This is a genomic window from Burkholderia sp. PAMC 28687 (assembly GCF_001577465.1).
Lineage (GTDB): Bacteria > Pseudomonadota > Gammaproteobacteria > Burkholderiales > Burkholderiaceae > Caballeronia.
Map to the genome: position 1 here is coordinate 3,039,206 of NZ_CP014505.1, position 115,343 is coordinate 3,154,548.

Consider the following 115,343-nt stretch of genomic DNA (forward strand, 5'->3'; position numbering starts at 1 on the left):
TCAGGGTGATCTTGGTGATGCGCGGCACTTCCATGATGGACTTGTAGCCGAACTTCTCAACGAGGCCGGGTACAACCTTCTCTTTATAAAATTCTTGCAGACGTGCCATTTTTTACTCCGCGTCAGACGCTAAGCGTGGCACCGGTCGACTTCAAGAAGCGAACCTTCTTGTCGCCTTCGACCTTGATGCCCACACGTGACGCCTTGCCATTCGCGTCGACCAATGCGACGTTCGAAATATGCAGCGGCATCGTCTTGGCTTCTACGCCGCCCGTCGTACCCTTCATCGGGTTCGGCTTGACATGCTTCTTGACGAGATTGATACCCTCGACGGTCACACGTTCTTCGCCAACGGACAGCACGACGCCGCGCTTGCCTTTATCTTTGCCAGCGGTAACGATAACTTCGTCACCTTTGCGAATCTTATTCATCGCGACTCCTTACAGCACTTCCGGCGCGAGCGAAACGATCTTCATAAATCGTTCACTACGCAATTCACGCGTAACCGGTCCGAAAATACGCGTACCGATAGGCTCGAGCTTGGCATTCAAAAGTACGGCGGCATTACCGTCGAACTTGATCAGCGAGCCGTCCTGGCGGCGCACGCCCTTGGCCGTACGAACGACCACGGCGTTGTAGATTTCGCCCTTCTTCACGCGTCCGCGCGGCGTTGCTTCCTTGACGGTCACCTTGATGATGTCGCCAATGCTAGCGTAACGACGCTTCGAGCCGCCGAGCACCTTGATGCACATCACTTCACGTGCACCCGTGTTGTCGGCAACTTCAAGCCGAGTTTCGGTCTGAATCATGGTTTATCTTTCCCAACTTAATCCAGTTACGCCACCATGGCGCACCCGGTCAGTCTTGGTCCCGTCAGCCTGGTGGCTGCTTGGGTTAGAACAGGCAGCGAGGGCAGACGAAACCCGCCATCGCAATCCGGTGAATCTGTCAGTACAGGCTTGGCGCCCGCACCGGCTTCCCCCACCAACTTCGCCCGCGATGGGGCTCCCACAAAGAGGGAAGACCGAAATTATAACGCATAATTTCGGTCTGGCAAGCGAAAGTTACTGCGACACTTCTTTGTTGCGGTTGTGCTGCTTAGATGACGCGTGCTGCTTCCAGCAATTTCGACACAACCCAGGCTTTCGTCTTGGAAATCGGACGGGTCTCCTGGATTTCAACGAGATCACCTTCGTTGTACGTGTTCGCGTCATCGTGAGCGTGGTACTTCTTCGACCGCACGACGTACTTGCCGTAGATCGGGTGCTTTACGCGATGCTCGACCAGCACGGTGACCGTCTTTTCCATCTTGTTGCTGACGACCTTGCCGACCAGCGTCCGCTTGAGCGAGGTTTTTACGCTATCGTTCATTTCTGGTTCGCCTTCTCAGTCAGGACGGTCCGCACACGAGCGATATCGCGACGAACCTTCTTCAATTGACTGTTGTTGGTCAATTGCTGGGTCGCGAGTTGCATGCGCAGGCCGAATTGCGCCTTCAGCAGGTCCGTCAGCTCTTGATTGAGAGCGGCCTGGTCTTTCTGGTGAAGTTCGGAAGCCTTCATCATTGCTCCTTAGGCGCCGAGCTGGCGTGAAACGAAGTACGTCTTCAGCGGCAGCTTTGCTGCAGCCAGACGGAACGCTTCACGTGCCAACTCTTCAGTAACACCGTCCATTTCATACAACATCTTGCCCGGTTGAATCTCTGCGACGTAGTACTCAGGGTTACCTTTACCGTTACCCATCCGTACTTCAGCCGGCTTTTGCGAGATCGGCTTGTCCGGGAAAATGCGGATCCAGATACGGCCGCCACGTTTAATGTGACGCGTCATTGCACGACGCGCCGCTTCGATTTGGCGCGCGGTCAAACGGCCGCGACCGATAGCCTTCAGACCATATTCACCGAATGACACTGCGTTGCCGCGCGTCGCCTTGCCGGTGTTACGACCCTTCTGCTCTTTGCGATACTTTCTGCGTTTCGGTTGCAGCATCGTTATTCTCCAGTCTTCCCGTCGCCGCCGGCACCGCCAGCACGACGGGGAGCGCCTGCGCCACGGCGCGCACCTGCGTTTGCCGGACCACCACCTTCACCGTCACGACGCGGACGGCGATCGCCACCCGGACGTGCGTTGCGGCGCGGACGCTTGTCTTCGGCTACTTCTTCGACCACCGGTGCGTCATTGCGGCCCAGCGTGTCGCCCTTGTAGACCCACACCTTGACGCCGATGATGCCGTAGGTCGTCTTCGCTTCCGAAGTTGCGTAGTCGATATCTGCGCGCAGGGTGTGAAGCGGAACGCGACCTTCGCGATACCACTCCGTACGAGCGATTTCGATACCGTTAAGACGGCCTGCGCTCATGATCTTGATGCCCTGGGCACCCAGACGCATGGCGTTTTGCATCGCACGCTTCATCGCGCGGCGGAACATGATCCGGCGCTCGAGTTGTTGCGTGATCGAATCAGCGATCAACTGTGCATCGGTTTCCGGCTTGCGGATTTCTTCGATGTTGACGTGGACCGGAACACCCATGCGGCGTTGCAGTTCCGACTTCAACAGTTCGATATCCTCACCCTTCTTGCCGATCACAACGCCCGGACGCGAGCTGTAGATCGTGATACGTGCGTTCTTCGCCGGACGCTCGATGACCACCCGACCAACCGAAGCGTTCTTCAGCTTCTTCTTCAGGTACTCACGAACACCGATGTCTTCCTGCAGCATCGACGCGAAATTGGTGTTGTTCGCGTACCAACGCGACGCCCAATTTCGGCTGACAGCCAGACGGAAGCCTGTCGGATGAATTTTTTGTCCCATCGTATGGCTCCTTAATTCCCGACCGTCACAGTGATGTGACAGGATTGCTTCTCGATGCGGTTACCACGGCCTTTTGCGCGCGCGGTAAAACGCTTCAGGGAAGCGGCCTTGTCGACCATGATGCTCGTTACCTTGAGCTCGTCGATGTCGGCGCCTTCGTTGTGTTCCGCATTCGCGATCGCAGACAACACGACCTTCTTGACAATACCCGCCGCCTTCTTCGGCGAGAACGTCAGAACGTTCAGCGCCTTGTCGACCGGCAAACCACGGATCTGGTCAGCCACAAGACGCGTTTTCTGCGCCGAGATGCGGGCACCGCGATGAATAGCTTTTACTTCCATCTTGATAGCCCCTTATTTCTTGGCCTTCTTGTCGGCTGCATGACCCTTGAACGTACGGGTCAATGCGAACTCGCCAAGTTTGTGGCCGACCATGTTTTCCGAAACATAAACCGGGACGTGTTGACGGCCGTTATGAACGGCGATCGTCAGACCGATGAAGTCCGGCAGGATCGTCGAACGACGCGACCAGGTCTTGATCGGTTTCTTGTCACGCGCAGCTGCGGCAGCCTCAACCTTCTTCAGCAAATGAGCGTCGCAGAACGGACCTTTTTTAACAGAACGTGCCATTGCTTACTCCTTAGCGCTTGTGACGGCGCTGAACGATCATCGTCGTCGTGCGCTTGTTGCTGCGGGTGCGATAGCCCTTAGCCGGGGTTCCCCACGGGCTGACCGGATCGCGACCTGCTGCCGTCTTACCTTCACCACCACCGTGCGGGTGATCGACCGGGTTCATTGCAACGCCACGTACCGTCGGGCGGATACCGCGCCAGCGGTTAGCACCGGCCTTACCGATTTGACGGAGGCTGTGCTCTTCGTTGCCAACTTCACCAATCGTCGCGCGGCACTCGATGTGCACACGGCGAATTTCACCCGAACGCAGGCGAACCTGAGCGTACGTGCCTTCACGAGCCAGCAGCATTGCCGACGTACCAGCCGAACGCGCCATCTGCGCGCCCTTGCCCGGCAGCATCTCGATGCAGTGAATCGTCGTACCGACCGGAATGTTGCGGATCGGCAGGGTGTTACCCGAGCGGATCGGCGCTTCCGAACCAGACATCAACGATTGACCCACCGTCGCACCCTTCGGAGCGATGATGTACTTGCGCTCGCCGTCTGCGTACAGAACCAGCGCGATGTTCGCGCTACGGTTCGGATCGTACTCAAGACGTTCGATCTTTGCCGGAATTCCGTCCTTGTTGCGACGGAAATCGACCATACGATAGTGTTGCTTGTGACCGCCACCCTTGTGACGCGTCGTGATGCGACCGGAGTTGTTCCGGCCGGCGGTCACGGACTGTGCGTCGAGCAGCGCTGCATGCGGCTTGCCCTTGTACAGGTCCTTGTTGACCACCTTGACCATCGCGCGGCGACCCGGCGAAGTCGGCTTAACTTTTACGATTGCCATGATTACTTGGCCTCCGCTTCAAAGTTGATTTCCTGGCCGGGCTTCAGGCAGACATATGCCTTCTTCACGTCTTTGCGCTTGCCCATGAAGCGGCCAAAGCGCTTGGCTTTACCCTTCGTGACCAGCACGTTGACGGAATTGACTTCTACCTTGAACAGCAGCTCGACAGCAGCCTTCACTTCCTGCTTCGTGGCATCGGGCGCGACTTCGAACACAACTTGCTCGTTCTTGTCGGCCACCAGCGTCGCCTTTTCGGAGATCACCGGCGCGAGCAGGACCTGCATCAAACGATGATCGTTCTTGCGAATCTCGCTCATGACAGCAACTCCTCGATCTGGGCGACCGCAGCCTTCGTAATCAGGATCTTCTTGAAGTAGATCAACGAGAGCGGGTCGGCGTAACGCGGCTCGACAACGGCCACGTGGGCCAGATTGCGCGACGCGAGGTACAGGTTTTCGTCGACCGTGTCAGTGATGACCAGGACCGATTCCAGACCCATTGCCTTGAATTTTTCGGCCAGCAGCTTGGTCTTCGGCGCTTCGAGCGTGAGCTCGTCGACTACCGAGATACGGCCTTCACGGGCCAGCTGCGAGAAGATCGAGCAGAGACCTGCGCGATGCATCTTCTTGTTGACCTTGTGCGAAAAGTTTTCTTCCGGCGAATTCGGGAAGATACGGCCACCGCCGCGCCACAACGGGCTCGACGACATACCGGCACGAGCGCGGCCCGTACCCTTTTGGCGCCACGGCTTCTTGGTCGTGTGCTTGACTTGCTCACGGTCCTTCTGCGCGCGGTTACCGCTACGTGCGTTGGCTTGATAGGCCGTGACGACCTGATGGATCAGCGCTTCGTTGTAATCGCGACCGAACACGACGTCCGATGCGTTCACACCCGTGCCTTCCTGACCATTGGCGTTCAGGAGCTTAAGTTCCATTATTTCGCTCCTTTCACAGCGCGCGTCTTGACTGCCGGCGTCACGAAAACCTTGCCGCCCTTGGCGCCAGGAACGGCGCCGCGAACCAGCAACAGATTGCGGTCAGCGTCAATGCGAGCGATCACGAGGTTTTGCACCGTAACCGTTTCGTCGCCCATGTGACCCGTCATGCGCTTACCCGGGAAAACACGACCCGGATCCTGCGCCATACCGATCGAACCAGGGACGTTGTGCGAACGCGAGTTACCGTGCGATGCGCGACCCGAAGCAAAGTTGTGACGCTTGATGGTACCGGCGTAGCCCTTACCGATCGACACGCCTTGCACGTCGACTTTCTGACCCACTTCGAAAATGTCCGTACCGATCACGGTACCGTTCGACAACTCGGCAGCCTTCGTGGAATCGATTTGGAATTCTTTGAGGACTTCACCAGCTTGTACGCCGGCTTTGGCAAGGTGACCTGCCAGCGGCTTCGTCACGCGCGATGCGCGGCGAGTACCGAATGCAACTTGAACGGCGATGTAACCATCCGTTTCTACAGACTTGATCTGCGTCACTCGGTTGTCCGACACGTCCAGTACGGTGACGGGAATCGAATCCCCTTCAGGCGTAAAGATACGGGTCATGCCAACCTTGCGACCTACGAGTCCAAGGCTCATCGTTTTCTCCATTCCCAACTGCGATTGGTCGGGGCTGATTTACAAAATGCCGGTCAATTCCTGAGAATCGCACCGACTTTTTTGCGCAAATGCGCGAAAAGCCTTGGAGTATAACAAGGCTTTTCGTTTTCCGCAAGCAATCAAAGACTTAGCGCCACTCCTCGCGAGAGCGGCGCGGTGAAACTTACTGCAACTTGATTTCGACGTCGACGCCAGCCGGCAGGTCGAGCTTCATCAACGCGTCAACGGTCTTGTCCGTCGGGTCGACGATGTCCATCAGGCGCTGGTGCGTACGGATTTCAAGCTGATCGCGCGACGCCTTGTTGACGTGCGGCGAACGCAAAATGTCAAAACGTTGGATACGGGTCGGCAGCGGCACCGGGCCACGTACGATTGCGCCAGTCCGCTTGGCCGTATCGACAATTTCAGCTGCCGATTGATCGATCAGACGATAGTCGAAAGCCTTAAGGCGAATGCGGATTTTCTGGTTTGCCATGACAATTCCTTGAAAAGAGCGAGACGGTCTTGCACCGTCGATTTGGTAAAAGAGCAAGGAGCCGAGCACGCGTAAGGCACGTGCGCCCGGCCCCGGGCACGACTGCTAACTACAGCTTTTGAAGCAAGCTCAGGATTTTACTCGAGAACCTTGGCCACGACACCGGCGCCGACGGTACGACCGCCTTCACGGATAGCGAAGCGCAGACCTTCTTCCATGGCGATCGGAGCGATCAGCTTCACCGTGATCGACACGTTGTCGCCCGGCATGACCATTTCCTTGTCCTTCGGCAACTCGATCGAACCCGTCACGTCCGTGGTACGGAAGTAGAACTGCGGACGATAGTTGTTGAAGAACGGCGTGTGACGACCGCCTTCGTCCTTGCTCAGCACATACACTTCAGCCGTGAAGTGCGTGTGCGGCGTGATCGAACCCGGCTTGGCCAGCACTTGGCCACGTTCCACGTCTTCACGCTTCGTGCCGCGCAACAGAATACCCACGTTGTCGCCCGCTTGACCTTGGTCCAGCAGCTTGCGGAACATTTCCACGCCCGTGCACGTCGTCTTCACCGTCGGCTTGATACCGATGATTTCGATTTCTTCGCCCACCTTCACGATACCGCGCTCGATACGACCCGTCACCACCGTGCCGCGACCCGAGATCGAGAACACGTCTTCCACCGGCATCAGGAACGTACCGTCAATTGCACGCTCCGGCGTCGGGATGTACGTGTCCAGCGCATCAGCCAGGTTCAAAATCGCCACTTCGCCCAGCTCGCCCGTGTCGCCTTCCAGCGCCAGCTTGGCCGAACCCTTGATGATCGGCGTGTCGTCGCCCGGGAAATCGTACTTCGACAGAAGCTCACGCACTTCCATTTCGACGAGTTCCAGCAATTCAGCGTCGTCCACCATGTCGCACTTGTTCAGGAACACGATGATGTACGGCACGCCAACCTGGCGAGCCAACAGGATGTGCTCACGCGTTTGCGGCATCGGGCCGTCTGCAGCCGAACACACCAGGATTGCGCCGTCCATCTGCGCTGCACCCGTAATCATGTTCTTCACATAGTCGGCGTGACCCGGGCAGTCAACGTGCGCATAGTGGCGCGCAGCCGTTTCGTACTCGACGTGTGCCGTGTTGATCGTGATACCACGTGCCTTCTCTTCCGGCGCCGCGTCGATCTGGTCATACGCCTTCGCTTCGCCGCCGAACTTCTTCGACAACACCGTTGCGATTGCTGCCGTCAGCGTGGTCTTGCCGTGGTCGACGTGACCAATCGTGCCTACGTTGACGTGCGGCTTGGTCCGTTCGAATTTACCTTTTGCCATGATTACCTTCTTTCAAATTTGTTAATCGGTTAAAGACTTTTGGCCTGCCGAATTACTTGGATTTAGCGTTGATGATCGCTTCGGAGACGTTACGCGGCGCTTCCGAATAATGCTTGAATTCCATAGTGTACGTAGCGCGACCTTGCGTCGCCGAACGCAGCGACGTCGAGTAGCCGAACATTTCCGACAGCGGGACTTCAGCGCGTACGATCTTGCCGCCGCCAATCATGTCTTCCATACCCTGGACGATACCGCGACGGCTCGACAGGTCGCCCATCACGTTGCCCATGTAGTCTTCCGGCGTTTCGACTTCCACGGCCATCATAGGCTCGAGGATAACCGGGTTTGCACGGCGCATTGCTTCCTTGAACGCCATCGAACCTGCCATGCGGAATGCATTTTCGTTCGAGTCAACGTCGTGGTACGAACCGAAGGTCAGGTGAACCTTCACGTCGACCACCGGGAAGCCAGCCAGCACGCCTGCTTTCAGCGTTTCCTGGATACCCTTGTCCACAGCCGGGATGTACTCGCGCGGAATCACACCGCCCTTGATCTCGTCCAGGAACTCGTAGCCCTTGCCTTGCTCGTTCGGCTCAAGCGTAATGACAGCGTGGCCGTACTGACCGCGACCGCCCGACTGCTTGACGAACTTGCCGTCAACGTCTTCTGCCTTGCCGCGGATGGTTTCGCGATACGCGACTTGCGGCTTGCCGACGGTTGCTTCAACACCGAATTCACGCCGCATACGGTCAACCAGAATTTCCAGGTGCAGCTCGCCCATACCCGAAATGATGGTCTGGCCCGACTCTTCGTCGGTTTGAACGCGGAACGACGGATCTTCCTGAGCCAGGCGGTTGAGCGCGAGGCCCATCTTTTCCTGGTCAGGCTTGGTCTTCGGTTCCACAGCCTGCGAAATCACCGGCTCCGGGAAAATCATGCGCTCGAGTACGATCGGATGCGCCGGATCGCACAGCGTATCGCCAGTGGTCGCGTCTTTCAAGCCAACCGCAGCAGCGATGTCGCCTGCATGCACTTCCTTGATTTCTTCGCGCTGGTTTGCGTGCATCAGCAGAATACGGCCAAGACGTTCCTTCTTGTCCTTGGTCGCGTTCAGCAGCGTGTCGCCCGACTTGGTCGTACCCGAATACACGCGGAAGAAGATCAACTGGCCGACAAACGGGTCGGTCATGATCTTGAACGCGAGTGCCGAGAACTTTTCGTCGTCAGCGGCGCGACGTTCAGCACGCTCACCATCTTCAAGTTCGCCCAGAACCGGCGGAATGTCGATCGGCGAAGGCAGGAAGTCGAGCACCGCGTCCAACATGCGCTGCACGCCCTTGTTCTTGAACGCGGTGCCGCACAACATAGGCTGGATTTCACAAGCAATCGTACGGTCGCGAAGACCCTTCACGATTTCCTCTTCGGACAGTTCGCCCGTTTCGAGGTACTTGTTCATCATTTCTTCGTTCGACTCAGCGGCGGCTTCGACCATCTTTTCGCGCCATTCGTCGCACGTATCCTTGAGCTCTGCCGGGATTTCTTCGTACGAGAACTTGGTGCCCTGGGACGCTTCGTCCCAAATGATCGCCTTCATCTTGATCAGGTCAACAACGCCCGTGAACGTGTCTTCCGCGCCGATAGGCACGACGACCGGAACCGGGTTTGCCTTCAGACGCAGCTTGAGCTGGTCGTAGACCTTGAAGAAGTTCGCGCCGGTACGGTCCATCTTGTTGATGAACGCGAGACGGGGAACCTTGTACTTGTTGGCCTGGCGCCATACGGTTTCCGACTGGGGCTGAACGCCGCCCACAGCGCAATAAACCATGCACGCACCGTCGAGCACGCGCATGGAACGTTCAACTTCAATAGTGAAGTCGACGTGTCCCGGGGTGTCGATGATGTTGATGCGGTGCTCGGGGCGGTCGCCGGCCATGCCTTTCCAGAAGGCCGTCGTTGCTGCCGACGTAATGGTGATGCCGCGCTCCTGCTCCTGCTCCATCCAGTCCATCGTTGCTGCGCCGTCGTGAACTTCACCGATCTTGTGATTCACGCCTGTGTAAAACAGAATGCGTTCGGTCGTCGTCGTCTTGCCAGCATCGATGTGAGCGCTAATACCGATATTGCGGTAGCGCTCGATAGGTGTCTTGCGAGCCACTTTGAATCCTTAATTGGGTCGACGCAGCCGGCACATGCCGGTTACGCCCTAACACAAACGGGCGAGGCGCTTGGTAAGCGCACCCGCCCGGAGGTTTTCCGTTCGTCCCAGGTCGGGAGGCCTGAATTTCAGCCTTAGAAGCGGAAGTGCGAGAACGCCTTGTTGGCTTCTGCCATCCGGTGAACTTCGTCGCGCTTCTTCATCGCGCCGCCACGGCCTTCCGCGGCTTCCGAAAGCTCACCTGCGAGACGCAGGGCCATCGACTTCTCGCTGCGCTTTTTCGCAGCTTCGCGCAACCAACGCATCGCCAATGCCATACGACGCGACGGACGCACTTCCACTGGAACTTGATAGTTCGCACCACCAACGCGGCGGCTTTTCACTTCCACAACCGGCTTCACGTTGTTGAGCGCACCCGTGAACACCTCCAGCGGGTCCTTGCCACCCTTGGTCTGGATCTGTTCAAAAGCACCATAAACGATACGCTCGGCAACCGACTTCTTGCCCGACAGCATGATCACGTTCATGAACTTGGCTACATCTACGTTGCCGAATTTCGGATCCGGCAAAATGTCCCGCTTGGGGACTTCGCGACGACGCGGCATGATTCTTCCTTTGATTTTTCAGTTGGAGCCACTTCGGCTCCACGGTCACCAACTAACCCGATCTATCTATCGACTAACCAGCTTGGCCGGGTGACCACTTACTCGACAGCACCGGCACATCCGGCACCACCGCTTGAACGCCCTGTTACAGGCAACCTGTACTGCTCAACCGGCAAAAAACTTACTTGCCAGCCTTGGCGCGCTTCGCACCGTACTTCGAGCGAGCTTGCTTACGATCCTTGACGCCCTGGGTATCCAGCGAGCCGCGAACCATGTGGTAACGCACACCCGGCAAGTCTTTCACACGGCCGCCGCGAATCAGCACTACCGAGTGTTCCTGCAGGTTGTGGCCTTCACCACCGATGTACGAAATGACTTCAAAACCGTTCGTCAGACGAACCTTTGCAACTTTACGAAGTGCCGAGTTCGGCTTCTTCGGCGTCGTCGTGTACACGCGAGTGCACACGCCGCGACGCTGCGGGCAGTCCTGCAAAGCCGGCGACTTGCTCTTCACTGTTTCTGAAGCGCGGCCTTTGCGAACCAATTGATTGATGGTTGGCATTGTCTATTCCTAAATTGTTCAAAATCGGCGCTCCCGTTTCGGGCAAAGCAAAACGGACTGCGCGCCGAGCACTCCGGCTCCTGGTTCATGCGTGCGAGGAAATCCTCGTTAGCAGATCCAAGAACGAGAACCTAGCATCATAGTCTGAAATTCGTAATGCGGTCAATAGCTTGGGGGGCGGCAGGAGTAGCCGGCGCGCAAAAAGCTAATCAGCGCCGACCACTTCGAGCAATTCGTCGCCAAACCGATCGAGCTTGCGCGCCCCGATACCCGGAATCTGCCTCAAATCCTCGATGGAATCCGGCTCGTTGCGCGCGATCTCCGCCAGCGTTGCGTCATGAAAAATGACATATGCCGGCACGCCGTCGCTTTTCGCCATGCTCGCGCGCCAGGCGCGCAGCCGCTCCCAACGAGCCTTGATGCGCGGCGACATGCCGGCGGTCGGATCGGCGCGCTCGCCCGTCCGGCTGGAAGACTGGCGGGTGCGCGTCGGCTTTACATATTTGCGCAGCGTAACGTTCTGCTCGCCCTTCAACACGGCTTTACTCGCCTCGGTGAGGACGAGGGCGCCGAAACCATCGTGGTCTACGGCGAGGTAGCCAAACGCGACCAACTGACGAAAAACAGCGCGCCATTCCTGTTCTGATAGCGCGGCGCCGAGTCCGAACGTAGAGAGTTTTTCGTGACCGCGCTGGAGCAACTTCTCCGAACGGCTGCCACGCAGGATATCGATCAGATGTCCTGCGCCAAAGTGAAACCCACTAGCCTTGTACGCCCGATACACACAGGACAGCGCCATCTGCGCCTCGCGCGTCGCGTTCCACGATTCGGGCGGCTCGAGGCACGTATCGCAGTTTCCGCAAGGCTGGCTGGCTTCGCCGAAATAGCCGAGCAAGCGCACGCGCCGGCATGACGCCGCTTCGCACAGTCCTAGCAGCGCGTCGAGCTTGCCGCCCTGCACGCGCTTGTGGGTATCGTCGGCATCTGATTCGTCGATCATCTTGCGCTGCTGGACAACGTCGCCAAGACCGTAGGCCATCCACGCGTTCGCCGGCATGCCGTCGCGGCCCGCTCGGCCGGTTTCCTGGTAGTAGCCCTCCACGCTCTTTGGCAGGTCCAGATGCGCGACGAAACGCACATCAGGTTTGTCGATACCCATGCCGAAAGCAATCGTCGCGCACATTACGATACCCTCTTCGCGCTTGAACATTTCCTGGTGCCGCTGACGTGTTTCGTACTCCATGCCCGCGTGGTAAGGCAGCGCTCGTACGCCCTGGCTTTTCAGCCAGTCCGCGGTTTCTTCGACCTTTCGCCGCGACAGACAGTAGATCACGCCGGCGTCCGTGGTTTTGTCGGGATTGGTGTGCTCCGCGCGGATGAAATCGAGCAGCTGCGCACGCGCGTTGTCCTTCTCCACGATGCGGTATCGGATGTTCGGCCGGTCGAAGCTCGAGACGAAAATCCTTGCGTCATCCAGAGCGAGTCGATGCACGATTTCATCGCGCGTAATGGCGTCGGCAGTGGCCGTCAGTGCAATCCGGGGCACCGATGGAAAGCGCTCGTGCAGCACCGACAACTGAATGTATTCAGGGCGAAAATCGTGGCCCCATTGCGACACACAATGCGCTTCGTCGATGGCAAACAAACCGATGCGCACGCTCTCGATCAGATCGAGAAACCGTGGCGTCATCAAGCGTTCCGGCGCGACGTACAACAGGTCGATCTCGCCATTGCGCAGCGCGCGCTCGGTCGCCGCGGCTTCGGCACCGGTCAGCGTGGAATTCAGGCAAGCAGCGCGCACGCCGACTTCGCTGAGAGCGGCAACCTGATCCTGCATCAGCGCGATCAACGGTGACACGACGATCCCCGCGCCGAACCCCGCTTCGCGCCTTAACAAAGCGGGAATCTGGTAACACAACGACTTCCCGCCGCCGGTTGGCATGAGCACGAGCGAATCCCCGCCGGCAGCTACATGTTCGACGATATCGCCCTGCTGCCCCCGGAATGCGGGATAGCCAAATACTTCCTTGAGAATTTCGAGCGAACGGGACATTGGGAAGACGGAATGCGTCGGAAGCGTGAGTAGCCCGATTTTACCAACGACCCAACAATGCAACCGACTTTCGAAACAACGTTGGCTGTTCGACATAGGCAGCTGGTGCATCGAACGCTCAACAAGGTGCGTTCTGGTGCACTCGACCGCCGATTAGCGCCTCGCCCCGAGCACCGTTCCCAAGCGAGGCGACACAGATTCGCTACCGCCAGCGATCGCGTCCGCCACACCTAAAAAATCAAGCACACTCGCCGCAACCTGTTCCCGATCGTTATCGATACAAATCATGTGATAACTGTTCTCCAGGATGACCACGCGCACCATTGGTGCCTCGCGGGCAATGAAATCGGCGGATCTTAGCGTCGTCAATTCGTCTTCGCGGGCGTGAACCACCAGCACGGGGCACCTGATCTGCCTCACCGAGCGGCGGGTCAGCGCGCGCAGCCGGTCAACCTCGCGAATGCACGCGAGCGGCACCCATTGATAGTGAAAGTTGTCGCCGCGCCGGAACTTCGCCTTGACGATATGGCGAACCAGCGTATTTTTGATCCCGTATGGTTCGCCCTCCTCCACCTTCATGTTCTCAGGCAGAAACGGCACCCAGTACACGACGTGGCGAAACGCCCTGTACCACGGCGTACTCCATCCGTCGATAAAAACAGGGGGTGCCAGCATGATCAGCCGACCCGTTGTATGCGCTTCCCTCGCGCACACAATTGCGGCAAGCAACGCGCCCATGCACATGCCAACCACGTGAACCACCTCATATTGCCCGGCGATCTCCCGATACTTCGCCGTCACGGCGTCGATCCACTCTTCGGCGCGCACGCCAACAAGCGCCTTCGGTTCGAGCGCGTGACCCGGTAACGTCAGCGAATGCGTGCCGATGCCCCCGCGCTTCAGGCGCTTGTGCAGCGCGCCCAGGTCATATTGGGTGCCCCCAAGTCCGTGGATAAGCAACGCTCCAGTACGTGGGCTCACGTCTCAGTGCGCCGGGTCGTTAGAACGCTGCCAGACACCTGCTACCAGTGCGACACTGCCGTTGGGATTGCGCAGCGCCGAACCTGCGTCCGTCAGTGCAATCCAGAAGTCGGGGCGGTCACGGTGGGCAAGACGGAAGCGAATTGGCCTCGGAGCGGTGTCCACTTCCAACGCAGCCGCCATCCAGTGGTCGTACAGATGCGTTCGATCCGAAGGATGAACAAGCGCGAGAACCTGATCAAACGTCCTTAGAGAATCGCCGGAATAGCCGAGAAACTGGTCAATATCACCGCCCCACTGCAGCGTGCTCCGATGTGGATCGGCGCAATAGGTGACCATTCCGCTCCCCGCGAGCGCCAGTTCGAGATGGGTACGCCACTGGTGCGCCTGATCCAGTGCCTGCGCTCGAGCGTCATGCAACGAATGCACGATCAGAACGAGGATCGCGGTGATGCCGAGGTACAACTGGGCCTGCAACAGCGCAACACGTTCTTCGATGTCGGCCGATGCAAACGGCCCCTCTCCCTGCGCTGTCTTGCCGAGGCTGATAAGCGCGAGGACCAGAACCGCAAGCGTACCTCCGCGCGCGCCGCCAGCGACCGCGACGATAACAACGAAGAACATCGGCAGATAGAGAAGACACGCGCCGACGTAAGCGCCAAAGCGCTCGGCCATCACGCGATCGAACAACGCCCATGACGCGCCGATCAAGGTGACGAACGCCGCCCCACATACGATCACCTCCCGCCAATTGCGACGAGACGACCTCTGGGGTCGAAACTGCGCCCACACGGCGAGCAGCGGCGTCGTGACGCAAATACCGACGAAGATGGCCGCGCCCCATTCCTGGAAAAGCAATACAAAAGGCGCGCCGCTTACGGCAGAAACGTAAGCCGCGCCGCTGCCCCCAAGAAGCGTGGCGCTGACAAGCGCGGCGATCACGATGGCGTGCAACAGATGAAAACCATCGAGCGAAATGCGCATCCAGCGGACTACGGCATCAGCGACGGCCGGCGCAATGCCCGCAAGAATTCCCAGGACGATCGAAAGAGGAATGTCACGCCCGCCGATATGCGAGAGCACGACCTGAGTCAGTGCAAAGGCAATGGCCAAACGGACTTGCGAAGTGGGCTGCGACAGCAGCATCGCGGCAAGGCTGACGCCCGCGGGCAACCACACATGAGGGGCTGGGGCCGACGGGACATTGAAGTGCCATGAAAGCGCGCCGGCAGCGATGTAGAGAACAACCCACAGCAGCGTATGGGCCATCGGCAGGTATTTACGCGCGTCAATCATGAGTTTGCCGTTCGAAGCTACGGCCGCGCGCTCACTGGGACGCATTCCGTAGCGGATGTGGGAGCCGGAACGCGGGGTGAACGACATTAAACGCGCCGCGACAGGACGCTTTGAGGTTAGATAAACCGCCGATTTTTTAATGTAAGAGGAATCCTAATGAAATTTTTTAAAGCAGAAAACGGGTCGAAAAAAAAGCCGCCCAGCGGATACTGGGCGGCTTTATTGGCATCGAGATAACTTAAGGACTTACGTCCTGAAACTTACTCCGCCGGATGCTGCTGTTCAGCAGGTACAACCGGTGCTGCTTCGGGCGTACCGAACTCGAACGATTCTTCCGCTGCGATCTGGTCGAAACGTTGACGATCCGACAGCTCGCGGCTCTTGCGTGCCTTGTGGAACGCGAGACCCGTACCGGCCGGAATCAGACGGCCGACGATCACGTTTTCCTTCAGACCGCGCAGATCGTCGCGCTTGCCCATGATTGCGGCTTCGGTCAGCACGCGCGTCGTTTCCTGGAAGGAAGCGGCCGAGATGAACGAATCGGTCGAGAGCGATGCCTTCGTAATACCCAGCAGCACGTTCTCGTAGGTCGCGGGGATCTTGCCTTCCGCGGCCATCCGGTCGTTCTCGTCCAGCATGTCCGAACGCTCGACTTGTTCACCCATGATGAAACGCGTATCGCCGTTGTCGACGATCTGCACACGACGCAACATCTGACGCACGATCACTTCGATGTGCTTGTCGTTGATCTTCACGCCCTGCAGACGGTACACGTCCTGCACTTCGTCCACGATGTAACGCGCCAGCGCCTCGATACCCTGCAAACGCAAGATGTCGTGCGGATCCGCCGGGCCGTCGACGATCATTTCGCCCTTGTTGACGACCTGACCGTCATGCACCAGCACCTGCTTTTCCTTCGTGATCAGGAACTCATGCTGTTCCCCTTCCACGTCGGTAATGACGAGACGCTGCTTGCCCTTCGTGTCCTTACCGAACGACGTCGTACCCGTGACTTCCGCCAGAATGCCGGCGTCCTTCGGCGAGCGCGCTTCGAACAACTCGGCCACGCGCGGCAGACCACCGGTAATGTCACGCGTCTTCTGCGCTTCAACCGGGATACGTGCCAGCACTTCACCGACCTGCACTTGCTGACCATCCTTCACGGTGATCAGTGCGCCGACCTGGAAGCCGATCTGCACCGAATGCTCGGTGTTCGGGATCTTGACTTCTTCGCCTTGCGCATCGAGCAGCTTCACTTGCGGACGAACGCTCTTCGACGCCTGCGAACCACGACGCTTCACGTCGATCACGACGAGCGTTGAAAGCCCCGTCACATCGTCGATCTGCTTGGCTACCGTCACGCCTTCTTCGACGTTTTCGAACTTCACCGTACCGCCCCACTCGGTGATGATCGGACGGGTCAACGGATCCCATTGAGCCAGTTGTGCACCGGCCTTGATCTGGACGCCGTCGAGTTGCAGCAGCGTTGCGCCGTACGGGATTTTGTGACGTTCACGCTCACGACCGAGGTCGTCGGCAATGATCGCCTCGCCCGAACGCGAGATGACGATCTGCTCGCCCTTCGCATTCGTGACGTAACGCATTGTTGCCGTGAAACGCACCGTACCGTTCGACTTCGCTTCCACCGACGAAGCGATCGCCGCACGCGACGCCGCGCCACCGATGTGGAACGTACGCATGGTCAACTGCGTGCCCGGCTCACCGATCGACTGCGCAGCGATCACACCAACCGCTTCGCCGACGTTCACGCGCGAGCCACGACCCAAGTCGCGGCCGTAGCACGAAGCGCACAGGCCGTAACGCGTTTCGCAGGTCAACGGTGTGCGCACGCGCACTTCGTCGATACCCAGGCGTTCGATTTCGTCGACCGCATCTTCGTCCAGCAACGAACCCGATTCAAACAGCGTTTCCTGCGTTTCCGGGTTGACGACGTCAGCCACCGCCACGCGACCCAGAATACGGTCACGCAGGGCTTCGACGACTTCACCGCCTTCAACCAGCGCCTTCATGGCCACGCCGTTCGTCGTGCCGCAATCGTCTTCGACCACGACCAGATCCTGCGTCACGTCAACGAGACGACGCGTCAGGTAACCCGAGTTCGCCGTCTTCAACGCCGTATCGGCCAGGCCTTTACGTGCACCGTGCGTCGAGATGAAGTACTGCAACACGTTCAGGCCTTCACGGAAGTTCGCCGTGATAGGCGTCTCGATGATCGAGCCGTCCGGCTTCGCCATCAGGCCACGCATACCGGCCAGCTGACGAATCTGAACTGCCGATCCACGCGCGCCCGAATCGGCCATCATGTAGATCGAGTTGAACGATTCCTGCTTCGTTTGATTACCGTCGCGGTCGACCACGGGTTCCGTAGCCAACTGCTCCATCATCGCCTTGCCGACCGCTTCCGACGTTGCCGACCAGATGTCGACCACGTTGTTGTAGCGCTCTTGCGAGGTGACGAGACCCGACATGTACTGACGGTCGTATTCCTTCACCTTCTTGGCTGCATCGCCGACGATCTGTTCTTTTTGCGGCGGCACGAGCATGTCGTCGACGCAAATCGAAATACCGGCGCGCGTAGCCAGACGGAAACCCATCTGCATCAACTGGTCGGCGAAGATCACCGTTTCGCGCAGACCGCACTTGCGGAATGCCGTGTTGATCAGGCGCGAAATTTCCTTCTTCTTCAGCGGACGGTTCAGCACCGAGAACGGCAGTCCTGGCGGCAGGATCTCCGACAGGATGGAACGGCCAACGGTGGTTGCGTACAGCGTGATCTTCGGCACGAACTTCGGTGCGCCTTCGCTTTGGTCCGGGTTGTGAATGTTTTCCGTAATCCGGACATTCACCCGCGACGCCAGCTCGACTTCCTTGTTTTCGTACGCGCGAATCGCTTCCGACACGCCGGTGAACGTCATGCCTTCGCCCTTGCCATTCACCGCTTCACGCGATGCGTAGTAAAGACCCAGCACGATATCCTGCGACGGCACGATCGACGGATCGCCGTTGGCCGGGAACAGGACGTTGTTCGACGCCAGCATCAGCGTGCGCGCTTCCATCTGCGCTTCCAGCGACAGCGGCACGTGAACGGCCATCTGGTCACCGTCGAAGTCGGCGTTGAACGCCGCGCACACGAGCGGATGCAACTGGATAGCCTTACCTTCGATCAGCACCGGCTCGAAAGCCTGAATGCCGAGACGGTGAAGCGTAGGCGCACGGTTCAGCATGACCGGATGTTCACGAATGACTTCTTCGAGAATGTCCCACACCACGGCTGTCTGGTTCTCGACTTCCTTCTTCGCGGCCTTGATGGTGGTAGCAACACCCATCACTTCCAGCTTGTTGAAGATGAAAGGCTTGAACAGTTCGAGCGCCATCAGCTTCGGCAATCCGCACTGATGCAGCTTGAGCGTCGGACCCACCACGATCACCGAACGGCCCGAATAGTCAACGCGCTTACCGAGCAAGTTCTGACGGAAACGACCGCCCTTACCCTTGATCATGTCAGCGAGCGACTTCAGCGGACGCTTGTTCGCGCCGGTCATTGCCTTACCGCGACGACCGTTGTCGAGCAGCGAATCGACGGCTTCCTGCAGCATCCGCTTTTCGTTGCGGACGATGATCTCAGGCGCCTTCAATTCGAGCAGACGCTTCAACCGGTTGTTACGGTTGATCACGCGGCGATACAAGTCGTTCAGGTCCGACGTAGCGAAACGGCCGCCGTCGAGCGGCACGAGCGGACGCAGTTCCGGCGGCAGCACCGGCAGCACTTCCAGCACCATCCAGTCCGGCTTGATGCCCGAACGCTGGAATGCCTCGAGCACTTTCAGGCGCTTCGCGTACTTCTTGATCTTCGCCTCCGAACCCGTGTTCTTGAGTTCGGTGCGCAGCACCTCGACCTGTTCGTCGATGTTGATTGCGCGCAGCAGTTCACGCACGCCTTCCGCGCCCATCTCGGCACGGAATTCGTCGCCGTATTCTTCGACCTTATTGTAGTAATCCTCTTCCGTCATGATCTGCCGCGCTTTCAGCGGCGTCATGCCCGGTTCGATCACCACGTACGCTTCGAAGTACAGCACGCGTTCGATATCGCGCAGCGTCATGTCGAGCACCATGCCCAGACGCGACGGCAACGACTTCAAGAACCAGATGTGCGCAACCGGCGAGGCCAGCTCAATGTGGCCCATCCGTTCGCGACGCACCTTGGCGAGCGTCACTTCGACGCCGCACTTTTCACAGATCACGCCACGGTGCTTCAGGCGCTTGTACTTGCCGCACAGGCACTCGTAGTCCTTGATCGGGCCAAAGATCTTGGCGCAGAACAGACCATCGCGTTCCGGCTTGAAGGTCCGGTAGTTGATGGTTTCAGGCTTCTTCACTTCGCCGAAGGACCACGAGCGAATCTTGTCCGGCGAGGCCAGACCGATCTTGATCGCGTCGAATACTTCAGGTTGTTGGACTTGCTTGAATAGATCGAGCAGAGCTTTCATTGCGTCTCTCCAGTAGTCCGATTAGTTCCGGTCCAGGTCGATGTCGATACCGAGCGACCGGATTTCCTTCACCAACACATTGAACGACTCGGGCATGCCGGCATCGATCACGTGGTCACCCTTGACCAGGTTCTCATACACCTTGGTACGACCCGCCACGTCATCCGACTTGACAGTCAGCATTTCTTGCAGCACGTACGAAGCGCCATATGCTTCGAGCGCCCACACTTCCATCTCACCGAAACGCTGGCCGCCGAACTGCGCCTTACCACCCAGCGGCTGCTGCGTGACGAGCGAGTACGGTCCGGTCGAACGGGCGTGCATCTTGTCGTCGACCAGGTGATGCAGTTTCAGGTAGTGCATGTAGCCCACCGTGACCGTCCGTTCGAACGGTTCACCCGTGCGCCCGTCGCTCAACTGCACCTGATTCTTCGACTTCGTCATGCCGAGCTGCTTCGCGATGTCGTCCGGGAACGCCAGATCCAGCGCACGTTCCATTTCGCCTTCTGTCGCGCCGTCGAACACCGGCGTTGCAAAAGGAACGCCTTCGCGCAGGTTCTTCGCCAATTCGACGATTTCGTCGTCGGTGAAGTTTTCCAGCTCTTCCTGGCGGCCCGACTCGTTGTAGATCTTCGTCAGGAACGCACGCAGTTCTTCGATCTTGGTCTGACGCTGCAGCATTTCACCGATACGCCATCCCAGACCCTTCGCGGCCCAGCCCAGATGCACTTCGAGAATCTGACCCACGTTCATCCGTGAAGGCACGCCCAGCGGGTTCAGCACGACGTCGGCCGGACGGCCATCGGCCATGTACGGCATGTCTTCGATCGGCACGATCTTCGACACCACACCCTTGTTACCGTGACGGCCGGCCATCTTGTCGCCCGGTTGCAGACGACGCTTAACAGCCAGGTACACCTTGACCATCTTCAGCACGCCCGGCGGCAGTTCGTCGCCTTGCGTCAGCTTCTTGCGCTTCTCTTCGAACGCCAGGTCGAACTGGTGACGCTTTTGTTCGATGGAATCCTTGATGGCTTCCAGTTGCGCAGCAGCTTCTTCGTCGGCCAGACGGATGTCGAACCAGTGGTAGTGATCCAGATCTTCCAGGTACGGCAGGTCGATCGCCGTGCCCTTCGCCAGCTTTTTCGGGCCGCCATTCGCGATCTTGCCGTTGAGCATACGGGCGAGACGCGAGAAAGCGTCGCCTTCCACAATGCGCAACTGGTCGTTCAAGTCCAGGCGATAACGCTTCAGTTCGTCATCGATGATCTGTTGTGCACGCTTGTCACGCGTAATGCCTTCGCGCGTGAACACTTGCACGTCGATCACCGTTCCGCTCATGCCAGACGGCACGCGCAGCGACGTATCCTTCACGTCCGACGCCTTCTCACCGAAGATTGCGCGCAGCAGCTTTTCTTCCGGCGTCAGTTGGGTCTCGCCCTTCGGCGTGACCTTGCCGACCAGCACGTCGCCCGCTTCGACTTCAGCGCCGATGTACACAATGCCCGACTCATCGAGACGGCCGAGTTGTACTTCAGCCAGGTTCGAGATGTCGCGCGTGATTTCTTCCGGTCCGAGCTTCGTGTCGCGTGCAACCACATTCAGTTCTTCGATGTGGATCGACGTGTAACGGTCTTCGGCAACGACCTTCTCCGAGATCAGGATCGAATCTTCGAAGTTGTAGCCGTTCCACGGCATGAACGCGACGAGCATGTTCTGGCCAAGCGCGAGCTCGCCCAGATCGGTCGATGCACCGTCAGCCACCACGTCGCCACGGCCAACCTTGTCGCCGACCTTCACGATCGGACGCTGGTTGATGTTCGTGTTCTGGTTCGAACGCGTGTACTTGATCAGGTTGTAGATGTCGACACCGACTTCGCCGGCGACTGCTTCGTCGTCGTTCACGCGAATCACGATACGGCCGGCATCGACGTAATCCACGAGACCGCCGCGGAACGCCTGAACGGTCGTGCCCGAGTCGACCGCCACCGTACGTTCGATACCCGTACCGACCACGGCCTTTTCAGGACGCAGGCAAGGAACCGCCTGCCGTTGCATGTTCGAGCCCATCAATGCGCGGTTCGCGTCATCGTGTTCAAGGAACGGAATCAGCGAAGCAGCCACCGACACGATCTGCGACGGCGCCACGTCCATGTACTGGATGCGGTCCGGCGTGACCATCAGCGTTTCGCCCGCTTCACGCGACGAAACCAGCTCGTCGGTCAGCGTGCCGCCTTCGCCCAGCGACGCGTTCGCCTGAGCGATCACGTAACGGCCTTCTTCGATCGCCGAGAGGTAATCGATCTGATCGGTCACCTTGCCGTCCACCACTTTCCGATACGGCGTCTCGAGGAAACCGTATTCGTTCAAGTGCGCGTACAGCGCGAGCGAGTTGATCAGGCCGATGTTCGGACCTTCCGGCGTTTCGATCGGGCACACGCGGCCATAGTGAGTCGGGTGCACGTCGCGAACTTCAAAGCCTGCGCGTTCACGCGTCAAACCGCCCGGTCCAAGAGCCGATACCCGGCGCTTGTGGGTAATTTCCGACAACGGGTTCGTCTGGTCCATAAACTGCGACAACTGCGACGAACCGAAGAACTCGCGAATGGCGGACGAGATCGGCTTCGAGTTGATCAGGTCGTGCGGCATCAGGTTTTCGCTTTCAGCCTGACCCAGACGTTCCTTCACAGCCCGCTCCACGCGCACGAGGCCCGCACGGAACTGGTTCTCAGCCAATTCACCGACGCAACGCACACGGCGATTGCCCAGGTGATCGATGTCATCGACTTCGCCCTTGCCGTTACGCAGCTCGACCAAAATCTTGATGGTCGCGAGGATGTCCTCGTCCTGCAGCGTCATCGGGCCGACGATTTCGTCACGGCCCACACGGCGATTGAACTTCATACGACCTACCTTCGACAGGTCGTACGCGTCTTCGCTATAGAACAGCCGGTTGAACAGCGCTTCGACTGCTTCTTCGGTCGGCGGTTCGCCCGGGCGCATCATGCGATAAATCGCGATACGCGCAGCCATGCGGTCGGCCGTTTCGTCGATACGCAGCGTCGACGAGATATACGGACCCTGATCCAGATCGTTCGTGTAGAGCGTCTGGATGTCCTTGACCTTCGACTCGCGCAGCTTTTCGAGAACGGTTTCGGTGATTTCGTCGTTTGCGTTCGCGATCACTTCGCCCGTCTCGCCGTCCACGACGTTCTTCGCCAGCACGCGGCCGAGCAAATAGTCTTCCGGCACCGAGATGAACTTCGTCTTTGCGGCTTCGAGGTCGCGAATGTGCTTGGCGTTGATCCGCTTGTCCTTCTGGACAATGACGTTGCCTTCGCGATCCTGGATGTCGAAACGCGCGACTTCGCCGCGCAGACGCTCCGGCACGAATTCCATTTGCGCGCCTTCGCCCATCAGCGCGAAGTTATCGAATACGAAGAAGTTCGCGAGGATCTGTTCCGGCGTCAGGCCGATAGCCTTCAGCAGGATCGTCACCGGCATTTTCCGGCGGCGGTCGACGCGGAAATACAGCACGTCCTTCGGGTCGAATTCGAAGTCGAGCCACGAACCACGGTAAGGGATGATACGAGCCGAGAACAGCAGCTTGCCCGAGCTGTGCGTCTTGCCCTTGTCGTGCTCGAAGAACACGCCAGGCGAACGATGCAACTGGGACACGATCACGCGTTCCGTGCCGTTGATGACGAACGAACCGGTCGGCGTCATGAGCGGCATTTCGCCCATGTAGACTTCTTGCTCCTTCACTTCCTTGACGACCGGCTTGCTCGGCGATTCCTTGTCGAGCAGCACCAGGCGCACCTTGGCGCGCAAGGCGGAGCAGTACGTCAAACCACGCTGCTGGCATTCCTTGATGTTGAATGCCGGCGGCGAGAGCATGTAGCTTACGAACTCGAGACGCGCAAACCCGTTGTGCGAAACGATTGGGAACACCGACGAAAACGCTGCTTGCAACCCTTCCGCTTTGCGCTGTGTTGCGCTGGTGGTCTCTTGCAGAAAGGTGCTGAATGATTCAAGCTGGGTAGCCAGCAGAAAGGGAACCTGGTGAACGATGGGGCGTTTCGCGAAACTCTTGCGAATACGCTTCTTCTCGGTGAAGGAATATTGCATACGATCTCCGAATCACTGCGGGCGTTGCCGAGGCGGGATACCTCGATGACACGACCCGGTGTTCACCGACTGAGACTCGCCATACGTCCCGGGGAGGGACGACGAGCCTAGAAGCTTGGTGGTTGGCCGCTACCAACCGCTGGCTGACGGCAGCGGATGCCTATGTTTCCCGCTACCCGACCAAACTTGCCTTCTGCAGTCGCTTCAGAAGACAAAGAAAAGAATCGGCAAACCTTCCCAACCGATGATTTTCTTTGGCTTCTACGTGGTCATAGTTACTGAAACCAACGACTTGAAACCTAGTCCCTACAAAGCAGAAAAAGGCCGGCGGTCATAGACCGCCAGCCTTAGCAAAGCGCAGCCGAACTTACTTGATTTCAGCCTTCGCGCCTGCTTCTTCCAGCTTCTTCTTCGCTTCTTCAGCAGCAGCCTTCGGTACCGATTCCTTAACAGGCTTCGGTGCACCGTCAACCAGGTCCTTCGCTTCCTTCAGGCCAAGACCCGTCAGTTCGCGAACAGCCTTAATCACCGACACCTTGTTCGCGCCGATTTCGACCAGGTTCACCGTGAACTCGGTTTGCTCTTCAGCAACTGCAGCGGCACCAGCAGGGCCAGCAACAGCTACGGCAGCAGCCGACACGCCAAACTTCTCTTCGAACGCCTTGACCAGCTCGTTCAGTTCCAGAACCGACATCGAGCTTACTGCTTCGAGGATGTCATCTTTTGCGATTGCCATTTGAAATACTCCTAAATTGAATTCGGATACAGCCAGCGATCTTGTAAGCCTAACCAGGCAACCAAGCGCGGTACATTAAGCAGCAGCTTCCGGTTGCGCTTCAGCCGGAGCTTCTGCGCCGCCACCCTTCTTTTCGGCAAGCGCGGCCAAAGCGCGCGCGAAGCCGGCAACAGGAGCTTGCATGACGTACAACAACTTGGAGAGCAGTTCTTCGCGGCTCGGGATGTTAGCGAGTGCTTGCACAGCCGCCTTGTCCATCACGTTGCCTTCGTAGGAACCGGCCTTGATGATCAACTTGTCATTGGTTTTGCCGAAGTCGTGAACGACCTTGGCAGCAGCAATTGCATCTTCAGAGATGCCGTAGATCAGAGGACCGGTCATCTGCTCGGCCAGCGGAGCGAACGGCGTACCTTCCACGGCGCGACGCGCCAACGTGTTTTTTAACACGCGGAGATACACTTGTTGCTCGCGAGCCTTTGCGCGCAGCTTGGTCAGATCGCCAACCGCAATTCCACGATACTCAGCGAGCACCATCGTCTGAGCCTTCGCGACTTGCGCGGCGACTTCAGCGACAACTGCCTGCTTGTCTTCTTTGTTCAGTGGCACGGTTAAACCTCCAGATTCGATGCGCCAACTTAGCGCATCGCGTTCAACAACGGCGTCCGACCTGTCAGGAGTATTTCGACCGGCTAGTGCGTATCTCACGACACGCGACAACCGACTTCAACCACACCAAAACTGTTCCGGGTTCGCCATCTGCGTTGGCTTACATTAAGGTCACGCCTGATTGCTGCGCTTCCGCCAACGGTCTTTGACAACCGGTTGCCCGCCAGACCGCAGCTTGCAACCGCCCAAAGCCCTTAACACCGGTTCACGAATCAACGTGAACCGCTGCATGATTCTTTACTGCGAGAGCGTTGCGTGATCGACACGCACGCCGACACCCATGGTGCTCGACAATGCGATCTTGCGCAGATACACGCCCTTGCTGGTCGCCGGCTTGGCCTTTTGCAGAGCGTCCACCAGTGCCGACAAATTCTGACGCAACGACGCCGGCTCAAACGATGCACGGCCGATGGTTGCGTGGATGATCCCGCCTTTGTCAACGCGGAACTGAACCTGACCAGCCTTGGCGTTGCGAACTGCCTGGGCAACGTCAGCCGTTACCGTGCCGACCTTCGGGTTCGGCATCAGGCCGCGCGGGCCGAGGATCTGACCGAGCGTACCGACAACGCGCATCGTGTCCGGCGAAGCGATCACGACGTCGAAATTAAGGTTACCGGCCTTGACCTGTTCTGCCAGGTCTTCCATGCCGACCACTTCTGCACCAGCCGCACGAGCTTGCTCAGCCTTTTCGCCTTGCGCAAACACAGCAACGCGAACCGACTTGCCAGTACCGGCAGGCAACACGACGGAACCGCGAACCACCTGATCCGACTTCTTCGCATCGATGCCGAGTTGCACAGCCACGTCGATGGATTCATCGAACTTGGCGCTTGCGCACTCTTTTACAATCGACAGAGCGTCGTCGACCGGGTACAGCTTCATGCGGTCTACCTTGGTAGCCAGCGCTTGGAGACGCTTGGAAAGCTTAGCCATTTAAACGCCCTCCACGGTGATGCCCATCGAACGGGCGCTGCCTGCGATCGTGCGAACCGCTGCATCCAGGTCTGCTGCCGTAAGGTCAGGCATCTTGGTCTTTGCGATTTCTTCAGCTTGCGCGCGCGTGATATTGCCGACCTTGTCGACGTGCGGCTTCGGCGAACCCTTCTGGATGGCCGCAGCCTTCTTGATCAGAACGGTAGCCGGCGGCGTCTTCATGATGAACGTGAAGCTCTTGTCCGCGAATGCCGTAATGACCACCGGCACGGGCAGACCCGGCTCCATCGCTTGAGTCTGCGCGTTGAACGCCTTGCAGAACTCCATGATGTTCAGGCCGCGCTGGCCCAGTGCCGGACCAACCGGCGGTGACGGATTGGCTTTACCTGCAGGAATCTGCAGTTTGATAAAGCCGATGATTTTCTTTGCCATGTTGAAAACCTCTGCACAACGCGTTAGCGTTCGGTGAGTGATAACGCGCGCTCGCCAAAATGGCTACTGACGCTCCTCAACAGTCATATGCGGACTGTAAGCGCGAACCGCGCTACGAAGTTCACACTTCGAGCGCGGCGAACAACGGGTACTCGTTAAACCTTTTCTACCTGACCAAACTCAAGCTCTACCGGCGTTGAACGTCCGAAAATCGTCACCGATACGCGAACCCGCGACTTTTCGTAGTTCACTTCTTCGACGTTGCCGTTGAAATCCGTGAACGGGCCTTCCTTGACCCGCACCATCTCGCCTACTTCGAACAGCGTCTTCGGGCGCGGCTTCTCCACGCCTTCCTGCATCTGCGACATGATCTTTTCCACTTCACGCGGAGAGATCGGGCTCGGACGATTGCGCGCCCCGCCAACGAAACCTGTCACCTTGGCCGTGTTCTTTACCAAGTGCCACGTCTCGTCCGTCATTTCCATCTCGACGAGCACATAGCCCGGAAAGAAACGACGCTCAGTCACAGACTTGTGACCGCCCTTCACTTCCACGACTTCTTCGGTCGGGACGAGGATTTGACCAAACTGATCCTGCATGCCAGCGCGGTCGATGCGCTCTTGAAGCGCACGTTGCACGCTCTTCTCCATGCCGGAGTAGGCGTGCACGACGTACCAACGTTTTCCGCCTGGTGATGCCTGTGCTTCGCTCATATCATCTCCAACCCAGAATTACCGAGAATATCACCCACTCGATCGACTTATCGCTAAGCCACAAGAAGATTGCCATGACAAGCACAAATGCAAAGACCACCAATGTGGTTTGTGTGGCTTCCTTACGCGTCGGCCACACCACCTTGCGGACTTCTTTGTACGAATCTTTGGCAAAGGCGATAAAACCTTTTCCCGGTGCGGAGAGAAGACCGACCGCGACACCCGCGATCAAGCCGACAGCCAGCGCGGCGCCGCGAACGTACCACTCCTGGCCACTGAGCCAGAAGAAACCTACGAACCCGGCCAAGACCAACAATACGCCCGCGGTCAACATCAACTTGTCGCCGGAAGTATTTACAGTTTCGACGGAAGGATTCGCCATAACACCTTAAACAGCGCCCGGAGACGCAAGATTGTGGCAGGGGCAGAGGGAATCGAACCCCCAACCTTCGGTTTTGGAGACCGACGCTCTGCCAGTTGAGCTATACCCCTAAACCAGTTGGGGTCAGCAATTTCGCTAACCCCGAAAACTACAGACTATCGAGCAATTTCTGGCGTTGCTCGACTTACTCGAGAACCTTGGCCACGACACCGGCGCCGACGGTACGACCGCCTTCACGGATAGCGAAGCGCAGACCTTCTTCCATGGCGATCGGAGCGATCAGCTTCACCGTGATCGACACGTTGTCGCCCGGCATGACCATTTCCTTGTCCTTCGGCAACTCGATCGAACCCGTCACGTCCGTGGTACGGAAGTAGAACTGCGGACGATAGTTGTTGAAGAACGGCGTGTGACGACCGCCTTCGTCCTTGCTCAGCACATACACTTCAGCCGTGAAGTGCGTGTGCGGCGTGATCGAACCCGGCTTGGCCAGCACTTGGCCACGTTCCACGTCTTCACGCTTCGTGCCGCGCAACAGAATACCCACGTTGTCGCCCGCTTGACCTTGGTCCAGCAGCTTGCGGAACATTTCCACGCCCGTGCACGTCGTCTTCACCGTCGGCTTGATACCGATGATTTCGATTTCTTCGCCCACCTTCACGATACCGCGCTCGATACGACCCGTCACCACCGTGCCGCGACCCGAGATCGAGAACACGTCTTCCACCGGCATCAGGAACGTACCGTCAATTGCACGCTCCGGCGTCGGGATGTACGTGTCCAGCGCATCAGCCAGGTTCAAAATCGCCACTTCGCCCAGCTCGCCCGTGTCGCCTTCCAGCGCCAGCTTGGCCGAACCCTTGATGATCGGCGTGTCGTCGCCCGGGAAATCGTACTTCGACAGAAGCTCACGCACTTCCATTTCGACGAGTTCCAGCAATTCAGCGTCGTCCACCATGTCGCACTTGTTCAGGAACACGATGATGTACGGCACGCCAACCTGGCGAGCCAACAGGATGTGCTCACGCGTTTGCGGCATCGGGCCGTCTGCAGCCGAACACACCAGGATTGCGCCGTCCATCTGCGCTGCACCCGTAATCATGTTCTTCACATAGTCGGCGTGACCCGGGCAGTCAACGTGCGCATAGTGGCGCGCAGCCGTTTCGTACTCGACGTGTGCCGTGTTGATCGTGATACCACGTGCCTTCTCTTCCGGCGCCGCGTCGATCTGGTCATACGCCTTCGCTTCGCCGCCGAACTTCTTCGACAACACCGTTGCGATTGCTGCCGTCAGCGTGGTCTTGCCGTGGTCGACGTGACCAATCGTGCCTACGTTGACGTGCGGCTTGGTCCGTTCGAATTTACCTTTTGCCATTTTCGACTCCTAACAGGAATTTTTCCGTACCTTGCGCCGCGCGCAAACAGTGTGGACTATGTTGCTGGTGCCCATGAGCAGGATCGAACTGCTGACCTCTCCCTTACCAAGGGAGTGCTCTACCACTGAGCCACATGGGCGGACCTTGATGCTGGAGCGGGTGAAGGGAATCGAACCCTCGTCATAAGCTTGGAAGGCTTCTGCTCTACCATTGAGCTACACCCGCTTGGGTCTAACGATTCCCGACGCTTGCTACATGTTCTGGTGGAGGAGGTTGGATTCGAACCAACGTAGGCGTAAGCCAACAGATTTACAGTCTGCCCCCTTTAGCCACTCGGGCACCCCTCCGCAGAGAACTGACGATTATGAGGTTACTCAGACACTTTGTCAAGCCATCAGCGCCTACCACATTTCGACGTCTCTCACTTATAAGTGATTTGTAAACGCAAAAACCCCACCTTGATGGGGTGGGGTTTTAGCGACTGCGATGAGATGCAGAGGATGAGGAGCCTGACGATTACCTACTTTCACACGGGTATCCGCACTATCATTGGCGTGGAGTCGTTTCACGGTCCTGTTCGGGATGGGAAGGGGTGGTACCAACTCGCTATGGTCATCAGGCATTGAGGGGGTGTTCAGTCGCTGATGCGGTGCGACTGAACCAATCTGGGGAAGAAGTAGTCGAGTGCATGTGGGGAGTTAATCGCGCACGCCTCGTTGTTACGGGTAAAGCTTGGGGTTGTGTTTGCTACTACTTATATCAGGCACAACACTGATCTCAACCCATGCGTGTACTTAAGACCCCGCGCATGGCGCGGGATGGGGCATCCATACGTGCTTAAGCACTCATGGCTGCCGACACACACTGGTTATAGGATCAAGCCTTACGGGCAATTAGTATCAGTTAGCTTAATGCATTACTGCACTTCCACACCTGACCTATCAACGTCCTGGTCTAGAACGACCCTTCAAGGAGCTCGAAGCTCCAGGGATATCTCATCTCAAGGCGAGTTTCCCGCTTAGATGCTTTCAGCGGTTATCTCTTCCGAACATAGCTACCCGGCGATGCCACTGGCGTGACAACCGGTACACCAGAGGTTCGTCCACTCCGGTCCTCTCGTACTAGGAGCAGCCCCCTTCAAATATCCAACGCCCACGGCAGATAGGGACCAAACTGTCTCACGACGTTTTAAACCCAGCTCACGTACCTCTTTAAATGGCGAACAGCCATACCCTTGGGACCGGCTACAGCCCCAGGATGAGATGAGCCGACATCGAGGTGCCAAACACCGCCGTCGATATGAACTCTTGGGCGGTATCAGCCTGTTATCCCCAGAGTACCTTTTATCCGTTGAGCGATGGCCCTTCCATACAGAACCACCGGATCACTATGACCTGCTTTCGCACCTGCTCGACTTGTCGGTCTCGCAGTTAAGCACGCTTATGCCATTGCACTATCAGCACGATTTCCGACCGTACCTAGCGTACCTTCGTACTCCTCCGTTACACTTTGGGAGGAGACCGCCCCAGTCAAACTGCCTACCATGCACTGTCCCCGACCCGGATCACGGGCCAAGGTTAGAACCTCAAACAAACCAGGGTGGTATTTCAAGGACGGCTCCACCGAAACTAGCGTTCCGGTTTCATAGCCTCCCACCTATCCTACACAGATCGGTTCAAAGTCCAATGCAAAGCTACAGTAAAGGTTCATGGGGTCTTTCCGTCTAGCCGCGGGGAGATTGCATCATCACAAACACTTCAACTTCGCTGAGTCTCGGGAGGAGACAGTGTGGCCATCGTTACGCCATTCGTGCAGGTCGGAACTTACCCGACAAGGAATTTCGCTACCTTAGGACCGTTATAGTTACGGCCGCCGTTTACCGGGACTTCAATCAAGAGCTTGCACCCCATCATTTAATCTTCCGGCACCGGGCAGGCGTCACACCCTATACGTCCACTTTCGTGTTTGCAGAGTGCTGTGTTTTTATTAAACAGTCGCAGCCACCAGTTTATTGCAACCCCTTCACCCTTTGCGCGCAGGCGCATCAAGCTACAGGGGCGTACCTTATCCCGAAGTTACGGTACCAATTTGCCGAGTTCCTTCTCCCGAGTTCTCTCAAGCGCCTTAGAATACTCATCTCGCCCACCTGTGTCGGTTTGCGGTACGGTCTTGTTAAACTGAAGCTTAGAGGCTTTTCTTGGAACCACTTCCGATTGCTTCTTCACCTAAGTGAATGGCCTCGTACCCTTGAATTCCGCGCCCGGATTTGCCTAAGCGCCTTCTCCAATACAAGGACCGGGACTTCCAACACCCGGACAACCTTCCGCGATCCGTCCCCCCATCGCATTTAACAATGGTGCAGGAATATTAACCTGCTTCCCATCAGCTACGCATTTCTGCCTCGCCTTAGGGGCCGACTCACCCTACGCCGATGAACGTTGCGTAGGAAACCTTGGGCTTACGGCGAGGGGGCTTTTCACCCCCTTTATCGCTACTCATGTCAGCATTCGCACTTCCGATACCTCCAGCACACTTTTCAATGCACCTTCACAGGCTTACGGAACGCTCTCCTACCATGCGAGATAAATCTCGCATCCGCAGCTTCGGTATATTGCTTAGCCCCGTTACATCTTCCGCGCAGGACGACTCGATCAGTGAGCTATTACGCTTTCTTTAAAGGGTGGCTGCTTCTAAGCCAACCTCCTGACTGTTTTAGCCTTCCCACTTCGTTTCCCACTTAGCAATATTTGGGGACCTTAGCTGGCGGTCTGGGTTGTTTCCCTCTTGACACCGGACGTTAGCACCCGATGTCTGTCTCCCGTGATTGCACTCTTCGGTATTCGGAGTTTGCTATGGCGTAGTAATCCGCAATGGACCCCACAACCATGACAGTGCTCTACCCCCGAAGGTGATACACGAGGCACTACCTAAATAGTTTTCGGAGAGAACCAGCTATTTCCAAGTTTGTTTAGCCTTTCACCCCTATCCACAGCTCATCCCCTAATTTTTCAACATTAGTGGGTTCGGTCCTCCAGTACGTGTTACCGCACCTTCAACCTGGCCATGGATAGATCACTTGGTTTCGGGTCTACGCCCAGCAACTGAACGCCCTATTCGGACTCGCTTTCGCTACGCCTGCCTTAATCAGTTAAGCTTGCTACTGAACGTAAGTCGCTGACCCATTATACAAAAGGTACGCCGTCACCCCTTCGCAGAGGCTCCGACTGTTTGTATGCATGCGGTTTCAGGATCTATTTCACTCCCCTCCCGGGGTTCTTTTCGCCTTTCCCTCACGGTACTGGTTCACTATCGGTCGATCACGAGTATTTAGCCTTGGAGGATGGTCCCCCCATCTTCAGACAGGATTTCACGTGTCCCGCCCTACTTGTCGTACACCTAGTTCCACACATCCGCTTTCGCCTACAGGGCTATCACCTGCTATGGCCACACTTTCCAGAGTGTTCGGCTAACGGTCGTGCTAAAGAGTACAGGCTGATCCCATTTCGCTCGCCACTACTTTGGGAATCTCGGTTGATTTCTTTTCCTGCGGTTACTTAGATGTTTCAGTTCACCGCGTTCGCTTCACGTAACCTATGTATTCAGTTACGGATGACCCAGAAGGGCCGGGTTTCCCCATTCGGACATCTACGGATCAAAGCTCGTTTGCCAGCTCCCCGTAGCTTTTCGCAGGCTACCGCGTCCTTCATCGCCTGTGATCGCCAAGGCATCCACCACATGCACTTGTTCGCTTGACCCTATAACGAGTGCGTCTCCGAGACTCCTCCCGACTCCGAACCGAAGTTCAGCTTCGAGGCAAACCTCTTTCACACCGCTATAGGTTGAGTATTCGTGTTGCGCCGTATTCCAAAGCAATCTCTCGATCACTTTTTCATACATTGATACAATCACAACCCTGATTCACCTACTCACACACCCATCTCTAAGTATGCTTTCGTGAATCTCTTTACTACTTCTTCCAGATTGTTAAAGAACGACAGCATCACCTGAAGCGCTATGCTCCACATGATTTTACTGACTGGCTCAATCGCCAATGCAAATCACGCTCGACCGGCATGGCTCGGTCTAAACGTGCTTGGCATTGATGATTGGTGGAGGATGACGGGATCGAACCGACGACCCCCTGCTTGCAAAGCAGGTGCTCTCCCAGCTGAGCTAATCCCCCAAATACCTTGATGCTTGAGGGTCTGCATTTATCTTCGTTCGTTCTTTCAAACGTTCAAGAGTAAATGGTGGGTCTGGTTGGATTCGAACCAACGACCCCCGCCTTATCAAGACGGTGCTCTAACCAACTGAGCTACAGACCCTTAGCCTGTCTTCTTACAGCCGATAAGCGTGAGCACTTTAGTGCTTCGTTCAGAAGCGTTGAGCTCGAGAAAGGAGGTGATCCAGCCGCACCTTCCGATACGGCTACCTTGTTACGACTTCACCCCAGTCATGAATCCTACCGTGGTGACCGTCCTCCTTGCGGTTAGACTAGCCACTTCTGGTAAAACCCACTCCCATGGTGTGACGGGCGGTGTGTACAAGACCCGGGAACGTATTCACCGCGGCATGCTGATCCGCGATTACTAGCGATTCCAGCTTCACGTAGTCGAGTTGCAGACTACGATCCGGACTACGATCGGTTTTCTGGGATTAGCTCCCCCTCACGGGTTGGCAGCCCTCTGTTCCGACCATTGTATGACGTGTGAAGCCCTACCCATAAGGGCCATGAGGACTTGACGTCATCCCCACCTTCCTCCGGTTTGTCACCGGCAGTCTCCTTAGAGTGCTCTTGCGTAGCAACTAAGGACAAGGGTTGCGCTCGTTGCGGGACTTAACCCAACATCTCACGACACGAGCTGACGACAGCCATGCAGCACCTGTGTATCGGTTCTCTTTCGAGCACCCCAGCCTTTCAGCCAGGTTCCGACCATGTCAAGGGTAGGTAAGGTTTTTCGCGTTGCATCGAATTAATCCACATCATCCACCGCTTGTGCGGGTCCCCGTCAATTCCTTTGAGTTTTAATCTTGCGACCGTACTCCCCAGGCGGTCAACTTCACGCGTTAGCTACGTTACTAAGTCAATGAAGACCCAACAACTAGTTGACATCGTTTAGGGCGTGGACTACCAGGGTATCTAATCCTGTTTGCTCCCCACGCTTTCGTGCATGAGCGTCAGTATTGGCCCAGGGGGCTGCCTTCGCCATCGGTATTCCTCCACATCTCTACGCATTTCACTGCTACACGTGGAATTCTACCCCCCTCTGCCATACTCTAGCTCGCCAGTCACAAATGCAGTTCCCAGGTTAAGCCCGGGGATTTCACATCTGTCTTAACGAACCGCCTGCGCACGCTTTACGCCCAGTAATTCCGATTAACGCTCGCACCCTACGTATTACCGCGGCTGCTGGCACGTAGTTAGCCGGTGCTTATTCTTCCGGTACCGTCATCCCCTCACAGTATTAGTGCAAAGGTTTTCTTTCCGGACAAAAGTGCTTTACAACCCGAAGGCCTTCTTCACACACGCGGCATTGCTGGATCAGGGTTTCCCCCATTGTCCAAAATTCCCCACTGCTGCCTCCCGTAGGAGTCTGGGCCGTGTCTCAGTCCCAGTGTGGCTGGTCGTCCTCTCAGACCAGCTACAGATCGTCGCCTTGGTAGGCCTTTACCCCACCAACTAGCTAATCTGCCATCGGCCGCCCCTATAGCGCGAGGTCTTGCGATCCCCCGCTTTCTTCCGTAGATCGTATGCGGTATTAATCCGGCTTTCGCCGGGCTATCCCCCACTACAGGACACGTTCCGATGTATTACTCACCCGTTCGCCACTCGCCACCAGGGTTGCCCCCGTGCTGCCGTTCGACTTGCATGTGTAAGGCATGCCGCCAGCGTTCAATCTGAGCCAGGATCAAACTCTTCAGTTCAATGCCTGTTACTGTTTTCTATTCTTCCGAATAGGTCGCTCACTCAACGTACTGACAAGTTCCTCCCATCTTTCCATCTCTGAAAAGACGCTCAAAACCTACCTTAATACTAGTGTGAGACTTGATACTTTCGCTTCACGGCAGCGCCCCAAAAGACACCACCACGCTCCAAAGCAAAACACCAAGCGCCCACACTTATCGGCTGTTAGTTTTTAAAGAACATTCGCTCCAAACCGCAGCATCCTAACCCTCAGAACACCACCGCTTTCGCGTCGCTGCGTTTGCAGCACAGAAACGAGATTATGTAGAATCTTTTTCCCCTTGTCAACAAGTTTGTGAGCGTTTTGCTTTCAAACTTACCGACTTTGGAGCCCGCCTGTTTCCTTGGCGGCCCTCGTTGCGAAACGAGGAGGCGAATAATAGGCGATACCCACAGGTCTGGCAAGAGCATCTTCAAATAATTTGAAAAGAAGCTTATTTGGCGCCGGCCGCGGACCTCGTAAGGCCCATTTCTTCGATAGGAACCGCCTCCGACATTGCGGCATATCCCGCGTCGCTCGGATGGATGTGGTCACCGCTGTCGTAGCGACGTTGCAGCTTGTCCGGGTGATCCGGGTCTCGCAGCGCGCGATCAAAGTCGACGACGCCATCGAACGCCCGGCTGGACCGGATGGAATTGTTCACTGCGGTGCGGATCGCCTCGCGTTCGGGCGGCAAGGCGGCCGGCGTAAGCGTCGCGCCATAGATCCTCACTCCGCGCTGGTGCGCCTGGGCAATAAGCCGCTGGTAGCCGCGCAGCAGCGAGTCGGCCGTGACAGGCGTGTGGGGATCGTCGCAATCGAGGCCGGCGTGCGGGGGCATCGAAGGGAAATTGATGTCGTTGATGCCGACCAGCACGATCACCGACCGGACGCCCGGCTGGCGCAAAGCATCGCGATCGAAGCGGCTCAGCACGGCGTCGCCGTAACACGGCGACGGGCTCAACAAGCGATTGCCGCTGATCCCTGCGTTGACCACCGCCGTTCCTTCAATTCCGTTTTGGGTGAGCCGGCGCGCGAGTGCGTCGGTCCATCGGCGATTGGCGTTGGGCGTGGAACGCATCCCGTCGGTGATGGAATCGCCAATGGCAACAAGGGTCTGCGCGGGGGCGGTATCGACGGCAACGCTCGTCAGCCACACGAATTGCGTAAAGCGCGTGCGGAAGGCGGAGGCGTCGGTATCGGCGGAATGGTTGCCGGGCGTCGAGATGTAATTGACCTGGCTTGCCACCCGATGCCACGCCGCCAGTTTCTGACCTTCAGCCATATAGGTGCTCACCGCCAGCGGCTGGTAAGCAGCGATATTGAATGCCACAGGATCGCTGTCGACCTGACCACCCGGCGCGATGGTCACGCCCGGCTTGCCGCCAAACGTGACGGGACGCGTCGTTCCCGCCCGCGTTCCTGCCGCGTTGCCCGCCGCGGCGCGCGCGACCTGCGCACCATCGATAACGAGCGGCGCCGTGCCATACACGTTGCTGAACCTCAGGCGAAGCTGCTTCCCATTGATGGCGGGATAGACGATCTGCCGGACAGTGCGGCCGCCGACTTCAGGTGCGCGATACAGCGCCGGCAACTCGGCGCGCTGCGGGATCTGCTGGAGCGCTGTGCTCCAGGCGCTGACCCAGTGTCCGGAGGGTGCGTCGTCGGCGAAGGCTGGCGTGGACGTGAGCAGGAAGGCAGAAAACGTCGCTGCGGCAACGGCGGAAAGGACGCGAAGGTTCATCGGGGAGCGGGGAATTTTTGGGAAAAACCGATTGTGCCCTACGCAGCAGACCGCACGCTTACAGCGACAGTGGCATCGTCACGCTCCCTCTGAATGGACGGAAAATCGGACCGTTTTGTGAAAAGCCCTCAGAATGTCGGCATTCCGCCTCGCGGTTCTTACTTTGTCCGGTACTTATTCAGCATGCATTCCAAGACCTCTTCCAGCACCAGCGCCGCACCAGCCCTAATTGAATGGGAGGAAAAAGGCGAAAGCCATTCGGCGCTCTGGCGCTCGGAAAGCGGGATCGCGCCGCCGAAACGCGTCGTCATTGGCGATGACCAGATGACCGCGGACTCGGCGTATCGGCTGGCTTGCGAAGGGACCGCGATCTTGTGGCGCGGCGATTTTCAAAACGCGCGGCAGTTGTTGCAGGCTGTGGCGCGACGTATCGAAACACGGCCCAAGAAGTCGGCGAAGGCGAAAGCCAAGCAACGCAGCGCCACGCCTGATGCGCCGGCTGAAGCGCCCGCGCCCGGTGAAGCGTTCAATCTGCATCGGCTTGCTCAGTCGCAGCGGGCCCGCACGCTCGGCATGTTCTTGCTGCCGCTCGACGCCGAGTACGCCATTACGTTGCGGCGTGCTCCGGTTGTGAAAGAGGCGTGCGAAGAGGCATACGGTCCGGCGGCGGGTGAGTCGGTCGTGTCGCTGCGGGAGGTGCTCGGGCTGGTCGGCGCGCACGAGTGGCGCAAGAAGGGCGTGGACGTCGAGGCACTGGGCGCGCGGATTCACCCGTATTACGGCGTGTTTTCGCCTGTGCGCGGCGAGTATGTGAAGCTGGTGGCGGATCAGCCGTTGCCATCGAAGGAACTGGCATTCGATATTGGCACGGGCACCGGCGTGCTGGCCGCGTTACTGGCCCAGCGGGGCGTGAAGCGTGTGATCGCGACGGAAATCGACCCGCGCGCCCTCGCCTGCGCGCATGAGAACATCGATTTGCTCGGGTTTTCGCCGCAAGTCAAAGTGATCGAAGCTGATTTGTTTCCGGAAGGCCGCGCGCCGTTGATCGTCTGTAATCCGCCGTGGTTGCCGGCGCGGCCGAGCTCGGCTATCGAACATGCGATCTATGACCCTGAAAGCCGGATGTTGCGCGGTTTCCTCGATGGCCTCGCCGCGCATTTGACGCCTGGCGGCGAAGGCTGGCTGATCCTGTCGGATCTGGCCGAGCATCTGGGCCTGCGTACGCGCGCCCAATTCCAGGAGTGGGTCGATCAAGCCGGGCTCAAGACCGATGGCCGGATGGACGTGCGACCGAACCACCCCCGCGCCGCCGATAAAACCGATCCGCTATACCAGGCGAGGTCGGCAGAAGTTACTTCGTTGTGGCGGCTCGTGCCAGCCTGATCAAAGCGCCGGGGCGCGGTTCCGGTTCAGATAAGCCAGCGCCCCTTCTCCGGCGACCACTCCGCTCGCGAAACAGCACGTCAGCAGATAACCACCGGTCGGCGCTTCCCAGTCCAGCATTTCGCCCGCGCAGAAAACGCCGGACAAGGCTGCGAGCATCAATTGCGAATCCAGCGATTCGAACCTCACCCCGCCGGCGCTGCTGATCGCTTCCGCTATGGGCCGCGGCCGCGTCACTGTCAACGGCAATGCCTTGATGCGTTGCGCAAGACGGGTGGCATCGGCGAAATCTTCGCGGGTCAGGCATTCGCGCAGCAATCCGGCCTTCGCGCCCGTCAGCTTCAGGCGGCTCTGCAAATGGCTCGACATGGAACGTGCGCCGCGCGGGTGCGTGACTTCGTCGTGGACGCGTTCATGGGTCAGCGCCGGAATGAGGTCGAGCAGGAACGTGGCATGGCCCTCGGCCAGACGGTCGCGGATGCGCGCGGACAATGCGTAGATCAGACTGCCTTCAATGCCCGTCGATGTCAGCAAACATTCCCCCGCCCGCCAGTCCGCGCCACCGTCTTCACGCGGCAAACCAATGGCGACCGACTTCAGCGGCTCGCCGGCAAAGCGGCTGCTGAAGTGCTCGCTCCAGTCGATATCGAATCCGCAATTCGATGGTTTGAACGGCGCAACCGATACACCGCGCGCCTCGAAATGCCCGATCCACGCGGCGTCCGATCCAAGCCGCGGCCAACTCGCACCACCCAGCGCGAGCACGACGGCATCGGCGTGAACGTCGCGATCGCCTTCCGGCGTTGCGAACCGGAGAGCGCATGGCGTGGCGTCGTCCCAGCCGATCCACTTGTGCCGCATATGGAAACGCACACCCGATCCACGTAGCCGATGCAACCACGCGCGCAGCATTGGCGCCGCTTTCATGTCGGTGGGAAAGACGCGTCCCGAGCTGCCGATAAACGTTTCCACTCCCAGATCGTGGACCCACGCGCGCAAGGCGGTGGCACCGAAACGGCGCAGCAGCGGTTCGATAAACGCCCGGCGCTCGCCGTACCTCGACAGGAAAGCTTGGGCAGGCTCGGAATGCGTGAGATTCATGCCGCCCTTTCCTGCCATGAGGAACTTGCGGCCGACCGATGGCATGGCGTCGTAGAGATCCACTTCGACACCGCCCGCCGCCAACGCTTCAGCCGCCATCAAGCCGGCAGGGCCGCCGCCGATAACGGCCACACGCGGGACAGGAGATTCGATCGATGACGGCATGCACGGAAAAGTTGGTGGAGATCAGCCCGTATTGTCGCATTTGCCGCGAACGCGACCGGTCCAGGCCAGCCATCTCAAAAAATATCTATTAGCCGACCGTCCGGTCGGTTTATAATTGCTCCACAACGACTTCCTACAGCGAGCGATCGTCATGTACACGCAATCCCTCGATATTCCCGGCAACGTCCAGTCCATCGACCCGGCGTCCACGTCTTCGGAACTTAGCCGTTTCGACGCCGTGATGGCGGCCGACGGCAAAATCGAACCGCAGGACTGGATGCCTGACGCGTACCGAAAGACGCTGGTTCGCCAGATTTCGCAGCACGCGCATTCGGAAATTGTCGGAATGCTGCCGGAAGGCAACTGGATTTCGCGGGCGCCGAGTCTGAAGCGCAAGGCCATCCTGCTCGCAAAAGTGCAGGACGAGGGTGGCCACGGCCTCTATTTATATAGTGCGGCGGAAACCATGGGGGTATCGCGCGATCAGCTCGTCGATGCCCTGCACGCCGGCAAGGCCAAGTATTCGAGCATCTTCAACTACCCCACGCCGACCTGGGCGGACGTCGGTGTAATCGGCTGGCTGGTCGACGGCGCCGCGATCATGAATCAGATTCCGCTGTGCCGCTGTACGTACGGGCCGTATGCGCGCGCCATGATCCGCATCTGCAAGGAAGAGTCGTTCCACCAGCGGCAGGGTTTCGACGCGCTGCTCGCCATGATGAAAGGCACGCAGGCGCAAAAGGACATGGTCCAGCAGGCGGTGGATCGCTGGTGGTGGCCCGTGCTGATGATGTTCGGCCCGAGCGACAAGGATTCCATTCATAGCGGCCAGTCGTTCAAGTGGGGCATCAAGCGGATATCGAACGATGATTTGCGGCAGAAATTCGTCGATGCAACCGTCGAGCAAGCCCGGATTCTCGGCGTCACGCTGCCCGATCCCGATCTGAAATGGAACGAAGAACGGCAAGCGCATGACTACGGCGTCATCGACTGGGACGAATTTTGGCGCGTCGTGAATGGCGACGGTCCGTGCAACAAGGAACGCCTCGCGACACGCGTAAAGGCGCATGACGACGGCGAGTGGGTTCGTGAAGCGGCCCTCGCCTATTCCGCCAAACAAGCCGCGCGTGCTCAAAAGCAAGCTGCATAGGGAGCGACAAATGAACAACGAATGGCCGATCTGGGAAGTGTTCGTGCGCAGCAAGCAGGGACTCGATCACAAGCATTGCGGCAGTTTGCACGCGCCCGACGCGCCGGCTGCGCTGCGCATGGCGCGCGATGTCTACACGCGTCGCCAGGAAGGCGTGAGCATCTGGGTGGTGCCATCGGCGGCGATCACGGCGTCCGATCCCGCCGATAAAGCCGAGTTCTTCGAACCTGCCGGCGACAAGATTTATCGTCACCCGACGTTCTTCGTGCTCCCCGACGAAATCAGCCACATGTGATCGAAGGCTAGACATGACGACGCCCCAACATCTGTCCTACGTTCTGCGCCTCGCCGACAATGCGCTGATCCTCGGGCAACGCAATGGCGAATGGTGCGGACACGGCCCGGTGCTCGAGGAAGATATCGCGCTCGCCAACATCAGTCTCGATCTGATCGGCCAGGCGCGCCTGCTTTACTCGCATGCGGCCGCGCTCGAGACCGAGTTGCACGGCACGCAGAAAACGGAAGACGACTACGCATATTTCCGCAATGAGCGAGATTTCCGCAACTTCACGTTGAGCGAATTGCCGCACGCCGGACCGTTGTCGGGAACGACGCGCGCAGACCGTGATTACGCGGTGACGGTCGTGCGCAATTTCCTGTATTCCACGCTGATGTCGCATCTCTGGACGGCGCTGACCCGATCGAGCGACGCACAGCTTGCCGCAATCGCGTCCAAGTCGATCAAGGAAACGCGATATCACCTGAATCACGCGAGCGACTGGCTGCTGCGTTTCGGCGATGGCACCGAGGAATCGCATCGCCGGGCTCAGGCGGCGGTGGATTACCTGATGCCCTACACACGCGAATTCTTCAGCGTGGATGAGGTGGAAACGCGCATCGCCGATGCCGGTATCGGTCCGCTGACAGCCGATCTGGAAACCGCGTGGCGCGAAGATGTGGACGCAACGTTGGCCGAAGCCACGCTGCAAAAACCCGCCGACGTGCAGCACGTGACCACGGGCAAACTCGGCGAGCATTCCGAGCACATGGGTTATCTGCTGGCGGAATTGCAAAGCATCGCGCGCCAGCACCCGGGCGCGACGTGGTGAACGCCATGACAACCGCGGAAGACGTTGCGCTCGAACACGTATGGAACGTGCTCGAAGCCGTGCCCGATCCGGAAATTCCGGTGGTGTCCATACGCGAACTGGGTATCCTCCGCGACGTCCGCCGCGCCGCCGACGACACGCTGGAAATTGTCATCACGCCAACGTATTCCGGCTGCCCGGCGATGTACCAGATTGCGGAAGACATCGGCGCGGCGCTGAACGCGGCGGGTTTCGCCAAGCATCGGATAGAGACGGTTCTGGCGCCCGCATGGACCACCGACTGGATGACCGACGCTGCCCGCGAAAAGCTCAAGCAATACGGCATCGCCCCGCCCATGGGCAACTGCGGCTCGAACGAACATGCGCCGCAAGAACGGCCTCTGCGTTTCGTGCCGCGCATCGTCGATAAACCCGCCTGCCCGCGCTGCGGTTCAGTGCATACAGAACGCCTTGCCCAATTCGGCTCGACGGCGTGCAAGGCGCTGTATCGTTGCGTGGATTGCCGCGAACCGTTCGACTACTTCAAACCGTACTGAAACCGACCATGGCGACTCCGCAATTCCATTCGCTTCGCATCCGCGACGTTCGTCCCGAAACCGCGGACGCCGTCACCGTTTCCTTCGATGTCCCCGACACCCTGCGTGATGCGTTCCGCTTTACGCAAGGCCAGTTCGTCACGTTGAAAACGCATATCGACGGCGAGGAAACGCGGCGTTCGTATTCCATTTGCGTCGGCGTGACGGATTACGATCGCGATGGCGAATTGCGTATCGGTATCAAGCGCGTGCGCGGCGGCCGCTTCTCGAACTTCGCTTTCGACATGCTCAAGCCCGGTCACGCAATCGAAGTCATGACGCCCGATGGCCGCTTCTTCACCCATCTGAACGCGGATCACGTCAAACATTACGTTGCGTTTTCGGGCGGTTCCGGCATCACGCCGGTGCTCGCGATCATCAAGACGACGCTGGAGACAGAGCCCACCAGCCGCTTCACGCTGATCTACGGCAATCGCAGCGTCGACGCCATCATGTTCGCCGAGGAACTCGAAGACCTGAAGAACCGCTTCATGAGCCGGTTTTCGCTGTACCACGTTTTATCGGACGATTTGCAGGACGTCGAACTGTTCAACGGCGTGCTGAACCAGGAAAAATGCGCGGCGTTCCTCGAGACGCTCGTTCCCGCCAGTGAAATCGATGAAGCGTTCATCTGCGGTCCCGGCCCGATGATGGACGCCGCCGAAGCCGCCCTGAAAGGCGCGGGCGTGCCGCCGAAGCAGGTTCACGTCGAGCGCTTCGGAACGCCTTTGCCGCAAGCCGGTGTTCCGCAAATCGAGATCACGGACAACACGCCGACGGCGGATCTGGAATTGGTCATCGATGGAAAAAGGCGCAAGTTGCGTCTGCCGTACCAAGGCGTGAGCGTACTGGATGTCGGGCTGAAGGCCGGCCTCGCGCTGCCTTACGCGTGCAAGGGTGGTGTCTGCTGTACGTGCCGCGCGAAAGTGCTGGAAGGCGAAGTGCGCATGGAGAAAAACTTCACACTGGAACAACATGAAATCGATGCCGGTTTCGTGCTGACGTGCCAGTGTCATCCGGTTTCGGATCGGGTAGTTGTGAGCTATGACGAACGTTGAGCGACCAGTTGGCGGATCGCACTGATTCAATTCGCTTACACTAGGGGCCGTCTGTTGTTAAGTTGCCGTCATGTCGATCATGTCGATCGAGCCGGCTACGCAGCAGCCGGCCTTCTTACGTTTGCGGTCACCGTTACTGATGAGCACCATTCACGTTACCAACGGCGACTACGCCGCCGAGATACTTCGCGAAGCGCTGAATGCAGTTTCACGCGATGAGCGCGTCATCCCCCTGAAGGACGATCTTGCGGTCGGCCATCTGAGGGGTATCGATGACAACCCGGAAACGCGTGCCCTCTTCTGGCAACAAGTGCTCGACGAGCACAAAGTCGATTTCATTTCGAAGCTGAAGGAACAAGACGCGCTGTTGCGCGAACTGGCCCAGGGCACGGGTCAAGTCGTGGTCTGGCACGGCCAGAGCGCGGGCGATCAGTTGATGCTGCGGCGCGTCGCCTATTTCCTGCGCAACGTGCCGCAACGCCTGAACGAAGCCAAACTGACCGCCGACGATCTACCCCTCATCACCGCCGACGACGGCACGCAGCGCCGTCGTGGCCGCGGCGACGGCATTACAGCGGTTGGCATGTTCACGGCAGCCGAACTCGGCGTCAAGCTGCCGACGGCCGCGCCCATCTCGGTATTGCGCATCAGCCGGCTCGCGCTCGAATGGCAGGAAGTGAAGCAGATCAACAGCGAAACGCGGCGCTGGCGCGACAACACGTTTATCTCGGGCACGTATTCCGATATCGATGAAACCATCCTCCAGATCGCAAGCGCCGGCTGGATCGAGTCGCGCCGGCTCGCGGGCGAGGTGATGGGCGGAAGTTTCGGCTTCCTGGTCAGCGACTCGATCGCCCTTTGGCGATGCCGCGAACTCGTGGCTGCAGGCAAGCTGGAAATCCGCGGCGATCCCTCAAAAATTGCCGACGCAAGACTGCGCCGCGCCTCGCATTAGCCGCCGGACGGAGCCAAGTCGCGCTCAAGCATTAGAATTCCGTTCGACCCAGCACTTCTCCGAGACTCAATGGCACGTACCAGAGCGCCCGACCACGACACACAACGCGAGCAGATTCTCGAACTCGCCGCCGCGAAATTCGCGCAGACGAGCTACCCGAGCACATCGATGGCCGATCTCGCCGCCGCCAGCGGCACGTCCAAGGCGCGGCTTTACCACTACTACGCGAGCAAGGAAGCCATCCTGTTCGACCTGCTCGACCGCTATACGAAGCGGCTGATGCTGATCATCGCGGAGGTGGAAGGCGCGAGCCAGCGGCGCGGCCTCACCGAGCGCGAGGCGTTTGCCGAGCTCATTCGCGCGTTTCTCGCGGAATACGAAACGTCGCATAGCCGGCACGTCGCGCTGCTCAACGACGTGAAGTACCTCGAAGATACGCAGCGTGAAATCGTGCTCGAACGCCAGCGCGGTATCGTCGCTGCGTTTGCGCGGCAACTGGCGCGTGCTTATCCGAAGCGGGCGACCAAGGAAAACCAGACGGCCTTGACCATGATGGTTTTCGGCATGATCAACTGGACATTCACGTGGCTCAAACCTGACGGCAAGCTGGGTTACGGGGAGTTTGCGGAACAGGTTGTCGATGTGATCGAACGGGGAATGAATGGCGATTCGTGAAATGCTGCACCGCAATATACGATTTGGGCGCACGCACGTCCGTTTTCCGCAACAGCGTGTAAACAATTGATTTTAAAAGATTTGCATTCGTAATACTTGAAAGTTAGACATAATCCTCCACACCGTATTACGGGTTTTCCCTAGTACTAAAACGATGTTTCGGCTAAAATTCGTTTTGCGACGCACCATGTCGCTCGACGATTCAAGGAGCCACCATCGTGAACCTATCTTTCAACCGCCCCGCCGCATCGATCTTCGCATCTGCCGATCGCTCGCCGAGCGCCGCCGGTCGATCGCCCGTTCTCGTTCGTGAGCTGTCCTCCGCGGATCGCGAGCGCCTGATGACCCACTTTCTCGCCCTCGACGAAGACGACCGCCTTTTGCGCTTCGGCCAGATCGTGCCGGATCGTGTGATCGAGAACTATGTGACGAACATCGACTTTTCGCGCGATACGGTTTTTGGCGTATTCGATGAAGCGCTGAACGTGGTCGGCGTCGGGCATCTTGCCTATTTGCCGGCGGAAGGCAACAAGCGCACGGCTGAGTTCGGTGTATCGGTGCTGGAAAGCGCGCGGGGCCGTGGTGTCGGCAGCCGCTTGTTCGAGCGCGCCGCGATTCGCAGCCGCAACACACACGTTTCAATGCTCTACATGCATTGTTTGTCGCGCAACTCGACCATGATGCACATTGCGAAGAAGTCGGGCATGAAGATCGAGTACGCATACGGCGAAGCCGATGCTTATCTGTCGCTCACGCCTGCTGACCAGAGCAGCATCCTGACGGAGATGTTGCAGGAGCAGGCAGCGGTCTTCGATTACGCGATCAAGCGCCAGGCGCGCCGGGCATCGCAAATGTTTCAGGCGTTCATGCCTACTGCCGACGCGGCCTGAGTTTCGGCCATATCAGCAAGCATGCGCAAAAGCACGAAAGGCGGCGAAAGCCGCCTTTTTTGCGTCTGGAGCATCCGCGCAATCAACGGATAGGCAACGCCGTCGTTTCCTTGATGCGCTCGAGCGAGAAGCTGCTTTTCACATCGATCACCGATGGGTGGTGCAGCAACTGGTCCTGCACAAAACGCGAGAAGTGCTCCATGTCTTCCACCTGGACGCGCAGCAGGTAGTCGGTGTCGCCGGTCATTGCATCGCAGGCCACGACCTCCGGCCAGGTGAGCAAGGCGTCGCGGAATCGATCCGCATGCGTCGGCGGATTTTTCATTCCCGCCGAAGCGACCGATCCGCCACGCTTTTCCAGCCTCACGTTGACGTACGCAAGCAGCCCGAGTCCAAGCAGACGGGGCTCCAGTAGCGCGACATAACCCCTTATCACGCCCGCCTCTTCCAGCCGCCGGATACGGCGCAGGCAGGGACTCGGCGACAAGCTCACCTGATCGGCGATGTCCTGATTCGACAAGCGGCCGTTGACCTGCAGGATTGCGAGGATTTTGCGGTCGATTGCGTCGAGTTCGATTCGCGCCATAGTCTGCCCCTTTTGCGCCAGTGGACGCTATAAACGTGCGTCATCGTAATGATGCGCGATTTGATTCGCAAGTATCCGCCACACGCATCTCGATAGACTTTGTCCTGTTAATCGCGATTTACGGAGACAAGGTATGCAACCAACGACCTGGGACAATCCCGTCGGCACGGATGGTTTCGAATTCATCGAATACACGGCGCCGGATCCGGTCGCGCTTGGGCGATTGTTCGAGCAAATGGGATTTACCGCGATCGCGCGGCATCGGCATAAGGACGTGACCTTGTACCGGCAAGGCGACATCAATTTCCTGATCAACGCCGAGCCCGATTCCTTCGCGCAACGCTTTACGCGTTTGCATGGACCGTCGATTTGCGCGATCGCGTTTCGCGTCGCCGATGCAGGCAAGGCTTACAAGCGCGCGCTCGATCTCGGCGCGTGGGGCTTCGACAATAAAACGGGCCCTATGGAGCTCAACATTCCCGCGATCAAGGGCGTCGGCGATTCGCTGATCTATTTTGTCGACCGGTGGCGTGGCAAGAACGGCGCGCGGGCGGGCAGCATCGGCGATATCAGCATCTATGACGTCGACTTCGAACCGATTCCCGGCGCCGATCAAAATCCCGTTGGCCACGGTTTGACGTACATCGACCATTTGACGCACAACGTGCATCGCGGACGCATGATCGAGTGGGCCGAATTCTACGAACGCCTGTTCAACTTCCGCGAGGCGCGGTACTTCGACATAGAAGGCAAGGTCACGGCCGTGAAGTCGAAAGCGATGAGCTCGCCGTGCGGCAAGATCCGCATCCCGATCAACGAGGAAGGATCGGACACGTCGGGACAGATCCAGGAATATCTCGATGCGTATCGTGGCGAGGGGATTCAGCACATCGCGCTCGGGACGGACAACATCTACGACACTGTCGACGCCCTGCGCAGCGCGGATATCGCGTTGCTGGACACCATTGATACGTATTACGAGCTTGTCGACCGGCGCGTGCCAAATCACGGCGAATCGGTGGGGGAGCTGAAAAAACGCAAGATCCTGATCGATGGCGTCAGCGACGAAATCCTGCTACAGATTTTCACGGAAAACCAGATTGGCCCGATCTTCTTCGAGATCATCCAGCGCAAGGGCAATCAGGGCTTCGGCGAAGGCAACTTCAAGGCGCTGTTCGAATCCATCGAACTCGATCAGATTCGACGCGGCGTGGTGAAGGACACAACAGCGAGCTGATGTGCGCGACTGAATAAAAATGCCGGCGATCCTCACAGATCGCCGGCATTTTTTGTTTGTTCGTTCGGGAAATTCAGGCTTCGTCTTTCTTTTTCGCAGCCGGGTTGTTCGAGACCTGCTCCACCCGAGCCGGCGCCATGCGCAGCGTGCCGGTCATCAAGGTTTCGGAACCGGCCGCAACGCCGACGCGGGGCACGTTTATCGCCAGGAATGCGGCGGAGACCATCAGGAAATTCTGGATATATCGTTGTTTCACTTCTTGCTCCTTCAACTGCGTGCATCGGTGTGTCCAATGACCGGGCACGTTTCACCTTGCGCATCGGTCACGGTATTTGAATACCGCCGCCACCAGCGGTTCCCGCGCATGATGAAAATCGGGCGTTTTTACACCTCGTAACACGCGAACGATCGTGTAATTTGTTTTCAGCGGGTTTTTACCAGTGCTGTCAGAAATGCAAAACAGGCACACTCAAAATCCCGGCTGCCGCGTCCACAAGACGCTAAAGCCACATGAGTTTTGGCGATCCCAAACGTTGGCGGAGAGAACCTACAATGAATGCCCCACTAGACGCGGAACAACAAGCGAAGCTTGAAGCCGCGCTCACCACCGTCACACTCGACGACAAATACACCCTCGAACGCGGCCGCGCTTACATGAGCGGGATTCAGGCGCTCGTCCGGTTGCCCATGCTGCAACAACAACGCGATCACGCCGCCGGCTTGAACACCGCCGGGTTTATTTCGGGGTATCGCGGTTCCCCGCTCGGCGCGCTCGATCAACATCTGTGGAAAGCGAAGCAACATCTCGCGTCGCATGAGATCGTGTTCCAGCCCGGCGTGAACGAAGACCTCGCGGCGACCGCCGTCTGGGGCTCGCAGCAGGTCAACCTGTATCCCAGCGCCAAGTACGACGGCGTGTTCTCCATGTGGTACGGCAAGGGACCGGGCGTCGACAGAACCGGCGACGTGTTCAAGCATGGCAACTCGGCGGGTTCATCGGCGAAGGGTGGCGTGCTCGTGCTCGCCGGCGACGATCACGCCGCCAAATCCTCCACGCTCGCACATCAGTCCGAACACATTTTCAAGGCGTGCGGATTGCCGGTGCTGTTTCCATCGAACGTGCAGGAATACCTGGACTTCGGCCTGCACGGCTGGGCAATGAGCCGGTACTCCGGCCTCTGGGTCGCGATGAAGTGCGTGACCGACGTGGTGGAATCGTCTGCTTCGGTGGATATCGATCCGAATCGCGTCGAGATCGTGTTGCCGACCGATTTCGCGATGCCCGACGGCGGACTCAACATCCGCTGGCCCGATCCGCCGCTCGTGCAGGAAGCGCGGCTGCTCGACTACAAATGGTATGCGGCGCTCGCCTACGTGCGCGCAAACAAGCTGGACCGGATCGAGATCGAATCGCCGAACGCGCGTTTCGGGATCATGACGGCGGGCAAGGCCTATTTGGATGTGCGCCAGGCGTTATCGGACCTCGGTCTCGACGATGAAACCTGCGCCCGCATCGGCGTGCGCTTGTACAAGGTCGGCTGCGTCTGGCCGCTCGAAGCGCAAGGCGCGCATGCCTTCGCTCACGGTCTGGAAGAGATCCTGGTCGTCGAAGAAAAGCGCCAGATCCTGGAATACGCGATCAAGGAAGAACTCTATAACTGGCCCGATGCGCAACGTCCGCGCGTCTTCGGCAAGTTCGACGAGAAAGACGGCGCCGGCGGCGAATGGTCCGTGCCGATGGGCAACTGGCTTCTGCCGGCGCATTACGAGCTGTCGCCGGCGATCATCGCAAAGGCGATTGCCACGCGGCTCGACAAGTTCGATCTGCCTGCCGAAGTGCGCGCGCGCATCGCGACGCGGATTGCGGTGATCGAAGCGAAGGAACGCGCCCTGGCCCGGCCGCGTGTAGAAGCGGAGCGCAAGCCGTGGTTCTGCTCGGGCTGTCCGCACAACACATCCACGAACGTGCCGGAAGGGTCCCGCGCGTTGGCGGGTATCGGCTGCCATTACATGACCGTCTGGATGGACCGCAGCACGAGCACGTTCAGCCAGATGGGCGGCGAAGGCGTGGCGTGGATCGGCCAAGCGCCCTTCACCAACGACAAACACGTGTTCGCCAATCTCGGCGACGGCACGTACTTCCACTCCGGCCTGCTGGCAATCCGCGCGGCGATCGCGTCGAAGACCAACATCACGTACAAGATCCTCTACAACGATGCCGTGGCGATGACCGGCGGCCAGCCGGTCGACGGCGTGCTTACCGTGCCGCAGATCACGCATCAACTCGCGGCCGAAGGCGCCAAGAAAATCGTGATCGTCACCGATGAACCCGAAAAGTACGATGCGAACGTCGGCCTCGCGCCCGGCATCCAGATTTATCATCGCGAGAAACTGGATGAAGTCCAGCGCGAGCTGAGGGAAATCGGCGGCACGACAATTCTCATCTACGACCAGACGTGCGCCACGGAAAAACGCCGGCGCAGGAAACGCGGCGCTTATCCCGATCCGGCAAAGCGTGTCGTGATCAACGAAGCCGTCTGCGAAGGCTGCGGCGATTGCTCGGTCAAGTCGAATTGTTTATCGGTTGAACCGCTCGACACCGAATACGGCACGAAGCGCCAGATCAACCAGTCCACATGCAACAAGGATTACTCGTGCGTGAACGGATTTTGCCCGAGCTTCGTCACGGTGGAAGGCGGCCAGTTGAAGAAGCCGAAGGTATCGAGCATTTCTGGCGATGGCATGCCGCCCGTGCCCATGCCAACGCTTCCTGATATCGACCGTCCTTATGGCGTGCTGGTCACGGGAGTGGGCGGGACGGGCGTCGTGACCATTGGCGCATTGCTTGGCATGGCGTCGCATCTCGAGCAAAAAGGCGTGACCGTGCTCGATGTCACCGGCCTCGCGCAAAAAGGCGGCGCGGTGATGAGCCATGTGCAGATCGCGAACCAGCCTGGCGATATTCACGCCACGCGCATCGCGATGGGCGAAGCGGATCTGGTGATCGGTTGCGATCCGATCGTCACCGCCAGCGACGAATGCGGCTCGCGCATGCAGCCCGGCCACACGCGGGTCGTCGTGAACAGCGCCGAAACGCCGACTGCCGAGTTCATCAAGAACCCGAACTGGCGTTTCCCGGGCGCGAGCGCAGAAGCCGACATCCGCACGGCCGCGGGTGAGCACGTATCTCTCGTCGATGCAAACCGTTTTGCCGTAGCACTGCTCGGCGACGCCATCTACACGAACCCGTTCGTACTGGGTTTTGCATGGCAGCGCGGCTGGGTGCCGTTGCGGCACGAGTCGCTGGTTCGCGCGATCGAACTCAACGCTGTGCAGGTCGAGAAGAATCTCGCGGCGTTCGAATGGGGCCGTCACGCGGCGCACGATCTCGATGGTCTGCAACGACTGGTGAAAGGACAGAATCGGGGGGGGCATCGGATGTACAAGGCAGCAGCAAGATCATCGCGCTGCATACGCCGAAGGCATTGGACGCATTGATCGAAAAGCGCATCGGCTATCTTGCCGACTATCAAAACGAGGCGTACGCCGCGCGTTACGGCCGGCTTGTCGCGGAAGTCCGTGTTGCGGAAGCATCGCTTGGCGTACCCGACGGTCAATACGCACTGACCGAAGCTGTCGCCAGGAACCTGCACAAGCTGATGGCGTACAAGGATGAGTACGAAGTCGCGCGTCTTTATGCCGATCCGGCGTTCGTGGAGCGGTTGAAGGGGAGTTTCGAAGGCGACTGGAAGATCAATTTCCATCTCGCGCCGCCGATGTTTTCGAAGAAGGACGCGCATGGCCATCTCATCAAGAAGCAATACGGCCCATGGGTTCTATCCGCGATGAAAGTCCTGGCGAAGATGAAGTTCTTGCGGGGCACATCGATGGATGTTTTCGGCAAGACCGAAGAACGGAAGATGGAGCGAGCGTTGATTTCGGAATATGAGGCGCTGATAAAGGAATTGCTCAGCGGCTTGACGCTCGATAAATTGCCGTTGGCGATAGAACTCGCAAGTCTGCCCGACTCCATGCGCGGTTACGGTCACGTGAAGGACAACAATGTGAACGCGGCGCGTCTGAAATGGAATGCCTTGCTGGCGCGGTGGCGTGCACCGGTCGGCAGTGATACGCGGCAAGTGGCTTGAGCTTTTGCTTTAATGCATGGCAAAACGCCCGATGAATTTTCATCGGGCGTTTTGTCGTTAAGGGTTTATCCATCGAGCTCTTACGCGACTCGTCGCGCGCCGTAATATCGTCGGGTCCAGTAGGCGCTTTTCATTGATTCAATGCGAATAAAAGCACCTTTTTTCGGCGCGTGAATGAACTGATCCTCGCCGACATAGATTCCAACGTGCGTTGCGGTACCGCGTGTTGTATTGAAGAACACGAGATCGCCGGGATGCAAATCCGTTTGCGCGATCGCCACGCCTTGACGACTGATCTGCGATGAAACTCGTGGCAATACAATCCCCGCCGCCTTCGCATAGACATAACGCACGAAACCGCTGCAATCGAGTCCCTGTGCCGGCGTATTGCCGCCCCACGAATAGGGGACGCCGATCATCGTCTCGGCCTTTTCGAGAACTACCGATAGCTTCGTGCTGGGCGCGGTTTCGGCAATATCCCGTGCCTGCGCGGGATATTCCTGACTGCGTGCCGGATCATAAAGCAACGCGTCGCCATCGAGAGAACCGGGTTTGGTGACTTTGACAACTCCCATCGCTACATGACTTGTGCTCGCGAACCGCTGCGCTGGCGCCTGAGCCAGCGACTTTGCCGACGCATAGGCCGACTCTTGCGCGAATACGCTTGCCAATCCGGACGTCGACGCGGATACCGTGCCCGACGTCGCGGCAACTATCAGTCCACTTACCGCTGTCGCCACCAATCTGGCAGACCGTGTTTTCCGCTTTCCAGTGCTGATGCACGCGCCCGCGACGGGCCGATGTGCACCGTGAGACAGTGTGCCAATCATTTCAATTTCCCTCATCTCAACGACCACAATTGCAAGTCTGTTGCTTGCTTGGACTTGGTCGGAGGCGCCAGATGAATGCTGCGTTTCCGTTCGAACAGCTTGTAACCGGCGCTCGTCTTTTCGCCCTTCACGTCACGATTGACGAAGACTTCGTTTAAAACCGTTTTATATTTCCTTTTCATTATTGATACGCATTCCTAATATATTGATTATTCAGATTACGGCGGATTCAACATATTTCGGAAACCGCACCGCTTACACCTATGACCGACAACCGACCCGCGCTTGATAACCCAAGCACCGTTGTCTCATTGTCTTAAGCGCCCTACTTTCCGTAGTTTATTGGGAGCTTATAAGAATAGTCATAGGCGCTATCCGAAAGAAACTATACGAGGATGAAAACAATCGATCGAACATATGCAACGCCGCGGCGTGGAAAGGGATGATCCAGGTTTCGAACTGCCCATGCGTGTTGTTGTCTTTTTAATTAGCCACGCTGGTGCTGACTACCGTCTTGCCCGCAGCACTGAGCATCAGGTTCGAGTGGCATGGCTGCAGCAACCGCCCGGCGCTTGTGCTTCCTTCGTCGCCCGCAGCTGTCGGCGTGCTGCTTGGCTATCGATGGTGACGCCACGGTTCGGAAAATAAAAAAAGGCGATCCGAACATCTGGATCGCCTTTCAGTGTTGCGTTACAACCTGCTCAGACTGAGAACTCGTAGCCCACCTGCGCACGCGCACCTGTATCACCGTGCGGTGTCACCGACAACGCGCCGTTGATCAACCAAGCACCGTCGCGTGACCGATACGTTGCGCCTGCTCCGACCGCGCCGTAACCCTTGTAGTTTGCCACGCCCACCGCAACCACAGTCTTGCCCGGCTCACGCGGTGTCAGGTTTGGCATGGCCATGGCCGAAGCCACGCCGCCGAACGCGCTACGTTGCAATGCCGTCATGTTCTGGCCGACTTCATTTCGCAAGTCGTTCACCTGATTCATGTTGGCTGCGTCAGTTCCGTTCGTACCCGGCGCCACGTTGGTGATACGGCGTTCGTTCCCGGCAGATCCCACTGACGCCGTGTTGTCTTCATCGGCAATCGAGTTAGCACCCAGCGCGACCGAGTTGTTACCCGAGGCGTGGGAATTCGCGCCGATCGCGACAGCGTCGGTGCCTGTTGCGGTAGGGGCCTGGGACGTCGTAACCGACGAATTGATCGCGATAAACGGACTGCCCGTGCCGGAAAGGTTGTTGACGACGTTTTCGAACGTATCGACGCGTGCATTCGTCGCATTCAATTGCGCTCCGTTCACAGCGTCGGTACTGGTCGCCGAAAGTTCGCCCGCCGCAACATTCGACAATTGGACAGCATTTCCAGCGGCCGCAGCGTCTGTACCTCCAAGCGTGACCTTGTTATGCGCATCTGAATCGTACGTGACCGCATTTTTGGTTGCGTTCGCAATGTTCGTGATGTCGGTCGTGTTCTGAGTCGTACGACCATCGAGGTTGGCGATAGCTGTTCCAACGTCATGCACGTCCGTTCCGCCTACGGTGTAGGTGGGTGCCGTCACGCCGCCGTTTGCGTCTACGCTTGCTCCTCCGCCCAACGCTGCTGCCGTGGACGCGGCAATGTTATAGGCTTGAGCGCCATTGATGGCGTCCGTACTCGCCGGTGCAATGCTGCCGGCTGCCACGCCCGAAATCTTCCGCGCGCCGGTGGTTCCCGCAACATTGATCTCGTTGCCATTCGTGTTCCCGCCGATGGAGATCACGCCGCTCGAAGGATCCTGGCTCACGTAAGCATCGCCGGTGATCGACAGGTTCTTGATCGTGTTGTTGATGTTCGTGATATCCGCAGCGTTTTGGTTCGTCTTTGCATCGACGGCAAACAACTGCGCGCCATTAACGGCTTCCGTGCTGGTGGCCGTCATGGCGCCCGGCGCTACGCCGGAAATAACCACAGGCGCACCCGACGTGCTGGTGAGCGTGATACGGTCGTGCGCCGGGCTGTCGTACTTCACCGCATCGGCCATTGCCGGGATGTTTTGCGTCGCCTGGAAGAGCTGCGAACCGTTGATCGCGTCCTTGCTGTCGGCGCTCACTTCGCCATTCGCGACGTTATGGATCTGCGTGCCGTTCGAGCCCTTCAGCGTGACGGAATCCTTCGCGCTGCCGTCGTAGGCCACGAATGCGTTTGTTACCGTACCTGTGGAATCGACAATCGCACCTGCATCCGTCAATTGCTTTACGTTCACGGCATCCATATCGACAGTACCCGCCGCCACGTTATGGATCTGCGTGCCGTTCGAGCCCTTCAGGGTGACGGAATCCTTCGCGCTGCTGTCGTAGGCCACGAATGCGTTTGTTACCGTACCTGTGGAATCGACAATCGCACCTGCATCCGTCAATTGCTTCACGTTCACGGCATCCATATCGACAGTACCCGCCGCCACGTTGTGGATCTGCGTGCCGTTCGAGCCCTTCAGGGTGACGGAATCCTTCGCGCTGCTGTCGTAGGCCACGAATGCGTTTGTTACCGTACCCGTCGAATCGACAACCGCGCCCGCATCCGTCAACTGCTTCACGTTCACCGCGTCTTGATCGGCTGTACCCGCCGCCACCTTGTGGATCTGCGTGCCGTTTGTGCCCTTCAGCGTAACGGAGTCTTTTGCGCTGCTGTCGTAGGCCACGAATGCGTTTGTTACCGTACCTGCCCGGTCGTTCCGGCCGGAACTCCTGCGTTCCCCATCAAAATTGAGTTAGTCGCCGCGTTTGAAACACTGCCGCCGATGCTGATTGCGCCATCCGCCGAGCTCGCTGCAGTGTCGCCGATAGCAATCGCATCCTTGGTCTTGCTCGCTGCGGTTGCGCCTGAACCAATCGCAATGTCGGTCAAGTTCGTTGCAGTGGCCGGACTTGCATTGGACACCGATGTCCCCGCTCCAGCAGCAAACGCCCCACCCGCCATTCCCAACGCCACGGCCAACGCCACCGCCCGCGCCACCTTCCCGCCGCCCTTCCCGCGTCCGCGACACAATTCCGATGCTGCGACCCAAGCACCCAGAGCTTCGCTCCAAACCGATTTAAAGACCTTGTTCATGCTGAATACCTGCAAAGAGTTATGCGGAATGTGTCTGACGCGAAACGAACTCAAGAAATAATTCGCCGCAACAAACAGGTAAGTGAAACGATCCGCGACTCTACTCAGCACTCCTTGCCAACCAAATCAGATTTGTCCGAATAAGAAAGACGCCGTTGTATGTGCGACAACTTTCTTATCTCTTTAAAAAAATCCCTAAGCGTCCATGTCACGTTTGAGTTAGATATTTCTGGCGCGTGAAAAAAAAGCGGTGACCGATCTATTCGGTCACCGCCTGTCCCCACCTGATCAAATCTCGTCACATAGTAATGGTGACGATCAAATCCACTTCATCACACCGCGTTGCCAGCCGCCTTCACCCGCGCATTCGCCGATGCCACCGCTGTCATGTTGATGATCCGCCGCACGGTCGCGGCAGGCGTGAGAATGTGCACTGGCTTGTCAGCGCCAAGCAGGAACGGACCGACTGTCACGCCTTCCCCGCTCACCATCTTGAGCAGGTTATAGGTGATGTTCGCGGCTTCCACGTTCGGCATGATCAACAGGTTCGCCTCGCCGGTCAGTGTCGAGGCCGGCATCGCGGCCTTGCGCACTACTTCCGACAACGCTGCATCGCCGTGCATTTCGCCATCGACTTCCAGATCCGGCGCACGTTCGGCGATCAGCTTGCGAGCCTCGGCCATGCGCTTCGATGAAGCCGTCGGCACGCTGCCGAAGTTCGAGTTCGACAACAACGCCACCTTCGGCGCGATCCCGAATTTCTCGATTTCACGCGCCGCCAGAATGGTCATATCGGCGAGTTGCTCGGGCGTCGGGACCTCGTTGACATACGTATCGCTGATAAAGAGATTGCGTCCCTGCAGCATCAGCAGGTTCATGGCGGCGAAGTTTTGTACGCCGTCAGCCTTGCCCAACACTTGCTCGATGAATTTGAGATGGTCGTGATACGTGTCGATCATGCCGCAGATCATGCCGTCGGCATCGCCGAGACGAACCAGGATGGCGCCAATCAACGTGTTGAACTTGCGCAGCGCGGCCTTTGCGTTGTCCGGCGTCACGCCTTCGCGTGCAGCAATGTTGTGATACTCCTGCCAGCATTTCTGGTAACGCGGGTCGTCTTCCGGATTCACGATCTCGAAATCCGTGCCGGGCTTGAGCTTCGAGCCCATCTTCTGCAGCCGCATCTCGACCACCACCGGGCGCCCGATGATGATCGGCTTCGCAATCTTCTCCAGCAGCACGAATTGTGCGGCGCGCAGCACACGCTCGTCTTCACCTTCGGCAAACACGATGCGCGCGGGCGCCGACTTGGCTGCGGCGAACACCGGCCGCATCACCATGCCCGTACGATAAACCGTCGTGCCCAGCTCTTCCCGATACGCTTCCATATCGTGAATGGGACGCGTCGCCACGCCCGAGTCCATCGCGGCTTGCGCCACAGCCGGCGCGATCTTGATGATCAGGCGCGGATCGAACGGCTTCGGAATCAGGTAATCGGGCCCAAACTCGAGCGAATGGCCTTCGTACGCTTTGGCGACTTCATCGCCCTGATCGGTCTCTTGGGCGAGTTCCGCGATCGCGCGCACGCACGCGAGTTTCATCTCTTCAGTGATGGTGGTCGCGCCCACGTCCAGCGCACCGCGAAAGATGAACGGAAAGCACAACACGTTGTTCACCTGGTTCGGATAGTCCGAACGGCCCGTTGCGATGATCGCGTCCGGACGCACCTTCTTCGCTTCTTCCGGGCGGATCTCCGGCTCCGGATTGGCGAGCGCGAGGATCAACGGCTGCGTGCCCATGACCTTGACCATTTCCGGCTTGAGCACGCCGGCGCTCGAGCAGCCGAGGAAAACGTCGGCTTGATCGATGGCGTCCGCGAGCGTGCGGTCTGTCGTGTTCGCGGCGTAGCGTTCCTTCGATGGATCCAGGTTGCCGCGTCCCTCGTAGATCACGCCCTTCGAGTCGCAGACGAGGATGTTCGACTTCTTGAGCCCGAGGTCGACGAGCAAATCGAGACACGCGATCGCGGCGGCGCCCGCGCCCGAACACACGAGCTTCACTTCGTCGAGCTTCTTGCCGACGACTTTCAGCCCGTTGAGAATCGCCGCCGATGCAATGATCGCCGTGCCGTGCTGGTCGTCGTGGAAAACGGGAATCTTCATGCGCTCGCGCAGCTTCTTCTCGATGTAGAAGCACTCCGGTGCCTTGATGTCTTCCAGGTTGATGCCGCCGAGCGTGGGCTCGAGCATGGCGATGGCATCGACGAGTTTGTCCGGATCGGTTTCGGCGAGCTCGATATCGAACACGTCGATGCCCGCAAACTTCTTGAAGAGGCAGCCCTTGCCTTCCATCACCGGCTTGGCGGCAAGCGGTCCGATGTTGCCGAGCCCCAGCACCGCCGTGCCATTGGTCACGACTCCGACCAGGTTGCCGCGTGAGGTGTACTTCTGGGCGTCGAGCGGTTCGTCGAAGATGGCCATGCAGGCAGCGGCCACGCCTGGCGAATACGCCAGCGACAGGTCGAGCTGGTTCGACAGGGGTTTGGTCGGCGTGACCGAGATCTTGCCGGGCTTCGGATACTGGTGATATGCGAGGGCGCTGAGCTTCAGTTGTTCGTCCATGATTGGCCTGAGACGTTTAGGAAAAGAGTTGGGGAAAGTAAATTTGTTTGTGAAGCGGCGCTGGCGCCGGCTTCGGGCTGCGCGAAGAATTCGTCGGGATTCGCGCGGCGAGCAACGCAGGGATAAGCACTGCGCGCCCGGACTGCGCTTAGCATTTTTCGGGGATAAATAGTGTACACCGCACGATAATTTTGACGCAGAGCACCATTTTCGACATAAAGGCGCGCGTAACCGACTAAACGCATTGCATCGATTGCACGGCGACCGGGTTGCATCGTCATGATCTGCAACTTATCGGCCGGGTAGTATCGACGGCAGGGATGCTCTCCACTCACGAACCCAAGGACTTGCCCATGACAGGCACTGACCGCCAGACCATCTCGGACACCACCGCAAAAATGCTGCTCGAGGTCGAGGCCGTGCATTTCAATGCGGCCAAGCCGTATATCTTCACATCGGGGTGGGCGAGTCCGGTCTATATCGATTGCAGGAAGCTGATCTCCTATCCCCGCGTGCGCCGCGGCCTGATGGAGATGGCCGAGACCACGCTCCTGCGTGACGTTGGCTACGAACAGATCGATGCAATCGCGGGCGGCGAGACCGCCGGCATTCCGTTTGCCGCGTGGTTATCGGACCGGTTGATGGTGCCGATGCAATACGTGCGCAAGAAGCCGAAGGGGTTCGGCCGCAATGCGCAGATCGAAGGTGTGTTGACGGAAGGCCAACGCGTGCTGCTGGTCGAGGACCTTACGACCGACAGCCGCAGCAAGATCAATTTCATCAACGCGCTGCGCACAGCAGGCGCGAAAGTGAATCATTGCTTTGTGCTGTTTCATTACAACATCTTTAAAGAAAGTGTTTCGGTTCTGAAAGACATTGACGTGGAGTTGCACGCGCTTGCAACCTGGTGGGACGTATTACGGGTCGCCAAAGAGGCGGGTTATTTTGAGACAAAGACGCTGGATGAAGTCGAACAATTTTTACACGCGCCGGCCGAATGGTCGGCAGCGCATGGCGGAGTAATGGCAACACCGAAATAATCCGTAATTTTCATATTGTCAATGAAATAAAAAATCCGCGCGTTTCATCAACGAGCGGATTTTCATTTCAACAAACTTAACAGTTAATCGATGTCTGCGCGAAATTCATCGTCGAGATTTCCATCGCCCACATACGCGGACAAATTCAATAAACCATTACTTTGGGCATATTGAAACAATTCCGAATCCCTTTCAATGCCGAGTTTGCGCATGGCGGTATTCTTTTGCGTGCTGATTGTTTTGATGCTGCGCTTCAACTGCGCCGCAATTTCGGTAATCGTCATGCCCGAAACAAATAAGCGCACGACTTCCAGTTCACGCTTGGACAACACCACGTCGCGTTGCTGACCGCTCGCGGACAAGCCCATGCTGTCGAGGGCCACCCGCACCGAGGGGCCGATGTACTCTTGCCCGCGCATCACGTGCACGATCGCGAGACCAATGTGACTCAAATCGTCTGACTTGTTGATAACGGCCGTGACGCCTACTTCACGCAAGCGTTTGAGCAGCGCGGGATTTTCCAGCATGGTTAATACGACAATACGCACAGTCGGAAATTGTCGCCCGATATAACCCAGGAGCGGCATACCGTCACCGAACTGGCCACCCGGCATGGCGAGATCGGACACAACCACGTCGCACGGAGACTTTTGCAGAAGCTGAATCAATTCCGTGGATTGACGCGCCTGCCCGACCACCTCGATTTCGGGAAACTTCAGTAATGCCTGCGCAGCGCCAAACAGAATGACAGGATGGTCATCGGCGATAATGACTTTTATCCGTTGACCCATTATTTACCCCCCGCTCGTAAATGGATAAATCCCTTGCGCATTATAGGCAGTGTGCCCGCGTTCATTACATACCCCCTTCAGCCTGGAGATCGGAATCCCAGCGAAACCCGAGTCTACTGGTTGCCCCTTGCTGAGTTGTGTGCCGAACATTTGAAAAATTTTATCCTTCCCACGCAATGTTAAACTTGAATGCAGCATTAATCCTATTTCTGAGACAAAATACATCGTTACAAAGGGTGAAACGCCAGTTCTGGCCACGCCCGAGACAGGAGAACTCGCACCATGCGCTTGGGGACCGGGCTTGTGGTTTGTGCTGTGTACCGCGTCGCTGATTGCCGCGTTTTTCGTTTCCGAATCTCCCGCCGCTCACTGCTGCTTCCGTTTTTCTGCGCCGCGATGGTATCAAATGCGCCGCACGCAGTCGCCGAAGTTGTTGCGTCCGTTCCATTCACGTTGACAAGCAGCGACATCGTTGCAGATCAGCGAGCACCGCTCTCCCTTGTCTTCGATCAGAACGACTGCAAGGGCGGCAATCGTTCCCCCCAGCTTTCCTGGCACAACGCGCCGGCCAACACCCAAAGTTTCGCGGTGACCATCTTCGATCCCGATGCACCCGGGCGCGGCTGGTGGCACTGGGCTGTCGCCGGGATCCCGGCAAGCGTTGTCAAACTGCCGTCAAACGCAAGCGCCTCGGGCTTCCTGCGCAAGATCGGCGCGGTCGAATCGCGCAATGATTTCGACATCGACGGCTATGCGGGACCGTGTCCGCCGCAAGGCAAACCACACAGATACATCATCACCGTCTACGCGCTCAAAAGCGCCGACTTGCGCCTTCGCCAGAGCAGCCCCTCGCTCATGTTCGAACACGAGATCCGCACAACGGCGCTGTCCAGCGCGCAGCTCGTGGTGACCTACGGACGATGACCAAAACCCTCCGCAAGGTGCGCAAATCGGCCCGAAATTTGGCTTGCTAGACTGGGTCTTTCCGCTTAACCCGCGACGTTGAGTCGCAGAGAAGGAATGACATGCCGAAAATCGTCATCGTTTATCACAGTGGCTATGGTCACACGAAAAAAGCCGCCGAAGCCGTCCTCGCAGGTGCCACCGATGCAGGCGCCGACGCCAAACTGCTGGCCGTCGGCGATCTGGACGACGCCGGCTGGGCCGAGCTCGACGCCGCCGACGGCATCATCTTCGGCGCGCCGACCTACATGGGCGGCCCGTCCGCCGACTTCAAGAAATTTGCCGATGCCAGTTCAAAACCCTGGTTCGCGCAATCGTGGAAAGACAAGGTCGCCGCCGGCTTCACCAACTCGGCGACCATGAACGGCGACAAGCACTCGACCATCGCGTACTTCATCACGCTCGCCATGCAGCACAGCATGATCTGGGCGGGCACCGGCATGATGCCGTCGAACACGAAGGCGGCCACGCGCAACGACCTGAACTTCGTCGGTGGTTTTTCGGGCTTGCTCACGCAATCACCTGCCGATGCATCCCCGGACGAAGCACCCCCGCCCGGCGACCTTGAAACAGCAAAAGCATTCGGTGCGCGAATCGCGGCCGTTACAGCCCGCTGGACCGGAAAGTAGGCCAATCCCATCCGCTCATGAAAGCAGCGGAAAATCGTCCCGCCGAATCGCGTCTAAACGGCATCGAATGATTTGCGGGACTGGCTGCGCCATCAGAAACGGTACGACACCGCCAGGAACGTGATCAGCGGATCAGCGTTCAGCTTGCCTTTGGTCGTGGCGAGTTCGGTGCCGTCGGCCGCCTTGATGATCAGCGATGACGTCGTCTTCAGCGGAATGTACGTGAGGGACGCAATCAAACCCCAGTGTTTGTCGAAGTTGTAGGTGGCGCCGACGTTGAACACCGGTTGCCACGACGACGAAGCCTTCGCGTCCACCGATGTCTGCCCCGGCTTGCCCGCAGCAGCCGCCAAAACAGCGCCGAGATTGTTTTGCGTCGAGTTGACGAAGCCGTTGGTGAGTTTGATGTTCGTGAAGAAGTTGTACGACACGCCAATACCCGCGAACGGCCGGAACGCCGACGTCGGTGAATTGAAGTAGTACTGGAAGATCAGCGCCGGGCTCCACTGCCGCACGCTTTTCACGATCGGATTGGTCTCATCGAGATTCTGGTTGCCGAGCGCGCCCGCCGGACCCGGCGGCCGGATGGTGCCGTGACCATCGAGCTCGAATTCGGGCGGCACGCCGCCCACGAACGTCGTCGCAATATGGTCGGTGAAAAAGTGTGTGAAGACAAGGGCGAGGGTATCAGCGCTTTTTGTCGAAAGGCCTGTTCCCGACGACGTGAATTGCGACGGCAAGCGCAGCGGCGTGTTGATCGGCACGGGCGCCACGTGGGTGGTGAGTTCGCTGCTCGAATCCTGCGGCATGACGTGGAACCAGCCGAGTCCCACGACGTTATCGCCGGCGCTTTGCGCGTGCGCCGTCATTGAAGCGCAAGCCCAGGCGCACCCGATCACCGCTGCCAGTATCTTTCTCATATCGTCTCTCTTCGGTTACAGGCCGTCACGCGACACGCCACTTCTATATAGAAGGAGGCGTGAAACGCGCTCAGCCCTTTTTGATGGGCTGCCGGACGGTCACTCGACAAATGAGCCGATGGTGAAATACGGAGTCGTCGGGTCACTCTGGTCGAGGTAGCCGAACACGCCGCCGGAGAAGATGAACTTGCCGGTGGGTGTCGCGCCGGTCGATGCATTGACGACCGTCGACGTCACAAGACCCTGGATGGTCTGCGTGTAGTCGAGGTTCAACGCCCGCGACAACGCAACTTGCGACGGCTGGAACGGATCGATGAGCGTGGCCTGCGTGCCGGTGAGCGCTGTTGTACGGTAGTTGAACTGGTTGTCCACGCCGACGTATTCGCCATCAACCGATCCCACCGCCACGTTCGTTTGCGGCGAAAGCATCGAGATACCGGATTCGTCGTCGGCGAAAGGCGGAATGCCTGTCGTGATCGTGGCGTTCGCCGTGCCCGTACGAACCAGGATCGGCACGTTCGCGCCGCGCAACTTGCCGACAATCATGTAGCCCTTGCCAAGCGGGCCGGTCGCGAGCGTCGGTTTGCCTTGCCCAAGGAAGTTGTTCGTGACGAACGCGCCGCTGCCATCGGGCGATGGCGTGAAATTCGATCCCGCCTGCTGGCACTTGCCGGCGTTCACGCCGGTGTTGTCGCACTCTTGCCACGTGCCGTCGGCATTGATGGTGATCTTCGAATCGACGGCAAGACGCGCATAACTTTGCGATGGCACCTCGTGATACCCCAGCTGGTTATACGATCCCGCGACATTGGCGAGATTGGTTTCCAGCGTCGAGAAGCCGATGAACGGGTAGTACGGGAACGTGCGATCCGGCACGACGCCCTGCCCGAGAATGCCGCCGAACTGCAGCTCCTTGCCCGGAATCGTGCCGCCCGCCACACCCTCGCCCACGAAGATACGCGCGGGGCGCGTCGGGTCGAGCGTCGCGCCGTTCAACTGATACGCGCATTGATTCAGCTTTTGTGTCGGCAGGCCGGTTTCCATCGTGAGCGTGCCGCTTTGCGTGGTGCCGGCGCGCGTCGGGGAGACGGTGCCGGTCGTGGCGGGTATCGGCGATTCAATGTACGTCACTTGCCACGTGAGCTTGGTGGTGTCGAGTTGCAGCTTGACGAGTTCGCCGTCGCCACCGCCGCCGGTGAAGTTGGTCGTGTAATCAACCGATGCCGGGCACAAACGGACGACCGGCGCCTGCGGCGCATCGCTGCCGCCCCCACACGCGCTCATCAGGAACGGCGCCGCGCCCGCGATTGATACAACTGCGCCAAGAGTTCTCCATTTCATGCTGCTGTCTCCATCCACATGGGTTCGTTCGTTGGCGGCCGACGCATGCCGGCCGCCGTGTTTTCCACTTATTTGCTCAGCAACGCGCCAATGCCGAAGTACGGGCTCGCGGGGTATCGGCATTGACGGAGGTCGATGTCGGGCCGCCATTCACCGTGCTTCCCGCTATGAAGATCCCATACAGGCCACCCGCCGATATCAGCGCGCCCTTGCCGCCGTTCTGGTCCTGCACGCCGATCAAGCCGGGCAACTGCTGCGCGTAACTCATGCCGAAGCCGGTCTCGGTGCTTTGCGTCGATGGATTGATGAACGAGCCGACCGGACCTTGCAGCAGCGCGGCCGTGTACTTGAAGTTCGAATCCGCGCCGACGTAGCCGCCATCGAACGCGCCTGATTGCAGCGCTGTGTTCGGGGCGAGCATGGCGATGCCGGATTCATCGTCGACTTGTGCTGCGTTCGTGTTCAGCGGCGTGAGCGGCGACGGCACGAAGACCTGGCCCGTGCGCACGACGATCGGAACGATCGCGCCGTTCACCTTGCCGATCACCATGTTCGCGTTGGCCACGGCCGGGAACGTGAGCGCGCCGACGAGCGGCAGCGTGGGCGTCGCGCGTTTGCCCTGCACTTGCGGCGCAACGGCGCTGGTGAAGTACGAACCGCCTGCATTCGCCGTCCACGCGCCGCCGGTCGTCTGGCAGGACGTGTTCGATGCCGGCACGGGCACGGTGCAGTTACCGGCGGTATCGAAGGATTCCTGCGCCTGGGTGGTCGTGGTCGCGTAGTTATTCGATGGAACCAGGTGGTAAAGCAGCGCGTTATACGTGCCCTTGAGGTCCGCGACGTTCGTGCTCACCGACGCAAAGCCAATGAACGGATAGAAGTCGAAATGCCGGTTCGGCACTGGGAACAATTGCGGGAAACCGGGGATGGCATGAACGCCGTCGGCGGTGAGCGTCGCGCCGTTGTACTGCAAGGTCGCACCCGGAATGCCGCCGCCCGCCACGCCCTGGCCAATGAAGATAGTCGGCGGATTCGCCTGGTTGAATGCCGCGGCGGTCGTGTAAGTCGATCCATCCGCCGCCTTGCCGCCGCCCGGCGTCAGCACGAATGCGCAACGCGTTTGCTCGGCGGTCGGCAACGTTCCCGCCGGCGGATGAACCACCGCGCCCACGATGGTCGTGCCTTTGCGCGTTGGATTGACGGTGCCGGTGACGAGCGGTATGGGCGATTCGAGCCATTTGAGCGTGTACTTCATGTTCACGGCATCGATGTTCAGGCTCACAATCTCGCCGCTGCCCGCGCCGCCCAGATACGTATTGGCGACAATATCCGCGTTGGCCGGGCACAACGGCGCCGCGCCCGCGCCGACGCCCGGCGCACCTTGCGTGCCACAACTTGCGCCGGAACATTGCGGCGTGTTGATCGGACCCGGGTCGTCGGCCTTGCCTCCGCCGCATGCAATGAACAACGGGGCGGCCGCAAGTGCGAGCGCGAGTCCTTTCGAAATGGCATACGGCATACCGCTGTCTCCCTCATTTAGTTTTACGCTGTCATTTCGCGTTGACCTTCTTGTGGCGATCGGCTGGAAAGGTCCAAAAGCGGCAATTCAAACAACCGCTCTTCCGGAGCGCCTTGACTGGTAAGGCGCGCGCGACGCATTGAAACAAAAATTCGTTCAGACCTCAGTCAGGAGAATTTCTGTTTAGCCGAAAAGCAAAACGAAGAAGCTTTGAGCGCGAAAACGCGTAATCATTGACGAACGAACGTTCGTAAATAAATTAGGAGATTCCCTATGGAGTAATTGGCGAGAAATGTGTGGACGTAAAAAAACCGGTTTCGCACGAGGGCAGAAACCGGCTTTTCCTGACGGATGCGCAGGGCGTTCAGCGGAGTTACATCAAGCGATCAGTCCCGCTGCTTCGTCGGCGCCGATTGCGAGATTCATGCACTGGATCGCCGCGCCCGATGCGCCCTTGCCCAGGTTGTCCAGACGTGCGACGGTGACAAAATGCTCGTCGTTGCCGAAGACGAAGAGGTCGACGCGGTTGGTGTCGTTGTTGGCCTGGACATCGAAGAAACCATCGTCGAGATTGCTGTCCGCATTGAACGGCAGCACGCGCACGAACGGCTCGTTGGCGTAATACTCGGCGAAGAGCGATTGCACATCTTGCGGCTTCGCGGCGCGCGTCAGTTGCTCCGGTGAGAAGTAAGTCGTGACCGCCAGGCCCTTCAAAAAGTTACCCACGATAGGCGTGAAAACCGGCGCACGCTTCAGCCCCGAGCGCACGGCCATTTCCGGCAGATGCTTGTGCGTCAGGCCCAGCGCATAGGGACGCGGGCTCATCAGCTTCGGATTGCCGGCCATCTCGAATTCCGCGATCATCTTCTTGCCACCGCCGCTGTAGCCCGTGATGGAATACGCGTGCGCCGCGAAATCGTCGGAAACGAGGCCGCTCGAAACCAGCGGTTTCATGGCGAGCAAAAACGCCGACGCATGGCATCCCGGCACGGCAATGCGCTTCGCCGAGCGCAGGCGTTCGCGTTGGGCGGGCATCAGTTCGGGCAGGCCATACGCCCAGTCGTCCTGCGTGCGAAACGCCGTGCTGGCGTCGATCATCACCGTGCGATGGTTATCCGCATTCACCAGCGACACCGATTCGCGCGACGCCACGTCCGGCAAGCACAGGAACGTCACGTCCGACGCGTTGATCAGCCGGCGGCGCTCTTCCACGTCCTTGCGGCGCGCGTCATCGATACGCAGGATCTCGACGTCACGCCGCGCCGACAGATATTCGAAAATCTTCAGGCCGGTGGTGCCTTCCTGTCCGTCGACAAATACTTTGGTGGTCATCTTGATCTCGCTGGTTCGGTCGCGCGGCGGGCGTTGAATCGGTCCTGCCGATGCGCAGTAAAAACGCCATTTTAATGCGCTTGCGCGTCAGCGCGATGGCATTGCGGGGGCCGCGCCAAAAACGCAGGCAAAAAAAAGCCCGCGCATGATTGGCGGGCTGAATCCATATCAGTGGAGACATGGAGGAGACAGATCCACTGTACCGGAACCATTGGTGCAGCGCAACATCTCCTTCGCTATGTGTCTTACAGATACAACACTCAGGGCTGCGTCATCGACAGGATAAAACCCAACTGATCGATCGAAACCGGCTTGATCAGATGGACATCGAAGCCGGCTTCCTGCGTCATTTCATGATGTTGTGGCTGGCCCCAGCCGGTCAGCGCGACCAGCAGCATGGACGCGCCATCCGGCAAGGCGCGCAATGCGCGGGCGGCGGAAAGGCCGTCCATCGGCGACATGCCGAGGTCGAGGATCACCACTTCCGGCCCGAATTGCCGCGCTACATCCAGCGCCTGCATGCCTGAACACGCTTGCGCGACCTGATGGCCGAGGCCGGTCAGCAAGCTGGCGAGACAGCTCAGGGCGTCGTCGTCGTCATCGGCTATGAGAACACGCTTGGTCATGACAGTCCCCTGTTTGCCTTATTTGCCCGATACCGCGAGCGACAACTTGCCCGAGCCAGCCGTCGTCGCTGTGATCTGCGTGCGTTGCCCGCGCTCACCGATATAAAAATGCTGGCGCGCCGCCGAATTCTGATCGTGCGTGGCTTCCGGCAGGCACGACGCGATGTCCGCCGCGACCGCTTGCAACGCGTCCTTCGTCGAGCCTGAATCGGTTGCTTTGGTCCATGTACAAGTAAGCGTGCCGCCCTTCGCCGCGCATTGCGCGTCCTGGCCGTAAGGCTGGGCGACGGTATTGGCGTCGCCGGGTTGCACGGATGAGAATCCGCCCGGCGCGGCCGCGACAATGCGCTTGAGCGCGCTGCAGGGCGCGGGGGTATCGTCGGCGAGGGCGAATGTGGGCATGTTCAGGCAAAGCACGCCAATGCCCGCCGATGCCACCATGAACATAAGACCCCGAAGAGTGCTTTTCATATGGTCGCTGTCCTGTCTCCGCATCATCTTTTTTTACGTTCGCAAGGGCTTGTCGCAGCCTGCGCGCGGCGTGTCCGTGTGTCTGTGCGCCACCGAATGCTTCCGGTTCGATACCACCCGGAACCAGAAGGCGAACGGCGCGCCAAGTATACGGAACGTTGCCGCGCATTGTCGTTATTTATTGCGGATGCGACCGCCACCTGTTTTTATCGCTGAGCAAAAATCACACCTTCCTTCCTGCCCGCCGCGCAGCGACTTTGCCAAGCACCGCGAAGTCCTTGTCGCCGTCGCCGTGAGCAAGCGCCTCGATCAGGTTGTCGCGCACGAGGCTGCCCACCGGCAGCGTCACGTTGACCGCGTCGCCGGCGGCAAGCGCGAGACGGACGTCCTTCAAACCGAGGCGCGCCTTGAACAACGCGGGTTCGTAGCGGTTATCGGCAATCATGCGGCCGTAGCCCTGATAGACCGGACCCGGGAACAGCGTGTTGCTGATGACATCCAGGAACGTGTGCGGGTCGATGCCGTGCCCGGTCACCAGTGAAGCCGCTTCGGATGTCGTTTCTATAGCCGATGCCAGCATGAAGTTTGCCGCGAGTTTGAACACGTTCGCGTGCTGTGGCGTGGCGCCGACGCGCCAGGTCTTTTGTCCGATGACATCGAATACGGGCTGCACGCGGTTGATTGCATCGTCGGCGCCGGCCGCGATGATATTCAGCTTTCCCGCCGCCGCCACGTCCGGCCGTCCGAGCACGGGCGCCGCGACATATGCCACGCCGTGATGCGCGTGCAGGGCAGCAAGTTCCTCGCAGAGCGCGACCGAGATCGTCGCCATGTTCGCGTGCACGATGCCTTTTGGCGCACGCTCGAGCAAACCGCTGTCGATCACGACAGCGCGCAATGCGGCGTCGTCAGCGAGCATGGAGAACACGGCGTCGCCCGCAAAGGCTTCTTCCGGCGACGCCACCACGGTCGCGCCTTCGTCGGCGAGCGGTTTGGTTGCCTCGGGCGAACGGTTCCAGACGCGTACCGTGTGGCCTGCCTTCAGCGCGTTCAACGCCATCGCGCTGCCCATTCCGCCGATTCCAATAAAGCCGATATCCATGTCCTGCTCCTTTGTAAGGTGCTTGCCAAAGCAAACGCGTCGAACCGATGCGATACTCGAAACCATGACGACTGCCACGTTCCGTTTTCATCGGGAGTTGAATGAGTTCCTGGCGCGAGCGCAGCGCGACCGGGTGTTTGCCTGCGGGTGTCCGGCGGCTTCGACCACGAAGCACATGATCGAAGCACTCGGCGTGCCCCATACGGAAGTTGCGCTGATTCTACGGAATGGCGCGCCGGCGCGCTTTGACGAGGCTGTCGAGGAAGGCGATTTCATCGATGTCCATCCGGTCGGCGCCGTGTCGCGTTCGCTCGATACCGCTCAGCTTCTGCGTGCGCCGTTGCGGCTCGATACGCTGCGGTTTATAGCCGATGCCCATCTTGGCGCACTCGCGCAACGGCTTCGGCTCGCGGGTTTCGACACGCGCTACGACAACCATTTCCCCGACGATGAAATCGAGCAGTTCGCGCTCGACGAACATCGCGTGGTGCTCACGCGCGATCGCGAATTGCTCAAGCGCCGCACGCTGGTCCACGGCTGTTACGTGCGTGCGCTGCAACCCGATGCGCAATGGCGCGAAGTCGCCGTGCGGCTTGGGCTTGCGCAACACGTGCGCCCTTTCCGGCTGTGCCTGATGTGCAACGCGCCGTTGCGCCGCGCAAGCGCCGACGAAGTCAGTGACCGCGTGCCCGACGGCGTGCTTGAGCGCCATACACGCTTTGTCACCTGCGATGTCTGCCGGCGGGTGTTCTGGGAAGGCTCGCACTGGAAGCGGATGCGGGCGCGCATCGAAGACCTGATGGACGGTGAAGCCGGCGCGCCGCCGGTTCCGGCCCCGGGCTAGCGAGGGAAACGGGGCAAACCCGGGACCTGCGTACAATACGCGCCTCGGCCTTTGTGTCTCCATTGCTTCAGGAAAAACGCGTGAAAAAATTCGACCTCGAAAAAAACAAGGCGCTCAAGCTCGCCAACGAACTGAAGCAAGGCAACGCGGCACGCTTCGGCGTGCCCCCCGAGCCGAAGCTCGACAAGCGTGAACAGCGTCGTCTGGATCAGGAAAAGGGATTGGTGCCGTTCGCGTGCAAACTGGACAGCCATCTCGTCAAGCAGTTGCAGGAACACGCAACCCAGCACGAAGGCGGCATGAGCGAAGCGCTCGCCGATTTGCTGGTGAAGGCGGGACTGGAGCGCAAGGCTGCGAACTGATCAGCCATGTGTTGTCTGCAGAATGAAAAAAAGCCGTTCCGCTCGATGAGGGAACGGCTTTTTCTTCTTACGCCGGGGTCAGCTTTCCATCTATACGATGCTTCAGCCGAATCAGGCTCGCTTGTTATAAGCGTTGCACCATCCCTTCGATGCCACTTGCTTGCCCGCGAACATCGGACATGCAGCGTACGCGTCGGTCGCCTTCGCTTGATAGAACGAACAATTGCCGCAGTCCTGGCCGGCCGCGTAGCGCGGGAACTTGGACTTGTCGACGGTGGCGGCGTCTTCCTTGTAGCCGAGGCTCTTCGCCATGGGATCTGTTTCGGGCAGCTTGACCGGATCGGCGAAGGCCGTGCGCGAGACCGCCAGCGCCGATGCCATGCCAATGCTCGAGATCAGGAAAGTACGTCGGGTGGATTTCATTGATGTGCTCCGGGGTTCTGTGTATTGGGGGACGCCGTTCTTGTCGACGGCGATGTCCAAGAGCATAGCAACGGGGCGCGGCACGGAATCACTCAAATGGCGGAGATAAGAAACTCCGAAGGCGTCAAGAAACGCTCAGCATCCTCGCGACTTTCTCCGCGATCGCCAGTGAAGCCGTCAACCCCGGCGATTCGATACCGAACAGATTCACGAGCCCCGCCACGCCGTGCGCCGCGCGTCCCTGGATGATGAAATCGGCGGCGGGCTGGCCGGGCCCGGAAAGCTTCGGCCGGATTCCCGCATAAGCGGGTTGCAAGGCGTCATCGGGGAGATCGGGCCAATAGGCGCGAATGGCGGCGTAAAAGCCGGTGGCGCGCTGGGCATCGACGGAATAGTCGATCTTCTGGATCCACTCGACGTCCGGCCCGAACTTGGCCTGCCCGCCCATATCGATGGTGAGATGAACGCCAAGTCCGGCCTCGTTCGGCATCGGGTAGATCAGGCGGTCAAACGGCGTGCGTCCGCTCACGCTGAAGTAGTTTCCCTTCGCGAAGTAAAGCGGCGGCACATGGCGCGCATCCAGCCCGCGAATCCGCCGCGCAATGTCATTGGCGAACAGGCCGGCGCTGTTGATCACACAATCGGCCTGGAATCGCAAAGGCGCATCGCCACCCGTCTCCACGATAAAACACCGGTCGCGCGCATCGATCTGCGTCACCGGCGTATGGAACGCCACGGTCGCGCCATCGCGTTCGGCGTCGCCTTGAAGCGCGAGCATGAACTGATGGCTGTCGATGATCCCCGTCTGCGGCGAAAGCATCGCCTCCACGCAGTGAAGATGCGGTTCGAGCGCCATTGCGTCGGCGCCGCTCACGCGGACCAGATCCAGGACGCCGTTTTCCACGGCTTTCTGCTGGATTGCGGCGAGCTGCGGCAACTGGTTGCGCGCGGTCGCAACCAGCAATTTCCCGCAGCGGTTATACGGGACGCCATGCGCGTCGCAATACTCGTAGAGCATCGCGCGGCCTCGCACGCACAAATCGGCCTTCAGCGATCCGCGCGGGTAGTACAGCCCCGCATGGATCACTTCGCTGTTGCGCGAACTCGTGCCAATCCCGACCGCTTCGCCCGCTTCGAGCACGATCACCTCGCGGCCGCGCGCTGCCATCGCTCGCGCGACAGCAAGGCCGACCACACCTGCGCCAATCACCACACATTCGATCCTGTCCATCTCTTCATTCTAGGCGAGCCCGGGCTCGATGCGTTGTTGCTGCATTTGTTGCGAGAAACACAATTACCGATCGGGACTCGCCGAAACTCGTATCATTTTCCGAAACAATCAGCTCGATTTCAGGAAATATGGCCGTTTTGCCAGAAATTTGACAGTTTCAGGCCATATTTCGACCACTTTTTGCAGATTTCAATAAATCCGCCTGGTCAGAACCCGATCGCTTTCTTCCGGCTGCCGTTAGCCAGTTCAATGTCTTTTGCTTGGACTTCGTGCCGGTTGTCGATGCGCGCATTGCCGAAAGCATTCAGCATCGCGCGCCGCATTTCGCGGGGCGAGGCTTTAGTGAGCGCGTCGAGCGGTGCATCGCCGAGCGTTTCCGGGAAGCGTGCGCCCCAGGCGTGTGCGCTGCGGATCTCGTGATAGATCGATTGAGCGATACGGCGCGCACCATCGCGATCCGGCGGCGCGATCTCGTACACATTCATGCGGTTGAGCAGCGGTTCGGGGATCGTGTTTGCCTGATTCGCCGTCGCGATCCACACCACGTTGCCCGCGTTGATAGGAATTTCGGCGAATTCATCGATAAAACTCTTCGCCGTATCGTGTTCCAGCAGCGCGTACAACGCGCCGAGCGGATCGTATTGGGCGTCGCCGGTGGCTTTGTCGATTTCGTCGACCGTCATGACCGGGTTTGCGTAGCTGCCGTTGACGAGCGCATCGAACACCTTGCCCGGCTTGGCGTTGCGCCATTGCGACGACGCGCCCGAAAGGATCCAGCCGGCGGTCAGGGAACTCATTGCGAGGTAGTGGCACGACGTGCCGAGCAAACGAGCCAGCTGTTTCGCGAAATGCGTCTTGCCGATGCCAGGGTCGCCCAGCAACAGCATTGGCATCAGTTCGAGCCTGTCCTCGGTTTCGAGACACAACGCGATTTGCTTGCGGATATCGTTCAACGGTTCCGCGAAATTCGGCAGATCCGCCACCAGATCGTCGATGGACGGCATCCGGTTCGGCTTCACGCAAAAGCGCAGATTGCCGGCTTTGAGCATTTTTTCGTAGGTTGAGCGCAGGGCTTCGCTGCCGCCTTCGCTCAAGTCGTTCAATGCGGTTTCGACTTCGTCCAGGTCGTAGACCTTGCTGAACGATGCCACGGCGAGTTCCTGTCTGACTACGGCGGTGCTCATTGCTTTTCCCCGTTTTGATGGTCGGCAAATTCAGTTTATCGGCCATAAAACGGCACGCAAGCGAGCACTCGCGGGGGTTTGCTGCCAATCGGGGTTATTGCGACAGCGTCAAGCAGATGAGGCGTTCCGCTTGTATGATCGTCGGGTTGAGCGGGTGCGAAACGTGCGTCGGCAGACGCCACGCTGCTTCCAGCAATGGCGGCCCACGTTTCGGTTTGTAATTGGCGCCATTGGCCGCAAGTATCTTTTGCGCGCCGAACGCCCAGGCAGCACGCATGTCGAAAAACAGCTACCCGGATCGAACGAACGGGCGAGACGCCCGGAACAGAAAGGGATCAGGAGAAAAGCTCATATGTTGAAACATCAAACGGCCGCGTTGTTTTTTTGCGCTGCAGTCGCAGCACCTTTCAGCGCTCTTGCGCAAAACGCGCCGCCGCAGTCGGTGAAGTGGGAATTGCAGGTCTTGCAGGACGGCCAGCAGATCGACAGCTTTACGGGCACGACCGCCGTTGGGCAGGCCCGCACCGACACCCATCACCATGTAGTCAAGAACAACGTGGGTTGCGCAGACAAACCGGCAGGCGATATCGACCTGCAGCGCACCCTGACGCTCTCGCCCGTCCACGCCAACGCCGACGACATCACGCTTCAGATCGATGCCCAGGAAACCCTGCAGGACAGCTCGGCGCCCGTGACCGTTGCGGGTTGCAAGCTGCCGCCGCAGCCGCGTCAGGTCAACGCCGCGCACCCCGGACTCGTGCTGAAGCCGGGCGAATGGTCAACGTGGCAAATCGTCGATAAAAACCCGACGCTCACCTACAAAGTCCGCGCAACGCTCGCAACGGCTGCGCAGTAAGGGCAACACACTGATCGCATGCGAAATCCAGAACACATCAATTCCGGCATTCCTTCCACTCGCGAAATCCCCGACTTCGTGGCCGTGAGCTGGAACTTGCACAAGGGCCGCTCGCCGCTCGGTCTCCAGGCATGGAGCGCGATGCAGCGCTGGGTGCAATCCACCCGGGCCGATGCTTATTTCCTGCAAGAAGCCATGGCGCGCCGGATGCCGCAACCCGTGCTGGCGGCGAGCTTCGGCAATCCGCTCGACGCTCCCGCCAACGACCTCTGGCATTGCCAGGCGACCGAAATCGCGACTTCGCTCGATTTGCAGATTGCGCTCGGGCAGAACGTGTTCAAGCCATCGTGGCGGCACGGCAACGCGATTCTTTCGCCGCATCCGCTGGATCTGGGCGGACGCTGGGATATCTCGGCGCACCGGTTCGAGCGGCGCGGCCTGCTGGTCGCGCGCGCCACATTCGCCGGACGTTCGGTCACGCTGCTGTGCGCGCATCTGGCGCTGACGCGCGCCGCGCGATTGCGGCAGATGAACTGGATCGCGTTGTGGATCCAGAAAGAAGCGCCCGAAGGGCCGCTGGTCCTGGCCGGCGATTTCAACGATTGGCGCAACGATTCAGTGCCGCTTTTTGCCGAACTCGGCATGAGCGAAGTGGCGACCATGCTCGGGGAATCGGGGCGCACTTACCCGGCCTTTTCACCGGCGCTCGCGCTCGACAAGATGTTCGTGCGCGGCATGAAGCCGGTCGAATGGATCACGCCGACGCAAGACACCGCGTGGCTATCCGACCATCTGCCGTATATGGCAAAGCTGCGAGTGGAGTGAGGCGTTTTTAAGCTTGCGAGAATTTATCGATGATCACGGTTTCTATTGCCGTGAACGACACGGGTTTGACCAGATGATGGTCGAAACCGGCGTCATGCGCCTTCTGACGGTCGCTGTCGGCGCCGTAACCCGTCAGGGCAATCAACAACGCTGACTTCGTCACGTCGCGCGTGCGCAGGTCGCGCGCCACCTCAAAGCCGTTCATTCCCGGCAAGCCGATATCCAGGATCACGACTTCGGGCGCGAATTCATCGACCATTGCGAGGGCGCTCGGGCCGTCGTGCATCACGCGAACTTCGTGGCCCAGCGTTTCGAGCAGCATGGACATGGCTTCGGCTGCATCGACGCTATCGTCGACGAGCAACACCCGGCGGGGAAGTCCAGAGTCGCCCAGTGCCCCGTCGGTGATGTTCATGATGCCTTTCCCCTCAATTTTGAGATTCTCGAATGTTCTAGCACGCCCAATGAATCGAGCGCGCGGATAATTTCGAGATGATACCGGGAAAGTGGGTCAGCGCTGATGTGTGCCGGAGTATGGTCGCCATCCAAAACTCGCCCGAACGCGTTCTCCGGGTTGCAGAACGCCGCCGCCGATGTCCTCCTGCGGCATGTCCAGATTCAGGAAATCCACCGTATTCGATACCGGTTCCACGCATAGCAAATCCGGGTGCGCGGCGGGCGCGTACAGGACCATGTGGGCGAACATGGCGTCGGCGGTGAGAGTGACGCTGCGGTCTTCGTCCGGCCACGCGATCGTCGCGGACCTCGACCAGCCGGCGAAATTGTTATCGAGATCGAAGGCATCGGCGGCCATTCCTTCGTTCGATGCCAGCATTCCCAAGCTCTCGTGCGCACCCAGAATCGTGGGCAGGAGGTCAGGCGTTGCGTGCCACATTGCTCGGACGCCGGTGTGGATGCGCGTCGAGGGCGTGCGCGGATAGTACGGGTGGTGTCCTAAGCCGAAGGGCATGGGTTTATCGGCAAGATTGTGGATGGATAGCGTGACCAGCAATTCCCCGGCGTCGGTGAGTTCGATGCGCTGGGTTGCTTCGTACCGATACGGCCAGTGATGCGCCGGTTCATCGCCCGGCGCGTGCGTGAGGCTCAATTCAACCGCATTTGCCGTTGTCCCGACCACGCTCCACGGCCGGCGCCACGCGTGACCATGCAACGCGTGATCGAAGGCGTTGCCATCGCGCGAAAGATCCACGGTCTCGCCATTGAAGACAAACCGCGCGTCGCGCAGACGGTTGCAATACGGCAGCAGCGGAAAGCTCGCCATGCCAAGCGGATTGCGCGCGGCAAGCGCTTCGGGCGACGCGGGCCTCAGCCAATGCAGCCGCTCGCCCTGGTCGGTCAGGTCATAAAACGCAGCAATCGCCCCGCCGACGTGCGGCGCGATCGACGCCCGCCTGTTTCCGGCGCGAAGCTCGATCAGCGCCGGATCATCTGCCATCCGTACGGCCCGGTCGGCGTTCAATATGCGAACCGCTGGTAGCTTTCATCGAAGCTGCGCGGCGTCCGGTCGACTTGCGGGTTGTATCGGAGCAATCGTTTTGCGCGCGGCGGAAGCGATTCGAATGTCGAGCGCGGCACCTGAACCTGAACCTCCGGCCGGAAATACCACGAACGGCTATAGCCGATAACGACCATCGGCCGAGGGTTATCGGTGAAATTGGGTGTCCCCCGATGCACACCGCGCACATCGCGAATCATCACGTCGCCCAGTTTCATGGGCACGCGTTCGGAAGGGAATTTGCCGTCGGCCAGGCCGGCGAGCGCATCTTCCCGCGATATGCGGTGCGTCCCGCGTGTCGTTTCCAGCGAACCGTTCTGGTCATCGACGTCGACGAGCGGGAAATTGACCGCCAGTTGAAACGACGGCGTTTCAGGGACGCCATCGAACAAAGGCGGCGTGTCACGGTGCCAGTCCTGGAAGTCGGAACCGCGCACGGGGGTATCGGTGGCGAGCTGGCACATCACCGGGTCCGGACCTGCGATACGTTCGACAATGCCAAGTACGTCGTCATCGCAAAAAATGGCGGGGTCGGCAAACTCGCCTTCGAACGGCAGCGTCACGTAATATCGGCCCGGGCCGCGATTGCCACTGCCGCCTTTTTCGCGAGCCTCGTCAACGTGCGGCGTGAACAGCGGCTCGAATGCCGCGCGCCATGCATCGAGCGTTGCGCGCGGAAAGTGGTCGGGCAACAGCACAAAACCGTCGCGCTCGAAATCTTCCGCAAGCGCATTGCGAGCGCGCTCGTCGTAGCGGGCCATCGTCGTCTCCTTGAATTGCGCCACGTCGTACGGCGCGGTCGGCGCGCGTGAGTTCACTTCTGGCCACTCAAGCGCACGCCCCAAGAATCGCACGACCAGCATCATATCGTCAATATTATTAGTAATAACACTTAGACACCTTCGATTCCATCAAATGCCAAGCGCATCAATGGTTTCGGAGCGTTGCTCGCAGGAAATATTAATGCTACCGTCTGCGACATCCAAAGACCGCTTCATTGCGTCTTATTGCATCGAACAAGCCGTTTTTTCGCGGCCCGAAAAATGAAAAAATCCACGCAACGCCGCCCGACGATGACGGACATCGCGAAGCTGACAGGCGTCTCGCAATCGACCGTCTCACTCGTGCTGAACAACGCAACGAGCGCGAAGTTCTCCGACGCCACGCGCAACAAGGTGCTGAAGGCAGCGCAGGATCTCGGCTACCGCATGACGACCCGAGAACCGCTGGACGCCACGGTCCCAGCGGAAGAAAAAAACCTGATTGTTTATCTCGCCGACGAAATCTCGACGAGCCCGCATCCTGTCGTGAATATCGACGGCGCACGCGATACGGCGTTCGCAAACGGCCGCATGCTCGCGGTGTATTCAACGCATGGCAACGCGGAAATCGAGCAGCAAGTCCTCGATGCCACGCTGACGAATCCGAACGTGCTCGGCGTGATCTACGCGACGGTGTACACGCGCAAAGTGAGCTTGCCGGCGGCGCTGTCGAAGGTCCCGACCGTGCTCCTGAACTGCTACACAAGCGATACAGAGCTTTCATCGGTCGTTCCGGCCGAGGTTGCGGGCGGCCATGTCGCGACCGACTATTTGCTGAATGCGGGGCATCGAAGGATCGGTTATGTGAATGGCGAACCGTGGCAGGACGCGGCGCGCGACCGGCTGAAGGGATACCGGATGGCGCTGTCCACGGCCGACTTGCCGTTCGCGCCGGAACTCGTCCGCGAAGGCGACTGGAGCTCCGGTTCGGGCTTCGAACAGACGCTTTCGCTGATGCGCGAACCGAACCCGCCGACCGCGATTTTTTGCGCGAACGACCTGATGGCGCTGGGTGCGATCGAAGCGCTCAAGCAACTCGGATTACGCGTTCCGGAAGACGTTTCCATACTTGGCTACGACGACCAGGAAATTGCACGGCACACCCATCCGCCGCTTTCCACGGTCGTCTTGCCCAACTACGAACTCGGCCGGTGGGCGGTCGAAACGCTGCTGCAGGAAGAGCACAACCGCGCCGCTGGCGCACCGGTCCGCCGGCGTGTCGTGAAGCTCGACGGACCGCTGGTGGAGCGCGCGTCGGTAAGGGTATTCACCGAAGCAAAACAGCCCGCAATTAATAATATTAGCGATTGACCAATAATAAAACGCGGTGGAATAATCGTCGCACTTCGACTTTTTTGAGACGGAGCGAGCAAGACGCAAAAAGAACACGACACAGCAGGACCGACTTACTTAAAAAAGCAAGACCATCCATACCGGAGGAAGACATGCTGTCGCTTGAAAACTTGAAAACATGCAAGACCCCGTTCCGCGTGCTCGCCACGTCCGTGCTCGCGCTGTCGATGGCGGCGGCATTCGGCATTGCACACGCTGATGACTCTCCCCTGCCGAAGCTGGCGACCAAAAAACCGCTGCGCGTCGGTTTTGCGCAGACCGAAAGCAACAACCCGTGGCGTCTCGCCGAAACCAAGAGCTTCAAGGACGTGGCTGCAAAGTGCGGCTGGCAGATGGTCATGACCGATGCCAACAGCTCGGCATCGAAACAGGTCGCCGATATCCAGAGCATGATTGCGCAGCACGTCGATCTGATCGTGTTCCCGCCGCGTGAAGAAAAGCCGCTTGCGCCTATCGTGCTGCAGGCCAAGAAAGCAGGCATTCCCGTGATCCTGGTCGACCGCGACGTGGATCAGTCGGTGGCGAAGGCGGGCCGCGACTACATCACGTTCATTGGTTCGGACTTCATCAACCAGGGGCAACGCGCCGCCGACTGGCTCGTGAAGGCGACGGGCGGCAAGGGCAAGATCATCGAACTGGAAGGATCGACGGGCGCGTCCGCTGCGAACGATCGCAAGAAAGGTTTCGATGACGTGATCGCGAAGAATCCGGGTCTGCAGATCATCGCGTCGCAAAGCGGCGATTTCGCCCGCGACAAGGGCCGCCAGGTCATGGAAACGCTGCTTCAGGCGCATCCCGACGTGACTGCCGTGTACGCGCACAACGACGAGATGGCCCTCGGTGCAATCGCGGCCATCAAGGCGGCCGGCAAGCAGCCAGGCAAGGACATCACGATCGTGACCATCGACGGAACGAAGGGCGGCATGGACGCAATCGCGGCCGGCGAACTCGGTGCGAGCGTGCAGTCGAGCCCGTTCTTCGGCCCCCTTGCGTGCGACGTGGCGCAGAAGTTCGCGAAGGGCGAAACCATCCCGCCGTGGGTGAAAGTCTCCGACCGCTTCTACGACAAGAGCAATGTCGCGCAGAGCATGCAGTACGGCTACTGAGCGGCTTCTGAGCGGCCGGTGACCGGCCAAGCAGTCCGCTGTAAAGAGCAACGAAGGTGTTCGAAGCGGCGCGCCCGGTCTTTCGCCGGCCGTCGCTTCTTTTGTATCCGGCGAACATTCCGTTCGCCCGAGGAGACGCATTCGATGAACACGCCAACTCAATCGTCGCTGCTGGAGATGCAGGACATCGATATCAGCTTCGGCGGCGTGGCCGCGTTGCGGCACGCTCGGCTGTCGGTACGCGCGGGAGAAGTGCATGCGCTGATCGGGCAGAACGGCGCGGGCAAATCGACGCTCATCAAGATCCTGACCGGCGCGTATCGGCGCACAGGCGGAACGATCCGTTTCGATGGCCGCGAAGCCGATTTCCGTACGCCCAAAGAGGCACGCGAAGCCGGTATCAGCACGATTTATCAGGAGATCAACCTGGTTCCGTTCCGCTCGATCGCCGAGAATATCTTTCTCGGCCGCGAGCCGCGGCGCCTTGGTTTGATCGACTGGAAGACGATTCATCGGCGCGCGCAGGAATTGCTCGATTCGTTCGGCTTGCAGATCGATGTCAGCAAACCCGTGCGCGAATTCTCCACCGCCATTCAGCAGATGGTGGCGCTCGCGCGAGCGGTATCGTCGGAAGCGAAGATGGTCATCATGGACGAATCCACGTCCTCACTCGATGAACGCGAAGTCGAACTTTTATTCAGCGTCGTGCGGCGTTTGCGCGACGATGGCCGCGCGGTGATCTTCGTCTCGCACCGGCTCGACGAGTTGTACGCACTGTGCGACCGCGTGACCGTCATGCGCGATGGCCAGACCGTCGCCGAAAGCCCCATGGCCGCGCTCGACAAACTGCAACTCGTGACCACGATGCTCGGCCGCACGCTCGCCGCCGTGGTGCAGGAGGACAGTGCCGTTAAGGAAGCGAACCTGGCCAAACGCGGCACGACGGCGATCAGCGCAAAGAACATTGGCGCGGGCGCGAAGGTGACGGACGTTTCGCTCGATGTCCACGCGGGCGAAGCCGTAGGTCTCGCCGGCTTGCTCGGCTCGGGTCGCACGGAGACCATGCGGCTGATGTTCGGCGCGGATCCGGCCGAGCGCGGGTCGCTTTCCATCGATGGAAAACCGGTGAATTTCAAGTCGCCGCAAGATGCGATTGCGCGCGGCATCGCTTATCTGACGGAGGATCGCAAAGGCGATGGGATCGTGCCGGAGCTGTCCGTGCGCGACAACCTCACGCTCGTTTGCCTGCGCACGCTCACCAAACACGGCGTGGTCGATGTCGCCAAGCAACGCGCGATTGTGGACAGGTTTATCGAATCGCTGGGGATCAAATTGCGCTCGCCGGACCAGCCGATTCGTGAGTTGTCGGGCGGTAACCAGCAGAAGGTCCTGCTCGCACGATGGCTCGCCACGAATCCTTCTTTGCTCTTGCTCGATGAGCCCACGCGCGGCATTGACGTAGGCGCCAAAGCCGATGTCGCAAAGATCATTCGCGAGTTGCGCGACTCGGGGCTGGCAGTGTTGCTGTCGGCGTCGGAGCTGGAGGAACTCACGGCGGTGGCCGATCGCGCGGTCGTGATCCGCGATGGCAAGACCGTCGCCGAACTCGACGGCGCACGCATGAGCGAGGCGTCGATCATGGACGCCATCGCCTACGGATCAGGTGAAGAGTCGGCGCTGGCGGAAGCCGTCGATGCCAAAGAAGGTCAGCCATGAACCAGAAAACTCAACCGGCAACGGTCGCGCCGCCCGTGGGACAAAACGCGCCGGGCGCAGCGAAGAAAAAATACCGCATCACGATCCAGCGCGAGATCGCCGTCCTTCTCGCGATGGTCGTGTTCAACCTGTTCTTCACGCAACACTTCTGGTCGCTGCAGACGTTCAACGTCAACCTGACGCAAGTGGTGACGATCGTCATTGTCGGGATCGGGATGACGCTGGTCGTGGCGACCGGGGGTATCGATTTATCGGTCGGCGCTTCGATGGCGATCGCCGGATCGCTCGCGCCGATGATCTTCATGAACATCGGCGGGCCGTTCGGCATTGCGCTGGCGTTTGTCTTGCCCGTGCTGGCTGCCGCGCTGTGCGGCGTGTTCAACGGCTTCCTCGTGACGAGGCTCTCCGTGCAGCCGATTGTCGCGACGCTGGTGCTGTTCATCGCGGGGCGCGGTATCGCGCAGGTTTTCACCGACGGCAGCCTGCAAGCCTTCAACAATCCCGCGTTCCAGTGGATCGCGTTGGGCCGCGTCGCGGGCGTGCCAGCCCAAGTGTTCCTGATGCTTCTGCTGGTCGCCATATTTGCATGGATCGTGCGCAAGACCCTGTTCGGCCAGTATTTGCTCGTGACCGGCGGCAATGAACAAGCGGCCTATTTGAGCGGCATTCCCACCACGCGCGTGAAGATGCTCGCGTACACGTTGTGCGCGGCGCTGGCCGGGCTGGCAGGCCTTATCTCGATCTCGGTCAATTCATCTTCCGATGCCAACGTGATCGGCCTTGGTTCCGAGCTCGATGCCATCGCCGCCGTTGCCGTCGGCGGCACGGCGTTGACGGGCGGGAAGGCGTATATCGTCGGGACGCTGATTGGCGCGCTGATCATCCAGTTGCTTCGATACACCCTGCTCGCTCACGGGATTCCCGACGCGGCCGCGCTGGTCGTCAAGGCGGGCATCATCATCGCCGCGGTTTATGTACAACGGCGCCAGCGCTAGGGGCATCGATATGAAAAAGAACCTTCCCATCCTGTTGGCACTGGCCGCGCTGCTCGTCTTTGGCGTAACCCGCTACGACCACTTTGCATCGGCCTACAACATCACCTCCTTCTGGCGATACAACTCGATGTTCGCGTTGATATCGGTGGGCATGGCGTTTGTGATCATCACGGGCGGCATCGATTTGTCGGTGGGCGCGGTGGCGGCGTTCGCGAGCGTGGTCGCGGCATTGGCAAGTTCGCATGGCGGCGTGGCCGCCGTGCTGGCCGGCGCGGGCGCGGGGCTGGCGGTCGGCGTGTTGAACGGCCTCGTGATCACGCACATGCGGATCCTGCCGTTCATCGTGACGCTCGCAACAAGCCTCGGCGCGCACGGCATGGCGCTGTTGCTGGGCCATAACGATGCGGTATCGATTGCCGCGGCCGCCGATTCCAGTTTCGCCAACTTCGGCCAGGGCGACTTGTTCGGCTTGCCGATACCTGGAATCGTCGCCGCCGTGGCTGCGGTTTTAGGCTGGCTTGCGCTGAGAAGCACGCGCTTCGGACGTCACGCGCTGGCGATTGGAGGCAGCGAAGAAGCATCGCGGCTGATGGGTTTGAACGTCGACCGGACGCTGGTCGCCGTCTACGCGTTGAGCGGCTTGCTTGCCGGTTTGGCCGGTGCGATCCTCGCCGCGCAGTTCGGCGCGGGGCAGCCCAATGAAGGTATCGGCTGGGAGTTGTTCGCGATATCGGCGGTGGTGCTGGGCGGGACCTTGCTGACCGGCGGACAGGGATCGATTGCGATGACCATCGCCGGCGTTGCCTTGCTCGGGCTCGTGTTCAATCTGCTCAACTTCGAGAATGGTCTCGGCTTCATCAGCTTGTCGGCGTATTGGCAATCGGTGATACGCGGCGTGTTCCTGCTGCTGGTGATCGTGCTTCAGGCCAGGGTGCTGAAGAAACGCGTGACGGTGACGAAGCTCGCGCATTGAGATGATTGCGCAAGCTCCGGGTTGGACAATCTGCTAACTTACGATGTCCGACCCCGCCACGAAGCGCCGCCATGTTCGACCTTTTCGACGACATCCCTAAGCCGCACATCGACTGGCTGCCTGAGTGGCTGGACCCGGCGACGGCTTCGGACACCTTGGCCGCGCTGCTCGATGAAGTCACGTGGCAGCAGGACATCTTGAACACGCCCGGCGGAAAAAAGCCCTTTCCGCGCCTCACCGCGTGGCAGGGCGACCCCGGCGCGGTCTATATCTACTCAGGCATTCGCAACGTTCCGAAACCGTGGACACCGACGGTTTTATCGTTGAAAGAGAAAGCCGAAGTAGTCGCGAAGACCGCGTTCAACAGCGTATTACTCAATCGCTACCGGACCGGCCAGGACAGCATGGGCTGGCACGCCGATAAAGAACGCGAACTCGGACTGGAACCGGTAATTGCATCAGTGAGTCTTGGCACCACGCGGACCTTCGAGTTCCGCCACACGAAGACACGCCAGATGCATCCGCTGCAACTCACGCATGGCAGCTTGCTGATCATGCGGGGACGTACGCAACTGGACTGGGCGCATCGTGTGCCGAAAGAACCCGAAGCGCGCGGCGAACGCGTCAACCTCACCTTCCGCTACGTCGACGCGACAGCAAGTGCGCGTTCATGATCTTCCTGAGCTAACGCTTCGCCACGAAATCAATCTCCACGAGCGCATCGCGCGCCAATCCCGTCACGCCGATGCACGTCCGCGCCGGCAACGGCTTCGGCTCGAAATAGCTTTTGTAGACGGTGTTCATCGCCGGGTAATCGCGTTTGAATTCGGTCAGGAAAATCCGCACATTGACCACGTTATCCAGCGATAACCCCACGCCCTGCAGCACGAGAATCAGGTTATCCATCACCCGGCGCGTCTGCGCTTCGACGCCTTCGGGCAAGGGCTTCGAATCATCGTCGGGATCGGTCGGCATCTGGCCGGTGAGGAACACCCAGCCATCGGCTTCGGCTGCGTGAGAAAAAGGCGCGACCGGCGTGGGGGCGGCATCGACCATCGTAAAGGTGGGTAAGCTCATTGTGTCTCCTTGAAAAAGCACAGCCCGTTACCGTAACGGATCAAAATTCCGGTCGCTTCGCAAGAAGCATTCACAATGCAGGCATGACCATTTGATAGCAGGCCCGCAATGCTCCCTCTCCCCGTTCTCACCGATGTCGTGATCCGCATGTTCTGGGCGCTGGCGATAGGTTGCATCATCGGCGTGGATCGCGATCTGCACGGCAAACCCACGGGCATGAAAACGCTCGGGCTCGTGTCGCTCGGCGCTTGCCTCACGACCATGGCCGCGATGGGCTTCGCCACGCAAAGCGCAACGATGAGCACCGACGTTTCGCGTGCGATCCAGGGAATTGTGACCGGCATCGGCTTCCTGGGCGCGGGCGTGATCGTGCAAACGCCGGGGCAATACCGGATTCGCGGGCTGACCACGGCGGCATCGATATGGGTGACGGCGGCGGTAGGTATCGTCTGCGGGCTGGGGGTGTGGAGCGTTGCGCTGATCGCAACCGTGATGTTGATCGTGTTGCTGGTCGTTGGACGGAAGGTCGAAAAGGCACTGCACAGACAATGGATAAAAAAGCCGCCTGCCGAACGTGCAGCAAGCTCAGATCTGGAAGACCTCGGTTGACGTCAAACCATACAAAAGCATTACGAATCAACGGCATGCGGCTTGCTTAAAGCAAGCACTAACAGGACGATCCCCCATGCCCAAGAAAAAATCCCCCGCCCTTCCCGGCATCAATGATCGTCAGCCGCTGCTCAACGCGCGCCGCAACATGAAGATGGCCGAATCCGCGCACGCCTACGTGCGCGGCAACACGAGCAAGTTCTATGAATGGCTCGACGGCATAGAAGGTCACACGCTTCCCGAAGGTCCGGCCATCTGGATCTGCGGCGATTGCCATACCGGCAATCTCGGGCCGGTTGCCAACACCGACGGCGAGGTCGAGATCCAGATTCGCGATCTCGACCAGACCGTGATCGGCAATCCGGCACATGACATCGTGCGGCTGGGTTTATCGCTGGCGACGGCTGCGCGGGGTTCCGACCTGCCCGGCGTCACGACCGCACGCATGATCGAAGCGCTCTCGGAAGGCTACGAACACGCGTTCGATGCCACCACCAAGGATCGCCCGATCAAGAACACGAAACCCGAAGCCGTGCGCGTGATGATGAAGGAAGCTGTGCGGCGAACGTGGCAGCAACTGGCGGTTGAACGTATCGACGATACGGAGCCGAGCATTCCCCTCGGCAAGCGTTTCTGGCCGCTCGATAAAAAAGAGCGCAGCGAGATAGAAGCCCTGTTCGAGCGTCGCGAGATCGCCGACATTGCGACGGCCCTGCGCAAGAACGCCGATGAGGAAAACGTCTCCGTCATCGATGCCGCGTATTGGGTCAAAGGCTGCAGCTCGCTCGGACGCTTGCGGTATGCGGTGCTGCTGGACGTCGATGGTGGCGTGGTGGAAGGCGACGACCTTTGTCTTATCGATATCAAGGAAGGGCTGAAGGCCGCCGCGCCGCGTTACCCCGGTCAGGACATGCCGCGCGATAACGGCGAGCGGATCGTCGAGGGCGCGAGGCATTTGACGCCGGCGCTGGGTGAGCGCATGCGTTCGGCGCGTTTGAATGATCGATCGGTGGTGATTCGTGAATTGTTGCCGCAGGACATGAAGCTTACCGTCGAACAGCTCACGCAAGAGGAAGCGATGAAAGCGGCGCGTTTCCTCGCGATGGTGGTCGGCAAAGCGCACGCGCGGCAGATGGACAAGTCGGGGCGGCGCGCGTGGTTATCCGAGTTGCGCCGGGCGCGGAGCAAGTCGCTGGATGCACCGTCGTGGCTTTGGAACAGCATCGTGGCGCTGGTGAGCAGTCACGAAGCGGGGTATCTGGAACATTGCCGGCGGTATGCGTTGACGCCGGCTTTGTAACGCCACAACGAAAAAGGCCACTTGGTGTGATCCGAGCGGCCTTTTGAATCTTAGTACCCGTGGCGATCATGCCAACGATGCTCACGCCACTCATGATGCCGCCACTCACGGCGACGCCATTCGCGTTCACGCCAGCCATCGTCACGATAACCGCCGTAGCCGCCATACCCGACCACCACAGGCGGAGGCGGCGCCACGTAGACAGGAGCCTGCTGCGCGTAATACCCCGGCACGCCGATTCCCACGTCCACATTGACATGCGCCGAAGCCGCCGCCGATGCCATCAGTACGCCCAACCCCAGTACTGCACCCAGTATCTTCTTGTTCATCTAGTCTCTCCGCGCACTTGTCGTGCTCTTGGTGTATGCAGCCAAGTGTAGGAGCGACGTCTTGATACAGGTGCTACCGGAATGCGATAAAAGTAACCGAGCGTATCTTGAAATTAGAACCCAGCCGCCAACCCATCCCTCCGGCTATCGCTCGCAGCCACATAACCACGCTCGGGATCGTTGCGATCCAGTTTCCAGATGTACTGGCCTGAACCGAAGTCCATATAAGGATCATCGACCGATTTGATCGTGTGGCCGTACCCTTGCAGCGCCTTCACCGTATTAACGTCGAGCGTCGCTTCGACATCCACCGTGAAATCGCGGTTGACCTTCCAGCGCGGTGCATCGCAGGCGGCTTGAGGCTGTTGGCCGTAATCGAGCATTCGCACGATGGACTGCAGGTGCCCTTGCGGCTGCATGTCGCCGCCCATCACGCCAAAGCTCATCACCGCTTCTTCCGTGCCGTTCACCTTTTGCGTGAGGAACGCCGGAATGATGGTGTGGAACGGACGCTTGCCGCCTTCCACCACGTTCGCGGATTTCGGGTCCATCGAAAAACCAAAGCCACGATTCTGCATGGCGATACCCGTGTCCGGTACGACCACGCCCGAACCAAAACCCATGTAGTTCGACTGGATGAAACTCACCATCATGCCGCGCTCGTCCGCCACCGACATGTAGATGGTTCCGCCCGCCGGCGGCATGCCGAAGTCGAAATGTCTGGCCTTGTTCGGATCGATGAGCTTCGCGCGCTCGGTGAGATACGCGTCGTCAAGCATTTGCTCGGGCGTAACGTCCATGGAACGCGGATCGGCGACGTACTGGTAGACATCGGCGAAAGCGATCTTCATGGCTTCGATCTGCAAATGCTGCGACTCGATCTTATCGACGGTCAGCGCTTTCACGTCGAACTTGTCGAGAATGCCGAGCGCGATCAGCGCCGCGATACCCTGCCCGTTCGGCGGAATCTCATGCACGGTATATCCGCGATAATCCTTCGAGATCGGCTCGACCCAATCCGCCTTGTAATTGCGCAGATCGTCGGCGGTCATCGCGCCGCCGCCCTGCTTCGCGAACGCCGCGATCTTCTCGGCGATCTCCCCTTCGTAGAACGCGCGTGGACCTTTCTCAGCAATGGTGCGCAACGTCTTTGCGTGCCCCGGATAACGCATCAGTTCGCTGATTTCCGGCGCACGGCCGCGCGGCATGAAGGTCTCGGCGAAACCCGGATAGTCCTTCAACTCGGGAATGGCGGCCGCCCATTTATAAGCAACGATGCTTGCCACCGCGTGACCACGCTCGGCAATTTCGATAGCCGGTTCCATCAGGTCGGCGAACGGCAGCGTGCCAAATTTCGCGTGCAGCGCTTCCCATCCCGCGATCACGCCCGGCACTGTCGCCGCATCCCAACCACGTTTCGGATTATTCGCGATGCCGTTCTGCTCGCCATACTTGTTCTTGAAGTAATCGACGTTCCACGCCGCCGGCGATACCCCCGACGCGTTCAGCCCGTGCAGTTTCTTGCCGTCCCAGACGAGCGCGAACGCGTCGCCGCCCAGACCGCACGATACTGGCTCGACCAGCGTGATCGCTGCTGCGGCGGCGATGGCGGCGTCGACCGCATTGCCGCCTCTCCACAACATGCGCAGGCCCGCTTGCGCTGCAAGCGGATGCGAAGTGGACACGATATTGCGGGCGAACACCGGCAAGCGCGGCGTCGGATAGGGGTTCTGCCAGTTAAAGCGGGTCATGGAAAACTCGTCTCTTTGATTAATGAAGGTGTTGCGGTTCAACAGTGTTCAAAGCTCGCGCGGATCGAGCGCGTCGCGCAGTCCGTCGCCGAGAAGATTGAAGCCGAGGACCGCGAGAAAGATCGCAATGCCCGGGAAAATCGACATCCAGGGCGCCTGGCTCACGAAGTCCTTCGCGGTGTTCAGCATCGATCCCCACGAAGGCGCCGGCGGCAATTGCCCAAGCCCGAGGAACGACAGGCTGGCTTCGGCAATGATCGCCATGGCGACGGTGAGACTCGCCTGCACGATGATCGGCGGCAGGACGTTCGGCAAGATGTATCGGACGATGATGCGGAAATGCCCGAGCCCGATCGCTCGCGCGCCTTCCACATAATCCTCCGCTTTGACGCTGATTGCCTGGCCACGTGTCAGGCGCACGAAGCGCGGCATGGCCGAGACACCAATGGCGATCATTGCGTTGGTGAGGCTTGGGCCAAGGAACGCCGCCAGCGCGATGGCGAGGATCAGGAACGGGATGGACAGCAGGGCATCGGTAAAGCGGGAGATGACGCCATCGACGAACCGGCCGAAGTAGCCCGCGAGCAATCCCAGCGGCACGCCGATCACAACGGCGATTCCCACCGATACCACGCCCGCCAGCAACGAAGCCCGCGCGCCCCAGAGCAAACGCGTGAGGACGTCGCGGCCGAGTTCGTCGGTTCCGAACCAGTGACTCGCCGAGGGTGCCTGCCGAACTGTCATGAAACTCGCCTGAATGGGATCGTAGGGCGAGAGCCACGGCGCAAACACCGCAACGAGAATCACGAGCAGCACGATCGCCGCGCCCGCAACGGCCGCGCGATTGCGCATGAAGCGGCCGAGCGCGCGGTTGCGCTTACGCGGCAAGGCAGTTTCCACGATTGTCGCCATCAGCTTCTCCTCAAGCGCGGATTGAGGAGGATGTACAGAACATCCGCGAACAGATTCACCACGATAAACCCGACCGCCGTGACCAGCACCACGCCCTGGACCACGGCGTAATCACGATTGAAAACTGCATCGACAACCAGCTTGCCGAAGCCCGGAATGGTGAACACTTGCTCGGTCAGCACGGCGCCCGCGAGCAACTCGCCGAACAGCAACGCAAGCACCGTGACGATGGGAATCAACGCGTTGCAAAAGCCGTGCTTCACGACCACCGTGCCTTTCAACAACCCCTTCGCACGCGCCGTACGAATGTAGTCGCTGCGCAAGACGCTGAGCATTGCGCTGCGCGTATGCCGCATCAACTGCGCGCCGAGCGCCGCGCCGAGCACGAACGCGGGCATCAACATGGTCTTGATGCTCAGCCAGAAGTCCTCGACAGGCGACACGTATCCCGACGACGGCAACAACTGCCATTTCACCGACACCACAAAAATCAAAATGATCCCGAGCCAGAAATTCGGTATCGACATGCCGGTGAGCGCGAGAATATTCGCGCCGTAGTCGAGCGCCTTGCCCTTGTTCGCCGCCGATAAAACCCCGAGCGGAATGCCGATCCCGATTGCGATGATCATCGCCATGACGGCGAGCTGCAGCGTCACCGGCAACTTCTGCGCGATGAGCTTTGTCACGGGAACATCGGTACGCAACGACGCGCCCAGATCACCATGAAAGATGTCCCGTACCCAAAGCGCGTATTGCACGGGCACGGGTTCATCGAGGTGATACTTGAGGCGCAACGTTGCGATGACTTGCGGATTCTGGTCCTCGCCGGCCATCGCCAGAACCGGATCGCCGGGAAGCATTTTTTGCAGGCCGAAGATCATCATCGACACCAGGATCAGTGTCGGGATCGCGACGAGCGCACGGTTGGCGATGATTCGCAACATGAACGGTTTATCCCTTGATGCTTACGCCGCGCAGACGAATCAAGCCGTCAGGGTATGGCGTGAAGCCCTGCACCTTCTTCGACATTGCGTACGGCCACGGCTGTGCGTAGAGATAGATGATCGGATCTTCGTCGGCCAGGATCTTTTGCGCGGCATCGTAGGCCGTCTTGCGATCGGCGACGGTCGACTTCACGCGGGCATCGTCGAGCAGCTTGTCGACGTCGGGATTGCAATAACGCCCGTAGTTCAGATTGCCCTTGCAGGTCACGAACTGATGCAGGTTGCCATCCGGGTCCGTGCGGCCCGACCAGCCGAGATAGAGCAATTCGAAGTCGCCCTTGGTCGATGCGTTGAGCGCCGCGGCGTAATCGGTCGGACGCAATTTCAGGTTGATGCCGGCCTCGGACAACATGGCTTGCAACATCTGCGCCATCTGGTTCGATACCGTGTTATTGCCGAACGTCAGCTCCACGTCGAGCTTCTCGAAACCCGCCGCCTTGAGCAACGCTTTCGCCTTCGGGATATCGCGTTTGGTGGTCTTCAGCGATGCATCGAAGTACGGGCTGTTCTTCGGGATCGCCTGATTGATCGGCGCGAAGATGCCGCCGCCGATGACCTGATTGATCGCATCGCGGTCGATCGCCAATTCGAACGCCTCGCGTACACGCTTGTCCTTGAACGCCTTCGGGGCACGCGCGCCGTTCGATACGTTGAACGTGAGGTCGTAGAAGCCTAAGCCGCTCATCGAAATGAAGTTGAGGTTCTTGTCGCTTTTCACCGATGCCACGTCGGAAGGTGCAAGACGTTCGAGCATATCGAGCGAACCGGAACGCAGGTTCGCAAGACGCACGGTGCTGTCCGGAATCGGCTGGAAGATGACCTTCTGGATCGGGTATTTGTCGGCGTCCCAGTAGCCCGCGAATTTCTCGAGCACGACGCGGTCGTTCTGCACGCGCTGCACGAACTTGTACGGGCCCGAGCAGACCGGATGCGTGGACACGCCGGCGTCGTCGGTCAGCGTCTTCGGCGCGAGCATCATGCCGGCGCGATCGGTGAGCGTGGCGAGCAGCGCGGCGTCGGGTGCCTTCAGAACGATGGCGACGGTGTTTGCATCGACAACATCCACATGATCGATCGATGCCAGCTCGCTTTTGCGATTGCTCGCCGGCATGGAGCGCGAACGGTCGAGGTTCGCCTTCACGGCGGCGGCGTTGAACGGTTCGTCGTCGTGGAACTTGACGCCCTGCCGCAACTTGAACGTGAGTGTCTTGTTGTCGGCGCTCATGCTCCACGAGGTGGCGAGCATCGGCACGATCTTCAGATCCGGGCCAATATCCACCAGCGAATTGCACAGCGAACTGAACACGATCCGGTCGACCACCTGGCTGCTTCGCGCCGGATCGAGCGTGCCGATATCGTCCTGCAGACCAATACGAATAGTCGAGCTTGTCTGAGCCATCGCAGCACTCGTGCTTGCCGCAAGCGTCGCGGCCAAAAGAAGTTTGCGCATCTGGAATTCCCCGTTTTTATCGTGTATTCGAATGTTCTTTGAGCGCGCCATCGACAGCCGTCTGACGCTGCCGATACACCGCGAGCCGCTCGGTCAGCTTCGGACTCACGATGGAAACAAGCGGCGCGCCACCGCCCGCGTTCTGGATCTCGCGCCAGAAGTGGCAGGCCACGCGATGCCCGTCCGGCCGAGTTTCGTTGACCGGCTGTTCGTCGGCGCAACGTGCTTTTGCATGCGGGCAGCGCGGATGAAAACGGCAACCGGAAGGCGGAGAAGTCGGGCTCGGCAAGTCACCCGTGAGCGATGCCTTGCTACGGCGCTGACGCGGACTGCTCGCCGGGATCGCCTGCAATAATGCTTGTGTGTAGGGGTGCAAGGGTTGATCGAAGAGATCGTCGACGTCCGCCATCTCCACGATCTCACCCAGATACATCACCGCGACGCGGTCGCTCATATGGCGGATCACCGCGAGATCGTGCGCGATCATGATCAGCGTAAGGCCGAGTTTCTGCTTCAGCGACTCGAGCAGGTTGATCACTTGCGCCTGCACGGAGACGTCGAGCGCGGACACGGGTTCGTCGCCCACGATCAATTTCGGCTCGCCCGCCAGCGCGCGAGCAATGCCAATCCGCTGTCGCTGGCCGCCGGAAAACTCGTGCGGATAACGCTCGGCGTAACCGGGTTGCAGACCGACCGTACGCAGCAACTCGGCGACGCGTTCCTGCCGCGCCGCGCTTTTCGCGAGGCCATGCAACGCAATCGGCTCGCCGATGATCTGGCCCACCGTCATGCCCGGATTCAGCGATGCAAACGGGTCCTGGAAGATGATCTGCATCTCGCGGCGCAGACGCCGCATTGGCTCGGTGCCAAGATGCGTGATGTCCTTGCCCTGATACATCACGCGTCCTTCGGTGCTGTCAATCAGGCGCAGCAACAGGCGCCCGAGCGTCGATTTCCCGCAACCCGATTCGCCGACGATGGCAAACGTCTCACCCTGCTGCACGGAAAACGAGACGCCGTTCACGGCGTAGACGGTCGGCGCGCGCGTGAACATGCTGCGCGTGCCGCCAAAGTGTTTGGTGAGTTCCTGCGCTTCGATGATCGGCGGGTTCATGCGGCGGCCTCGTCATACAAGGCGACGGTCTCGACCGGCGCGACCCAGCACGCCACGCGATGCGAACCGTCGATCGTCTTGTCGGGCGGCGCCTGATCGATACACCGCTGCTCCACAAACGGACAGCGCGGCGCGAAGCGGCACCCCTTCGGCATCTGTTCGGGCGACGGCACCGAGCCGCGAATCGTCGCCAACGCCCCTTCGCGTTTTCCCACCGATGGAATCGCGCCCATCAAACCGATCGTGTACGGATGCTGCGGGTCATCGAAGATTTCATCCACCGATCCGTACTCCACGATTCGCCCCGCGTACATCACGGCGACGTGGTCCGCGACTTCCGCGACCACGCCGAGGTCGTGCGTGATCAGGACCATCGCCGTGCCGGTTTCGGCCTGCAGGTTGCGCACCAGCAAGAGAACCTGCGCCTGGATGGTGACGTCGAGCGCAGTCGTGGGTTCATCGGCGATCAGCAGTTGCGGGCGATTGGCGAGCGCCATCGCGATCATCACCCGCTGACGCATGCCGCCCGAGAGTTCGTGCGGATACGCGTCGAGCCGTTTTTCAGGCGCGGGAATGCGCACGAGGCGCAGCATTTCCAGCGCTTCCTTGCGCGCCGCCGCACCCTTCAATCCACGATGCCGCTGCACGCACTCCGCAATCTGATGCCCGATGGTGAACGCCGGATTGAGCGATGTCATCGGCTCCTGGAAGATCATGGACATGCGGTTGCCGCGGATATTGGCGAGTTCGCGTTCGGTGAGCTTGAAGAGATCGCGCCCGTCGAACAGCGCTTTTCCCGCGACGATATTCGCCGGCGGGCTCGGCAGCAAACCCATCATGGCCAGCGACGTAACGCTTTTCCCGCAACCCGATTCCCCGACGATGCACAGCGTCTCGCCCGCATTCACCGAGAACGAGACATTTTCAACGAGATTCGGCACATTCACAGCGCGCGAGAATTTCAGCGAGAAACCGCTGACTTCGAGTACGGGAATTTTCGTGGGCTGATTGAGAGGCGGCTGATTCGACGTCGACAAATTTCAATACTCCGCTGCACGACATAGGGGATGCTCTTCACCAAACTTTCATCATCATTATGTCGGGCGCGATGCATCAGGAAATATTAAACTTTCTTTTCGACACTTAAAATTTACTTGAGTAACGCCGATGCCCACTATCCGGATGCTGAAGACCTTTCGCGCGGTCGCTCGGACTGGCTCTTTTGCCGCCGCCGCCGACAAGGTGGCGCTCACGCAGGCGGCTGTCAGCCTGCAGATGCGCGGTCTGGAACACGCGCTCGGGCGGCAGCTCTTCGATCGCAGCGCGAGGCAGGTCGTGCTCAGCCGCCAGGGCCGCGAAATCCGATCGAAGGTCGAGCAGATCCTCGATCTGCTCGACGAGCTTGAAGCCACACCCGCGGATTCCATGCAGGGACCGGTCGCGATTGGCGCGGTGGTATCGGTGATCGGCGCATTGTCCTTGGGCGTGGCGCAACTGAAGACCGCGCACCCGGGGCTCGATGTTAGGTTGTTATCGGCGCGGTCGGACGAACTCACGGTGATGGTCGAGCAAGGTGAAGTCGATATCGCCGCCGTGGTGGCGCGGCCCGACCAGACGCTGTCCGACACGCTGAAATGGACGCCGCTTTACACGGAGAGGCTGATGCTGGTCGTCAGCCGCGAAATCACCGATACCGATCCGCAGCGCATCTTGGCGTCGAACGGGTTCTTGCGGTTCGACCGGCGCGTGCGCACCGGCGTGGTCGTGGATCAGGCGCTTACGGCGCTCGGGCTGGCGGTGAAGGAGTATCTGGAGCTGAACTCCATCGAAACGATCGCGGCGCTGGTCAGGAAGAACGTTGGGGTGACGGTATTGCCGGAGCTGCATCGCGCAGGGTGGCAGGCAGACCCGTCGCTGCGGTTGATTCCAATTGCGCACCCGCCGATCCTGCGTACTGTCGGAATGATCGAGAGGGCGTCGTACGGCCGCAGCGGGATAACGGCGGCGATCATCGAGACGCTCCACGGCTAGATTTGTAGGCGTATCCGGTCACCTCATTATTCGTCTATCCCGAAAACTGATTTGCGCCTATCGAATACAATAAATCGATAGTAAGGGTATACACTGCATTTCATCGACGCAGTGAGCAGAACAAACCAGCCACTGCGCCCCTTACAACGAAATATCGGAGCGCATCATGAAAAAGAACCTTATCGCCACGTTGTTGATCGCCACTTCCGCAGCCCTGGCTGCACCCGCATTCGCAAGCAGCGGCTACGGCCCGGCACCGTCGTATAACCCGACGGTCGGCGCACCCGCCTCGCAGCGCGGCCAAAGCGCGCAAACCGTTGCCGCTGAAAACGCACAATCGGCCGCTGATGCCAAGTCGTACGGTGGCGTGCAGGACACGCAATCGCAATCGGGCAGCCGAGTTCGTGCGAACCCTACGCAGTCGCTGTACTCGCATAACTAAGCTCGATGAAATTGCGTGATATCGCGATCGTCAGCGTGACCCACATCCGCGACTAACGCAAAACGTAGGAAGCGGTAACGCCGATGCCGGATGGACTACAAGTTCACCCGGCATCGGCTTTTTCATTGCAGGAAAGGATTGGGTAAGGCGTGCACGGCGCCGCGAGCGCGGCTTAATGTTGCCTTAAGGATCGCCGCTTACAGTAGCCACATGACCCCCCTGTTGTACCCCTCTTAGGCCGCCTAGCGGCCTTCTTTTTTGAGTCCGCAAAAAATGAAAACGCTTTGGCGATTGTGCGTGGTGGCGGGTTGTCTTATCGGCGGCGTGGGTCTCGCGGTCGGGCTCTTCTCGCTGATCCTGCACATTGCCTGAGCTTCACGCGTCTCTCATCTGCGCGTTCATGTTGAACGCCAGTTTCATTGGTTGCCATTCCCCGGTCGTTGCATTCGGCAGCGGCTTCTGAAAACTTCCCATCAGCGCGTTCCATTCGGTCACCCGCGGATGAGCATCGGGACCGGCCACGAGTTTGCCGAAGCCGAAATCCGGCTCCGTTTCAATGAGCATCACAAGCCGCGTGTCGCGCCGCCAGATCGTCATATCGACAATCCCGGACGCCTTCAACGCGTCCAGCACTTCGGGCCAGACAGCTTCGTGATAAGCATCGTATTGCGCGATGACCGCAGGGTCATCGCGCAGATCGAGCATCAGGCAATGGCGTGTAATGGACGCGCTCATCTTCAGGCGGCCGCGCGGGCGTCCACACGAACATGCGTGCGTTGCGTTCCCTGAATGGCGTCCCAATCCCAATCGATACCAATGCCCGGCTCCATCGGCGCAACCGCGTAGCCGTGTTCGATCCGAACCTGCTTGCCCGTCAATGAGTCGAGTTGCGGAATGTATTCAAGCCACGTGGCGTTCGGCACCGCCGCGCACAAGCTCACGTGCAACTCCATCAGGAAATGCGGACAGATCGACACGTTCATGGTTTCCGCGAGATGCGCCACTTTGAGCCACGGCGTGATCCCGCCGATGCGCGCCACGTCCGCCTGCACGATCGAGCAGGCATCCGCTTTAAGATAGTCGCCGAACTGCCCCGGGTGATACATCGATTCGCCAACCGCAATCGGCGTTGAACTTGCCGCGTTCAGACGCTGATGCGCGGCGATGTTTTCAGCGGGCATCGGTTCTTCGAGCCACGCAAGACGCAGCGGCTCGAAAGCATTCGCGCGACGGATGGCTTCGGACAGCGTGAAACCCTGGTTGGCATCGACCATGATTTCGAAATCATCGCCCATGGCTTCGCGCACGGCGGTCAGCCGGCGCATGTCCTCGGCCAGATGCGGCCGGCCGACCTTGATCTTCGCGCCGTGAAAACCGGCGTCGCGTGCCTGGAGGGTCTGATCGACGAGTTCCTTCGCCGATAAATGCAGCCAGCCGCCCTCGGTCGAATACGTGCGGGTGCGCGGTTTCGCGCCGCCCGCCGCGATCCACAACGGCACGTTCGCCACGCGCGTATTGCGGTCCCACAGCGCGGTGTCGATAGCGGCGAGCGCCAGGCTCGTAATCGCGCCGACGGCCGTTGCGTGCGTATGAAAAAACAGGTCACGCCAGATTGCTTCGTATTCCGATGGATTTCTTCCGATGAGTTGCGGCACGAGATGGTCGTGCAGCAACGCGACGATCGACGACCCGCCCGTGCCGATGGTGTATGTATAACCCGTGCCCGTGCTGCCATCGCTGCAATGGATCGTGACGAGCACGGTTTCCTGGACCACGAACGACTGGATCGCGTCCGTGCGTTTGACCTTGGGTTGAAGATCGACCTGACGGATGTCGACGGTATCGATAGTTGCCATTTCCTGTTTCCTCTAAAGCCTGGGTTCAACCGATTCGGTCAGCCTTTGACGCCGCCGAGCGTCAGCCCCGCGATCAAATGTTTCTGCACAATGAAGGTCAGCACGATTGCCGGAATGATGATGATCACCGCCATCGCGCACATGCCGGCCCAATCGACCGAAAATTGCGCGGTGAAATCCATGAGCCCGACTGGAAGCGTTTTTGTATCGGGGCTTCGGCATAACTGCGTGGCGAGCGCGAACTCGTTCCAGCTCGTGAGAAACGCAAAGATCCCCGCCGATGCAATGCCGCTTTTTGCGAGCGGCAACTCGATGCGCCAGAAGGCTTGCCAGCGATTGCAGCCATCGATCTGCGCGGCTTGAGACAACTCGATTGGCACTTCACGAAAGAAGCCGTCGATAAGCCAGACGGTGAACGGCACGTTCATCGCGAGATAAACCAGGATCACGCCAATGCGTGTGTCCAGCAGACCTGTCCATGCCCATAGCATGAAGATGGGCAACGACAACGCAATGCCCGGAATGGCGCGCGTCAGCATGAGCGTGACGAACATGACCTTCTTGTGCTTGAAGTCGAAACGCGCGAACGCATAGCCGCCGAGTACACCGACGGCGAGCGCTGCGACCGTGCTCACGCACGAGATGATCACGGAATTGACGAAGTACTGGCTGATGGGCAGCGACGCCATTTGTCCGTAACCAAACATGCTCTTGAAGTTATCGAGCGTGTAGCTCGAACCCGCGAACGGCGACTGATTGGAAAGAATCGCCACGTTCGATCTGAATGCATTAAGCACGACCCAAAGCCCCGGCAGACAGATGACGGCCATGACGATGAACACGCCAAACCACATTGCCGACTTGCGCATGAACGCGCCCTTGATTGCCATATCGCTCATAGTGTCAGGCAGGCCCCATGTGTTTGCGCGCACCGCTCAGCTTGCGGAAAAAGTACAGCGTGAAGAGGATCGACACGAGCACCGATACATACGCAATCGCGTTTGCGTAACCCATGCGTGAATCGTCGTAAGCAATTCGGCCGACCATCGTCCAGAGCAACTCGGTGCGTCCGCCTGGGCCGCCGTTCGTCATGATGCGAACGATGTCGTAAGCGCGGCCGACATCGAGTGAACGAATCGTCATCGATATATAAATGAACGGCATCAGGTAAGGCAGCGTCACATAACGGAAGGTCTGCCATGACGTGCAGCCATCCACCTTCGATGCTTCTATGGGGTCCTTCGGCAACGCCATCAAACCCGCGAGCAGGATCACGGCGAAGATCGGCGTGGAGTTCCAGACCTCCGCCGCAATCAAAGATGCAAGCGCCGAGTTTGCATCGACCAGGAAAGGGAATGCCGACTTAGCGCCAAACAACGTCTGCATGAGGTTGTTCACAATGCCCGTGCTGTCGTTGAGCATGAACTTGAACTGGAAGCCAACCAGCACGGGCGAAAACATCATCGGAAACATCATCACCGTGCGCAACGCGCGCTGCCCTTTCGTCACTTGATTGAGCAACAGCGCGACGCCGAGACCGAGCACGAGTTCCAGATTCAACGCGACGGTGAGGAACAAGATGGTGCGTCCGAAGGCGGCCCAGAAGTCCCCGTTCGCAAACGCGCGTTCGTAGTTGCGCCAGCCAATCCAGTGCGACAGCGTGTCGGGATCGGTCAGGCGATACGCCGTGAAGCTCGTATAAAACGAGAACAGCAGCGGCAGCACGACCACCAGTCCGACCGCGAGGAACGCGGGCAGAAGCAGCTTGATCGGCAGCGGAATGCGCCAGCGCGGTGTTGCCAGAGCGGGTTCGCCGCCGATCGAATAAGGCGTGTTGGATTGCATCGAAAGCCTGATGATGTTTGGTCGAGCGTTACTGGTCCGCCGCGTCCTGCATGATGTCGGCGACTTTCTTCGCGGCTTTGTCGAGCGCTTGCTGCGAGGTTTCATCGCCGATGATCGCCTTCTGCAATTCCGGCCACAACGCGTTGGAGATTTCGTTCCACTGCGCAATACGCGGCGGCGTGAACGAGTCTTCCTTCGCGGCCTGGCTGAACGTCGCCACCGCGTCCGCCATGAAGTGATCGTCCTTGGCCTTGAACTCCTGCACGATGGCCTGCTGCGCATCCACGCGCGAAGGAATGGAGCCGAGCCGCGCCTCCACGAGTTGCGAATCCTTGCTCGTCAGGAACTGGATAAAACTCGCTGCAACATCAGGCCGTGCGCACACTTTGGTGATCGAAAAGCTGTGCGAGCCGGACCACCCTGGGCGCTTGTTCGCAGCACCCAACGGCGCACGAACCACGCCCACATTTCCAGCAAGCTTCGACGTCTTCGGGTCGTTATAGAACGATGCGAATCCCGGCCAGTCGAGATCGAGCGCGACCTTGCCCGACGCAAAGTTGTTGCCGAGATCGTCCCAGACGTAGCTCGGAACGCCCTTTGGAACCACGCCGGTTTTGTACAGGTTCACGAACCAGTCGAGGGTCTTCACGCCAGCTGGCGAGTTGAATGCCGGCTTCATTTTTGCATCGAATAGCTGACCGCCGTTGGCAACCAGCAATGAATAGAACGTGCCTGTCAGCGCTTCGTCCTTACCCGGGAATTGCGTGCCATAGAAGTTCGGCGCCTTGGTGAAGAACGTCGCTTGCTGCGTGAACTCGGCAAAGTTTTTTGGCGGCGCCAGGTCCTGCCCGAACTTCTTCTTGTATGCATCGCGATTGGCGGGATCGGCGTATGCGGTCTTGTTGTAGTAAAGCGCTTCGATGTCCGTTGATCGCGGAATCTGTACGAGCTGGCCCTTGACTTCGGACTGCTTCAGCAACGCGGGCGCAAACGCCGAAAGATAGGTTGCCGGGAACAGGCCCTTGAGGTCACGAAAGATGGGATATTGCGCGGAGAAGTTCGTATGATTCGACGACACGCAATAGTCGATATGTTGCGAAGCGATGTCCTGCTTCAATTCACGATCCAGCTCGAAGTGACTCTTGCGCGAGATGATCTCCACCTTAGCGCCGGTCTCTTTTTCCCACAACGGAATGCGTGTGTAAAGCGCTTCGTATTGCACGCCGCCGATCAGCTTCACGCGTAGCGTATAGCCTTTGTATTCGTTATCGGCGCGTGCTCCAGTCGTGGCGACCAGTCCCGCCAAAGCCAGCATGGATACGGCGATCTTCACTGCGGTTTTCATTGAATCCTGGCGCATGATGCATCTCCTTTGTTATATGTCTTCGCTTGGTTCTCAACGCAGCCTGCGGCTGGTGTCGGTATCGAAGATCAGGGTGTTGTCGAGTTCTGCGGCCAGCCGGACGTTCTGTGCGGGCTTGAGCGGCAGGCGTCCGTTCACGATCACGCAGCAACGTTGTCCCGCGACGGTGCCGAACAATTCAGTCGATGCACCCGTCGGTTCCACCACGTCCACATTGAATGGAAGGCCACCGGCATCCGCCACCAGAAGATGTTCGGGACGCACGCCGACCGTTACGTCCTGTCCATCGCGAGCGTTGACGACCGGCACTTGCAACGAGAAATCACCAATACGTACGCGCGCTCCATCGCTTTGCAATTCGTATTTGCCTTTGAAGAAGTTCATGGAAGGCGACCCGATGAAACTCGCCACAAACAGGTTGTCCGGATCATCGTAGAGTTCGAGCGGCGCGCCGATCTGCTCGATCACGCCGCCATTCAACACCACGATGCGATCCGCCATGGTCATTGCCTCGATCTGGTCGTGCGTCACGTAGACCGTCGTTGCGCGCAGACGTTGATGCAGCGCCTTGATCTCCGCGCGCATTTGCACGCGGAGCTTGGCGTCGAGGTTGGACAGGGGTTCATCGAAGAGAAACACCTTCGGGTCGCGGACGATTGCGCGCCCCATTGCCACCCGTTGACGCTGGCCGCCCGACAAATGCCGCGGATAACGTCCAAGCAGATCCTGAAGCCCGAGTATGGTCGCGGCCTGATTGGCGCGCGCCGCGATTTCATCGGGTTTCAGATCACGCAACTTCAGCGCAAACGTGAGGTTCTCCAGCACGCTCATATGCGGATACAGCGCGTAGTTCTGGAACACCATCGCAATGTCGCGATCCTTCGGCGGCAGGTCGTTGACCACGCGTCCGTCAATAAGAATCCGCCCCTGCGTCACGCCTTCCAGCCCGGCGAGCGCGCGCAGCAATGTCGACTTGCCGCAACCGCTTGGTCCTACGAGCACGAGGAACTCGCCGTCCTTGACCGTCAGGTCGATCTGCTTCAACACCTGCACGGCGCCGAACGATTTCTGCACCTGCTTGAATGCCACTTCAGCCATCAGCGTTACCTCGTTTGTCGACCGGCGTCAGCATGTCCCGCGCATCTCGCGGACTCGTTTTCCACCGATGCAAATCATTTTAAAGATAAAACGGTCTTTCATAGATGAATTTACGTCGGTGTTTTCCCGAGGATCGCATGCGCGCGTTTTCGGCCGGAGATGCCGCTTTTCCCGGTCTACAATCACGCCACGCAGGTACGCACAACTTTGGAGGGATCTTGGACAACACGCGATATTCGGCGCCGGCGCTCGAGAAGGGGCTGGACATCATCGAATTGCTGGCGGGTCATCCGGAGGGGTTGTCGCTGGCGGATCTCGGCAAGACGCTCGGGCGCACTACAGCGGAAATCTTTCGCATGGTCGTGACGCTGGAAGCGCGCGGATATCTCCTCGCGATAGGCGATCGATACGTGTTGTCGCTCTTGCTTTTCCAGCTCGCGCATAGACATCAGCCGGTTCGATCGCTCGTGACTACCGCGCTGCCCTTGATGACGCAACTCGCCAACGACGTGCGGCAGTCGTTCCATCTATGCGTGTATCAGGACGGCCGCGTGTTGATTGTCGCGGGCGTGGAAAGCCCGGAACGTTTTGGATTTTCGTTGAAGGTGGGCACGTTGATCGGCATGACCGATACCGCTTCGGGTCAGGTCCTCATGGCGTTCCAGGAGGAGCTTGAAAGAAAGCGCATGTTGAAGCTCCACGTTCCGGTAGACGGTGAACTTCCCGTCGATGCAAAGCAGCTCGCCGCCGATCTCGCGCGAATCCGCGAACGCGGACACGCTCGCATGCCGAGCCGGCAAGTCAGGGGCGTGAAGAATCTTGCCTACCCGGTGTTCGGACGAACCGGTCACGCGATTGCCACGTTGACGACGCCGTTTATAGAACGGATCGATAATGCGCCGGTACCCGCCATGAACGAAGTCGGCGAACGGATGAAAGCCGCAGCGCAAACGCTGACCGAATTGATGGGATTGAATGTGTATTGGGAACCGGGCGCGAGCGGCAACTGAGATTTGCATTGCATATTTAAGCAAACTCGAGCGTTCATGAGCAGCGCCGCCGACGACAGGACGTCTCGCCACGTCCAGCCGCCGGCACACGCCACCTCTCCCCTCGGATTTGCTGCTCCCCGATACTCCGATGCTTTCCTGAGCTGATGTCAGTTTGTCCCCGTCGCATCGTTGACTGTATTTAGCCACGCGCGTGCAGTTGGCGCATCCCCACATATGTATGGATAGGAATGGAGCCAGCCATGACAACCCGCCTTCCCGAGTTCGATCCAGCCCTCGCGACCGACGAGCAAAAAGCCGTGCTCGATGAAATCCTTTCCGGTCCTCGCGGCAATCTCAACGGTCCGTTTCTCGGCTGGATCCATAGTCCGGAACTGGCGCAGCACGCTCAACGCCTCGGCGCGTTCTGCCGATACAAAACGGGCTTGCCGCTTCGGCTTTCGGAGCTTGCCATTCTGGTTACCGCGGCGCGCTGGCAGTCTCAGGCAGAGTGGTATATCCATTATCCGATTGCGCTCGAAGCGGGTCTTCCGGCCGCGATCGCCGATGCCATCCATGACAACCGGCCGCCCGTTTTCGAAGACGCGGACGACGCCCTCATCTTCGATTTCGCCACGCAGCTCTTCGAAACAAAGCGCGTCACGGACGCGACCTTCGATCAGGCGGTGGCGCGCTTCGGGCACGTAACCGTGATCAACCTCGTCGGCTTGCTCGGCTACTACGCGCTCGTTGCAATGACGCTGAACACCTTCGGCATGCGCGCGCAAGGACAAACCAAGTTGCCGTTTCCCGAGTAACTCAAATATTCAAGACCGCACCATCGACGAATCCATCTCACCGAACTCAAGCGGCAATGGTTCGACGGGATAGCCGCGCCGGACCCATTCGTCGAGCCCGCCGTACAACGCCCGGACATTCACAAAACCCTTCGCGCGCAAGCGGCGGCAGACTCTGCGGGCGGTGACATCGTTGGAATGGGAACAGTACACAACAATCGCGCTTGCCCGAAGCGATCTGTCGATGGTTCCGGGCGAGTCCGGATCGAGCAATCTCGCGCCCGGAATCCGCACGCTCTGCTCGTCGCGATCGGCGTGCTTGCGTGCATCGATGATCAAGGGCGGCGAAGCCGATTTCATCATGCCATCCAGCTTGCGCGCCGTAACGACTCTGCGGCGCAGCCAACGCCTGATGCGCCAGCGCAGCACGAACCGATAGATCAAGTAGAGAAGCGCCGCCGCTGCGAGGACGTCGAGAATAGACGCGCCGTATGGCCGCAACACCATCAGCAGCATGGCAAGTTGCTGCTCGAAAAGCGCGCCGCCCAGCAACCAGAATGAAGCCCATACGATCGTGCCGACCGCATCCCATGCAACGAACCTGACCGGCGAAATCACGGTCGTGCCCATCAGCGGCGGTGTAATGAGCGCGAGTCCCGGAACGAACTTCGCCACGGCGACGATAGCAATGCCAAAGCGCTCGAACAGGCTGCGTGTGGTGCGGATGCTTGCATCGACGGAAAGCGAGCGGCGCGAGAAAAAATCCGTGAGACGCGCGCCGTAGATGCGCCCCGCCGAGAACCACGCGAAATCGCCGATCAACGCCGCCACCACGGCCGCGAGCAACACGTGCGAAAACGCGAGAAGACCGGCCGCGATCGCAGAACCCGCAAACAGAAGCACCGGGATGATCGGCAATGGCACGCCAAGCCGCGTCACGAGCACGTTGACGAAGACCACGGCGCTGCCCCAGGTGGTGATCGCCGACGGTGGAATCTGAATCAAGTGGCCGCCTCCCAAAACCCTTCATTACGCGACACGCGCGTCGCAACCGGCGCGTTCAATGTCCTTCCGATGCAACCAGCGTGACCGGAATGCCACCGCAACCGGCGCTTCTCGCGACCTCCAGGTCGTGCCACGGCGATGTATCGTTGTGGGTTGCAATCATCGACGCAAGGCCTTTGTCCGGTCGCAAGACATTGAACGGCCACGTGGGACGCACGAGCCGCTCGTGAACCAGCGCACCGAGCCAGATGGGCGTGGGCGACTGGCCTCCATGATGCTCGACCACAAAGTTCGTCGGCCAGAAGCGCAGGACGTCGCGCTCGTCCGCGCTCAGGTGCGCACGCGTGAAGACGAGCGCCGACGGTTCGCCGTTGTTCAGACGCGGCAGCACGGGCAACTCGGTCGCCGTGGCAGTTGGCGACACCAGAGACAACACGCTGCGGGCTGTTAGATGCGTGCCTTCCGTCCATCCTCGATCCTTCAGTTGCGCGCTGATTTGCGCGGCCGTTGCGCTCCATTGAATGGTGATCGGTTCTCGCCGGTCGCCATCCATGCTGGATCGATAGCAAGAAAAGGTCCGCCATACGGTATCGGTCCATTGCATCGCCGTTACCTTCGTCGGCGCCGGCGCTATTTCGTGCCCCGTCGCTTGAATGCTCGCGCTGGATTGCAACGCGACACTCAAGCCAACCAGCGTCAGAACGATGATGGGCATCGCCGGACGCGCGGGCGGTTTCGCCGGATACCGCCACACGGCGGTCAGCGCGATCAGGAAGACCCATGTCGCCGCCAGTGCGGCGCCACCGACGGCATCGGAGAACGTAAAGTTGCCGAAGTAGACGCCCGCGAACGCGACTGAAAACAGGATGGCGACGGTTGCCATCGCGGTGAGGATTCTCGCGACCATCCCCACCCGGCGCGCGATCAGGAACGCGAGGAATCCATAAATGACGACGCTCGCCGCAACGTGATTGCTTGGAAATGCGCGCAGCCCGGACGCGATTTCGCCCGGCAGCGGATGCAAGGTCGTGATCTGGATTGCGAGGATCAGCAATTGTGAAAAGGCAACGGCGGTCAGCCAGTACGCCATGGTGCGCCATCGACGCTCGAGCGCCATCCACACGACCACGAGCACGGTAAGCGCGCCGAGCGTCGGAACGCTGCCAAGCGTCGCGAACACGGCTAGGACGGCATCGCCCCATGACGACCGGAAGGCCTGGAGGAACCGGTACACCGATACGTCGACCTGAACCAGCGGATCGCCGTGCGACACGTCGTGCAGCGTGGAAAAAAACACGCTCGCCGACACCAGCAACAACACGGAGATGACAGCAATGAGCGCCGCGGCCTGATGTTTCGGATCGAGCACGCCGAGCACCACGCGCCCTGCGAAACCCCGGTCATGGCGACGCGCCCAGTCGAGCACGTTGCGCCGCGACGTGTCGGTCCAGGCGCGCGCATGGGACACGAGCAGCGTGGTGAGCTTGAGTGTGAGCCAGGTCACCGCGACCGCGATCGCGAGCAGGACGACGAGCCTGAACGATACGGCGCCCGCAAGTTCTATCGATGCCCCGAAGACAACGCCAGGCAGGATATGCAAAGGCGCCCATATCAGCGCGGAGAGAATGTTGATTGCGAGAAAGCGGGTCGAGGGCATGCCTAGCATGCCGGCGACCACGGGCACGACCGCACGCAATGGCGCGATGAACCGTGCAAAGATCACGCTCTTGGCGCCATGCTTTTCGAAGTAGCGCTTGCCAGCCGCCAGCATGCCGGGATGCGTTCGAAACGGCCGCAATTGCGCGATGCTGTTCTTGTAGCGGCATCCGAACCAGTAACTGGCGGCGTCGCCGGCAACCGCGCCCGCGATGGCGCATGCAAAAACCCAGCCAAGATTGAGCACGCCGGTACCGACCAGCGCGCCGGCCACGAACATTGCCGTGCTGCCGGGTATGAATGTGCCGATGAACGCTATCGATTCAAAAAATGACGCGAGCACGACGACCGTCAGCGCCCACCCTGGGTGGCCGGCCAGGACATGCAGCAACTTGAAATAGGCATGCTCCATCTTGCGTCTCCGGACCCTGCGCTTTTGTCGGATTCTAAGGCTGTTTAGGTTGGCGGGAGAGGGGTATCGATCTGGTCATCCATATCCGGTAACTCTGACTTTAAAGCGTCTCTTTGCCGTGCTATCAAGCAAAAATGTCTGCGCATGGAATGCTCATTGCTAAAGAGAAACATCACACAAGCAAAATGCTGCTCCTGTAACATAAATGCACGATTATCCCGTCATGGTTAACTGAATGGAAAATAAATCATTGGAAGAACGCCTTCGTCTGCAGGCTTATCATCTGTGGGAAGCAGATGGCCGTCCACATGGACGCTCCGACGAGTATTGGCAACGAGCGCGCGAACTCCTTGAACGCGAGACATCGGCGGATAGCGCAAGTGGTGCGCCTGCCAAGAAGACTACGCGGACCAAATTGAACGCGGCGCCTGTTAATACGGATCACGTCGACGCGCCGAAAGCCAAACCCAAAGCGGCAAGCAAACCGGTCGCCAAGAAAGCCGCAAAGCCCAAGGCCGCGGATGCAGCTGAGAAGAAACCAAAGGCTGTAGCCGAAGCGCCGGCCAAGCCGGCCAAGAAGGCCGCGGCAAAATCCAAAACCGCCGCCGACACAAAGCCTCCCGGGAAGGCGGTGCCGAAGCCAGCAGCTAAAGCGACAAAGGCAGCCGCTAAAGCTCCGAAGAAATAAAAAACAACACTTGAGCCGCGATGTTTTATCGGCGAATGGCAGCGCGTTTTGCGCTGCGTTTCATGGAGCAATCATGCGTAAGGTTTTAGCCGCAGTTTTATTGATCGCGGCCGCAAGTGCGATCGTGCCAACAGAGGCAAGTGCACGGCCGCGTCAGGAATGCCGGCGCGTCTGGGTTCATGGTCATTATGTGCGGCGCTGCCGTCCAATTCCGCCGCCGCGGCATCACCATCACCGGCCGCCGCCGCGTCACCGTCCGCCGGCTCACCGGTACTGAGCCGGTACTAAGCCGACACTAAGCCGTTTCCAGCGATCCGCGTTCAGCGGGTCGCTGCTGTCTTGCCATCTATGAATCCAAAGAATCAAGTGCTCACAGCGCGCAACTAACCTTGTCTTCAGTATCTGCAAATAAACGCAACGAATCCGCAGATACATTGGCAATTAAAATCAAGACAGTTTGAGTCTCTTCCGCAATCAATCCACCGAAGTTAAGAAAAGAACATTTCATCAACAATGTTTTTGGGTCATGGGTTTATGGGGTTTCGGTTTCTTGCTGCGTGGTTTTGACAGATTTTCTTGATGACGATAGGTCTGCTGAGCGACCAGGCGCAGCACGTTATGGAGTAGTTTTTCGACCTTCATCCCGAGCAGCAACGCGGGCAGCAAAGGCTTAAGGGCGGTGTGGACATAGGCCCGGTTGATGCGCTGTGATGCGGGCAGTTCGGCGTGGCAGTGGGCGGTCAGCGTGGTCAATGCCTGCAAGTTGTCGGTCACGACCTTGGCCGCGACATCTTGTACGACGGCCTGCTGGGACAGACCGGAGACGTGTTCTAGATTGAGGCGATGCTTGAGTCGTTTGAATGCTTCTTCTATTCGCCAGCGCTGATGGTAGAGGTCACCGAAGCAACTGGCGGGAAAGCGTACCGAGTCGAATAAGGTGGTCATCAGGACGCGCACATTGCCGTTCGGGGCGACGTGGCGGACCAGGCGCACCGTTTGAGGTTCGCGCGGGCACTCGTAGTCGCGCGCGTCGCGGCAATTGGGAGCGCCCAGCGTGACGATCTGTTCCAGCAGTCCGGAGCGCAGGAATTTGCGCACGCAAGCAAACCCGGAGGAATCGACACGCATGCAAAACGGAAGTTGAAGCTGGTTCAACACGGCCACCAGCCAGCGGCAAGGATAGCCTCGGTCGAGGAGCAGCAAATCGGTGCTGGAGAGGCGATGGAGATGTTCGAACAACATCTGCCGCTCGCCACGCTCATGAACGCTGTGCAGCGAGGCGGCAAGCATCAATTCGGCGCCGGGGAGAAACAGGCCAAAGGCGATTTGATCGGCCAGCGCCGCGCGCTTGACATGGCTGGCCCGCAGACCGAAGCGCATGGTGGAGGCATCGGCGGCGACCAGTCGCAAACCACGCCAGCGCGGTATAAAACCATAATGTTCGGCGCGCTCGATCACCCAGTCGTTGAGCTGCGGGAGGGCGCGCAAGGATAGCTTGGCGCGCGCTTGCGCGAAGGCTTGCTCAGAGACGTGGCGCACCAGCTGCGCTTGTTGCCGTAGATGGGCGAAGAACACATCGAGTTCAGCCTGTACGCTCATGCGCATGCCGGTGAGTAGTAACGCGACCAGAGAGGGCAAGGGCAACTTGCGATGACGCGTAAACGCGCCGGGATGTTCGGAATGCCGGGCTATTTGGAGAAACTCGGCCGACTGCAATCGCGCGGCAAGATCGGTAAAAAAAGCGGGAAGAGACATGGTCGCCAATGAGGAAAAAATCTCACTGCGCGACGCGCTTTTTGAGGTGTGTCAAGCGGTTTTTGATCTATTTATAATTTAATGTACGGAATCCTTAACTTTGGTGGATTGCTTCCGCAATGAGTAAGCGCGTGGCATAGTGCGGAAAATGACTTCTTAAGGAACCCAAAATGCCTACCCTTGAACAGATTCAGGCCAAGCTGAAAAAACTCAAAGCGCAAGAGGAGACGTTAATTACAAAGCGCAATCAAACGGTCCTCAACGATATCCGCAAGCTCATGGACAAACACGGTCTGACGACCGCTGACATAGAAGCCCACGCTTCATCGCCTGCGAAACGCCGTGGACGTCCGGCGGGATCGACGGCAAAACCCAAGGCAACGCGATCCGTCAAAGCGAAATCAACGAGCAATGGCAAGCTGCCCGCGAAGTATCGTGATCCCAAGACTGGTGCTACGTGGAGCGGATGGGCTCGGCCACCCGCCTGGATCAAGGACGTCAGGGACCGCTCGAAGTTTCTGATTGATGGCAGCGCTGAGAACGAAACGGCGGGTTGAGCAACAGCCAGGCACGCGACAGAAGAAAGCTTATGTAATCTCGGTCTAAGTTTATCGCTTATCGCGCACAAAGAGCGGCAACCTCTGAAAACCAAAAGCCGCTCAAGCTGACCCGAATTTACCGATGCCCTCCACCGCCGCCTCCGTGCCCACCGCCGCCCCCATGCGCGCCACCGGACCATTGGCCACCGTGACCGCCATATCCGCCACCATGCCCATGGTCACCCCAATAACCGCCATGACCACGGTCGTAATGACCGCCGCCCCATCCGCCACCTATATAAACGCTGCTGTATGCAGGCGCGTAGCCGTAATAACCTGGCGCAGCGTAGCCTGGATCGTAAGGCTGGCCATAACCGTAACCCGGCGCGACAACGCAGCCGCCCAGCGAAGCCAGACAAAGTGCAAATGCAATTGACTTGAGCATGTGATCGTCTCCCGTACTATTAAATAGGAACCGAATACCGTTGCTTAGTTCAAGCGCAATTGTGTCCTTGGATTACGATGCCAAGCCGGGTGCCGATAAATAGCCCGCGCCTTGCATTACTGCACAGTCTTGGAAGCGCCCGGAGTGTTATCAGGTGCCATGGCGTCCATGGTCGTGCTTTTGTCCATTCCCGGGTTTTGCGTAGTACTGGACGTGACACTGTTGGTGCTCGATACCGGATCGCCCCAATGCGTCATTCCCGCCGTCGCTGCGCCATGCGCATTTCCGCCGCCGGTGCCGCCCTGACCGTTGCCGCCACCTTGCGCGAATACCACAGCCGAAGCACACAGCGAAGCAACCGAAACGCCCGTCACCACAATTCTCAGCATTGCCTTTTTCATGGATCTTCTCCTTAAGGCGCGAGTGCGAAATTGCGTCGCGTCAGAGCTATATACGTGGGTTACAGGAGGCTGGATGCAACGCGAAAGAAACGCGTGCAAAAGGGTTTAGTCACGTTCATCAATATCGTGATTGGGTGCTCGTTCTAGCGACGGGTAGTTAAGCGAAACGGGCCAACCTGCTTCACTTATAGCCGTTTGAAAACCGCTATAAGAAGGCGCGAGAATCAAGACGAGCCGTAGTACAACGACTCCGAGCAAGGTCGGCACGTCAACAGTTGGCCTTAACGCTGCAACGTGCGCTAACGCGGGTTCTACCGCTCTTCTCGGCTGCGGCCTGACTGACCCTTTAATCACCGCCTCAGTATTTGTTGAGCGGCGGAAGCGGCGACTTGGCTTTACTTAACTTGCGCTTTTGCTTCATGACCCGGTTAAGCGCCTTTTCCGATTCGCGCCAATCAGTCGTGACCTCAAGCTGACCGGAATAATGCCCGTGAACGGCGCTAAACAGTCCGTCGAGCTGTGGCTCGCCTGGCGAGTTCAGTTCGTCCACTCGCGCCGGGTGCTTGAGTTCAGGGCTTCGATCCATCCATCGATAAAGCAAGGGAATCGCGGACTTCAACGATCCCTTGCGCGCGGCAAGACGCAACGCTCGCCATGCCGGGCCGGCGCCGTTCGCATGGCCTTTTCGCGCATCCAGCATCGCTTGGCTTAAACGCCTGAAGCGTGTCGCAAGCCGCGGATATACCCAGATCAAAGCCAGCACCAATATCAGAAGCGAGGCCACCAGGATCGCTTGCCAACGATCGATTACCAGGATTCGATGCGCGCCACCGTTGGACAATGCATCTGCGGGAATATCGAATAGCGGCCTTTCCTTCGCAGCTAACGCCGTGAAACTTACGGCCGGCAAAACGATTGATTCCCTTTTTTGCGTCGCGATATTCCACCACTCGATTGTCACGGGCGGCAGCTTGAAACTGCCGCTGCGATCAATGACGTAAGTCACGGAATCAGCGCGCTCGCCTGCCACCAAACCGGCACGATCCTGAATGACGTTCTTGGTCGCCGATGGTTTTGCGTATCGCTTGAGTCCTTCCACTTCGCCGAACTCTACCGGCGGAATCAGCATCGATTCGGTTCCTGCGGCGACCTGCATAATGCTGCGCGTCAGCGATCCACCAGCCTTCAGGTCATGCAGCGACGGCGTGATCGTTTGCGTCGCGCTCAGCTTCGGCGTTGGGAAAAATACGCGCATTCCTTCCGCGCCTGCCGGAACCGTCGCGGCGAGCTTCAACGCGGGCGTCGTCAATGTGACCGGGCTAGTCGAGCCGCCAGGATGAACGGAAATCGGGAATGCGGGAATGCTGAGCGTTCCGGCCGCCTGGGGGACGATCCTGTAAGCGCGGCTTACGCCGAACCACTCGACCCCGTCGATGCTCTCGTGTAGGTTCTGCGCTTGTTCATCGGGGAAAACGACAAACGCGCCCGGTACATTGAACAGCGGCCAGTCGGGCGCGTCGGTGAAAAACGTCGTTGTCAGGCACTCGACGATCAGCTTGACGTCCGAACCCGCGACCACCGTGCCCGATGGTTCCAGATGCACGCGAACCTTGAGCCGGGGCGCGTCTTGCGCGAAGCTCGACGTGATCGAGATGCATAGCAACACGATTGCACATAGGCGCAAGCTCCATCGTGACGTCATGGCGCACTCGCGGGATTGGCATCGGATTCCTGCTCGAATCTCCGATGCAAAAACACAGCCGGCGATGTATTCAAATTGCGCATCCAGACGTCCTCGGCGGGAACGGCAATCAGCGTGCTCTGCTCGATCTTGCCTTTCTTCTTTTCGATTTTTATGTCGTCGGATTCTTCGTCCTCTTCGTCTTTTTGCGGTTCCTGCTTGGGCTTTTCCAGAAGCTTCTTCAGCATCTCGCGATTGAACGCCGCTTCTCGCATGCCTGGCTGAAGCGTCAGAGCCTTGTCGAAGGCTTTGATCGCAGAGGGATAGTCCTCCAGATGCGCAAGCGAGTTGCCAATGTAGAAATACGACTGCGCCGTCCTCAGCTTCGAGAACGACTCGAGCGCACCCGTGTAGTCCCCCGCGAGGTATAACGCGCGGCCCTTCCACAAAGGGTCGTCGAAGCGTTGCGCAGCCGCTTTGAAATCGGCGTGTTCGAAATACCAGCGGCCCTGTTGATCATGCGTGGCGAACAAGTCCACCGAGTTCCACGATGCCGCTTGCGCGTCGCGAGGCGCTGCGCTGAAAGCCAGTGCGAGCAACACGGCCGGCAGCCATTTCACGGTCCAGCCGCGGCGAAAGCCCAACGCGCCGAGCAAGAGTAGTGGCAACACGAGCCAGTAACCCGCCTCTTTCCAGCGCGGCGTGCGTTTCGATTCATCGACTTCCGCCAGCCATGTTTGCGCACGGCGCTCGACCCATGCGACGTCGTCGGCGTCGGCGCGCACGCTCGCGAGCGGAATGCCTGCATCGTGCGCGACTCGGCTGATGCCGTCGGCATCGAAGGTACCCATCAAAGGAAGACCATCGGCCCCCAGCGCAAGCGCGCCATTCGCGCCTCGAATCGCGCCGCCGTCCTTTGTTCCGACCGCGAGCCACAGCAGTTGATGATGCGACTGTTTGGCCTTCGCGACGAACGCATCGGCGTGATCCGAATCGAAACCATCGCTGATAATAACGATCGTACCGGCTAGGGGGTCATTCGCCAGAAGCTGCTCCGCAATGTCGAGGCCCGCGCTAGCGTTCTTGCCGTCGCGCGGCATGATGGCAGGCGTGAGCGCCGGCAAGTACAACTCGAGCATGGCCGGGTCTTCGCTTGGCGGCACGACGAGATGCGCCGTCGATGCAAACACCACGAGCCCCGTGCGTGCACCCTTGCGCGCGTTTGCGAGGTCGAGCACCTTTTGCTTGGCGCGTTCCAGGCGGGTCGGCGCGACATCGGTTGCGTCCATCGAATGAGCGAGTTCGAGCACGATCACCAATGGCGCCTTGTCCTGGTTGAACGGCGGCCGCTCTTGCTGCCACGTCGGACCAGCAACCGCTACGGCCGCCAGCCCGATAAACAAGCCGAGCGTATGCACCGGTTTGATCCATCGACGCGCTGCGTCGCCAACAATCAGATGTTCGAGCAGCAAAGGCGCAATGATGGCGCGCCAACGCGCATGCACGCTGTTTCTCCGATGCCAGGCGAACGGCAACAACACGGCCGGAACCAGCAGCCATAACCAGTACGGCCGCAGGAAATGAAATGCGGTGAGGTCAATTTCCATGCGCCACCTTTTCCGCAGGTTCACGGCGCGGCGCACGAAGCACCGCAAGCAGCAAAGCGAGGCAGTGATAGAGCGTGAGAATCAACAGCGCCAATGCAAGTGGTATCCAGAAGAAATCGCGCTGCGGCCGATATGTCTCGCGCTTCACTTTCTCCGGCGTCATCTTGTCGAGCGTCGTGTAGACGTCAGCCAGTTCCTGCGGATTGCCGAGCGCGTGAAAAGACTCGCCGCCGGTGATCTCCGAGATCCGTTTCAACGCATCGAGATCGACCTTGTCTTCGCCCGTTGCGCTCGGGTCGCCAATGCCTATCGTGTGAATGATCAGCTTGTGATTCTTCGCGATATCGGCCGCGCGTTCCGGCGGAATGGCGCTGCTTGTATCGTTGCCGTCGGTCAGCAGGATCAGCACCTTCTCCTGCGCTTGCGACGTGTCCATGAGCTTGACCGTCAGGCCAATGGCATCGCCTATTGCCGTGCGCGGACCCGCCATGCCGATCTGCATCTGGTTGAGCAGCAAAAGCACGCTGTCGTGATCGAGCGTCAGCGGCGCTTGCGGAAAAGCGGCCTCGCCGAATACCACCACGCCAATGCGATCCCCTTTGCGCTTCGCCACGAACTCCTTTACCACGCCCTTCACCGCCGTAAGCCGGTCCATGCGCTCGCCCGTCGCCGGGTTGACGAAGTCGCGCGTGCTCATCGATTGAGACAGGTCGATTGCGAGCATCAGGTCTCGCGCGGGCTCATCGTGGGTAACGGGCGGCTCCACGAACACCGGCTTTGACGCAGCCGTGACAAGCAGCGCCCAGAGCAGCGGCATTGTCAGCCGCTGCAGGACGTTGCGCCGCAAACGCACACCGCCGGGCGCGGGCTCTTCACCCGCCGCTTGCGCAATTTCGTGGAAAAACGGCATGCGTATGGCCGATGTCGTCGTGCGCCACGCCGGCGCGAACCACCATACGATCAGCGGCACGGGCAGCAACAAGAACATCCACGGGAAGTCAAATTTCCACATGATGGCGCTGGATCCAGTCGCGTGTCGCGCTTAGCAACGTGTCGACTTCTTTCTTTGGAAGCGCCGCGATCTGTTCAGCGGGCGCGTAGCTGATCAGCGTCAGCAGCGCGCCGCTGCGTTCATCGAAATGACCGTTTGTGCGCTTGAGAAATTCGAGCCACGCGTCACCGCTCAACGCGGCGACGTGTTCCTTTGGACGCGCCGCAAGCGATGTTCGTTTGATGAGTGCGGGAATGGCGGTGAGCGCCGCCGCACCGACGGATGCGTCATGCAAAGCCGCTTCGATCTGACCAAGCTCGGCCAGTGCAACCCGCCTGTAAAGCGCCCTCTTGTGACGTCGCCATCCTGCGCAGGCGGCCCAAAGCGCAACCAAAAGCAACACGACTAAAACCGCAAGCCATCCGACTGTTTGTGGCGCCCACGAGACCGGCTCCGGCAGGGGCAATTCCTGCAGCGCGGTGAGTGCGGCCGGTGTGCCGTCGGGTCGCAGCGAAGCGTTTTGCGTGTCGCTCATAAGCCGCTCGCAAGCGTCGGCCGCACGCGTTCGCCGAACAAGCGGCGTACCTGATCGACCGCGGGTTCATCGGTCGATAACGCCATCAGCGGCACACCGCTCGATCGCAGCAACGCGGCGACTTCATCGGTGCGATCCCTGAACAGTTCGGCAAGCGGCGCCCTCACCTTTTCCTGTTCGATACGCAATTCCACTTGCAGCCGTCCTTCGCTGACAACCAGCGCGCGATGTTCCGGC

The 115,343-nt window shown here is 59.3% G+C and carries 106 protein-coding genes, 6 tRNA genes, 3 rRNA genes and 3 pseudogenes (2 of these 118 running past the window's edge); 32 read left to right on the forward strand and 86 right to left on the reverse strand.

The annotated features are described in order from the left end of the window. The 40 genes from rplE to AX768_RS14385 all read right to left on the reverse strand — a co-directional run. A protein-coding gene (rplE, locus tag AX768_RS14185) for a 50S ribosomal protein L5 (RefSeq protein ID WP_035933066.1) crosses the window boundary here: on the reverse strand, window positions 1-109 show its start. The gene continues 431 nt to the left of window position 1, outside the view; only the first 109 of its 540 coding nucleotides appear in the window; it begins with the start codon at window positions 107-109; the stop codon falls past the left edge of the window. A gap of 13 nt (window positions 110-122) precedes the next feature. Then, window positions 123-431: a 50S ribosomal protein L24 gene (rplX, locus tag AX768_RS14190; protein WP_056355419.1), complete on the reverse strand. Its 309-nt coding sequence runs from the start codon at window positions 429-431 to the stop codon at window positions 123-125. A gap of 9 nt (window positions 432-440) precedes the next feature. Further along, window positions 441-809, reverse strand: coding sequence for a 50S ribosomal protein L14 (gene rplN / locus AX768_RS14195; protein ID WP_006052212.1), 369 nt, complete (start codon window positions 807-809; stop codon window positions 441-443). A 289-nt stretch (window positions 810-1,098) separates the two neighbouring features. Then, a complete protein-coding gene (gene rpsQ / locus AX768_RS14200) occupies window positions 1,099-1,371 on the reverse strand; it encodes a 30S ribosomal protein S17 (protein WP_056355415.1) in 273 nt (90 codons plus the stop codon). Beyond that, window positions 1,368-1,562 (reverse strand): 50S ribosomal protein L29, encoded by a 195-nt coding sequence (gene rpmC, locus AX768_RS14205; RefSeq protein WP_047845339.1) that lies wholly within the window; start codon window positions 1,560-1,562, stop codon window positions 1,368-1,370. The genes rpsQ and rpmC overlap by 4 nt, the downstream gene beginning before the upstream one ends. A 9-nt stretch (window positions 1,563-1,571) precedes the next feature. Next, on the reverse strand, window positions 1,572-1,988 hold the full coding sequence (gene rplP / locus AX768_RS14210; RefSeq protein ID WP_031361576.1) for a 50S ribosomal protein L16: 417 nt from the start codon (window positions 1,986-1,988) through the stop codon (window positions 1,572-1,574). 2 nt (window positions 1,989-1,990) lie between these two features. After that, the gene (gene rpsC, locus AX768_RS14215) at window positions 1,991-2,809 is read right to left on the reverse strand and encodes a 30S ribosomal protein S3 (RefSeq protein ID WP_056355412.1); all 819 of its coding nucleotides are present in this window, start codon (window positions 2,807-2,809) and stop codon (window positions 1,991-1,993) included. Between the two features lie 11 nt (window positions 2,810-2,820). After that, window positions 2,821-3,150, reverse strand: coding sequence for a 50S ribosomal protein L22 (rplV, locus tag AX768_RS14220; protein ID WP_031361578.1), 330 nt, complete (start codon window positions 3,148-3,150; stop codon window positions 2,821-2,823). A 12-nt stretch (window positions 3,151-3,162) separates the two neighbouring features. Continuing rightward, a complete protein-coding gene (gene rpsS / locus AX768_RS14225) occupies window positions 3,163-3,438 on the reverse strand; it encodes a 30S ribosomal protein S19 (protein ID WP_031361579.1) in 276 nt (91 codons plus the stop codon). A gap of 10 nt (window positions 3,439-3,448) precedes the next feature. Further along, a complete protein-coding gene (rplB, locus tag AX768_RS14230; protein ID WP_062000488.1) occupies window positions 3,449-4,276 on the reverse strand; it encodes a 50S ribosomal protein L2 in 828 nt (275 codons plus the stop codon). Window positions 4,277-4,278: 2 nt separating this feature from the next. After that, the gene (gene rplW / locus AX768_RS14235) at window positions 4,279-4,593 is read right to left on the reverse strand and encodes a 50S ribosomal protein L23 (protein ID WP_031361581.1); all 315 of its coding nucleotides are present in this window, start codon (window positions 4,591-4,593) and stop codon (window positions 4,279-4,281) included. After that, a complete protein-coding gene (rplD, locus tag AX768_RS14240; protein ID WP_056355407.1) occupies window positions 4,590-5,210 on the reverse strand; it encodes a 50S ribosomal protein L4 in 621 nt (206 codons plus the stop codon). Before rplD ends, rplW begins: the two co-directional genes overlap by 4 nt. After that, entirely contained in the window at window positions 5,210-5,869 is a 660-nt protein-coding gene (gene rplC / locus AX768_RS14245; protein WP_056355628.1) for a 50S ribosomal protein L3, read from the reverse strand. Before rplC ends, rplD begins: the two co-directional genes overlap by 1 nt. 184 nt (window positions 5,870-6,053) lie before the next feature. Then, window positions 6,054-6,365 carry a 30S ribosomal protein S10 gene (gene rpsJ / locus AX768_RS14250; RefSeq protein WP_056355405.1) on the reverse strand — a complete coding sequence of 104 codons (312 nt, stop codon included), beginning with the start codon at window positions 6,363-6,365 and terminating at the stop codon, window positions 6,054-6,056. 137 nt (window positions 6,366-6,502) lie between these two features. Beyond that, complete coding sequence (gene tuf, locus AX768_RS14255; protein ID WP_062000489.1) at window positions 6,503-7,693, reverse strand: elongation factor Tu; 1,191 nt, start codon at window positions 7,691-7,693, stop codon at window positions 6,503-6,505. 52 nt (window positions 7,694-7,745) lie between these two features. Continuing rightward, a complete protein-coding gene (fusA, locus tag AX768_RS14260) occupies window positions 7,746-9,848 on the reverse strand; it encodes an elongation factor G (RefSeq protein ID WP_062000490.1) in 2,103 nt (700 codons plus the stop codon). A gap of 134 nt (window positions 9,849-9,982) precedes the next feature. Then, complete coding sequence (rpsG, locus tag AX768_RS14265) at window positions 9,983-10,453, reverse strand: 30S ribosomal protein S7 (RefSeq protein ID WP_031361587.1); 471 nt, start codon at window positions 10,451-10,453, stop codon at window positions 9,983-9,985. Between the two features lie 181 nt (window positions 10,454-10,634). Continuing rightward, on the reverse strand, window positions 10,635-11,015 hold the full coding sequence (gene rpsL / locus AX768_RS14270; protein ID WP_035935550.1) for a 30S ribosomal protein S12: 381 nt from the start codon (window positions 11,013-11,015) through the stop codon (window positions 10,635-10,637). A gap of 205 nt (window positions 11,016-11,220) precedes the next feature. Beyond that, entirely contained in the window at window positions 11,221-13,068 is a 1,848-nt protein-coding gene (gene recQ / locus AX768_RS14275; RefSeq protein WP_062000491.1) for a DNA helicase RecQ, read from the reverse strand. A 153-nt stretch (window positions 13,069-13,221) separates the two neighbouring features. Further along, window positions 13,222-14,049, reverse strand: a complete 828-nt coding sequence (locus AX768_RS14280) for an alpha/beta hydrolase (protein ID WP_062000492.1) — start codon at window positions 14,047-14,049, stop codon at window positions 13,222-13,224. 3 nt (window positions 14,050-14,052) lie between these two features. Then, window positions 14,053-15,345, reverse strand: a complete 1,293-nt coding sequence (locus tag AX768_RS14285) for an MASE1 domain-containing protein (RefSeq protein WP_172811954.1) — start codon at window positions 15,343-15,345, stop codon at window positions 14,053-14,055. A 260-nt stretch (window positions 15,346-15,605) separates the two neighbouring features. Continuing rightward, window positions 15,606-19,853: a DNA-directed RNA polymerase subunit beta' gene (gene rpoC / locus AX768_RS14290; RefSeq protein ID WP_062000494.1), complete on the reverse strand. Its 4,248-nt coding sequence runs from the start codon at window positions 19,851-19,853 to the stop codon at window positions 15,606-15,608. 21 nt (window positions 19,854-19,874) lie between these two features. Then, window positions 19,875-23,981: a DNA-directed RNA polymerase subunit beta gene (gene rpoB / locus AX768_RS14295; protein ID WP_062000495.1), complete on the reverse strand. Its 4,107-nt coding sequence runs from the start codon at window positions 23,979-23,981 to the stop codon at window positions 19,875-19,877. A gap of 367 nt (window positions 23,982-24,348) precedes the next feature. After that, window positions 24,349-24,717 (reverse strand): 50S ribosomal protein L7/L12, encoded by a 369-nt coding sequence (gene rplL, locus AX768_RS14300; RefSeq protein WP_062000496.1) that lies wholly within the window; start codon window positions 24,715-24,717, stop codon window positions 24,349-24,351. A gap of 75 nt (window positions 24,718-24,792) precedes the next feature. Further along, window positions 24,793-25,323: a 50S ribosomal protein L10 gene (rplJ, locus tag AX768_RS14305; protein ID WP_062000497.1), complete on the reverse strand. Its 531-nt coding sequence runs from the start codon at window positions 25,321-25,323 to the stop codon at window positions 24,793-24,795. 297 nt (window positions 25,324-25,620) lie between these two features. Next, window positions 25,621-26,316 (reverse strand): 50S ribosomal protein L1, encoded by a 696-nt coding sequence (gene rplA, locus AX768_RS14310; protein WP_062000498.1) that lies wholly within the window; start codon window positions 26,314-26,316, stop codon window positions 25,621-25,623. Continuing rightward, on the reverse strand, window positions 26,317-26,748 hold the full coding sequence (gene rplK / locus AX768_RS14315; protein ID WP_056355388.1) for a 50S ribosomal protein L11: 432 nt from the start codon (window positions 26,746-26,748) through the stop codon (window positions 26,317-26,319). A 155-nt stretch (window positions 26,749-26,903) separates the two neighbouring features. Continuing rightward, on the reverse strand, window positions 26,904-27,461 hold the full coding sequence (gene nusG, locus AX768_RS14320; RefSeq protein ID WP_062000499.1) for a transcription termination/antitermination protein NusG: 558 nt from the start codon (window positions 27,459-27,461) through the stop codon (window positions 26,904-26,906). A 1-nt stretch (window position 27,462) separates the two neighbouring features. After that, window positions 27,463-27,843 carry a preprotein translocase subunit SecE gene (secE, locus tag AX768_RS14325; RefSeq protein WP_056355385.1) on the reverse strand — a complete coding sequence of 127 codons (381 nt, stop codon included), beginning with the start codon at window positions 27,841-27,843 and terminating at the stop codon, window positions 27,463-27,465. 34 nt (window positions 27,844-27,877) lie between these two features. Continuing rightward, window positions 27,878-27,953: transfer RNA gene (locus tag AX768_RS14330), tRNA-Trp, on the reverse strand. A gap of 74 nt (window positions 27,954-28,027) precedes the next feature. Then, on the reverse strand, window positions 28,028-29,218 hold the full coding sequence (gene tuf, locus AX768_RS14335; RefSeq protein WP_062000489.1) for an elongation factor Tu: 1,191 nt from the start codon (window positions 29,216-29,218) through the stop codon (window positions 28,028-28,030). Between the two features lie 65 nt (window positions 29,219-29,283). Beyond that, window positions 29,284-29,358: transfer RNA gene (locus AX768_RS14340), tRNA-Thr, on the reverse strand. Window positions 29,359-29,370: 12 nt separating this feature from the next. Then, window positions 29,371-29,444 (reverse strand) — tRNA-Gly (locus AX768_RS14345). A gap of 36 nt (window positions 29,445-29,480) precedes the next feature. Next, window positions 29,481-29,566 (reverse strand) — tRNA-Tyr (locus tag AX768_RS14350). A 160-nt stretch (window positions 29,567-29,726) separates the two neighbouring features. Further along, window positions 29,727-29,839, reverse strand: a 5S ribosomal RNA gene (gene rrf, locus AX768_RS14355). Window positions 29,840-30,091: 252 nt separating this feature from the next. Beyond that, a 23S ribosomal RNA gene (locus AX768_RS14360) occupies window positions 30,092-32,974 on the reverse strand. Between the two features lie 352 nt (window positions 32,975-33,326). Then, window positions 33,327-33,402: transfer RNA gene (locus tag AX768_RS14365), tRNA-Ala, on the reverse strand. Between the two features lie 65 nt (window positions 33,403-33,467). Further along, window positions 33,468-33,544, reverse strand: a tRNA-Ile gene (locus AX768_RS14370). A gap of 69 nt (window positions 33,545-33,613) precedes the next feature. After that, window positions 33,614-35,144, reverse strand: a 16S ribosomal RNA gene (locus AX768_RS14375). Together the 16S, 23S and 5S rRNA genes with 5 tRNA genes alongside form the textbook arrangement of a ribosomal RNA operon. A gap of 474 nt (window positions 35,145-35,618) precedes the next feature. Beyond that, window positions 35,619-36,908: an SGNH/GDSL hydrolase family protein gene (locus AX768_RS14385; RefSeq protein ID WP_062000501.1), complete on the reverse strand. Its 1,290-nt coding sequence runs from the start codon at window positions 36,906-36,908 to the stop codon at window positions 35,619-35,621. Between the two features lie 183 nt (window positions 36,909-37,091). Here AX768_RS14385 and AX768_RS14390 point away from each other — a divergent pair, with 183 nt between their 5' ends. Then, window positions 37,092-38,291 carry a 50S ribosomal protein L11 methyltransferase gene (locus AX768_RS14390; RefSeq protein ID WP_062001001.1) on the forward strand — a complete coding sequence of 400 codons (1,200 nt, stop codon included), beginning with the start codon at window positions 37,092-37,094 and terminating at the stop codon, window positions 38,289-38,291. Here the strand turns inward: AX768_RS14390 and AX768_RS14395 are convergent, their stop codons facing one another. Beyond that, window positions 38,292-39,557: a TIGR03862 family flavoprotein gene (locus AX768_RS14395; RefSeq protein WP_062000502.1), complete on the reverse strand. Its 1,266-nt coding sequence runs from the start codon at window positions 39,555-39,557 to the stop codon at window positions 38,292-38,294. It lies immediately after the preceding gene. 151 nt (window positions 39,558-39,708) lie between these two features. On the opposite strand from AX768_RS14395, the gene paaA reads away from it, so the two are divergent. The 8 genes from paaA to AX768_RS14435 all read left to right on the forward strand — a co-directional run bounded on the left by paaA (window position 39,709) and on the right by AX768_RS14435 (window position 45,969). Further along, entirely contained in the window at window positions 39,709-40,707 is a 999-nt protein-coding gene (paaA, locus tag AX768_RS14400) for a 1,2-phenylacetyl-CoA epoxidase subunit PaaA (RefSeq protein WP_062000503.1), read from the forward strand. A gap of 10 nt (window positions 40,708-40,717) precedes the next feature. After that, complete coding sequence (paaB, locus tag AX768_RS14405) at window positions 40,718-41,002, forward strand: 1,2-phenylacetyl-CoA epoxidase subunit PaaB (protein WP_062000504.1); 285 nt, start codon at window positions 40,718-40,720, stop codon at window positions 41,000-41,002. Between the two features lie 13 nt (window positions 41,003-41,015). After that, window positions 41,016-41,816 carry a 1,2-phenylacetyl-CoA epoxidase subunit PaaC gene (gene paaC / locus AX768_RS14410; protein ID WP_062000505.1) on the forward strand — a complete coding sequence of 267 codons (801 nt, stop codon included), beginning with the start codon at window positions 41,016-41,018 and terminating at the stop codon, window positions 41,814-41,816. 5 nt (window positions 41,817-41,821) lie between these two features. Continuing rightward, window positions 41,822-42,352, forward strand: coding sequence for a 1,2-phenylacetyl-CoA epoxidase subunit PaaD (gene paaD, locus AX768_RS14415; RefSeq protein ID WP_062001002.1), 531 nt, complete (start codon window positions 41,822-41,824; stop codon window positions 42,350-42,352). Between the two features lie 8 nt (window positions 42,353-42,360). Next, entirely contained in the window at window positions 42,361-43,449 is a 1,089-nt protein-coding gene (gene paaE, locus AX768_RS14420) for a 1,2-phenylacetyl-CoA epoxidase subunit PaaE (protein ID WP_062000506.1), read from the forward strand. A gap of 139 nt (window positions 43,450-43,588) precedes the next feature. Beyond that, window positions 43,589-44,404, forward strand: coding sequence for a DUF1835 domain-containing protein (locus tag AX768_RS14425; RefSeq protein ID WP_062001003.1), 816 nt, complete (start codon window positions 43,589-43,591; stop codon window positions 44,402-44,404). Window positions 44,405-44,473: 69 nt separating this feature from the next. Further along, entirely contained in the window at window positions 44,474-45,079 is a 606-nt protein-coding gene (locus tag AX768_RS14430) for a TetR/AcrR family transcriptional regulator (RefSeq protein WP_062000507.1), read from the forward strand. Window positions 45,080-45,297: 218 nt separating this feature from the next. Then, window positions 45,298-45,969: a GNAT family N-acetyltransferase gene (locus AX768_RS14435; protein ID WP_439823445.1), complete on the forward strand. Its 672-nt coding sequence runs from the start codon at window positions 45,298-45,300 to the stop codon at window positions 45,967-45,969. Window positions 45,970-46,051: 82 nt separating this feature from the next. On the opposite strand, the gene AX768_RS14440 is transcribed toward AX768_RS14435, so the two are convergent. Continuing rightward, window positions 46,052-46,555, reverse strand: coding sequence for an Lrp/AsnC family transcriptional regulator (locus AX768_RS14440; RefSeq protein WP_062000508.1), 504 nt, complete (start codon window positions 46,553-46,555; stop codon window positions 46,052-46,054). A gap of 133 nt (window positions 46,556-46,688) precedes the next feature. Between AX768_RS14440 and hppD the strand changes: the two genes are divergently transcribed. Then, window positions 46,689-47,792 (forward strand): 4-hydroxyphenylpyruvate dioxygenase, encoded by a 1,104-nt coding sequence (gene hppD, locus AX768_RS14445; protein ID WP_062000509.1) that lies wholly within the window; start codon window positions 46,689-46,691, stop codon window positions 47,790-47,792. A 73-nt stretch (window positions 47,793-47,865) separates the two neighbouring features. On the opposite strand, the gene AX768_RS14450 is transcribed toward hppD, so the two are convergent. Next, window positions 47,866-48,048, reverse strand: a complete 183-nt coding sequence (locus tag AX768_RS14450) for a hypothetical protein (RefSeq protein WP_062168169.1) — start codon at window positions 48,046-48,048, stop codon at window positions 47,866-47,868. A 296-nt stretch (window positions 48,049-48,344) separates the two neighbouring features. Here AX768_RS14450 and AX768_RS14455 point away from each other — a divergent pair. Continuing rightward, window positions 48,345-51,940 (forward strand): annotated as a pseudogene (locus tag AX768_RS14455) (indolepyruvate ferredoxin oxidoreductase family protein). Window positions 51,941-52,020: 80 nt separating this feature from the next. On the opposite strand, the gene AX768_RS33255 reads toward AX768_RS14455, so the two are convergent. From AX768_RS33255 to AX768_RS32800, 5 genes are all read right to left on the reverse strand, one after another. Further along, on the reverse strand, window positions 52,021-52,515 hold the full coding sequence (locus AX768_RS33255) for a C40 family peptidase (RefSeq protein WP_172811955.1): 495 nt from the start codon (window positions 52,513-52,515) through the stop codon (window positions 52,021-52,023). Between the two features lie 956 nt (window positions 52,516-53,471). After that, entirely contained in the window at window positions 53,472-55,454 is a 1,983-nt protein-coding gene (locus AX768_RS14465) for a YadA family autotransporter adhesin (RefSeq protein WP_062000512.1), read from the reverse strand. Between the two features lie 11 nt (window positions 55,455-55,465). After that, on the reverse strand, window positions 55,466-55,864 hold the full coding sequence (locus AX768_RS14470; RefSeq protein WP_062000513.1) for an ESPR-type extended signal peptide-containing protein: 399 nt from the start codon (window positions 55,862-55,864) through the stop codon (window positions 55,466-55,468). A 332-nt stretch (window positions 55,865-56,196) separates the two neighbouring features. After that, window positions 56,197-58,485: an NADP-dependent malic enzyme gene (locus tag AX768_RS14475; RefSeq protein ID WP_062000514.1), complete on the reverse strand. Its 2,289-nt coding sequence runs from the start codon at window positions 58,483-58,485 to the stop codon at window positions 56,197-56,199. Then, window positions 58,470-58,766: a hypothetical protein gene (locus tag AX768_RS32800; protein ID WP_144022120.1), complete on the reverse strand. Its 297-nt coding sequence runs from the start codon at window positions 58,764-58,766 to the stop codon at window positions 58,470-58,472. The genes AX768_RS14475 and AX768_RS32800 overlap by 16 nt, the downstream gene beginning before the upstream one ends. Before the next feature lie 72 nt (window positions 58,767-58,838). Between AX768_RS32800 and AX768_RS14480 the strand changes: the two genes are divergently transcribed. Further along, window positions 58,839-59,525 (forward strand): orotate phosphoribosyltransferase, encoded by a 687-nt coding sequence (locus AX768_RS14480; protein WP_062001005.1) that lies wholly within the window; start codon window positions 58,839-58,841, stop codon window positions 59,523-59,525. A gap of 83 nt (window positions 59,526-59,608) precedes the next feature. Here AX768_RS14480 and AX768_RS14485 read toward each other — a convergent pair whose 3' ends face one another. Beyond that, complete coding sequence (locus tag AX768_RS14485; RefSeq protein ID WP_062000515.1) at window positions 59,609-60,316, reverse strand: response regulator; 708 nt, start codon at window positions 60,314-60,316, stop codon at window positions 59,609-59,611. A 396-nt stretch (window positions 60,317-60,712) separates the two neighbouring features. Here AX768_RS14485 and AX768_RS14490 point away from each other — a divergent pair, with 396 nt between their 5' ends. Further along, a complete protein-coding gene (locus tag AX768_RS14490; RefSeq protein ID WP_082778840.1) occupies window positions 60,713-61,240 on the forward strand; it encodes a YbhB/YbcL family Raf kinase inhibitor-like protein in 528 nt (175 codons plus the stop codon). Window positions 61,241-61,341: 101 nt separating this feature from the next. Next, on the forward strand, window positions 61,342-61,908 hold the full coding sequence (locus AX768_RS14495; protein ID WP_062000516.1) for a flavodoxin family protein: 567 nt from the start codon (window positions 61,342-61,344) through the stop codon (window positions 61,906-61,908). Window positions 61,909-62,000: 92 nt separating this feature from the next. On the opposite strand, the gene AX768_RS14500 is transcribed toward AX768_RS14495, so the two are convergent. The 7 genes and pseudogenes from AX768_RS14500 to AX768_RS14530 all read right to left on the reverse strand — a co-directional run bounded on the left by AX768_RS14500 (window position 62,001) and on the right by AX768_RS14530 (window position 69,219). Continuing rightward, complete coding sequence (locus AX768_RS14500; protein WP_062000517.1) at window positions 62,001-62,828, reverse strand: OmpW/AlkL family protein; 828 nt, start codon at window positions 62,826-62,828, stop codon at window positions 62,001-62,003. Window positions 62,829-62,927: 99 nt separating this feature from the next. Further along, window positions 62,928-64,169, reverse strand: a complete 1,242-nt coding sequence (locus tag AX768_RS14505; RefSeq protein ID WP_062000518.1) for a DUF2957 domain-containing protein — start codon at window positions 64,167-64,169, stop codon at window positions 62,928-62,930. Window positions 64,170-64,237: 68 nt separating this feature from the next. Then, window positions 64,238-65,688 (reverse strand): annotated as a pseudogene (locus AX768_RS14510) (DUF2957 domain-containing protein). A gap of 378 nt (window positions 65,689-66,066) precedes the next feature. Then, complete coding sequence (gene argC / locus AX768_RS14515; RefSeq protein ID WP_062000519.1) at window positions 66,067-67,020, reverse strand: N-acetyl-gamma-glutamyl-phosphate reductase; 954 nt, start codon at window positions 67,018-67,020, stop codon at window positions 66,067-66,069. Between the two features lie 260 nt (window positions 67,021-67,280). Beyond that, window positions 67,281-67,646, reverse strand: a complete 366-nt coding sequence (locus AX768_RS14520) for a response regulator (RefSeq protein ID WP_062000520.1) — start codon at window positions 67,644-67,646, stop codon at window positions 67,281-67,283. A gap of 18 nt (window positions 67,647-67,664) precedes the next feature. Further along, the gene (locus AX768_RS14525; protein WP_062001007.1) at window positions 67,665-68,117 is read right to left on the reverse strand and encodes a hypothetical protein; all 453 of its coding nucleotides are present in this window, start codon (window positions 68,115-68,117) and stop codon (window positions 67,665-67,667) included. Window positions 68,118-68,340: 223 nt separating this feature from the next. Next, on the reverse strand, window positions 68,341-69,219 hold the full coding sequence (locus tag AX768_RS14530; protein ID WP_062001008.1) for an NAD(P)-dependent oxidoreductase: 879 nt from the start codon (window positions 69,217-69,219) through the stop codon (window positions 68,341-68,343). A gap of 64 nt (window positions 69,220-69,283) precedes the next feature. Here AX768_RS14530 and AX768_RS14535 point away from each other — a divergent pair, with 64 nt between their 5' ends. Both AX768_RS14535 and AX768_RS14540 read left to right on the forward strand, forming a co-directional pair. Beyond that, complete coding sequence (locus AX768_RS14535) at window positions 69,284-70,063, forward strand: Mut7-C RNAse domain-containing protein (protein WP_062000521.1); 780 nt, start codon at window positions 69,284-69,286, stop codon at window positions 70,061-70,063. 80 nt (window positions 70,064-70,143) lie between these two features. Next, on the forward strand, window positions 70,144-70,425 hold the full coding sequence (locus AX768_RS14540; RefSeq protein ID WP_062001009.1) for a hypothetical protein: 282 nt from the start codon (window positions 70,144-70,146) through the stop codon (window positions 70,423-70,425). Window positions 70,426-70,536: 111 nt separating this feature from the next. On the opposite strand, the gene AX768_RS14545 is transcribed toward AX768_RS14540, so the two are convergent. The 3 genes from AX768_RS14545 to AX768_RS14555 all read right to left on the reverse strand — a co-directional run bounded on the left by AX768_RS14545 (window position 70,537) and on the right by AX768_RS14555 (window position 73,263). Then, window positions 70,537-70,848, reverse strand: a complete 312-nt coding sequence (locus tag AX768_RS14545) for a high-potential iron-sulfur protein (RefSeq protein ID WP_062001010.1) — start codon at window positions 70,846-70,848, stop codon at window positions 70,537-70,539. A gap of 124 nt (window positions 70,849-70,972) precedes the next feature. Continuing rightward, window positions 70,973-72,079, reverse strand: a complete 1,107-nt coding sequence (locus AX768_RS14550) for an NAD(P)/FAD-dependent oxidoreductase (protein ID WP_062000522.1) — start codon at window positions 72,077-72,079, stop codon at window positions 70,973-70,975. 206 nt (window positions 72,080-72,285) lie between these two features. Beyond that, window positions 72,286-73,263 carry an AAA family ATPase gene (locus AX768_RS14555; RefSeq protein ID WP_062000523.1) on the reverse strand — a complete coding sequence of 326 codons (978 nt, stop codon included), beginning with the start codon at window positions 73,261-73,263 and terminating at the stop codon, window positions 72,286-72,288. 352 nt (window positions 73,264-73,615) lie between these two features. On the opposite strand from AX768_RS14555, the gene AX768_RS14565 reads away from it, so the two are divergent. After that, complete coding sequence (locus tag AX768_RS14565) at window positions 73,616-74,119, forward strand: hypothetical protein (RefSeq protein WP_062000525.1); 504 nt, start codon at window positions 73,616-73,618, stop codon at window positions 74,117-74,119. An 18-nt stretch (window positions 74,120-74,137) separates the two neighbouring features. After that, window positions 74,138-74,944, forward strand: a complete 807-nt coding sequence (locus AX768_RS14570) for an endonuclease/exonuclease/phosphatase family protein (protein ID WP_062000526.1) — start codon at window positions 74,138-74,140, stop codon at window positions 74,942-74,944. Window positions 74,945-74,951: 7 nt separating this feature from the next. Here AX768_RS14570 and AX768_RS14575 read toward each other — a convergent pair whose 3' ends face one another. From AX768_RS14575 to AX768_RS14585, 3 genes are all read right to left on the reverse strand, one after another. Further along, window positions 74,952-75,359 carry a response regulator gene (locus AX768_RS14575; RefSeq protein ID WP_062000527.1) on the reverse strand — a complete coding sequence of 136 codons (408 nt, stop codon included), beginning with the start codon at window positions 75,357-75,359 and terminating at the stop codon, window positions 74,952-74,954. A gap of 96 nt (window positions 75,360-75,455) precedes the next feature. After that, a complete protein-coding gene (locus AX768_RS14580) occupies window positions 75,456-76,400 on the reverse strand; it encodes an aldose 1-epimerase (RefSeq protein WP_062000528.1) in 945 nt (314 codons plus the stop codon). Between the two features lie 20 nt (window positions 76,401-76,420). Next, window positions 76,421-77,278, reverse strand: coding sequence for a phytanoyl-CoA dioxygenase family protein (locus tag AX768_RS14585; protein ID WP_231941282.1), 858 nt, complete (start codon window positions 77,276-77,278; stop codon window positions 76,421-76,423). A gap of 255 nt (window positions 77,279-77,533) precedes the next feature. Here AX768_RS14585 and AX768_RS14590 point away from each other — a divergent pair, with 255 nt between their 5' ends. The 6 genes from AX768_RS14590 to AX768_RS14615 all read left to right on the forward strand — a co-directional run bounded on the left by AX768_RS14590 (window position 77,534) and on the right by AX768_RS14615 (window position 84,098). After that, the gene (locus AX768_RS14590; protein ID WP_062001012.1) at window positions 77,534-78,592 is read left to right on the forward strand and encodes a LacI family DNA-binding transcriptional regulator; all 1,059 of its coding nucleotides are present in this window, start codon (window positions 77,534-77,536) and stop codon (window positions 78,590-78,592) included. Between the two features lie 134 nt (window positions 78,593-78,726). Beyond that, the gene (locus AX768_RS14595; RefSeq protein ID WP_062000529.1) at window positions 78,727-79,740 is read left to right on the forward strand and encodes an ABC transporter substrate-binding protein; all 1,014 of its coding nucleotides are present in this window, start codon (window positions 78,727-78,729) and stop codon (window positions 79,738-79,740) included. A gap of 144 nt (window positions 79,741-79,884) precedes the next feature. Then, on the forward strand, window positions 79,885-81,456 hold the full coding sequence (locus AX768_RS14600) for a sugar ABC transporter ATP-binding protein (RefSeq protein WP_062000530.1): 1,572 nt from the start codon (window positions 79,885-79,887) through the stop codon (window positions 81,454-81,456). Then, window positions 81,453-82,451, forward strand: a complete 999-nt coding sequence (locus AX768_RS14605; RefSeq protein WP_062000531.1) for an ABC transporter permease — start codon at window positions 81,453-81,455, stop codon at window positions 82,449-82,451. Before AX768_RS14600 ends, AX768_RS14605 begins: the two co-directional genes overlap by 4 nt. A 10-nt stretch (window positions 82,452-82,461) precedes the next feature. Continuing rightward, window positions 82,462-83,424 carry an ABC transporter permease gene (locus AX768_RS14610; protein ID WP_062001013.1) on the forward strand — a complete coding sequence of 321 codons (963 nt, stop codon included), beginning with the start codon at window positions 82,462-82,464 and terminating at the stop codon, window positions 83,422-83,424. A gap of 71 nt (window positions 83,425-83,495) precedes the next feature. Further along, a complete protein-coding gene (locus tag AX768_RS14615; protein WP_062000532.1) occupies window positions 83,496-84,098 on the forward strand; it encodes an alpha-ketoglutarate-dependent dioxygenase AlkB family protein in 603 nt (200 codons plus the stop codon). A 10-nt stretch (window positions 84,099-84,108) separates the two neighbouring features. On the opposite strand, the gene AX768_RS14620 is transcribed toward AX768_RS14615, so the two are convergent. Then, window positions 84,109-84,501, reverse strand: a complete 393-nt coding sequence (locus tag AX768_RS14620) for a RidA family protein (protein ID WP_062000533.1) — start codon at window positions 84,499-84,501, stop codon at window positions 84,109-84,111. A gap of 108 nt (window positions 84,502-84,609) precedes the next feature. Here AX768_RS14620 and AX768_RS14625 point away from each other — a divergent pair, with 108 nt between their 5' ends. Further along, window positions 84,610-85,110 carry an MgtC/SapB family protein gene (locus tag AX768_RS14625; protein WP_062000534.1) on the forward strand — a complete coding sequence of 167 codons (501 nt, stop codon included), beginning with the start codon at window positions 84,610-84,612 and terminating at the stop codon, window positions 85,108-85,110. Window positions 85,111-85,186: 76 nt separating this feature from the next. Next, a complete protein-coding gene (locus AX768_RS14630) occupies window positions 85,187-86,410 on the forward strand; it encodes a DUF2252 domain-containing protein (protein ID WP_062000535.1) in 1,224 nt (407 codons plus the stop codon). Between the two features lie 50 nt (window positions 86,411-86,460). Here AX768_RS14630 and AX768_RS14635 read toward each other — a convergent pair whose 3' ends face one another. The 7 genes from AX768_RS14635 to AX768_RS14665 all read right to left on the reverse strand — a co-directional run bounded on the left by AX768_RS14635 (window position 86,461) and on the right by AX768_RS14665 (window position 94,007). Next, the gene (locus AX768_RS14635) at window positions 86,461-86,739 is read right to left on the reverse strand and encodes a hypothetical protein (RefSeq protein WP_062000536.1); all 279 of its coding nucleotides are present in this window, start codon (window positions 86,737-86,739) and stop codon (window positions 86,461-86,463) included. Window positions 86,740-86,852: 113 nt separating this feature from the next. After that, complete coding sequence (ggt, locus tag AX768_RS14640; protein WP_062000537.1) at window positions 86,853-88,490, reverse strand: gamma-glutamyltransferase; 1,638 nt, start codon at window positions 88,488-88,490, stop codon at window positions 86,853-86,855. Window positions 88,491-88,538: 48 nt separating this feature from the next. After that, entirely contained in the window at window positions 88,539-89,402 is an 864-nt protein-coding gene (locus AX768_RS14645; RefSeq protein WP_062000538.1) for an ABC transporter permease, read from the reverse strand. Further along, complete coding sequence (locus AX768_RS14650) at window positions 89,402-90,346, reverse strand: ABC transporter permease (protein WP_062000539.1); 945 nt, start codon at window positions 90,344-90,346, stop codon at window positions 89,402-89,404. Before AX768_RS14650 ends, AX768_RS14645 begins: the two co-directional genes overlap by 1 nt. A gap of 7 nt (window positions 90,347-90,353) precedes the next feature. Further along, window positions 90,354-91,856 carry an ABC transporter substrate-binding protein gene (locus tag AX768_RS14655; RefSeq protein ID WP_062000540.1) on the reverse strand — a complete coding sequence of 501 codons (1,503 nt, stop codon included), beginning with the start codon at window positions 91,854-91,856 and terminating at the stop codon, window positions 90,354-90,356. 16 nt (window positions 91,857-91,872) lie between these two features. Beyond that, window positions 91,873-92,970 (reverse strand): ABC transporter ATP-binding protein, encoded by a 1,098-nt coding sequence (locus tag AX768_RS14660; RefSeq protein WP_062000541.1) that lies wholly within the window; start codon window positions 92,968-92,970, stop codon window positions 91,873-91,875. Next, a complete protein-coding gene (locus AX768_RS14665; protein ID WP_062000542.1) occupies window positions 92,967-94,007 on the reverse strand; it encodes an ABC transporter ATP-binding protein in 1,041 nt (346 codons plus the stop codon). Before AX768_RS14665 ends, AX768_RS14660 begins: the two co-directional genes overlap by 4 nt. Window positions 94,008-94,137: 130 nt before the next feature. On the opposite strand from AX768_RS14665, the gene AX768_RS14670 reads away from it, so the two are divergent. Further along, window positions 94,138-95,001, forward strand: a complete 864-nt coding sequence (locus AX768_RS14670) for a LysR substrate-binding domain-containing protein (protein ID WP_062000543.1) — start codon at window positions 94,138-94,140, stop codon at window positions 94,999-95,001. A gap of 166 nt (window positions 95,002-95,167) precedes the next feature. Next, on the forward strand, window positions 95,168-95,443 hold the full coding sequence (locus AX768_RS14675) for a hypothetical protein (protein WP_062000544.1): 276 nt from the start codon (window positions 95,168-95,170) through the stop codon (window positions 95,441-95,443). 375 nt (window positions 95,444-95,818) lie between these two features. On the opposite strand, the gene AX768_RS14680 is transcribed toward AX768_RS14675, so the two are convergent. Genes AX768_RS14680 through AX768_RS14705 form a run of 6 tightly spaced genes read right to left on the reverse strand, consistent with a single transcriptional unit; the run spans window position 95,819 to window position 101,605 of the window. Beyond that, complete coding sequence (locus tag AX768_RS14680; protein ID WP_062000545.1) at window positions 95,819-96,178, reverse strand: L-rhamnose mutarotase; 360 nt, start codon at window positions 96,176-96,178, stop codon at window positions 95,819-95,821. A 2-nt stretch (window positions 96,179-96,180) separates the two neighbouring features. After that, the gene (locus tag AX768_RS14685; RefSeq protein WP_062000546.1) at window positions 96,181-97,299 is read right to left on the reverse strand and encodes a mandelate racemase/muconate lactonizing enzyme family protein; all 1,119 of its coding nucleotides are present in this window, start codon (window positions 97,297-97,299) and stop codon (window positions 96,181-96,183) included. Window positions 97,300-97,337: 38 nt separating this feature from the next. Next, window positions 97,338-98,189: a carbohydrate ABC transporter permease gene (locus AX768_RS14690; protein ID WP_375507460.1), complete on the reverse strand. Its 852-nt coding sequence runs from the start codon at window positions 98,187-98,189 to the stop codon at window positions 97,338-97,340. A 13-nt stretch (window positions 98,190-98,202) separates the two neighbouring features. Further along, window positions 98,203-99,144 carry a carbohydrate ABC transporter permease gene (locus tag AX768_RS14695; RefSeq protein WP_062000547.1) on the reverse strand — a complete coding sequence of 314 codons (942 nt, stop codon included), beginning with the start codon at window positions 99,142-99,144 and terminating at the stop codon, window positions 98,203-98,205. Between the two features lie 28 nt (window positions 99,145-99,172). Beyond that, entirely contained in the window at window positions 99,173-100,504 is a 1,332-nt protein-coding gene (locus tag AX768_RS14700) for an ABC transporter substrate-binding protein (protein ID WP_082778841.1), read from the reverse strand. A 36-nt stretch (window positions 100,505-100,540) separates the two neighbouring features. Continuing rightward, the gene (locus tag AX768_RS14705) at window positions 100,541-101,605 is read right to left on the reverse strand and encodes an ABC transporter ATP-binding protein (RefSeq protein ID WP_062000549.1); all 1,065 of its coding nucleotides are present in this window, start codon (window positions 101,603-101,605) and stop codon (window positions 100,541-100,543) included. Window positions 101,606-101,823: 218 nt separating this feature from the next. Here AX768_RS14705 and AX768_RS14710 point away from each other — a divergent pair, with 218 nt between their 5' ends. Beyond that, complete coding sequence (locus tag AX768_RS14710) at window positions 101,824-102,615, forward strand: IclR family transcriptional regulator (RefSeq protein ID WP_062001015.1); 792 nt, start codon at window positions 101,824-101,826, stop codon at window positions 102,613-102,615. Window positions 102,616-102,857: 242 nt separating this feature from the next. Continuing rightward, complete coding sequence (locus AX768_RS14715; protein WP_062000550.1) at window positions 102,858-103,412, forward strand: carboxymuconolactone decarboxylase family protein; 555 nt, start codon at window positions 102,858-102,860, stop codon at window positions 103,410-103,412. A gap of 9 nt (window positions 103,413-103,421) precedes the next feature. Here AX768_RS14715 and AX768_RS14720 read toward each other — a convergent pair whose 3' ends face one another. Both AX768_RS14720 and AX768_RS14725 read right to left on the reverse strand, forming a co-directional pair. Beyond that, on the reverse strand, window positions 103,422-104,396 hold the full coding sequence (locus AX768_RS14720) for a VTT domain-containing protein (protein WP_062000551.1): 975 nt from the start codon (window positions 104,394-104,396) through the stop codon (window positions 103,422-103,424). A 55-nt stretch (window positions 104,397-104,451) separates the two neighbouring features. Next, window positions 104,452-106,464 carry a bifunctional DedA family/phosphatase PAP2 family protein gene (locus AX768_RS14725; RefSeq protein ID WP_062000552.1) on the reverse strand — a complete coding sequence of 671 codons (2,013 nt, stop codon included), beginning with the start codon at window positions 106,462-106,464 and terminating at the stop codon, window positions 104,452-104,454. Window positions 106,465-106,699: 235 nt separating this feature from the next. Here AX768_RS14725 and AX768_RS33700 point away from each other — a divergent pair, with 235 nt between their 5' ends. After that, window positions 106,700-107,152 (forward strand): DUF2934 domain-containing protein, encoded by a 453-nt coding sequence (locus AX768_RS33700; RefSeq protein WP_062000553.1) that lies wholly within the window; start codon window positions 106,700-106,702, stop codon window positions 107,150-107,152. 507 nt (window positions 107,153-107,659) lie between these two features. On the opposite strand, the gene AX768_RS14735 is transcribed toward AX768_RS33700, so the two are convergent. Further along, complete coding sequence (locus AX768_RS14735) at window positions 107,660-108,907, reverse strand: IS4 family transposase (protein WP_062000554.1); 1,248 nt, start codon at window positions 108,905-108,907, stop codon at window positions 107,660-107,662. Between the two features lie 170 nt (window positions 108,908-109,077). On the opposite strand from AX768_RS14735, the pseudogene AX768_RS14740 reads away from it, so the two are divergent. Beyond that, a pseudogene (locus AX768_RS14740) lies at window positions 109,078-109,443 on the forward strand (H-NS histone family protein); the annotation flags it as partial. Window positions 109,444-109,582: 139 nt separating this feature from the next. Here the strand turns inward: AX768_RS14740 and AX768_RS32040 are convergent. From AX768_RS32040 to AX768_RS14770, 7 genes are all read right to left on the reverse strand, one after another. Next, window positions 109,583-109,891 (reverse strand): hypothetical protein, encoded by a 309-nt coding sequence (locus AX768_RS32040; protein ID WP_082778843.1) that lies wholly within the window; start codon window positions 109,889-109,891, stop codon window positions 109,583-109,585. A gap of 116 nt (window positions 109,892-110,007) precedes the next feature. Continuing rightward, on the reverse strand, window positions 110,008-110,292 hold the full coding sequence (locus tag AX768_RS32805; protein ID WP_086381735.1) for a hypothetical protein: 285 nt from the start codon (window positions 110,290-110,292) through the stop codon (window positions 110,008-110,010). Window positions 110,293-110,650: 358 nt separating this feature from the next. After that, window positions 110,651-111,994, reverse strand: a complete 1,344-nt coding sequence (locus AX768_RS14750; protein WP_062000556.1) for a BatD family protein — start codon at window positions 111,992-111,994, stop codon at window positions 110,651-110,653. Beyond that, window positions 111,991-113,580, reverse strand: coding sequence for a vWA domain-containing protein (locus AX768_RS14755; protein ID WP_062000557.1), 1,590 nt, complete (start codon window positions 113,578-113,580; stop codon window positions 111,991-111,993). The genes AX768_RS14750 and AX768_RS14755 overlap by 4 nt, the downstream gene beginning before the upstream one ends. Further along, a complete protein-coding gene (locus tag AX768_RS14760) occupies window positions 113,570-114,592 on the reverse strand; it encodes a vWA domain-containing protein (RefSeq protein ID WP_062000558.1) in 1,023 nt (340 codons plus the stop codon). Before AX768_RS14760 ends, AX768_RS14755 begins: the two co-directional genes overlap by 11 nt. Continuing rightward, window positions 114,579-115,106: a DUF4381 domain-containing protein gene (locus AX768_RS14765; protein WP_062000559.1), complete on the reverse strand. Its 528-nt coding sequence runs from the start codon at window positions 115,104-115,106 to the stop codon at window positions 114,579-114,581. The genes AX768_RS14760 and AX768_RS14765 overlap by 14 nt, the downstream gene beginning before the upstream one ends. Further along, window positions 115,103-115,343 carry the end of a DUF58 domain-containing protein gene (locus AX768_RS14770; RefSeq protein ID WP_062000560.1) on the reverse strand. The gene runs 722 nt beyond the window's last position, so 241 of the gene's 963 nt are visible here — the last part of the coding sequence; the start codon falls outside the window, past its right edge; its stop codon occupies window positions 115,103-115,105. The genes AX768_RS14765 and AX768_RS14770 overlap by 4 nt, the downstream gene beginning before the upstream one ends.

Bases quoted from the DNA above. Each gene is read 5' to 3' on its own strand.
- AX768_RS14590 (WP_062001012.1), top strand. From the start codon at position 77,534: ATGACGGACATCGCGAAGCTGACAGGCGTCTCGCAATCGACCGTCTCA.
- AX768_RS14505 (WP_062000518.1), bottom strand. From the start codon at position 64,169: ATGAAATGGAGAACTCTTGGCGCAGTTGTATCAATCGCGGGCGCGGCG.
- AX768_RS14685 (WP_062000546.1), bottom strand. From the start codon at position 97,299: ATGGCAACTATCGATACCGTCGACATCCGTCAGGTCGATCTTCAACCC.
- AX768_RS14675 (WP_062000544.1), top strand. From the start codon at position 95,168: ATGAAAAAGAACCTTATCGCCACGTTGTTGATCGCCACTTCCGCAGCC.
- rplN (WP_006052212.1), bottom strand. From the start codon at position 809: ATGATTCAGACCGAAACTCGGCTTGAAGTTGCCGACAACACGGGTGCA.
- AX768_RS14525 (WP_062001007.1), bottom strand. From the start codon at position 68,117: ATGAAAAGCACTCTTCGGGGTCTTATGTTCATGGTGGCATCGGCGGGC.
- rpsG (WP_031361587.1), bottom strand. From the start codon at position 10,453: ATGCCGCGTCGTCGCGAAGTCCCCAAGCGGGACATTTTGCCGGATCCG.
- AX768_RS14575 (WP_062000527.1), bottom strand. From the start codon at position 75,359: ATGAACATCACCGACGGGGCACTGGGCGACTCTGGACTTCCCCGCCGG.
- AX768_RS14495 (WP_062000516.1), top strand. From the start codon at position 61,342: ATGCCGAAAATCGTCATCGTTTATCACAGTGGCTATGGTCACACGAAA.
- AX768_RS14690 (WP_375507460.1), bottom strand. From the start codon at position 98,189: ATGGCAATCAAGGGCGCGTTCATGCGCAAGTCGGCAATGTGGTTTGGC.
- AX768_RS14630 (WP_062000535.1), top strand. From the start codon at position 85,187: ATGCCCAAGAAAAAATCCCCCGCCCTTCCCGGCATCAATGATCGTCAG.
- AX768_RS14755 (WP_062000557.1), bottom strand. From the start codon at position 113,580: ATGGAAATTGACCTCACCGCATTTCATTTCCTGCGGCCGTACTGGTTA.
- AX768_RS14620 (WP_062000533.1), bottom strand. From the start codon at position 84,501: ATGAGCTTACCCACCTTTACGATGGTCGATGCCGCCCCCACGCCGGTC.
- AX768_RS14715 (WP_062000550.1), top strand. From the start codon at position 102,858: ATGACAACCCGCCTTCCCGAGTTCGATCCAGCCCTCGCGACCGACGAG.
- paaD (WP_062001002.1), top strand. From the start codon at position 41,822: ATGACAACCGCGGAAGACGTTGCGCTCGAACACGTATGGAACGTGCTC.
- AX768_RS33255 (WP_172811955.1), bottom strand. From the start codon at position 52,515: ATGGGAGTTGTCAAAGTCACCAAACCCGGTTCTCTCGATGGCGACGCG.
- paaE (WP_062000506.1), top strand. From the start codon at position 42,361: ATGGCGACTCCGCAATTCCATTCGCTTCGCATCCGCGACGTTCGTCCC.
- ggt (WP_062000537.1), bottom strand. From the start codon at position 88,490: ATGACCCGCTTTAACTGGCAGAACCCCTATCCGACGCCGCGCTTGCCG.
- rplA (WP_062000498.1), bottom strand. From the start codon at position 26,316: ATGGCTAAGCTTTCCAAGCGTCTCCAAGCGCTGGCTACCAAGGTAGAC.
- rpsC (WP_056355412.1), bottom strand. From the start codon at position 2,809: ATGGGACAAAAAATTCATCCGACAGGCTTCCGTCTGGCTGTCAGCCGA.
- rpmC (WP_047845339.1), bottom strand. From the start codon at position 1,562: ATGAAGGCTTCCGAACTTCACCAGAAAGACCAGGCCGCTCTCAATCAA.
- rplX (WP_056355419.1), bottom strand. From the start codon at position 431: ATGAATAAGATTCGCAAAGGTGACGAAGTTATCGTTACCGCTGGCAAA.
- rplP (WP_031361576.1), bottom strand. From the start codon at position 1,988: ATGCTGCAACCGAAACGCAGAAAGTATCGCAAAGAGCAGAAGGGTCGT.
- AX768_RS14605 (WP_062000531.1), top strand. From the start codon at position 81,453: ATGAACCAGAAAACTCAACCGGCAACGGTCGCGCCGCCCGTGGGACAA.
- rpoB (WP_062000495.1), bottom strand. From the start codon at position 23,981: ATGCAATATTCCTTCACCGAGAAGAAGCGTATTCGCAAGAGTTTCGCG.
- AX768_RS14550 (WP_062000522.1), bottom strand. From the start codon at position 72,079: ATGGACAGGATCGAATGTGTGGTGATTGGCGCAGGTGTGGTCGGCCTT.
- rplK (WP_056355388.1), bottom strand. From the start codon at position 26,748: ATGGCAAAGAAAATCATCGGCTTTATCAAACTGCAGATTCCTGCAGGT.
- AX768_RS14470 (WP_062000513.1), bottom strand. From the start codon at position 55,864: ATGAACAAGGTCTTTAAATCGGTTTGGAGCGAAGCTCTGGGTGCTTGG.
- rplL (WP_062000496.1), bottom strand. From the start codon at position 24,717: ATGGCAATCGCAAAAGATGACATCCTCGAAGCAGTAAGCTCGATGTCG.
- AX768_RS14440 (WP_062000508.1), bottom strand. From the start codon at position 46,555: ATGGCGCGAATCGAACTCGACGCAATCGACCGCAAAATCCTCGCAATC.
- AX768_RS14475 (WP_062000514.1), bottom strand. From the start codon at position 58,485: ATGGACGAACAACTGAAGCTCAGCGCCCTCGCATATCACCAGTATCCG.
- paaA (WP_062000503.1), top strand. From the start codon at position 39,709: ATGTACACGCAATCCCTCGATATTCCCGGCAACGTCCAGTCCATCGAC.
- AX768_RS14725 (WP_062000552.1), bottom strand. From the start codon at position 106,464: ATGGAGCATGCCTATTTCAAGTTGCTGCATGTCCTGGCCGGCCACCCA.
- AX768_RS14635 (WP_062000536.1), bottom strand. From the start codon at position 86,739: ATGAACAAGAAGATACTGGGTGCAGTACTGGGGTTGGGCGTACTGATG.
- AX768_RS14545 (WP_062001010.1), bottom strand. From the start codon at position 70,848: ATGAAATCCACCCGACGTACTTTCCTGATCTCGAGCATTGGCATGGCA.
- nusG (WP_062000499.1), bottom strand. From the start codon at position 27,461: ATGAGCGAAGCACAGGCATCACCAGGCGGAAAACGTTGGTACGTCGTG.
- argC (WP_062000519.1), bottom strand. From the start codon at position 67,020: ATGACCACCAAAGTATTTGTCGACGGACAGGAAGGCACCACCGGCCTG.
- tuf (WP_062000489.1), bottom strand. From the start codon at position 7,693: ATGGCAAAAGGTAAATTCGAACGGACCAAGCCGCACGTCAACGTAGGC.
- rpsL (WP_035935550.1), bottom strand. From the start codon at position 11,015: ATGCCAACCATCAATCAATTGGTTCGCAAAGGCCGCGCTTCAGAAACA.
- AX768_RS14395 (WP_062000502.1), bottom strand. From the start codon at position 39,557: ATGCCGTCATCGATCGAATCTCCTGTCCCGCGTGTGGCCGTTATCGGC.
- AX768_RS14700 (WP_082778841.1), bottom strand. From the start codon at position 100,504: ATGCGCCAGGATTCAATGAAAACCGCAGTGAAGATCGCCGTATCCATG.
- rplV (WP_031361578.1), bottom strand. From the start codon at position 3,150: ATGGAAGTAAAAGCTATTCATCGCGGTGCCCGCATCTCGGCGCAGAAA.
- AX768_RS14610 (WP_062001013.1), top strand. From the start codon at position 82,462: ATGAAAAAGAACCTTCCCATCCTGTTGGCACTGGCCGCGCTGCTCGTC.
- tuf (WP_062000489.1), bottom strand. From the start codon at position 29,218: ATGGCAAAAGGTAAATTCGAACGGACCAAGCCGCACGTCAACGTAGGC.
- AX768_RS14655 (WP_062000540.1), bottom strand. From the start codon at position 91,856: ATGCGCAAACTTCTTTTGGCCGCGACGCTTGCGGCAAGCACGAGTGCT.
- rpsS (WP_031361579.1), bottom strand. From the start codon at position 3,438: ATGGCACGTTCTGTTAAAAAAGGTCCGTTCTGCGACGCTCATTTGCTG.
- AX768_RS14670 (WP_062000543.1), top strand. From the start codon at position 94,138: ATGCCCACTATCCGGATGCTGAAGACCTTTCGCGCGGTCGCTCGGACT.
- AX768_RS14705 (WP_062000549.1), bottom strand. From the start codon at position 101,605: ATGGCTGAAGTGGCATTCAAGCAGGTGCAGAAATCGTTCGGCGCCGTG.
- AX768_RS14565 (WP_062000525.1), top strand. From the start codon at position 73,616: ATGTTGAAACATCAAACGGCCGCGTTGTTTTTTTGCGCTGCAGTCGCA.
- AX768_RS14645 (WP_062000538.1), bottom strand. From the start codon at position 89,402: ATGGCGACAATCGTGGAAACTGCCTTGCCGCGTAAGCGCAACCGCGCG.
- AX768_RS14695 (WP_062000547.1), bottom strand. From the start codon at position 99,144: ATGCAATCCAACACGCCTTATTCGATCGGCGGCGAACCCGCTCTGGCA.
- AX768_RS14490 (WP_082778840.1), top strand. From the start codon at position 60,713: ATGGTATCAAATGCGCCGCACGCAGTCGCCGAAGTTGTTGCGTCCGTT.
- recQ (WP_062000491.1), bottom strand. From the start codon at position 13,068: ATGTCCCGTTCGCTCGAAATTCTCAAGGAAGTATTTGGCTATCCCGCA.
- AX768_RS14625 (WP_062000534.1), top strand. From the start codon at position 84,610: ATGCTCCCTCTCCCCGTTCTCACCGATGTCGTGATCCGCATGTTCTGG.
- AX768_RS14555 (WP_062000523.1), bottom strand. From the start codon at position 73,263: ATGAGCACCGCCGTAGTCAGACAGGAACTCGCCGTGGCATCGTTCAGC.
- AX768_RS14500 (WP_062000517.1), bottom strand. From the start codon at position 62,828: ATGAGAAAGATACTGGCAGCGGTGATCGGGTGCGCCTGGGCTTGCGCT.
- AX768_RS14735 (WP_062000554.1), bottom strand. From the start codon at position 108,907: ATGTCTCTTCCCGCTTTTTTTACCGATCTTGCCGCGCGATTGCAGTCG.
- AX768_RS14750 (WP_062000556.1), bottom strand. From the start codon at position 111,994: ATGACGTCACGATGGAGCTTGCGCCTATGTGCAATCGTGTTGCTATGC.
- hppD (WP_062000509.1), top strand. From the start codon at position 46,689: ATGCAACCAACGACCTGGGACAATCCCGTCGGCACGGATGGTTTCGAA.
- AX768_RS14430 (WP_062000507.1), top strand. From the start codon at position 44,474: ATGGCACGTACCAGAGCGCCCGACCACGACACACAACGCGAGCAGATT.
- AX768_RS14485 (WP_062000515.1), bottom strand. From the start codon at position 60,316: ATGGGTCAACGGATAAAAGTCATTATCGCCGATGACCATCCTGTCATT.
- rplC (WP_056355628.1), bottom strand. From the start codon at position 5,869: ATGAGCCTTGGACTCGTAGGTCGCAAGGTTGGCATGACCCGTATCTTT.
- AX768_RS14760 (WP_062000558.1), bottom strand. From the start codon at position 114,592: ATGTGGAAATTTGACTTCCCGTGGATGTTCTTGTTGCTGCCCGTGCCG.
- AX768_RS33700 (WP_062000553.1), top strand. From the start codon at position 106,700: ATGGAAAATAAATCATTGGAAGAACGCCTTCGTCTGCAGGCTTATCAT.
- rpsQ (WP_056355415.1), bottom strand. From the start codon at position 1,371: ATGAACGATAGCGTAAAAACCTCGCTCAAGCGGACGCTGGTCGGCAAG.
- AX768_RS32805 (WP_086381735.1), bottom strand. From the start codon at position 110,292: ATGAAAAAGGCAATGCTGAGAATTGTGGTGACGGGCGTTTCGGTTGCT.
- rpsJ (WP_056355405.1), bottom strand. From the start codon at position 6,365: ATGGCAAACCAGAAAATCCGCATTCGCCTTAAGGCTTTCGACTATCGT.
- AX768_RS14480 (WP_062001005.1), top strand. From the start codon at position 58,839: ATGACAGGCACTGACCGCCAGACCATCTCGGACACCACCGCAAAAATG.
- AX768_RS14600 (WP_062000530.1), top strand. From the start codon at position 79,885: ATGAACACGCCAACTCAATCGTCGCTGCTGGAGATGCAGGACATCGAT.
- AX768_RS14615 (WP_062000532.1), top strand. From the start codon at position 83,496: ATGTTCGACCTTTTCGACGACATCCCTAAGCCGCACATCGACTGGCTG.
- secE (WP_056355385.1), bottom strand. From the start codon at position 27,843: ATGGCGAATCCTTCCGTCGAAACTGTAAATACTTCCGGCGACAAGTTG.
- AX768_RS14520 (WP_062000520.1), bottom strand. From the start codon at position 67,646: ATGACCAAGCGTGTTCTCATAGCCGATGACGACGACGACGCCCTGAGC.
- AX768_RS32800 (WP_144022120.1), bottom strand. From the start codon at position 58,766: ATGACGATGCAACCCGGTCGCCGTGCAATCGATGCAATGCGTTTAGTC.
- AX768_RS14660 (WP_062000541.1), bottom strand. From the start codon at position 92,970: ATGAACCCGCCGATCATCGAAGCGCAGGAACTCACCAAACACTTTGGC.
- AX768_RS14650 (WP_062000539.1), bottom strand. From the start codon at position 90,346: ATGTTGCGAATCATCGCCAACCGTGCGCTCGTCGCGATCCCGACACTG.
- rpoC (WP_062000494.1), bottom strand. From the start codon at position 19,853: ATGAAAGCTCTGCTCGATCTATTCAAGCAAGTCCAACAACCTGAAGTA.
- AX768_RS14390 (WP_062001001.1), top strand. From the start codon at position 37,092: ATGCATTCCAAGACCTCTTCCAGCACCAGCGCCGCACCAGCCCTAATT.
- AX768_RS14580 (WP_062000528.1), bottom strand. From the start codon at position 76,400: ATGGCAGATGATCCGGCGCTGATCGAGCTTCGCGCCGGAAACAGGCGG.
- AX768_RS14765 (WP_062000559.1), bottom strand. From the start codon at position 115,106: ATGAGCGACACGCAAAACGCTTCGCTGCGACCCGACGGCACACCGGCC.
- AX768_RS14570 (WP_062000526.1), top strand. From the start codon at position 74,138: ATGCGAAATCCAGAACACATCAATTCCGGCATTCCTTCCACTCGCGAA.
- AX768_RS14385 (WP_062000501.1), bottom strand. From the start codon at position 36,908: ATGAACCTTCGCGTCCTTTCCGCCGTTGCCGCAGCGACGTTTTCTGCC.
- rplB (WP_062000488.1), bottom strand. From the start codon at position 4,276: ATGGCAATCGTAAAAGTTAAGCCGACTTCGCCGGGTCGCCGCGCGATG.
- AX768_RS14535 (WP_062000521.1), top strand. From the start codon at position 69,284: ATGACGACTGCCACGTTCCGTTTTCATCGGGAGTTGAATGAGTTCCTG.
- AX768_RS14680 (WP_062000545.1), bottom strand. From the start codon at position 96,178: ATGAGCGCGTCCATTACACGCCATTGCCTGATGCTCGATCTGCGCGAT.
- AX768_RS14285 (WP_172811954.1), bottom strand. From the start codon at position 15,345: ATGATTGACGCGCGTAAATACCTGCCGATGGCCCATACGCTGCTGTGG.
- AX768_RS14595 (WP_062000529.1), top strand. From the start codon at position 78,727: ATGCTGTCGCTTGAAAACTTGAAAACATGCAAGACCCCGTTCCGCGTG.
- paaB (WP_062000504.1), top strand. From the start codon at position 40,718: ATGAACAACGAATGGCCGATCTGGGAAGTGTTCGTGCGCAGCAAGCAG.
- rplW (WP_031361581.1), bottom strand. From the start codon at position 4,593: ATGAGCGAGATTCGCAAGAACGATCATCGTTTGATGCAGGTCCTGCTC.
- rplD (WP_056355407.1), bottom strand. From the start codon at position 5,210: ATGGAACTTAAGCTCCTGAACGCCAATGGTCAGGAAGGCACGGGTGTG.
- paaC (WP_062000505.1), top strand. From the start codon at position 41,016: ATGACGACGCCCCAACATCTGTCCTACGTTCTGCGCCTCGCCGACAAT.
- AX768_RS32040 (WP_082778843.1), bottom strand. From the start codon at position 109,891: ATGCTCAAGTCAATTGCATTTGCACTTTGTCTGGCTTCGCTGGGCGGC.
- AX768_RS14530 (WP_062001008.1), bottom strand. From the start codon at position 69,219: ATGGATATCGGCTTTATTGGAATCGGCGGAATGGGCAGCGCGATGGCG.
- AX768_RS14425 (WP_062001003.1), top strand. From the start codon at position 43,589: ATGAGCACCATTCACGTTACCAACGGCGACTACGCCGCCGAGATACTT.